Genomic DNA, 112,764 nt, shown 5'->3' on the forward strand with positions numbered 1-112,764 from the left:
GCCGGCCCGCTGCTGGTCGCATCCCAGACACATTCGCCGTTCCTCGTGGCCTCGGCCGCGATGGTGCAGCGGGTGCCGTGGCTGTTGTTGGGCCTCTTCGCCGGCGCGATCGCCGACCGGGTCGACCGGCGGCTGCTGGTCGCCCTGGTCGACCTCGCGCGGGCCTGCGTGCTGGCGGTGCTCGCCGCGGCCATCGTGATGGCGTGGGTCGACATCACCGTCGTACTGGTGGCGATGTTTCTGCTCGGCGTGGCCGAGGTGTTCGCGGACACCACCTCCGGGACGCTGCTCCCGATGCTCGTGGCCAAGCCCGACCTCGGCACCGCGAACGCCCGGTTGCAGGGTGCATCGCTGATCACCAACCAGATGGCTGGCCCGCCTCTTGGGGCCGGGCTGTTCGCCCTCGGCACGGCGCTGCCCTTCGTCACCCAGGGCGTGTTCGTCGCGCTCGGCGCCGTGCTCGTCCTCCAGGTCCGGGTACGGCGCCTGCCGACCAGGACGGGCGGTGCCGCGGCCGTGGGCGGTCGGGTCCGCGAGGAGATCCGTGAGGGGATCTCCTGGCTGCTCGGTCATCCCGCGATGCGCACCCTGGCGCTGGTGATCCTCACCTTCAACGTGACCTGGGGGGCCGCCTGGTCGGTGCTCGTCCTATGGGCGCTGGAGCGGTTGGGAATGGGCGAGGTGGGCTTCGGGCTGCTCACGACGGCCACCGCGATCGGCGGGCTCGCCGCGACGGCCACCTTCGGCTGGCTGGACCGCAACGTGTCCTACCAGCTGCTGATGAAGGTGTGCCTGACCACCGAGGTGCTGATGCACCTCGCCCTGGCGCTGACCACGGCGCCGTGGGTCGCGCTATTGCTGATGTTCTGCTTCGGCTTCTACGCGTTCGTGTGGGCCACGGTGAGCCAGACGATCCGCCAGCGCACGGTGCCCGAGGAGTTCCAGGGCCGGGTCGGCAGCGTCTACCTGGTCGGGATCTTCGGAGGGCTGGTGATCGGACAGGCGATCGGAGGCGTGATCGCCGACCACTGGGGCGTGGTCGCGCCCTTCTGGTTCGCCTTCGTCGGCTCGGGGATCACCCTGGCCCTGGTGTGGCGCCAGCTCGCGCACATCGCCCGCGCCACCGCTTCGACCTAGCCTTGCGTCGGGAGGGCGCTCAGGCCGCGGCGGGATCCGGCCGCGGGCGCCTGGGCAGCACGAAGGCGACCGCGAAGCTGATCGCGAAGCAGCCGATCGACAGTAGGATGAGCCAGCGGAGCGAAGTCGCCATGCCGTGTCCCGGAAGCCAGTGGAAGAACGCCGAGCCGAGCACTGCGACGCCGAGTGCCCCGCAGAACTGCTGGACCGCGTTGAGCAGGCCGGATCCGGTGCCGACCTCACGGTCGCTCAGCGAGGCCAGGATGATGTCGAACAGCGGGGCGAACACCATGCCCATGCCCAGCCCCATCACCACGAAGCTCGGCGCGAGCTGCCAGCCGGTCGTCGCCAGGCCCTGGTGACCAACCGTCCACCACATCATCAGCAGACCGGCGGCAGCGGCCAGCACGCCGCCGTGCAGCACCCGGCGTCCGAAGCGCGGGCCCAGGACGGCGCCCGAGGCGGCCGCGCCCACCGAGATTCCGAGTGCCATCGGGATCATCGTCAGACCGGTGTCCATGGGGGAGTAGCCCATGCCGTACTGGACGTAGAGGTTCGCGACGAGGTTGAACCCGGACATCGCGGTGAAGAAGGCGCCGAGGAAGACCAGGCCTCCGACGAACGGCGGGCGGCGGAACAGCGACGGCTCGATCACCGGATGACTGGAGCGGCGCTCCGAGGCGACGAAGGCCGCGAACATCACGGCGGACCCGGCCAGCATCGCGAACATCCACGCCGGCCAGCCCTGTTCCCTGCCCTGCACGAGCGGGTAGATGAGCAACACGGACGCGCCGGTGAGGAGCAGGCTCCCGCGCCAGTCGAGACGGGCACCACGCTCGGGGCGCAGAGTGCGGGGGAGGTAGCGGACCGCGAGCCACGATGCGACCAGGCCGACCGGCACGTTGATCCAGAAGATCGCCCGCCAACCCGAGCCGAGCAGGTCGGCGTCGATGAGGAAGCCGGCCAGGATCGGGCCGAGGACGGCGGCGAGGCCCATCACCGGCCCGAAGGGGATGAAGGCCTTCTGCAGGTCCTCCTCACGGAAGCTGGCCTTCACCATGGCCAGGCCCTGCGGGATCATGGTCGCCCCGAACAGCCCCTGCAGGGCCCGGGCTGCGATGAGCAGTCCGGCCGACGGTGCCAGTCCGCAGAGCAGCGAGGCGACGGTGAAGCCGATCATCCCGACCAGGAACATCCGGCGACGGCCGATCAGGTCGCCGAGCCGCGCCGAGGTCACCAGGCCGACGGCGAAGGTGAGCGTGTACGCCGCCAGGATCCATTGCAGGGTGGACTCCCCGCCGCCGATGTCGCGACGGATCGAGGGGCCGGCCAGGTTGGCGACGGTCGCGTCGAGCAGGTCCATCACGTCGGCGAGGATGACCACCGCCATCACCTGCCAGCGGAAGCGGTACCCCCGCTCGTCGTGGGCGACCGGTGCCGGCTCGGGTGGGCTGGTCATGGTGGTCATGTCGGCATGCTCCTGGTGACGAGGATGTGACGAACAGTGTTCGTTCTCTGCGAACGCCGTTCTATCGCGAACAATGTTCGACTGTCAAGAACATTGTTCGTTCACGCGCTATGCTGGGGCGCATGGCGGAGAAGAAGTCGTTCCGGGTGGGCCAGCACGTCACGCTCACGGTGCCGGAGGCGGTCGCCGACCAGGTCAGTGCCGCGTTCGCCGAGGCACTCGGACGCGGCTCGACGGCGCGCCGCGCCCGCACCCTTGCGGCCGAGCGTCTCTCCGCGGACCGGATCGTCGAGGCGGCCATCGAGCAGATGCGCGAGCGCGGGTACGACGCAGTCACCATGCGGTCGATCGCGAAGGCGCTCGGCACCGGACCGGCCTCCCTGTACGCGCACGTCGCCAACCGGGCCGAGCTCGACCGGCTCGTCGTCGACCGGGTCGCGTCGCAGTGGCAGCTGCCGGACCCCGATCCGCGGCGTTGGCAGGATCAGCTGCGGCGGGCGCTGCATGACCTGCTCGGGCTGTATCGGGCCCACCCGGGGGTCGCGCGGTGCTCGATGGGCACCATCCCGACCACCACCGGCACCCTGATACCGACCGAGCGGATGCTCGCCCTGCTCCGGGCCGGAGGCGTCGCGGACCAGCACGCCGCATGGTTCGTGGACGTGGTCGTCCTCTACGTCGCCGCGGTCGCGATCGAGGAGGACATCTGGCGGGCCCGCGCGGCCGACAGCGTAGAGGAGCACACCGAGGAGTACGTCGTGGGCCAGGTGCGCACGGTCTTCCAGGCGCTGCCTTCTGAGCACTTCCCCCTGCTCCGCTCGATGGCGGTGCCCCTGACGACCGGGTCGGCGGAGGAGCGGTTCGCGTTCGGGGTCGACCTGCTCGTCGGTGGCCTCTCAGCGATGGCCCGGGCCTGAGCGCTGCGCCACGTCGACGAGGTCCGCGGCCAGTCCGCTGAGCCGGCGTGGCCCGGTCCACACGGCCCGGAGCTGACGGGAGAGGTCGACTCCGCTGAGCGGCACCTCGAGCAGGGCGCCGGCGGCGAGCGCCTCGGTCACCGCCAGCCGGCTGAGCACGGCGGGCGCGCCACCGGACTGGACGCCGACCCGGATCGCCGCGTTGCTGCTCAGCTCCTGCGCGGCGAGGACCGGCGTGCCGAGCGCCTCCTCGAGGGCGACCCGGGTCCCGGAGCCGGGCTCGCGCGTGAGCAGTGGGGTGCCGGTGAGCTCCTCGGCGGTCACCCTCCTGCGGCGCCGTGACCACGGGTGCTCGGGTGGCACCACGAGGACCAGTTCGTCGTTGTCGACGACGGTCGAGTGCACTCCGCGTGGTGGCCGCGGCCCCTCCACGAATCCGACCGCGCTCGTCCCGGCGAGCACGTCGGCGACCACCTCCGCGCTGTTGGCGATCCGCACGGTCGCGGTGCAGTCGGGGTGGTGATGGCGCAGCACGGCCAGCCAGGTGGGCAGCAGGTGCTCGCCGACAGTCTGGCTTGCCGAGACGGCGAGCCCGGCGCTTCCTGAGTGGGCGAGGGTGGCGGCACCGTCGGCGAGCCGGGTCGCGGTGTCGAGCACCTGGCGGGCCCACTCGACGATCAGCAGGCCGGCGGGGGTCAAGGTGGAGCCTGCGGTGGACCGGAGGACGAGGCCCACGCCGAGGTGGCGCTCGAGGCGGGACAGCGACCGGCTCGCGTTGGGCTGTGCCATGCCTACGGAGCGTGCGCCGGCGCTCAGGCTCCCATGGTCCGCCACGGCGACCAGCAGGTCGAGCGCGGCGAGATCGGGCCAACTCTTCATATCCAGAGGATATAGGCTCATGCGTAGGTCATGTCTTCCGTGCATGACCTCGGTCCGCGACGCTGGCTGCATGACGATCGCCATCGCACCGTCGACCGCACGGGTTCGAGGCTCGAACGGGCGGCTGCTGCCCGGCGTCGGCCTCTCCCTGCTCGGCGCGGGCGTCGCAATCGGGGTCAACCTCGCGCTGCCGCAGGTGAGCACCCTGCTGGTCGCGATCCTGCTGGGCGCCGGGCTGGCCAACCTGCGTCCACTGCCTGAGGCGATGGCGCCCGGCCTGGGGTGGTCGGGCCGCCGGCTGCTGCGCGCGGGCGTCGTACTCCTCGGTCTCCAGCTGTCGTTGCGCGAGATCGTCGGGCTCGGACCCGGCGTCCTGGTCCTCGTCGTCTGCGTCGTCGCGGGCGGCATCACCGGGACCCTGCTGATCGGACGGCTGCTGGGGATCGGGTGGAGCCAGCGACTGCTGATCGCGTGCGGGTTCTCGATCTGCGGCGCCGCCGCGGTCGCGGCCGCCGACGGTGCGATCGACTCCGACGAGGAGGAGGTGGCCACCGCGGTGGCGCTCGTCGTCGCGTTCGGTACGGCGATGATCGGGATCATTCCGCTGCTGGTCGCCCTCCTGGGGCTCGCCCCGCACGCCGGCGGGGTCTGGGCCGGCGCCTCGATCCACGAGGTCGCCCAGGTCGTCGCGGCGGGCGGCGTGATCGGCGGTGGCGCCCTGGGCGTCGCGGTGGTGATCAAGCTGGCCCGCGTGCTGATGCTCGCGCCGGTCCTTGCCTGGATCGGCTGGCGCCAACGGGTCCGGCTGGCCGACGCGTCGTACGACGGCAAGCTGCCGCCGCTGGTGCCCTTGTTCGTCGTCGGCTTCTGCGCACTCGTCGCCGTGCACACCTGGGTGCCGGTCCCGCCCTGGGCGCTGTCCGGCGGCAAGACCCTCGAGACCGGGCTGCTGGCCGCGGCGATGTTCGCCCTGGGATGTGGCGTCCGGGTGCAGTCTCTGCGCAGGGTCGGTCCGCGGCCCATCGTCCTGGCGGTGCTGGCCACCGTGCTGGTCTCGACCATCGGGCTGGTCGGCGCGCTGCTCGTGGGTTGAGCCGCGCCGCGCGGACCGTGCCCGGACACGCTCTCGCGGTACGTCGCGCCTGCCCGGGATCGAGCACGTGCGCGGGTAGGGTCGCAACTGCTTCCCCGCCCGGCATCTGAGAGGATGCCGCGTTCAGCCTTGCCGCCGATCGACCCGATGTGACCAGCCGGACCAGGGAGCAGACGTTGTACCTGAAGAGCCTCACGCTCAAGGGATTCAAGTCCTTCGCGTCCTCCACGACGCTCCAGCTCGAGCCGGGGATCACCTGCATCGTCGGACCCAACGGATCCGGGAAGTCCAACGTCGTCGACGCGCTCGCCTGGGTGATGGGTGAGCAGGGCGCCAAGTCCCTGCGCGGCGGCAAGATGGAGGACGTCATCTTCGCGGGCACCTCGGGCCGTCCGCCCCTGGGTCGCGCCGAGGTGCAGCTGACCATCGACAACACCGACGGCGCGCTGCCGATCGAGTACGCCGAGGTCACGATCAGCCGGACGATGTTCCGCAACGGCGGGTCGGAGTACGCCATCAACGGCCAGACCTGCCGGCTGCTGGACGTCCAGGACCTGCTCTCCGACTCCGGCATCGGCCGCGAGATGCACGTGATCGTCGGGCAGGGCCAGCTCGACACGATCCTGCACGCGACGCCGGAGGATCGGCGCGGCTTCATCGAGGAGGCGGCCGGGGTCCTCAAGCACCGCAAGCGCAAGGAGAAGGCGCTGCGCAAGCTCGAGTCGACCGAGGGCAACCTCACCCGGCTCAACGACCTCCTCGTCGAGATCCGGCGTCAGCTCAAGCCGCTGGGGCGGCAGGCGGAGGTGGCTCGGCGTGCCGCGGTCGTCCAGGCCGACGTCCGGGACGCCCGGGCGCGGCTGCTCGCCGACGACCTCGCCCAGGCCCGCACCACCCTCGAGCGCGAGCTCGCCGACGAGTCCGTCCTGGTCGAGAGACGCGCGGCTGTCGAGGCGGACCTTGCTCGTGCCCGCGAGCAGGAGGCGGCTCTCGAGGCCGCCCTGCGCGAGGACCTGCCTGCCCTGTCCCGGGCCCAGGAGACCTGGTTCGGCCTGTCCGGCCTGCGCGAGCGGATCCGCGGGACCGCCGGACTGGCCGCCGAGCGGGTCCGCAACGCCCGGGCCAGCGCGGAGGAGCCGGTCCCGGCAGACCGCAACCCCGACGAGCTCGAGGCGGAGGCGGAGCGGGTTCGGGCCGAGGAGACCGGCATCGCCGCCGAGGTCGCCGCACAGAGGCAGGCGCTCGAGCGTGCCGTCGAGGCGCGCCAGGGCTTGGAGGAGGCGTTCGCAGCAGAGGAGCGCCGAGTCGCCGGACTGCAGCGCGCGGCGGCCGACCGACGCGAGGGGATCGCGCGGCTGCACGGCCAGCTGAACGGGCTGCGCAGCCGAGCGGCGGCCGCCGACGAGGAGATCGGCCGGCTCACCGAGGCGCGCGCGGAGGCACTCGCACGCGCCGAGCGCGCGCAGCGCAGCTTCACCGCCCTGGAGACCAAGGTCGCCGGCCTCGACGCTGGCGAGGAGGGTCTCGACGCCGAGCACGAGGCCGCCACGGCGGCGCTCGCCGACATCGAGGACCGGCTCGCCAAGACCTTGGCCGAGGTCCAGGCGGGCGAGCGTGAGCGCTCCGGCCTGGCGGCGCGCAAGGACGCGCTGGAGCTCGGCCTGAACCGCAAGGACGGCGCCGGCGCCCTGCTGGCCGCATCCGACTCGCTCAATGGCCTGCTCGGCTCGGTGGCGGCGCTGCTCACGGTCCGTAGCGGCCACGAGACCGCCGTCGCGGCCGCGCTGGGAAGCTCGGCGGATGCCGTCGTGGTGCGCGACGTCGATGCCGCCCTGGGCGCGATCGGGCACCTGAAGACCGACGACCTGGGCCGGGCCGGGCTGCTTCTCGGCGGCTCCGAGACCGATGGGTCCGGCGGGTCCGGACTGGCCCGACGAGCGGACTGGCCCGAGCTGCCTGCGGCGGCGACGTACGCCGTGGACGTGGTCGACGCCCCGGACGAGCTGCGGCCCGCACTGGACCGGCTGTTGTTCAAGACGGTCGTCGTCGAGGACCTCCCCGCCGCGCGCGCCCTGGTCGCCGGCACCCCGGACCTCACCGCGGTCACCCGCGACGGCGACGTCCTGGGCACCCACGTCGCGGCGGGCGGGTCCGCCAGCCAGCCCAGCCTGATCGAGGTGCAGGCGGCGGTCGACGAGGCCACCGAGCAGCTCGAGCGGGCCGGCCACGAGCTCGAGCGGCTGCGGTTCACCCAATCCACGCTCGAGCGTGAGCGTGACGAGGCCCGCCGTCGGGTCGACGTGGCGCTCGCCAAACTGCACGAGTCCGACGCCACCCTGGCCGCGGTCGCCGAGGAGCTCGGTCAGTACGGCGCGCAGAGCCGTTCGGCCGCAGCGGAGGCCAAGCGGCTCGAGCAGGCGATCGAGACGGCCCGCGAGGCACGCGCGAAGGACCTCGGCGGCCTCGAGGACCTGGAGGCCCGGCTCGCCACGGCCGAGGACTCCAGCGACCCCTCGACCGGACTCAGGGCAGGCGAGGAGCCCGACACCGACGAGCGCGAGCGTCTGGCCGGCTCCGCCCGCGAGGCACGTGCCCAGGAGATGGAGGTGCGACTGGCGCTGCGCACCACTGAGGAGCGGGCGCGAGCGCTGCACGGCCGCGCCGATGCGCTGACGGCCTCCGCGCGGGCGGAGCGCGATGCCCGCGCCAAGGCGATCGCGCGTCGTGAGCAGGTGCTGCGCGAGGGCGAGGTGGCCCGCGCGGTCGCCGCCGCATCGACCGTGGTGCTGCAACGCCTCGAGACCTCGATCGAGCTCGCTGCCGCTGCCCGGACCGAGATAGAGCAGGGACGGGTGGGTCGTGAGCAGGCGCTGCGCGCGGTGCGCGAGCAGTTGCGCGACCTGTCCCGGAGCCTGGACGAGCTGGTCAACTCCGTGCACCGCGACGAGATGGCCCGGACCCAGCAGCGGATGCGCATCGAGCAGCTCGAGGAGCGCGCGCTCGAGGAGCTCGGGCTGGACGGCGACAGCCTGGTCGCGGAGTACGGCCCGGACATGCTGGTCCCCTTCACCGGCGAGGTCGCCGAGGGGGAGGAGACCCCTGCCCCGGTGCCCTTCGAACGCGAGGCGCAGGCCAAGCGGCTGCGCTCGGCCGAGCGGGCGCTGGCCCAGCTCGGCCGCATCAACCCGCTGGCGCTGGAGGAGTTCTCCGCGATGGAGGAGCGGCACAAGTTCCTCACCGAGCAGCTGGAGGACCTCAAGCGCACCCGCCGGGACCTGCTCGACATCGTCCGCGAGGTCGACGAGCGCGTGCAGCAGGTCTTCACCGAGGCCTACGCCGACGTCTCTGCGGCGTTCGACGCCACCTTCTCGCGGCTCTTCCCTGGAGGCGAGGGCCGGCTCGTGCTCACCGACCCCGACGACATGCTGGCCACCGGCGTCGAGGTCGAGGCGCGACCGCCGGGCAAGAAGGTCAAGAGGTTGTCGCTGCTCTCAGGAGGAGAGCGTTCTCTGGTCGCAGTCGCCTTCCTGGTGGCGCTGTTCAAGGCCCGCCCGTCGCCCTTCTACATCCTCGACGAGGTCGAGGCCGCGCTCGACGACACCAACCTCGGGCGGCTGCTGGAGATCTACGAGGAGCTCCGTGAGACCTCGCAGCTGCTGGTGATCACCCACCAGAAGCGCACGATGGAGGTCGGCGACGCCCTCTACGGCGTGACGATGCGCGGCGACGGGGTCTCGGCGGTGATCAGCCAGCGGCTCCGTGAGCAGGAGCGGTCCGCGTGACGGTGGCCGATCCGTCGCCCTCGCGCAGGTCAGCACCGACGCGAGCTGATTTCGTCGCCTGGCGGCAGGCCAGCACCCGCTGGGCGGACATCGACGTCTACGGCCACATGAACAATGCGCGCTACTTCGAGCTGCTCGACACCGCAGTCAACGTTCACCTCGCCGAGGCGACCGGCGTCGACATCCGCGAGCTGCCCGCAGTGGGCGTCGTCGCCGAGGTCTCGTGCCGCTACTTCCGCGAGGTCGGCTACCCGGAGCCGGTGGACCTCGGGCTGGCGGTCGAGCGGCTGGGGTCCCGGTCGGTGACCTACCGGATCGGCGTCTTCCAGGGGGAGGGCGACGAGGCTGCCGCGGAGGGCCGGTTCGTGCACGTGTACGTCGACAACACCGACCCGGCCCGCCCGAGCACGCCAGTGCCGGCGCAGATCAGGTCCGCCCTCGAGCCGCTGCTGCGACCCGCGTCACAGGGTTGAGCCCACCGGCCGTTGGGTACGTTGGCCGGCATGTGGTGGTTGCTGCTGTTCCTGCTGTTCAGCCTGGCGATCGCCGGGCTGGTGGCGGTGTACGTCGCCTACCCGCACCGGGACGAGGAGGTTCCCCACGTCCCTTGGCTCGGCGACGCGATGAAGCGTGGCGTGGAGGCGCTCCCCACACTCGACAACCAGCCCGACGCCGTCGTACGGCGCGAGCCAACCCGCCGCTGACTGCCGCGGACCGTGGCCGCCGGTCGACCGGGGCCCGCTCGGTCCGGCCTGATTGGATGACGCCATGACGTTCTTCCTGCTCCTCATCATCATCGTGGTCGGCGTCATCCTGCTGGTCGGCACCGGTGCGGTGCTGGTCAGCACGACCCGTCGCCGTCCGCGCCCGCCGGAGGTCGACAGCAGGACCAGCCGACCGATACCGGAGCCGGGCGGTGTCGAAGCCCCTGCCGAGGTGTCCACCGAGGTCCCGAGCGCGATCTCGGAGGAGGCGGTCGCGCCGACCCCCACCCTCGAGCGCCCCGAGTCGACCGCGAGCCGTCTCGTCCGGCTGCGCCAGCGGCTGGCCGGCTCGCAGAGCGGCTTCGGTCGTGGCCTGCTGGCCCTGCTCTCCAGGGACCGTCTCGACGCCGACACCTGGGAGGAGCTCGAGGACGCACTGATCACCGCCGACGTTGGTGTCGGCCCGACCGGAGAGCTCGTCGAGCACCTGCGCACCCGGTTGCGGGTCGAGGGTGATGCGGTCGGCGTCCGCGAGGCACTCCGCGAGGAGCTCCTCCGCCTGGTCGACCCGCAGATGGACCGATCGCTGAACACGGCCCGCTCCGAGGGGAAGCCGGCGGTCGTGCTGGTCGTCGGGGTCAACGGTGCCGGCAAGACCACGTCCGTCGGCAAGATCGCACGGGTCCTGGTCTCCCAGGACAAGTCGGTGGTGATGGGCGCCGCAGACACGTTCCGGGCCGCCGCCACCGAGCAGCTGACCACGTGGGGGGAACGCGTGGGCGTGGGGGTGGTCTCCGGCCCCGAGGGCAGCGACCCGGCGAGTGTCGCGTTCGAGTCCGTGCGCGAGGGCACCGCGCGTGAGGCGGACGTCGTGCTGGTGGACACCGCGGGGCGGCTGCAGAACAAGCAGGGGCTCATGGACGAGCTCGGCAAGGTGAAACGGGTGATCGAGAAGCAGGCCGCGGTCTCCGAGGTCCTGCTGGTGCTCGACGCGACGACGGGCCAGAACGGTCTGGTTCAGGCTCGGGTGTTCAGCCAGGCGGTCGCGGTCACCGGGATCGTGCTCACCAAGCTCGACGGCTCGGCCAAGGGCGGCATCGTGGTCGCGGTCCAGCGCGAGCTCGGCGTACCCGTCAAGCTGGTGGGCCTGGGGGAGGGCCCCGACGACCTGGCGCCCTTCGACCCGGAGATGTTCGTCGACGCGATCCTCGGCGCGGACTGACCGCCCTGAGCTCAGTTCCCTGCGCGGACGCCCTCGAGCATCATCCGGACCAGCAGGGGTGCCTCGTCCTCCCGCGGCAGCGGTCGGTTCGTGATCACCGAGACCGAGAGCAGGCCGGTCAGCCACTGCACCGCCCAGCGCGTGTCGATGTCGGGGCGGAGCTCACCGCGGGTGATCGCCCGTTCGAACATCGCCATCGCCTGGGCCTCGACCCGCTCGCTGGCATTGCGGTAGAGCGCGGAGATCCGGGGGTCGCGCACGGACTCGGCGATGGTGGTGCGCAGGTAGGCCGCGCCCATCGGTGAGTTGGCGAAGGCGAGGACGCTCGCATACGCCTGCTCGAGGTCGGTGCGGATGCTGCCTGTGTCGGGCAGCGGCATCTCGGTGTTGTACAGCCTCTCCATCGCCGCGACCGCGAGGTCCTCCTTGCGGGCCCATCGCCGGTAGACGGTGGCCTTGCCAACCCGGGCGCTCGCGGCGACCGCGTCGACGGTCATCGCGTCGAAGCCGTGAGCGAGGATCAGGTCCGCCGCAGCGTTGAGGATGCGTACGTCGGCCTCGGGGTCGCGCGGTCGGCCGCGGCGCCGAGTGACGGGCAGGACGTTCTCGAGAGGGTCCCCGGCGGCCGCCGTCATCGTCTGTTCCACGCGCGAAGGATATGGCGCCACCCACCCCGGTGCCACGGTTTCGGCCAACTCGCCGGGGTGTTCACAGCCACGTAACAGCCGGCATCGATCTGTGACGCAGCCGAAACGCAGGGAGTCCTCGGCAGAAACGTGTCACGGCCACGCTTCGACGCACCGGTCAGCCGCCCCAGGGGGAGCGTGCTGACCCGGACCGAACCGAACGACGGAGGGGCCCGATGGACGGCTACTACGCCTGGATGCTTGTCGCGACCGCGCTGGTGCTGATGATGACGACGCCCGCCCTCGCGCTGTTCTACGGCGGCATGACGCGCTCGAAGTCCGTGCTGAACATGATGATGATGTCGTACGTCGCGATGGCCGTCGTAGGCATCGTCTACGTGCTCTGGGGCTGGTCGGAGTCGTTCGGACCCGACGACGTGGCGGGACTGTTCGCCAACCCCTTCAGTCTGTGGGGACTGCACGGCGTCGGCTGGTCGTCGTACATCGGGGTCTGCTTCCAGATGACCTTCGCGGTCATCACCGCTGCCCTGATCTCCGGAGCGGTCGCGGACAGGGTGAAGCTATCGGCCTGGATCACGTTCCTGCCGGTCTGGGTGACGCTGTGCTACTTCCCACTGGCGCACATGGTGTGGGGTGGCGGCTTCATCTCCCAGCACCTGGCCGCGCAGGACTATGCCGGAGGAACAGTGGTGCACATCAACGCCGGCGTGGCCGGCGGCGTGCTCGCGCTGGTAATCGGCCCGAGGGTCGGCTTCGGCAGGGAGCCGATGCGGCCGCACAACCTCACCCTGACCATGATCGGCGCCGGGCTGCTCTGGTTCGGCTGGTACGGCTTCAACGTGGGCTCGCTGGTGTTCAGCACCGGCGACGGCGGCCCGCGCGACACGACCCAGTTCATGACCGAGACCGGGGTGACGTTCCTCAACACCACGATCGCGACGATGGCGGCGATGCTGGCCTGGCTCCTCGTGGAGCGGGTCCTGCACGGCAAGGCGACGTCGCTGGGCGCCGCCTCGGGCATCGTCGCCGGCCTGGTCGCCATCACGCCCGCGTGTGGTGCGGTCAGCCTGGTCGGCGCGATCGTGGTGGGCGCGGTCGCGGGCGCGGCCTGCGCGGTCGCGGTGGGGATGAAGTATCGCTTCGACCTCGACGACTCGATGGACGTCGTGGGGGTCCACCTGGTGGGGGGCGTGGTCGGCACCGTCCTGATCGGGCTGGTCTCGACCTCGACGGCGCCGGGCGGCATCGACGGGCTGTTCTACGGCGGCGGGCTCACCTCGCTGGGTCACCAGCTGGCGGCTGCGGGCATCTCGATCGTGTGGACCGGGGTGCTCACCACGCTGATCGCCCTGGCGATCCGGCACACGATCGGCTGGCGGGTTGACCCTGAGGACGAGGTCGAGGGAATCGACTTCGCGCAGCACGGCGAGACGGCGTACGACCTCACGTCCACCGCGATGACCGGCTCGCGGCGTGGTGATCTCGCTCACCAGCGACGTAACGCGGCCGAAACACGCCCGGTCGCGACCGGAAACCTTCAGCCGCGACAGTGACTGGCCATGAGCTCCGTGGCCACCCACCTCAGCGCCGGCGACACCGCCTGGCTGCTCGCCGCCTGTGCACTGGTGCTGCTGATGGCGCCCGGCCTGGCGTTGTTCTACGGCGGCATGGTGCGGTCGAAGTCCGTGCTGAACATGATGATGATGACCTTCGGCGCGCTCGCGGTCGTGGTGGTCGTGTGGGTTCTGGTCGGCTACTCCCTCGCGTTCGGCGACGACATCGGCGGCGGGCTCATCGGCAACCCGTTGCAGCACTTCGGGCTCCAGGACCTGATGGGCGCGAAGGCGGGCGGATGGCTCCCGGTCCCGGTGATCCTGTTCGCCGTCTTCGAAGGTCTCTTCTGCGTGATCACCGGTGCGCTGGTCTCGGGGGCGATCGCCGACCGGGCCCGCTTCGGCGCCTGGCTCGTGTTCATCGGCGTGTGGTCCGTCCTGGTCTATGCGCCCGTCGCGCACTGGGTCTTCGATCTCGACCACCCAGGGCATGTCGGCGGCTGGCTCGCCAACAGGGTGCACCTGGTCGACTTCGCCGGCGGTACGGCGGTCGAGATCTGCTCGGGCGCGTCGGCGCTGGCCCTCGCGCTGGTGGTGGGCACCCGGGTCGGCTTCGGCAAGGAGCCGATGCGCCCGCACAACCTGACCCTGGTGATGCTCGGGGCAGGTCTGCTGTGGTTCGGGTGGTTCGGGTTCAACGCCGGCTCCGCGCTCGCCGCGAACCGCACTGCCGCGGACGTCTTCACCACGACGTTGTGCGCCGGGGCCACCGGCGCGCTGGGCTGGGTGGCGCTGGAACGGGCCCGTGACGGACATGCGACGTCGCTCGGCGCCGCCTCCGGGATGGTCGCCGGTCTCGTCGCGATCACGCCCAGCTGCGGTGCCCTGACCCCGCTGGGCTCGCTGGTGATGGGCGCGGTGGCGGGCGCGGTGTGTGCCCTCGCGGTCGGGCTGAAGTACCGCTTCGGGTTCGACGACTCCCTCGACGTGGTCGGCGTGCACATGATCGGCGGACTGGTCGGCACCCTCGGGATCGGGCTGATCGGCTCCTCAGCGGCTCCGAGTGGCGTCTCCGGGCTGTTGTACGGCGGCGGTCTGACCCTGCTCGGTCGACAGACCATCGGAGCGGTGGCGGTGCTGGTCTACGCCTTCGTGGTCTCGGGGATCCTCGGTCTGGTGATCGACCGGCTGATCGGCTTCCGTGTCGATGAGGAGCACGAGGTGACCGGCATCGACCTGATCCAGCACGCCGAGACCGCCTACGACCTGCACGCGACGGCAGGTACCCGGCACAGCGTGCTGGGCAGCTGAGCCGCAGACTGACAACCACCGAGAGGACGATCACGATGAAGCTGGTGACCGCGGTGATCAAGCCGCACAAATGGGAAGACGTCCGGGCTGCACTGGAGTTGGTGGGTGTCACCGGGATGACGGTGAGCGAGGTCAGCGGCTACGGCCGGCAGAAGGGGCACACCGAGGTCTACCGCGGCGCGGAGTACGACATTGCGCTGGTGCCCAAGGTCCGCGTCGAGATCGTCGTCGACGACGCCGACGCCGACGCCGTCAGCGAAGCGATCGTCGGCGCTGCCGCGACCGGCCGGATCGGCGATGGCAAGGTGTGGATCTCGCCCGTCGAGTCCGTGGTCCGGGTGCGCACCGGCGACCGCGACGAGTCCGCGATCTGACGTCGGCGTGACCGCCGCGGAGCGCGCCACGCGCACTCGGGAGGCGGACGCCCTGTGCGCCCGGGCGTTCGACGACGCCGGCTGCCCGGACTCCGGTGTGGCGCTGGTGGCGGTCGGCGGGTACGGCCGGCAGGAGTTGTCGCCGTACAGCGACCTCGATGTGGTGCTGGTGCTCGACGACGGGGTCGAGCCGGGGGCGTGGGCCGCCGGGCTGTGGTACCCGCTGTGGGACTCCGGCGTCGAGATCGACCACGCGGTGCGGACCCTGGCCGAGGTGCTCGAGCGGTCCGGGGCGGACCTGCGGGTCGCCCTCGGGATGCTCGACGCGCGACATCTGGCCGGCGACCCCAACCTCACCCTGCGGCTGCGCACCGCGGTGCTCGCGGCGTGGCGGCGCGACGCCCGACTCAGGCTGCCCGAGCTGCGCCGGCTCGGGGAGGCCCGGGCCGGACGGCTCGGCGAGCTGGCCGATGCCGCGGTCCCCGACCTCAAGGAGTCCGTCGGTGGCCTGCGCGACGGCACCGTCCTCAAGGCGCTGGTCGCGAGCTGGCTGGTCGACGTTCCGCACGCCGATCTCGAGCGGTGTCGTCAGGGGTTGCTCGACGTGCGTGACGTGGTGCACTCCGTCGCGGGCCGGTCCACGGACCGGGTCACGCCGGAGTACTGGCCCGAGGTAGCAGACCTGCTGGGCCTCGCCGACGCGACCGCCGCCCAGCGGCACACCCGAGCCCTGGCCCGCCGCCTGACCCACATCTCCCGGCTCACCTGGCGGCGGACCGACGCGGTGCTCCGCCGTCCGCGCACGAGTGGTGCCCGGCGGCCGCAGCTCCAGCCGGTGGCGCCCGGCGTCGCGGTGGCCCACGAGGAGGTGGTGCTGGACCGCGGCACGGCTCCGAGCTCCGACCCGCTGCTGCTGTTGCGCGCCGCCGCGGAGGCGGCCGAGCGGGACCTGGTGCTTGCCCCGGCCACCGCGGCGCGACTGGCGCGCGAGACCCCGCCCCTTCCCGACCCGTGGCCGGCCGGAGCCCGGGAGATCTTCGTCCGGTTGCTCGCCTCGGGGCCCGGGCTGTTGCCGGTGTGGGAGACGCTGGAGGAGACCGGGGCGGTGGACGCCGTGCTCCCGGAGTGGTCCCGGGTACGCCTGCTTCCGCACGCCTCCGTGGTGCATCGGTTCACCGTCGACCGGCACCTGGTCGAGACCTGCATCGAGGCCGCCGCTCTGATCCGTCGGGTCGCCCGGCCCGACGTGCTGGTGGTGGCGGCGCTGCTGCACGACATCGGCAAGGGCGGGCGCACCGAGCACAGTGCCGCCGGTGAGCCGATCGCCCGGCTGGTCGCGCGACGGATCGGGTTCGATGACCGCGAGGTCGACCTGGTCGCAGGGCTGGTACGCCGGCACCTGCTGCTCCCGGAGGTCGCCACCACCCGAGACCCCGACGACCCGGCGACGCTCGCGCTGGTCACCACGCAGGTCCGCGACCGTGAGGAGCTCGACCTGCTGGCGGCGCTCACCGAGGCCGACGCGCGGGCCACCTCCGAGAAGGCCTGGTCGCCGTGGCGCGCCGAGCTGGTCACCGGCCTGGTACGGCGCTGCGGGGCCGCGCTGCAGGAGCTCCCGCCGCCCGATCCCGCTCCTGCCTCCGTCGTCGTGCCGGACACCGTGCGGTCCGGTGCCGAGCATCTGGTCGTCGAGGTGGAGCCGAGACCGGCCGGATCGCTGGTCCGGGTCTTCGGCCGTGACCGCGTCGGCCTTCTCGCCGATGCGGCAGCGACCCTCGCCCTGCAGCGGGTCTCGGTGCGCGCTGCCCGCGCCTGGACCCAGGAGGTGGGCGGACGTGACGTCGGCGTCTCGGAGTGGACGGTCGAGGACGCCGACCTCGACGCCGCCGTACTCCGGCAGCGGCTCGAGGCGATCGCGGCCGGCCGGGTCGACCCTGCCGACCGGCTGCGCCGGCCCGGCCCGACGCGGCTGGAGCCGATCGTCGTCGTACGTCCCGAGGCGTCGGCACGAGCGACAGTGCTGGAGGTGCGCGCCGCCGACCGACCGGGCCTGATCCACACGGTCTGTCGCGCGCTGGCCGGGCTCGGCATCTCGGTCCGCTCGGCGCACGTGAGCACCCTGGGCCCGCAGGCGGTCGACGTGTTCTACGTCCAGGAGCACGCCGCCGGAGCGCTCACCGATCGGCGCGCCGCCGCTGCCGCGCACGCTGTGCGCGGCGCGCTGGCGGAGAGCGTGGCACCTCGGTGACCTGCTGCGGGCGCGGGTGGTCGCGTCCCGCCGGATAGGCTGGGCAGTCGCAACGACCCTTCTGCCCCTCGAGGACCCACCACGTGTTCGCCACCCTCTCCGACCGCCTTGCCGACACCTTCAAGAGCCTTCGTGGCAAGGGCCGGCTCTCCGAGGCCGACATCGACGCCACGGCACGTGAGATCAGGCTCGCCCTGCTCGAGGCCGACGTCGCCCTCCCCGTCGTCAAGGACTTCGTCGGCCGGGTCAAGGAGCGGGCGCGCGGTGCGGAGGTCAGCCAGGCGCTGAACCCCGCGCAACAGGTCATCAAGATCGTCAACGAGGAGCTCGTCACCATCCTCGGCGGCGAGACCAGGCGACTGCGATTCGCGAAGAACCCCCCGACGGTGATCATGCTGGCCGGTCTCCAGGGCGCCGGAAAGACGACACTGGCCGCCAAGCTTGCGCTCTGGCTCAAGGACCAGGGCAAGAGCCCGATGCTGGTGGCTGCCGACCTGCAGCGGCCCAACGCGGTGAACCAGCTCCAGGTCAACGGCGAGCGGGCCGGTGTCACCGTCTTCGCCCCCGAGCCCGGCAACGCCCAGGGCGTCGAGCACGGCGGCGACCCGGTCGACGTGGCCCGACGGGCGATCGACGAGGCCCGGCGGACGCTGCACGACGTGGTCATCGTCGACACCGCCGGCCGGCTGGGCATCGACGAGGAGCTGATGCGCCAGGCTGCCGACATCCGGGACGCCGTGACGCCCGACGAGGTGCTCTTCGTCGTCGACGCGATGATCGGCCAGGACGCGGTCAACACCGCACAGGCCTTCCTGGACGGGGTCGGGTACGACGCCGTCGTACTCACCAAGCTCGACGGTGACGCCCGCGGTGGTGCCGCGCTGTCGATCGCCCAGATGACCGGCAAGCCGGTGATGTTCGCGTCCGCCGGCGAGAAGCTCACCGACTTCGACCTGTTCCACCCCGACCGGATGGCCTCGCGCATCCTCGACATGGGCGACCTGCTCACGTTGATCGAACAGGCCGAGCGGACCTTCGACGCCGACCAGGCCGCCCGCGCCGCGGCGAAGCTGCAGGACGGTGAGTTCACCCTCCACGACTTCCTCGAGCAGATGCAGCAGCTGCGCAAGATGGGGTCGATGACCAAGATGCTCGGGATGCTCCCGGGCATGGGCCAGTTCCGCGAGCAGCTGGAGAACTTCGACGAGCGCGAGATCGACCGGATCCAGGCGATCATCCAGTCGATGACCCCGGCCGAGCGGGAGAACCCGCGGATGATCGACGGCTCGCGCCGGTCCCGGATCGCCAAGGGCTCCGGTCGCAGCGTCTCCGACGTCAATGGGCTCATCGAGCGCTTCGGCGAGGCCAAGAAGATGATGGAGCAGATGGCGCGGGGAGGCGGGATGCCCGGCATGCCGGGGATGCCCGGCATGGGTGGCGGCAAGCGCGCCAAGGCGCGCCAGGCGGCCAAGCCGAAGAAGAGCAAGGGCAAGCGGGTCTCCGGCAACCCCGCCAAGCGCGCGCAGCAGGAGGCCGCCCAGGCCGAGGAGGCCGCGAACCAGCCGGCCAACCCGTTCGGGATCAAGGACGCCGACGTCCCCGCGGACTTCGACCCGTCGAGCTTCGAGCTGCCCGCGGGCTTCGACAAGTACCTCAAGTAGCCCGTCCCCACCCCGTGGCCCCCGCCCGCGGCCCCGCGATAGCGTCCGGGACATGGGAGCGATGCGGTTCAGGGGTCCGGTGCTGCCCGACGGTGAGAGCCGTGACCTGTACGTCGTCGATGGGCAGGTCACCTACGAGGCCCAGCCTGGCGCGGACACCGTGGCCGAGGGCTGGATCGTGCCCGGTCTGGTCGATGCGCACTGCCACGTCGGCCTGGACAACCACGGCGGGGTCCCGGACGACGAGTGCGAGCGGCAGGCCATCGCCGACCGCGACGCGGGCGCGCTGTTGCTGCGCGACTGCGGATCGGCGGTCGACACCAGCTGGATCCACGAGCGCGACGACCTGCCCCGGCTGATCCGGGCCGGCCGGCACATCGCCCGGACCAAGCGCTACATCCGCAACTTCGCCCACGAGATCGAGCCCGCGGAGCTGCCGGTGTACGTCGCGCAGGAGGCTCGGCGCGGGGATGGCTGGGTCAAGCTCGTCGGCGACTGGATCTCGCGTGAGGAGGGTGACCTGGCGCCGTCCTTCCCTGCCCAGGCGTTCGCCGAGGCGATCCGGGTCGCGCACGAGCACGGCGCCAAGGTGACCGCGCACTGCTTCGGCGAGGACGTCCTACCCGGCCTGCTCGAGGCCGGAATCGACTGCATCGAGCACGGCACCGGGCTCAGCGTCGAGCTCATCGACACGATGGTCGCCCAGGGCACCGCGCTGGTGCCGACGGTGATGCAGTTGGACAACTTCCCGACGTACGCCGAGCAGGCCGGCCCCAAGTTCCCGGCGTACGCCGGCCACATGCTCGACCTGCACGCTCGCCGGCGGGAGACGCTGATGTCCGCCTACGAGGCTGGTGTCGCGCTCTACGCCGGCACCGACGCCGGGGGCGTGATGGCGCACGGCCGGATCGCCGGCGAGGTGCGCGCGATGGCCGAGCTGGGCATGCCTGCGGACTACGCGCTCGGCGCCGCGTCGTGGCGTGCTCGGGCCTGGCTGGGCTGGAACGCGACCCTCGACGAGGGCGCTCCGGCCGACTTCGTGGTGCTGCCGCGCGACCCGCTGGCCGACCTGTCCGTGCTCGACGAGCCCACCCTGGTCGTGCTCCGCGGGAACGTCGTCACACGTCGATGACCTCGACGCCGGTCGGCTCGTAGACCACCAGCGCGCAGTTCTCCATCATCAGCTCCTCGTCGACGCGGTTGCCGGTCCGCCGGTCGATCACGTCGCGCCAGATCTGGTTGCGCCGGAAGACCCGGCCCTCGTGCCGCAGGAACTCCTCGTTGCGCGCGTGCACCGAGAAGGAGCGCGCCGGCTCGCGGTCGCTGCGGAGCTCGCCCTCGAGGTAGCGCTCGCCGACGGCCACCGAGAGCGTGAACGTCGCGTCGGTGTCATTGCGGACCACCAGGTCGACGTAGTTGTAGGCGATCGAGCAGCCGACGCCCCACGGCAGCACCCGACCGTTGTCGGGGAACGGGTCGAAGCTGTGCTCGGAGCGTTCCACGATCGTCAGGTCGGAGTGCATGAACATCCAGGCCAGCAGGTTGGCCAGCTGGCAGAGGCCACCACCGATCCCCGGGCGGGCAGCGCCGTTCGAGAGCCGCATGCCCGGCACGAAGCCCCGCCGCCGGGTGCAGTTGCCCACCACCCGGTTGAAGGAGAACGTCTCGCCCGGCCGGATGGCGACTCCGTCGACGCAGGCCGACGCCAGCCGCAGGTTCGTCACCTTGTTCTGCTGCAGCCACATCTCGCTCGCGCCGAGCTGGCGCATCAGCAGGGACCCATGCTGCTTGATCCGGTACGGCGCCGGCGTATCGGGTCGGCGGACCGCCCAGCGGGCGTCGGAGGTCAGCCACGCCCACCGACGCCGCATCCGGTAGGCCCGCACCGCCACTGGGTGCAGCCAGGGATGCCGCTGGGTCAGGCGCGGTGGCGCCGTGAGCTGGGCTGGTAGGACGAGGTCGGTCGTGGTCATCGGGTCCCCCGAGTGAATCGATGCGTGCGCTGACGTCTCCTTCACGCAGGAGAGGGCGATGAGGTTGCAACCGCGGCCGCGGTCGCGCCCGATTCGGCGTACGCCGCCCCGTCTGGCAGAATCACCTTCTGAGTCCTGAGCGCTTCGCGACCCTCTATCCCGGCGTGCCCAGGCCAACCGAGACGTCCGACCCGGTTCCCCACCAGGGCGCGGACGCTCACCCACTCACAAGATTTCAAGGAGACACCACAGACGTGGCCGTCAAGATTCGTCTCAAGCGCATGGGCAAGATCCGCCAGCCGTTCTATCGTGTCGTCGTCGTCGACGCGCGCAAGAAGCGCGACGGCAGGGTGATCGAGGAGATCGGCAAGTACCACCCCAAGGCCGAGCCCTCGTTCATCGAGGTCAAGTCCGAGCGCGCGCAGTACTGGCTGGGCGTCGGTGCGCAGCCCTCCGAGGCCGTCGAGGCCATCCTCAAGGTGACCGGCGACTGGCAGCGGTTCAAGGGCCTCCCCGGTGCCGAGGGCACGCTGAGGGTCGCCGAGCCCAAGCGCGACAAGACCGAGATCTTCAACGAGGCGCTCAAGGACTCCGCGAAGGAGCCCAAGGCCGAGGCGGTCACGAAGAAGGCCGCCTCCAAGAAGGCCGCGCAGGCGCCGGCCGCTGAGGCTGCCGAGCCCGCTGAGGCGCCGGCTGCTGACGCGCCGGCCGCTGAGGCTGCCGAGCCCGCCGAGGCGCCTGCTGCTGAGGCTGCCGAGGTCGAGGCACCTGCTGCCGAGGCTTCGACCGACGACAAGACCGAGGCCTGATCTTGCTCGCCGACGCGCTCGAGCACCTGGTCCGGGGCATCGTGGAGCACCCCGACGACGTCAGCGTGCGGGACAAGAAGCTGCGCCGCGGCTCGATCCTCGAGGTGCGCGTGCATCCGTCCGACCTGGGCAAGGTGATCGGACGACGCGGCCGCACCGCGACCGCGTTCCGCACCGTGATCAGCGCCCTCGCCGGCCGCGAGGAAGCGCGGATCGACTTCGTGGACGTGGACAGGAGCCGCTGAGCCACTGCGGCTCACGGGGTCGTGGACCGTTCGCAGGAGACCGTCGTGGTCGGCCGCATCGGCCGGCCCCACGGTGTGAAGGGTGAGGTGTCGGTCGAACCCCGCACCGACGAGCCCGAACGACGTTTCGCCGTCGGGAGTGTGCTGTCAGGGCGCACTCCCGACGGCGTTGTGCGTCCCGAGGCCTTCCGGGTCGTGGCGACCCGATGGCACCAGGGTCGGCTGCTGGTCCGCTTCGAGGGCCTGGCGGACCGCACCGCGGCCGAGGCCGCCCGCGGCACCATGCTGGAGATCGCCCTCGACCCGGAGGAGTCGCCCGCGGATCCCGAGGAGTTCTACGATCACCAGCTCGTCGGCCTCGCCGTCGAGGGAGTGGACGGCCGATCCGTCGGCACCGTGACCTCTGTCGAGCACAACGCTGCCCAGGACCTGTTGCACCTCTCGCTCGTTGGCGGGCGCGACGTGCTGTTCCCGTTCGTCACCGCGCTGGTGCCCGTCGTGGACGTCGCGGGCGGCCGGATCGTGGTCGACGACGTGCCCGGTCTGCTGGATCCGGACGGGACCGACTGAGCATGCGGATCGACGTCGTCTCGATCTTCCCGGACTACTTCGCGCCGCTCGGGTTGTCCCTTCCCGGCAAGGCCATCTCCTCCGGGTTGCTCGACCTGCAGGTGCACGACCTGCGTGGCTGGACCCATGACCGACACCGCACGGTCGACGACACCCCGACCGGCGGCGGCGCCGGCATGGTGATGAAACCCGAGCCCTGGGGTGAGGCACTCGACCAGCTGGCCACCGCTGAGACCGTATTGGTGGTGCCGACCCCCGCGGGGGAGCGCTTCACCCAGGCCGTGGCCGGCGAGCTCGCCGGATACGACCACCTGCTGTTCGTGTGCGGCCGCTACGAGGGCATCGACCAGCGGGTCGTGGAGGAGGCGAGCGGCCGGATGAGCGTGCGTGAGCTGTCGCTCGGCGACTACGTCCTCAACGGCGGCGAGGTGGCCGCGCTCGCGATGATCGAAGCCGTGGTGCGGCTGTTGCCAGGCTTCATGGGCAACGCGGAGTCGCTGGCCGAGGAGTCGCACAGTGAGTCCGGGCTGCTGGAGTACCCCGTCTACACCAGGCCGGCCAGTTGGCGCGGCCGCGACGTACCGGAGGTGCTGCTGTCGGGCGACCATGCCCGGATCGCGGCCTGGCGGCACGACCAGGCCCTGCGTCGTACGGCGCAGCGCCGCCCCGACCTGCTGCACGGCAGCCAGATGGGGGAGTGGGAGGTCGCCTCGGCCGTGCCCGCCGATGCGGGCGAGCTGCTCACCTTGCAGTTGGCCTGCTGGGTGGCCGAGCAGCAGGCCAACCCCGACGTCACCGTGCCGGCGCTGCACGAGTCGCTGGCCGACGTGCGGGCCTGGCTGGGCACGCACACCGTGCTGGTCGTCCGGGCGGCCGGGCGCCTGGTCGGCGGCGTGCGGGGGATGCTGACCGGCGAGACCTGGGAAGTGGGTCGGCTGATGGTCGCGCCCGACCTGCGCGGCCGCGGACTGGGCCGTGAGCTGCTGGCGCGGATCGAAGCGCTGGCGCCCGCGGAGGCGACCAGGTTCGTGCTGTTCACCGGAGCCGGCAGCAGCCGGAACCTGCGGATGTACCAGCGCGCCGGGTACAGACCGCGGGGCCAGGTCGAGCCCGGCGTGCTGCGGCTGAGCAAGCCCCGTCGCGAGTCTCCGCCCGGGTAGCCCTCCGCAGCCATCCGGCAGAGCCCGATTTCGTGGTACGGCGCCTCCTCTGGCAGACTTGACCCTCGGCTCGGCATGCCCGCGGCTCTCCTGCCACAGGGGGATCGCTGCGACACGGACCACCGGCCCCCAGTTACGCATCACCGACATCCGCGGCTGACCTGTGGCACTCGCGAGGAGTGATCTGTCATGACCAACGCCATCGACGCCCTGAACGGCGACCTCAAGCGCACCGACATCCCGGCCTTCCGTGCCGGTGACACCGTCAAGGTGCACGTGAAGGTGATCGAGGGCACCCGCTCCCGCATCCAGGTCTTCCAGGGCGTGGTCATCCGCGTGCAGGGGTCCGGCATCGGCCGCACCTTCACCGTCCGCAAGGTCTCGTTCGGCGTCGGGGTCGAGCGCACCTTCCCGCTGCACTCGCCGATCTTCGAGAGCATCGAGATCGTCACCCGCGGTGACGTCCGTCGCGCGAAGCTCTACTACCTGCGCAACCTGCGTGGGAAGGCTGCAAAGATCAAGGAGCGGCGCGAGGCCTGAGCCTTGTTGCCCCAGGCAACGGTTAGGCTCACGCCGTGAGTCACCCTGACGCGCCCTTCCCCACCAGGCCCGCCAGGGAGAAGAAGCAGAAGAAGCCTCTCCCGTTGTGGATGGAGACCATCCTGCTGCTGGTGATCGCGCTGGTGCTCGCGGTCGTGATCAAGTCGTTCTTCGTCCAGGCGTTCTACATCCCGTCGCCGTCGATGGAGCCGCAGTTCATCAAGAACGACCGGATCCTGGTGGAGAAGCCGTCGTACTGGGGGAGCGGGACGCCTCAGCGTGGCGACATCGTGGTCTTCAAGGATCCCGGCCATTGGCTCACCGACGAGGAGTCCGCGAACCCGAAGAACGCCCTCACCAAGGCGCTGACCGACATCGGCCTCTACCCCAGTGGTGGGCACCTGGTGAAGCGGGTGATCGGCATCGGCGGCGACCGGGTGCGGTGCTGCGACGCCCAGGGCCGGATCACGGTGAACGGCAAGGCGCTCAACGAGGGGTCCTACCTGCCGAAGGGCACCAAGCCGTCGCTCACCCGGTTCAACGTCCGGGTCCCGCTGGGTCACCTCTGGGTGATGGGCGACAACCGGGGCAACTCCTGGGACTCGCGCGGCCACATGGGCGATCCGGGCGGCGGGTTCGTGCCCGACGACCTGGTCGTCGGCAAGGTCTTCGCGCTGGTGTGGCCGCTCGGCCGAGCCGAGATCATCCACCGACCGGCTACCTTCGAGGACATCCCCAGCCACCCCTGACGAGCCGTGACCATGACGCATCTTCCTCGCGGTACGACGATCCGGCGTGACGCCGGCCTCTACGGCTATGAGCGCGCGCTGCGCCGGGCCGGGCTCGCGCCCATCGCCGGCGTCGACGAGGCAGGACGAGGAGCCTGTGCCGGGCCGCTGGTCGCCGCGGCCGCGATCCTGCCGGAGGGCCGGATGGGGATCGTCCCGGGGCTGGCCGACTCCAAGCTCCTCACCCCTGCCGCGCGGGAGCGCTGTTACGCCCACGTGGTGAAGCGGGCGCTGGCCTGGTCGGTGGTGGTCGTCCCGTCGACCGACTGCGACCGGCTCGGCATGCACGTGGCCAATGTCGAGGCGCTCAGGAGGGCGCTGGCACGCCTGGACCTGCGGCCGTCGTACGTGCTGACCGACGGGTTCCCTGTCGACGGCCTGGAGGTGCCCGGCCTCGCCATGTGGAAGGGCGACCGGGTGGCTGCCTGCATCTCGGCCGCCTCGGTGATCGCGAAGGTGACGCGTGACCGGATCATGGTGCAGCTGCACGAGCAGTGGCCGGACTACGATTTCGCCACGCACAAGGGCTACATCACCGAGGAGCACACCGCGGCGCTGCTCGAGCACGGTCCGTGCCCGGAGCACCGGATGAGGTTCGTGAACGTACGACGCGCCGCCGGGATCCCCGACGACGTACCGCTTAGCCTTGAGCACCAGCTCGAACTCGACATGGAAGGCCTGCGATGAGCGCCGAGGATCTCGAGAAGTACGAGACCGAGATGGAGCTGACGCTCTATCGCGAGTACCGCGACGTCGTCGGCATCTTCAAGTACGTCGTAGAGACCGATCGACGGTTCTACCTGTGCAACTCCGTCGACGTGAAGGCCCGCACCGAGGCCGGTGACGTCTTCTTCGAGGTGACGATGACCGATGCCTGGGTGTGGGACATGTACCGCCCCGCGCGGTTCGCCAAGAACGTCAAGGTGCTGACCTTCAAGGACGTCAACGTCGAGGAGCTCGCGGAGTCGGACTTCGAGCCGCCGAAGGCCTGAGCCCGCCGACCCCTGAGCCCGCCGGTCCCTGAGCCCATCCGGTCCCTGAGCGTGTCGAAAGGCCGGGCGCACCGATTCCGGCATTCCGCTCACAACACAGTCGGAATGCGCCTAGCCTTTCGCCGTGGTCACCGGGGAGGGAGGCGCCATGTCGGTACGTCGTACCCTGCGCGCACGCCTGGGCGGGCGCGAGCGCGGCGCGGCGGCGGTCGAGGCCGCCCTGGTGATCTGCTTCATCGTGGTCCCACTGACCTTCGCCGTCATCTCCTACGGCTACATGCTGAGCTTCCGGCAGTCGTTGAGCCAAGCCGCGACCGAGGGGGCTCGAGCGGCGGCAGTGGCTCCCTCTGGTGCGACGGATGCGGACACCGTCGCCACGGCGGCAGTCAACGACTCTGTCCAGTCGTTCGGCAAGCAGTGCGCCGCCACGGGCCCGATGACGTGCTCCTTCGTCCAGGGCGCCTGCCCGAACGACGACACGCTCCAGTGCGAGACCGTCACCGTGAGCTATGACCTCAAGAACCATCCGCTGCTTCCCCTCCCGCTGGTCGGCTTCGTGATGCCGGACACGCTGACCTACTCGGCGACGGCCCAGGTGAGCAGCCCGTGAAGAGGCACCGCCGGGAGGCCGGCGCGGTCGCCATCATGATGGCGCTGATCATCTGCTTCGTGTTGGTCCCGGTTGCGGCCTTCACCGTGGACATCGGGATGCAGCGTGTCGCCCGGGGCGACATGCAGTCCCTCGCCGACGTGGTGGCGCTCGACCTCTCCCGGCACCTCGACGGGACCACGGGCGCCGACGCCCTGCTGAGCGAGTTCAACGGGCCTGGTGGCCTTGCGGAGAAGAGTGCCGCCAACAACCTGGACACGGTCGGAGACAACGCCGTGCGCGGTGTCGTCGCGCAGGTCGGCACCGTCGATCCGGCCAAGTACGGAACCTCGGGCTACTTCACGCCGATCACCGGCAGCACGGTGCCGTCCGCTGTGCGTGTCACCGCATCCACCACGGTCGGCTTCGGCTTGGCGAAGGCGCTGCCCGGCGGTGGAATCGGCAGCGGCGGCGTCTCCCGGAGCGCGATCGCCACCGCGAGCACCAGTGCCTGCTTCAGGCTGGGCTCGTTCGCGGCTCGCATCAACTCCGCAGACTCGACGCTTCTCGCGCCCCTCAACGAGATCTTCGGCGTCAACCTGGGATTGGTCGACTACAAGGGGCTGGCGACTGAAACGGTGACCCTGGCCGACCTCGGCAGCGACAGTCATATCGGGTCGGTGGACCAGCTGCTGACCGGTGGGGTGACCTACAACGACCTTGCCCTGGCCGCCCTTGACGTGGTGAGCCGCAACGACCCTTCGAACACCGTAGCGATCTCGGCCCTCAACAAGCTGGTCCAGCAGAGTGCCTCGGTGGGCGGCACCGTGAAGCTTGGCGACACGGTGATCAGCGCAAGCCCCTCCGATCCCGCGGCGCTCGCAACCGAGCTCAACCTGCTCGACATCCTGACCGGAACTGTCCTTGCCGCCGACGGCACTTATGGACTCACCGCCAGCGACCTTCAGGTCCAGGTCCCCGGCCTGGGCAATGTGGCGAGTTCCTCGCTGAAGGTCACTCAAGCAGCCCAGCAGGCCTGTGGGGCGCCGGGGAAGGCGACCGCTACCGCGTCGCAGCTCAGCGGCACCGTGGTCATTCCCGCGATCAGCTCGAGCTCGGTCAACCTGCCGGGGCCGGGGCCGACGTTGAAGACCCAGACCGCCTCGGCGACGCTGTCGGTCAACCTCGGCAATGCGGAGGGAGTGCTGGCCGATCCGATCGTCTGCGGTTCCGGCACAGCCGCCGATCCGGACAAGATTCCCGTGGACGTCACCGCCGCCGCCGGCACGGTCGCACTGAGCGCCCAGATCCCTGCGACCCTGGACAGCTCGCTGACCGTGCTGCTCAGCCTGTACTCGATCCACTTCGACTATCGGTTCAACGTGAACGCCGCCACCACGGTGGGGGCATCGTCGACGTCGCCGACCTTGACGATCCCGCCCAACGACGTCACGCCGGTCACCACCGGCTCTGCGTTCCAGCTGCCCACCTCCTACACCGTGAACGCGGATCCGACCGCGACGATCGTGACCGTCAAGCTGTTGGGTGTAACGGTCTACTCCGGACCGCTGAGCGGCGTCACCAGTGCCGTCGGTCTCACCTCGGTAACGGGACTGGTGAGCTCGATCGTTAACACCACGACATCGGCCGCTACGACGCTCACATCGACGATCGCCTCCACGGTCAGTGGGTTGATCGGCAACCTCAACACCCTGTTGGCGCCATGGTCTGCGGCGCTGGGGGTGAGGGTCGGCGGGGCCGACGTCTACGCGGTGAAGTCACCATCGTGTGACACGCCACAGATGGTCGGCTGAGTCTCGGTCGCATTTACGAGACGCGATCCACCTGCTCGACATAGCCTTTCCCCAGCAATGCCTGGGGAGGGAACACATTGCACTCGGTGGCACGTGCGCGCAGGCAGCGCGACGGACGCGCCTCGGCGACGGTCGAGTTCGCGCTGATCATGCCTGTCCTCTTCGCGATCCTCTTCGGAGTCATCGACTACGGGCTGCTGTTCGACAACTCGCTCAACGCGCGCCAGGGCATCCGCGAGGCCGCCCGCGAGGCCGTGGTGCAGACCGCCCCGACCGGCGCCTGCGCGACCCAGACGGGCTTCCTGGCTCAGGCCGCGTGCACGGCGCGGGCCGACATCGGCCCTCTCGCGGGTACGGCGTACGTCAAGGCCTTCTACTCGTCATGGACGACCGGCCAGACCCTGACGGTCTGCACCCTGGTGCAGACCAAGGGCCTCACCGGCATGGTGCCGTTCCCGGCCGGTGGCTTCACTCGGGCCCGCACCGACATGGCGATCGAGGTCGCGAGTCCGGTGCCCGCGGGAGCGACGAGCTATGCCGACGCACTCCCTGCCGGCCAGGACTGGTCGTGGTGCAGCTGACCGCGCTCCGGGGCCGACGCGACGAGCGTGGGGTGGTCGCGGTGATCGCCGCGCTGAGCGCGACCGCGCTGCTGCTCCTCGCCGGACTCGTGGCCGATCTGGGCCAGGCCCGCGACGTACGGCTCCAGGCGCAGAACGCCGCCGACGCCGCTGCCCTGGCTGCCTCCAACGCCCTCTACGCCTCCGGCGCCGTCGACCTGGCTGCGGGCACTGCTGCCGCCAAGGCCTTCGCGGCCCAGAACGACGGGGTCACCGACGCGCAGTGGGCGAGCTGCGCGGATCCTGCGCCACTGCCCGTCGCGTCGGGCACTCCCTGCATCTCGTACGACGACGCGAGCCACCCGACCCGAGTCAGGGTGGTGATCCCGGTCCGGAAGGTGGCCACCCCGATCGGCGGCTTGGCCGGGATCAGCAACGTCCCGGTCTCGGCGACGGCAGAGGCCACGGTGAAGCCCGGCGGCCGGGCGGACTGCGGCCTCTGCGTCATCGGCTCGGGCATCCACGACATCCAGAACGGCAACATCTCGATCGGCGGCGCGAGCGCCTTCTTCAACGGCAGCGTGACCGCGAACCCGAACGGCTCGGTGACCGTGACCGGGCCCGGGAGCTCCATCTCCATCGAGGGGACCGTCTCGAGCGTGGGCACCTTCACCCCGCCGCCGTCCACCGGCCAGCAGCCCGTGCCCGATCCCCTCGCCTTCCTGACCCTGCCGCCCAGCACAGCTGGCCTGCAGGCCAAGACGGGCGACGCGTGCACTGGTGGCCCGGGCATCTACTACGGCACGTTCGGCCTGCACACCTGCACGCTCCAACCGGGCCTCTACGTCCTGGCCGGCAGCACGGTCGAGCAGGAGTCCGGGCTGATGGACGTGAAGGCGCCGGGCGTGACGATGTACTTCACCTGTGCCGCCACGGACCACACCCCGCGACCGTGTGCGGCAGGGGAGTCCGGCGCCGGGATCCTGCTCACCGGGCAGGCCGCGCTCACGATCACCGCGCCGACGTCCGGCCCCACCAAGGGCCTGTCGATCGTGGCGGACCGGAACAACACGGCCACCTTCGGCTTCCGAGGCAACGGGACGGACCCGTCCAGCGGCACGATCTACGCCGTCAGCGGCAGGTTCGACTACCGCGGCAACGGCAGCGGTGCCGCGTTGGACTCCTTGATCGTCGTCGGTGATCTGACCTTCAGCGGCAACAACGCGACGCTCGCCTCGACGTACACACAGGAGAAGAACCTCGGGCTGCCGCCGGCCGCGCCGTACCTCTCGAAGTAGTCCCACCACGACTGACCGTTGCCGATGCACAGGCGACGCCTGCCCGTGGTTGTCCACAGCCGCGGTGTCCATGCTGTGCCGGCGTCCGTGTCGGAAGCGACGCTTCGGCACATGAGCACAGCAGCGCAGAACAGCTCCCTGGGTGCGTACGGCGAGCGGGTCGCCGCGCGCCTCCTCACCGAGCAGGGGATGGTGGTGATCGACCGCAACTGGCGGTGTCCGGAGGGTGAGGTCGACCTCGTTCTGCGCGATGGGACGACGCTCGTCGTCTGTGAGGTCAAGACGCGCAGCAGCGCGGACTACGGACATCCGCTGGAGGCGGTGACTCCCGAGAAGGCGAACCGGCTCCGGCGGCTCGCGCTGCGCTGGCTCGAACATCACGACGTGCGACCTTCGGGGTTGCGGATCGACCTGGTCGGGGTGCTTCGCAACGGTCGCGGTGCGGCCGACGTCCAGCACGTGCGGGGGATCGGCTGATGTGGGCCACCACGCGCAGCGTCACGCTGGTCGGAGCCATCGGCCACGTCGTCGACGTCCAGGCCGACCTCAGCATGGGCCAGATCCGCACCGCGGTGGTCGGTCGCCCGGACGCCGCGGTCAACGAGGCCATCGATCGCTGCCGGGCGGCCGTGGACAACTCCGGCTTCCACTGGCCCACCAGCAAGCGGATCACCATCCTTCTGTCCCCGGCCGACGTGCCGAAGCGGGGCACCCACCTCGACCTCGCCATCGCCGTGGCCGTGGTGGTCGCGGCCGACCCTCAGGCCGACCAGGCGGCGTTGCGCGACGTAGTGCTGGTCGGCGAGCTCTGCCTCGACGGGCGGCTGCGCTGCGTGCCCGGCGTGCTGCCGATGCTGCTCGCGGCGCGGACGCGTGGAGTGCGCCGCGTGGTGGTCCCCGAGCCTCAGGTGGCCGAGGCCATGCTCGTCGACGGACTGGAGGTCGTCGGCGCACGGTCACTGGCCCAGGTGGTGGCGTTGCTGGCCGGGGAGCCGATCCCCGACGCGCCGCCGGTCGCCGGCCCGACGTCGCACCCGTTGCTCAGCTGGCGCGGTGAGGAGCGGATGGAGGACCTCGACCTGAGTGAGGTGCGGGGGATGCCCGAGGAGCGCTACGCGATCGAGGTGGCCGCCGTCGGGGGACACCATCTGATGCTGACCGGCCCCAAGGGGGCCGGCAAGACCACCATCGCCGAGCGGATCCCGACGATCCTCCCCGATCTGGACAGGGAGGAGTCGCTGGAGCTGACCGCCGTGCACTCGCTGGTCGGCTCGCTGCCCTCGGACGCGCCGGTGCTGACCCGGCCACCGTTCCGGGCGCCACACCACACGGCCTCCCGGGCCGGCATCCTCGGGGGCGGCACCGGCAGGGTGCGGCCGGGCGAGGTGAGCAAGGCACATCTGGGCGTGCTCTTCCTGGACGAGTTCGCGCTCCTGCCCAGCGACGTGATCGAGGCTCTCCGGCAGCCGTTGGAGAGCGGTGAGATCACCATCTCCCGAGGGGACGAGGAGGCAACCTTCCCGGCCCGGGGGATGCTGGTCCTCGCCGCCAACCCGTGCCCGTGCGGTGAGTACCACCCGCACCGCCGGGACAGCCCCTGCAAGTGCAGCGAGGTCAAGCGCCGCGAGTACCGCCGCAAGCTCTCGGGCCCGATCGCCGACCGCATCGACATCCACCGCTTCGTGGAGCCGCCGGAGGAGTGGCAGGCCAATGACCCGATTCTGCTGCCGGAGCCCTCCGAGGTGGTCCGCGCGCGCATCGAGCAGGCCAGGGCGCGGCAGCGCTCGCGGTACGCCGGCTGCGGCTGGCGGCTCAACGGACACGCGCCCGGCCCGGCGCTGCGCCGGGAGTGGCCGTTGGATCAGCCGGCGACCGCGCTCCTCGACCGGGCGGTCTACGGCGGTCACCTGACCCGCCGCGGCGCGACTCGGGTGCACCGGGTCGCCTGGTCGGTGGCAGACCTGCGTGGGGTGGACCGACCGGGCGTGCCCGAACTCGAGGTGGCACTGCGGCTGCGCAGCAGCCAGCCGCTCGACGTGGCGACCCTGCGCCTCGGTGGTGCCGCGTGACGGCCGGGCCGGCGAGCTCGGTGGTCACCGAGGAGGAACGACTCGCCCGGGTGACGCTCAACCGTGTGGTCGAGCCGGGGCACCCGGGCCTGTTGCATCGGGTGGCGACCCGTGGAGCGGTGACCGTGTTGCGTGAGCTCAGCGCCGGTGCGCGGATCCCCGAAGCGGCCGACCTCGCCCAGCGGCTCGCCGAGGCGGACCCGACCCGTGACCTCGAGGAGGGCGAGCGGCACGGGCTGCGCTTCATCGTCCCGGGGGATCGGGAGTGGCCACCGGGGCTCGACGGACTGACGAGCTGTCCGGAGCTGCATCGCCGCGGCGGAGTGCCGATCGGGCTGTGGTTGCGCGGCTGCGTGTCCCTCGCCGCGACGGTGACACGGGCCGGCGCAGTGGTCGGCGCGCGCTCGGCGACCAGCTACGGCGAGAACGTGGCCGGGCAGATCGGCCACGGCTTGGCCAGTGCGGGGTGGACCGTGGTCTCCGGCGCGGCGTACGGCATCGACCAGGGCGCGCACCGCGGTGCGCTCGCCGCCGGTGGGCCCACCGTGGCGGTGCTCGCCTGCGGGGCCGACAAGGCCTATCCCAAGGCGCACGAGCGCCTCCTGGACTTCATCGCCGAGAGCGGAGTGATCGTCTCCGAGGCGCCGCTCGGCGGTGCGCCGACCCGGATCCGGTTCCTGGCGCGCAACCGGCTGATCGCCGCGCTCGCCGCGGGAACGGTCGTGGTCGAGGCCGCAGTGCGCAGCGGTGCGTTGAATACCGCAAGCTGGACCGCGGGGCTGGGTCGGGTGCTGATGGGCGTCCCCGGGCCGGTCACCAGTGAGCCGTCGTCGGGCGTGCACCAGCTGATCCGCGAGCGCGGCGCGATCCTGGTGACCAGGCCGGAGGAGGTCCTCGAGGCGTTGGCCCCGGTCGGCGAGGAGACGCTGTTCCCGCTGCGCGCAGAGACCACTGCGCGCGACCGGCTCACCGACCTCGAACGGCAGGTCCTGGACGCGGTGCCGGTCCACTCCGCGGCGGGTGAGGAGAACATCGGACGAGTGGCAGGGGTCAGCCCGTCCACGGTGGGCCGCGCTCTCAAGCAGCTGGAGCGTGTCGAGCTGATCGAGCGGCTCGGGGGCCGGTGGCGGCTGCGCAGGCAGGCCGACGACTGACCGGAGCGCACGCTCGGAGAGCCGGAGGCGCATCACCATGCCCGATTGCGGCCCGATCGCGCCTCCCGTCCTGCGGGCGGCCGGGTGCCTAGGCTGGGCCACATGGAGGACCGGGCCGACGAGCGCGTGCTGCCCGAGCCGATGACGCAGGCTCTGGCCGCCTATGAACGACACCTGATCTCCGAGCGGGATCTCAGTCCGAACACCGTCCGCGCCTATCTCACCGATCTGTCGGGCATGCTCGAGCACGCCGCGGCGCTCGGTCACACGGACCTCGCCAGTCTCGACATCCGCACCCTGCGCAGCTGGCTGGCCAAGCAGCAGACCCTCGGCAAGGCGCGCGCCACGATGGCTCGCAGGGCCACCTCGGTGCGAGTGTTCACGGCGTGGGCCCATCGCGTGGGGCTGGCCCCCGCCGACCCCGGTGCCCTGCTGGGCAGCCCGAAGGGGCACCGGTCCCTGCCTCCGGTCGTCGACGAGTCGACCACCCGCGCCCTGCTCGACGACGCCGGGGTGCTGGCCGACGACAGCAGCCCGGTCGGCCTGCGGGACGCCGCGATCCTCGAGATGCTCTACGCGACCGGCATCCGGGTGGGCGAGCTGTGTGGACTCGACGTCGACGACGTCGACCGTGACCGCCGGGTGGTGCGGGTCCTCGGCAAGGGCCGCAAGGAGCGCACCGTGCCGTACGGCGTCCCGGCCGAGCGAGCCCTGTCCCGGTGGCTCCGGGTGGGCCGGCCGGCGCTCTTCCGCGCCGGCGCGGGCGGGGCACTGTTCCTCGGCGCGCGGGGTGCCCGGATCGACCAGCGAGCCGTGCGCACGATGGTGCACCGCCGGCTCGGGGCCGTGCCTGGTGCTCCCGACATCGGTCCGCACGGTCTCCGTCACACCGCGGCGACCCACCTGCTCGAGGGTGGCGCAGACCTGCGCACCGTCCAGGAGATGCTCGGCCACGCGTCGCTTGCGACCACGCAGATCTACACGCACGTGACCACCGAGCGACTCCGGGCGGCGTACCGACTCGCGCACCCGCGGGCCTGACCGGCGCCGGAGCCGTTCCGGCAGCGTGTTCACGACGGACCGGCCCGGCCGGTCTCCATCGGCAACAGCCGGACCGGTCCAGCACCGACCAGGGTGAGCGGGTCGAGGTAGCTGTCGCCTCGGAGCAGTCCCCAGTGCAGGCAGGCCCGGGGGAAGCAGTGGCTGCCGACCAGCTGGAGCGTGCCGATGACGGCACCCTCCGCGACCGGGTCGCCGACGCCGACCGACGCGGCCACCGGTTCGTAGGTGGTCCGCTCGGCCCCGTGGTCCACCACGACCACGCCGCGGCCCGCGAGTTGGCCGGCGAAGGTGATGGTGCCGGCCAGGGCGGCATGGACCGGCTCGCCCGGCTGACCGAGCAGGTCGACGCCGCGATGCCCCGGGCCCCACGGGTCGGCCGGCGGGTCGAAACCGCGGACGACCTGGTGGGCCGGGATCAGCGGCCACGTCCCGTGGCTCGGCGCGGGCTGCCTCGGCATCGCGTGCAGCGCGACGTCCGGTGTCGGCGACGTGGCTGCGGCGGGGGCGAGGACCCCTGTGCCTCCGCCCAGGAGAGCGACGAGCATGGTGGCGACGAGGGAGGACATGTCCGTCAGCATCCGGCGGGTCCCGGACCGTGGACGAGGGCGGCGGCCCGGCCTGTGGACGGCGGCCGTGTCCGACACCCTGTGGATCCTGGTCGGTCGTTCGCCGACACCGTTTCGACAACCTCACCGACACGCGGATATGCTGTGACCCAGCAGCTCCTCGGAGCTGACTTCGCACGCCCGTACCCCGGACCTGGTCCGGGGCGTCGGCTCTCAGTCCCGGTCGTCAGGCCGGGTTGGGCCGCGTGCCGGGCGTCAGGGCACCGGGCACCCGTCCGGGGCAACAACTGAGAACTGGTGCGCGCGTGCGCGCACCGCAGAGGTAAAGGAAGACCGGCATGGCCGTCGTCACCATGCGCCAGCTCCTCGAGAGCGGCGTCCACTTCGGGCACCAGACCCGACGCTGGAACCCGAAGATGAAGCGCTTCATCATGACCGAGCGCAACGGGATCTACATCATCGACCTGCAGCAGTCGCTGTCCTACATCGACACCAGCTACGCGTTCATCAAGGACACCGTGGCCAAGGGCGGCACGATCATGTTCGTCGGCACCAAGAAGCAGGCCCAGGAGGCCATCGCCGAGCAGGCGACGAGGGTCGGCATGCCCTTCGTCAACCAGCGGTGGCTCGGTGGCATGCTCACCAACTTCCAGACGGTCCACCAGCGGATCAACCGCCTCAAGGAGCTCGACGAGGTCGACTTCGAGGACGTGGCGGGTAGCAGCCGCACCAAGAAGGAGCTGCTGCAGATGCGCCGCGAGCGCGACAAGCTCAACAAGTCGCTCGGCGGCATCCGCGAGATGACCCGGACGCCCTCCGCGGTCTGGATCGTCGACACGAACAAGGAGCACCTCGCCGTCGAGGAGGCCCGCAAGCTGCGGATCCCGATCATCGCGATCCTCGACTCCAACTGCGACCCCGACCTCGTCGACTACCCGATCCCGGGCAACGACGACGCGATCCGCGCCGTCAGCCTGCTGACCCGTGTCATCGCCGACGCCGTCGCCGACGGGCTGATCGCCCGCTCGGGCGCCAAGTCCGGCGAGGGCGACGCGGCCGCGACCATCGGCTCCGACGAGCCGCTGGCCGACTGGGAGCGGGACCTGCTCGAGGGTGATGCCAACAAGGCTGCCGTCGAGGCGACCGGTGGCGATGCGGCCAGCCAGGACATCCCCGCTGCCGAGGCGACCGGCGCGACCTCCGAGGCCGTCGAGGTGGCGCCCGCGGTGGAGGCCGCCGAGGCTCCTGCGTCTGACGAGGCAGCCGCTGACGAGGCGGCGCCTGTCGAGGCACCCGCCGCCGAAGCCGCTCCGGCCCAGGCCGACTCTGCGCCGGCCACCGGGGACGGCTCGGCCCCCGAGGGCTTCACCATCAAGGGCAACAAGGACTCGATGAAGTTCCACGCACCCACCAGCCCGTGGTACGACCGCACGGTTGCCGAGGTCTGGTTCAGGACCGCTGAGGCCGCTGAGGCCGCGGGCTTCGTCAACGCTGAGAAGAAGGAAGACTGAGCACCCATGGCGATTTCCGCCGCAGACGTCAAGCGACTCCGCGACCTCACGGCCGCGGGCATGATGGACTCCAAGAAGGCTCTGGAGGAGGCCGACGGTGACTTCGAGAAGGCCGTCGAGATCCTCCGCGTGAAGGGCGCGGCCAAGGCACAGAAGCGCGGGGCCGAGCGGGAGGCGACCGCCGGCCTGGTGGCCAACTCCGGTGGCGCGCTGATCGAGCTGAAGAGCGAGACCGACTTCGTCGCCAAGAACGACGACTTCATCGCCGCTGCCCAGAAGATCGCGGACGCCGCCGCAGCCGCCCGGGCGGCGGACACCGAGGCGCTGAAGGCCGCGGACGTCGACGGCAAGACGGTCGGCGACCTGGTCGAGCACCTCGCCATCACCATCGGCGAGAAGATCGAGCTCGGCGACGCCGCGTACTTCGACGGCCAGACGGTGGCCTACATGCACAAGCGTGCCGCCGACCTGCCGCCGACGGTCGGCGTCTTGGTGGAGTACGACGGCAGCAACGCCGATGCCGCTCGTGGCGTCGCGATGCAGATCGCCGCAATGCGCCCGCAGTACCTCTCCCGCGACGACGTCCCCGCCGACGTGGTGGCCAAGGAGCGTGAGATCGCCGAGGCGACTGCACGCGAGGAGGGCAAGCCCGAGCAGGCGATCGCAAAGATCACCGAGGGCCGCCTCAACGGCTTCTACAAGGACGTCGCGCTGCTCGACCAGCCGTCGGTGACCGACTCGAAGAAGTCGGTGAAGGCTGTGCTCGACGAGGCGCAGATCACCGTCACGCGCTTCGCTCGCTTCGAGGTAGGCGCCTGATCCGTTAGGTTCGTCGCCAGACGTCAAACGAGGAGGCCGGTCCGATGCATCGAACGAGGATGATCGGGCCGGCCTTCCGTCGTACTACCGGGAGGTCGCTGTGACCGCGTACAAGCGGGTCCTGCTCAAGCTGTCCGGCGAGGTGTTCGGCGGTGGCAAGGTCGGGGTCGACCCGGACGTCGTGCAGAAGATCGCCCGCGAGATCGCGACCGTCCAGCGGACCGGTGTGCAGGTCGCCGTGGTCACCGGCGGCGGCAACTTCTTCCGCGGAGCCGAGCTGCAGCAGCGCGGCATGGACCGCGCGCGGGCGGACTACATGGGGATGCTCGGCATCGTGATGAACTGCCTCGCACTGCAGGACTTCCTCGAGAAGGAGGGCATCGAGACGCGGGTGCAGACCGCGATCGCGATGGGCCAGGTCGCCGAGCCCTACATCCCGCGTCGGGCGATCCGCCACCTCGAGAAGGGGCGCGTCGTGATCTTCGGCGCCGGAATGGGTCTGCCCTACTTCTCCACCGACACTGTCGCGGCCCAGCGTGCGCTGGAGAGCAAGTGCGACGTCGTGCTCGTCGCCAAGAACGGCGTCGACGGGGTCTACACCTCCGACCCGCGCACCGACCCGGGTGCGGTGAAGCTCGACCACGTCACCTATGTCGACGCGATCGCCCGCGGGCTGCGCATCATGGACCAGACGGCGTTCGCGCTGTGCGGTGAGAACAAGCTCCCGATGGTGGTCTTCGGCATGGAGCCGGAGGGAAACATCCTGCGCGTCGTGCAGGGTGAGAAGATCGGGACGCTGGTGAGCGCCGGCAACTGACCGGCCCCGGGCCCTTCCAGACGACGAGGAGCAGATCCGTGATCAACGACACCCTGAGCGATGCCGACACCAAGATGACCAAGGCCGTCGAGGTGACCCGCGAGGAGTTCGCCGCGATCCGGGCCGGTCGGGCGCACCCGAGCATGTTCGCGAAGCTGACCGCGGAGTACTACGGCACCCCGACACCGGTCCAGCAGCTGGCCTCGTTCACGTCCCAGGACGCACGGACGATCCTGGTGGCGCCGTACGACCTGGGTGCGATGAGTGCGATCGAGAAGGCGATCCGTGACTCCGACCTCGGGGTGAACCCGGCCAACGACGGCAAGGTGCTGCGCTGCGCGTTCCCGGAGCTCACCGAGGAGCGTCGCAAGGAGTACGTCAAGGTCGCGAGGACCAAGGCCGAGGAGGGGCGGGTCGCGGTGCGCAACATCCGTCGCAACGCCAAGCAGGCCCTGGAGAAGCTCGAGAAGGACGGGGACGTCGGCAAGGACGACGTCACGGGTGCCGAGAAGCGCCTGGACGCGGCCACCAAGAAGCACACCGACCAGATCGACGACCTGCTCAAGCACAAGGAAGCCGAGCTGCTCGAAGTCTGACGACCTCGAGGACCCCTGCGATGAGCGACACCTCCGCGCCCGTCCCTGCACCCCCCAAGGACCACGGCCGCGCTGGCCGCAACCTCCCTGCCGCGATCGGCTCGGCCGTGGTGCTGTTGGTCGCCGTGGTGGCCTCGCTGTACTTCTGGAAGACCGCGTTCATGCTGATCGTGGCGGTCGCCGTGGTCGTCGCCGTCTGGGAGCTTCACCGCGGCCTCTCCGCCAAGGCCATCGACATCCCCGAGCAGCCGCTGATGGTCGGCGGCGTCGTGATGGTCGTGGTCGCCTACTTCTGGGGCGCGCCGGCGCTGGTGACGGCCACGGCAGTCGCCGGGCTCGTCAGCATGCTGTGGCTGCTGCGGCGGGGTGTGACGGGGTTCGTCCAGAATGCGACGGCGGCGGTGTTCACGCTCGTCTACGTGCCGTTCCTGGGCTCGTTCGTGGCCCTGATGCTGGCCGAGGGCGGCGACTGGAACTCCGCGCACCACTTCGCCGACGACGGCGTCCGTGGGGTGATCGCCTTCATCCTCCTCACGATCGCCTCCGATATCGGCGGCTACGTGGCCGGCGTGCTCTTCGGCAAGCACCCGATGGCGCCGGTGATCTCCCCGAAGAAGTCCTGGGAGGGGTTCGCCGGCTCGGCGATCTTCTGCGTCGGGGCCGGCGTCGGGCTGATGGCCTGGCTGGACGCCGCCTGGTGGATCGGGGTGCTGCTCGGGGTGATCGCCGTGGTGATGGCCACGCTCGGCGACCTGGTCGAGTCGGTGATGAAGCGTGACCTCGGGATCAAGGACATGAGTCAGATCGTCCCCGGGCACGGTGGGCTGATGGACCGGCTGGACTCGCTGCTGGCGACGATCGCCCCGATCTGGTTGGTCCTCCACTATCTGGTGTTCTGATGGCGGCCGGGTCGCGGACCGGGCGCGCGCATGCCCACGTCCGGCACATCCACCTGGTCCGGCACGGCCGGCCCCTCGTGCGTCCGGACCAGCCCGCCGCGAGCTGGCACCTGGACCCCGCCGCGCACGCCGACGTCGTACGCCTGCGTGAGTCCGGTCGACTGCCGACCCGCGCCCGCTGGTTCACCTCGCCGGAGCCGAAGGCACGGGAGACCGCGGCCCTGCTCACCGACGCGCCGGTCGAGGTGGTCGACGACCTCGCCGAGCAGGTCCGGATGCACGCGGCCTGGATCCCGGACCTGGACACGGTCCGCCGACGGGCGTTCGCGCACCCGGCCGAGCCGGCGTACGACGGCTGGGAGCCGCTCGCCGACACCGCACGACGTGTCGGTACGGCGGCCCGGGCGTTGCTCGACGCCCATCCTGACGACGACCTGGTGATCGTCGGTCATGCGACCGCCTTCGCGGTGCTGGCCGCCGCCCTCACCGGGCGCGCTCCCGACCCCGACCTGCCGGGGGCGTTGGGCTTCCCCGACGTGGTCGTGATCGAGATGCGTCGTCGTCGGGAGGTCCGACCGGCGACCTTCCGGGACGTGTTGGTCGGAGCCGGGCTGGTCGGCGTCGGTGAGCTGGTCAGCTGGCGGGTCGGGGGCCGGCTCGGGCTGATCGCGGCCGCCGTACTCGTGCTGGGCACGCTGGCGCTGGTCACCCGTCGGAGCCGGCACTGGGGCTGGACGCTCGTCGGCGCCGCGCTGCTCGGCATCGTCCTGGCGATCGGCCTCGTCGTGGCCGTCTGGCCGCGGACCGGCGGCTGAGGGTCGCTATCCCCGCAGTCGCAGCACGGGGCGGCCGGAAGCGGTGCGCACCTCGAGGCTGGCGATCTGGTCGGGGGACAGGTCCACCGACCCGACGACGCGGGTGGTCCCGTCCGGTCCGACCCGCCACTGCGCCACCCGGTGCAGGGTCCCGTCGCGCCCGGTGACGACCAGGTCGTAGGCAGGCAGGTCGCCGTAGGACCCGCCTGCGTAGCGGCAGGTCATGTCGATCCGGGTGCCGCCGTGGTCGGCGCGCAGGGTGGCGGTGGCGCTGATCGGAGCGGACACCAGCGCGACGAACGGCTGTCCGTTGCTGTCCGGGGTCCCGGGTCGGAGCGCCAGCCCGGCGCCGACTCCCACCAGGATCGCGGCCACCGCAGCCGCAGCCAGCAGGGTGAGCCGTCGACGACGGTTCCGACGGCGGACCTCCCTGAGCAGCCGTGGCAGGAGCGTCCCGGGTGGTTCGGGTGACGCGGCAAGCTCGTCGGGGTCGACTCGAGCCAGCAGGCCGGGCAGTCCGGCGACCTCGGCGACGTCCCGCCGACACTCGGCACAGCCGGCCAGGTGCGACTCGAACGCGTCGCGCTCGGACGGCGAGAGCGCGCCCACGACGTAGGCACCGGCCGATCCGCACTGCGCCTGCTCGTTCATTTGGTGACCCCCCTCTCCTCCAGCGCCAGCCGCAGCGCCCGCATCCCGTAGTGCAGCCGCGACTTGACCGTCCCAGCGGGCACGCCCAGGCGTACGGCGGCCTCCGCCGCCGTCCGGCCACGGTAGTAGCACTCGACGATGGCCGAGCGGTGGTCCTCGGACAGGGCGCGCAGCGCGTCGAGGACCAGCCACGTCTGCACCATCTCGTCGACGTCGTCACTGGACGGGGCGTCCACGGTGCCGGGTTCGGTGACCACCTCGAGCCGGTTCCGGGCGCTGCGCCACCCGTCGATCGCCTGGTTGCGTGCGACTCGGAACAGCCAGGCCCGGACTGCCTCGCGATCGCGCCCGAGCACGTCCGGGTTCTTCCATGCCCGGAGCAGGGTCTCCTGGGCGAGGTCCTCCGCTCGGGGGCCATCCCCGCCGGTCAGGTGCAGGCAGAAGCCCCACAGCGCGCGTCCGTGCTCGTCGTACGCGCTGCGCATCAGCTGCTGGTGCAGATCGGACGTCGTCATCACCCCTTGAACGGATCAACGAGGCGAGGGCCCGTACGGTTCATCGCATTGTGAACCGAGCCGAACCCCGGAGCCAGCTCTTCGTGGAATCCACAGGAGCCGACACCGAGGCGGAGCCGTGGATCGCGCCAGGCGGCGGGGAGGTCCGGCAGCAGTTCGGGCAACCAGGGCCGCGGCCATAGTCCCGGCGCGCCGTCCGTCGTACGCGTCGTTGGCACCCGTCGTTGCATCGGAGTCTCTAGGATCACGCCGTGGCCACATCCAAGAGCGACAAGTCCAAGCAGCGGCGAGAGCGGGTCGAGGAGCTGCGTCGTGAGCAAAAGGCCAAGGAACGCCGTCGCGCGGTGCTCGGCACCATCGGGCTGGTGGTGATCCTGGTCGCGCTCGTGGTGGGCGTCTACCTCGGCACTCGGGGGAGCCATCACAAGCAGGTCACCGGTCAACAGATCGTTCCGACCACGCCCACGGGGCAGGTCACCGTGCAGAAGAAGCCGGCCACCGTGCCCAACACCACCGGGATCCCGGGGGTCGTGGCCTACGACACGTCGGGCTACCCCGCACCGGGAACCCCCGACGCAGGGACGCTGGCGCACGATCACGTGACCGGCCCGGTGAAGTACGCCGTCATCCCGCCCGTCGGTGGGCCGCACAACGGTGTCTGGATGAACTCCGGCGTCTACGACAAGCCGATCCCGAACGAGCGGGCGGTGCACAATCTCGAGCACGGCGCGATCTGGATCACCTATCGACCCGACCTGCCGGCCAAGGAGGTCCAGCAGCTGGTGGACTTCGTCAGCAAGCAGTCGATGATCGACGAGGGCAACAACTCCAACCGCTACATGGACCTGAGCCCCTGGGCGGACGACTCGTTGCCGTCACCGATCGTGCTGAGCTCGTGGGGCTACCAGCTCAAGGTGACCAGTCCCACCGACCCGCGGATGCAGAAGTTCGTCGACACCTTCCGGCACAGCCAGAAGTACACCCCGGAGTACGGCGCAGCCGTGGACGGCATTCCTGTCCAGACCGGCGGTCGCCCGGTCACCGACGGCAGCAAGTTCGCCAACCCGTCAGGAAGTGTCAACGGCCAGGGAATGTGATCGGGGCCGCCGCCGGGGATTCGTCGGCACGGCGCGGCGATGGGACACTAGAGCTCCATGAGTGAACCGATCAAGACGCTGCCCCTGGTCTTCGAGGAGCCCAAGGGCCGCGGCAAGCCGCCCCGGCACCTCGCTGACCTCAACGCGGCCGAGCGAAAGCAGCTCGTCGCGGACCTCGGCCTGCCCGGCTTCCGCGCCCGCCAGCTCTCGACCCACTACTTCGGGCGGCTGGTCGACGATCCGGGGGAGATGACCGACCTCCCCGCCGGACAGCGCGAAACGCTGGTGGCCGGGCTGCTGCCCTCGCTGATGACGCCGCTGCGCACCCTCGAGGCCGACGCGGGCACGACGCGCAAGACCCTGTGGAGGCTCTTCGACGGCGCACTGGTCGAGTCCGTGCTGATGCGCTATCCGGGTCGGGTGACCATGTGCGTGTCCAGCCAGGCCGGGTGCGGGATGGCCTGTCCGTTCTGCGCGACGGGCCAGGGCGGACTGCAGCGCAACATGTCCACCGCCGAGATCGTCGAGCAGGTGGTCGCCGGGGCCCGAGCGCTGGCGCGCGGCACTGTTCCCGGTGGGCCGGGCCGGGTGTCCAACGTGGTCTTCATGGGCATGGGTGAGCCGATGGCCAACTACCGAGCCGTGATCGGCGCCGTACGCCGGCTCACCGATCCGACTCCCGACGGCCTGGGGATGTCGGCCCGGGGCATCACCGTGAGCACCGTGGGGCTGGTCCCTCGGATCAACCAACTCGCCACCGAGGGGATCCCGGTCACCCTGGCGCTGAGCCTGCATGCGCCCGACGACGAGCTGCGCGACGATCTGGTGCCCATCAACACCCGGTGGAAGGTGCACGAGGCCGTCGAGGCCGCGGCCAACTACGCGCACACCACCGGCCGTCGCGTCTCCATCGAGTACGCCATGATGCGCGGCATCAACGACCAGGCGTGGCGAGCCGACCTGCTCGCCGACGTGCTGCACGAGTACGACGCACCCGCCGATGGCCGGCGTGCGCCATGGGGTTGGGTGCACGTCAACCTGATCCCGCTGAATCCGACGCCGGGGTCGAAGTGGACGGCCTCCGATCCCGCCGACGAGCACGAGTTCGTCCGCCGGCTCGAGGCGAGGGGCATCCCGACCACCGTCCGCGACACGCGTGGATCCGACATCGACGGGGCCTGCGGGCAGCTCGCCGCGGTGGAGTGACAGGCAGGTCGGTGCTGCAGCCCGGATCTGGTTGTCGTTGACGGCCGCCGTACGCCGGTCCGGAGCCGGTCACGGCGGGAGATCTCCATGCTCGCGAAAGACGTAGGGGCGATCTTGGTCACGCCGACACCGCTGTCGCGATGGTAGACAGCGGCCGATGGTGGGGGGAGGATGCGCATCAACGATGCGACCGACTTCCGAAGGAGTGTCCGCCGTGACCCAACCCCAGCCTGAGAGCCTCGGGCACATCAACCGCCTGGAGACCCTTTCCAACGCCGAGCTGCAGAAGGTGATCAACGCCGGTCGGCATTTCACCCTGCCGGCGGACTGGTCGCTGATCTGGGAGGGAACCGCGGCCGACAAGGCCTACCTGATCGTCAACGGTGAGGTGTCGGTGCGCAAGGGTGGCGCGGAGATCGCGAAGCTCGGCCCCGGTGACGTCATCGGGGAGATGGGCATCGTCGAGCACAAGCTGCGCTCGGCGAGCGTGGTCAGCCTGACCCCCTTGGAGGTCATCCACTTCACTCGCGAGTCGCTCGAGCAGCTGATCGACGACGTGCCGGCGTTCGGCACGGCCGTCCGCGGGACCAGCGAGGACCGCCGCGCAGCCGGACGCGAGAGCTGACACTGGAGGAGACTGCGGGCCGTGCCTGACCTCGACGGACCCGATCCGCACGAGCTCCTCGAGCTGCTCGAGCGGATCCTGCTCGGCTCGCTGCCGTCGTTGACCAGCGCCGAGGTGGCCGAGCGCACCGGGATCTCCCAGGAACGCGCCCGGGAACGCTGGCGCGCACTGGGCTTCACCGAGGTGCCCGAGGGGGTGCCCGCGTTCACCGAGGCCGATGTCCACGCGTTGCAGCTCACCGAGCGGCTCCGAGAGCTCGGATTCGTCGGAGAGGAAGCGGAGGCGTCGCTGATCCGCACGGTCGGACGCGGCCTGTCCAGGCTCGCCGAGCTCCAAGTCGCGCTGCTCGCGCGCACGATGATGCTGGAGGAGATGGACCTCGACGCCCTCGAGGACCGGCTCGTCGAGGTGAGCCCCGTGCTTGAGGAGGTGATGGCCTACGTGCTGCGCAGGCACTCCCTGAGTGCCGCGAGCCGGATGTTGCTCTCCTCATCGTCTGGCGACGACGGCCAGCAGATGGCGGTCGGGTTCGCCGACATCGTCGGCTACACCCGACAGACCCGGTCGCTGCGCCAGAGCGAACTGGCCGAGCTGGTGGAGGAGTTCGAGTCGCGGTCACAGGCGGTCGTGACTGCGCACCAAGGCCGGGTCATCAAGACGATCGGCGACGAGATCCTGTTCGTCACCGACACCCCGGAGGATGCGGCGCGCATCGGGCTGGAGCTCACCGAGCTCGAGGTGCAGGAGGAGAAGTTCCCCGAGCTCCGGGTGGGCCTCGCCTACGGCTCGGTCCTCTCCCGGCTCGGTGACGTCTACGGTCCCGTGGTCAACCTCGCGGCGCGGCTGACCTCGACGGCACGCCCCGGGAAGGTCCTCGCCGATCGTGGCATGGCGGACGCCCTCAAGGGGGACGAGTCCTTCCGGCTCCGCCGGATGCGGCGTACGGCGGTCCGCGGCTACCGCCGGCTCGAGCCCTGGTCCCTACGCAGGCCTCTGGGCGAGGCGCCGCAGTTCGACAGCGAGAACCTACCCGGCCCGGCGTCCCAGTTCCTCGCCGAGCGCGGCGCGGACCTCGTCCGTGCTGTCGACGAGCGCAAGCCTCGAGGCGAGCGGTCCTCCAGCCGCAAGGGCGGACAGTAGCGGCCACGCCTGCAGGCGCTCGGACCAGAACTCCTTGCCGACCAGCACCATCGGGGCGATCTCACCCTCCACCGCGTGGTAGTTCCCGCACGCTGCCTGGAAGATCTCCTGGACGGTGCCGGCCGCGCCGGGAAGGAAGACGAGCCCGGCTCGGCAGACGTGCAGCAGGATGTCCTCGCGGATGGCATTGCGGAAGTACTTCGCCACCGCGCCACAGAACGGGTTCGGCGGCTCGTGACCGTAGAACCAGGTCGGCACGCCGAGCGACATCCCGGACCGGGCCCCGACCGCGACCAGTCCCGCCCGGGCCCAGTCGGTCACCGACGGGCGGTAGGACGGCACCGTGGCCACCCGGGCCAGGGCCTCGTCGAGGTCGGCCACCCCCGCGACCGCGGCGCCGAGGTTCGCGGCCTCCATCGCTCCCGGCCCGCCACCGGTGGCGACGGTGTACCCGGCACCGGCGAGCTCGGCGCCGAGTCGGGCGGCGTCGTCGTACGCCGGCTCGCCGCGCTCGAGCGCGTGCCCGCCCATCACGCCGACGATCCGCCGTCCGCGGACGTACTCGCTCAGGGCGTCGTCGACCGCGTTGTCGTGCAGCGCCATCGCCAGGCTGTCGTGCACGGTGGTGCCGCCTGGGCGGTGTCGGTTCGCCGCCACCGACCACGCGTAGATGCGGGCGTCAGGGGTGGCGTCGTACCCGCGGTCGATGCCGTCGTACAACTCCTCGGGCGTGTAGAGGGTGGCGCGGTAGGCGTCGAAGGGCACGTCGGGAACGGCCGGGAACACCAGGGCGCCACCGGTACGGAGCCGGTCCTCGAGGTTGTCGGGGATCCGGCAGCCGAGGAACAGCGCGCCGGCGGGGTCCAGCCGGCCGAGCACGGCAGTGCGTCCGGTCAGGTCGAGGTCCTGTACCTGCCAACCCCGCATCGACCGGCTCCGGGCGGCGCACCGGTCGAAGTCCTCGATCGTGTCGATCTCGATGCTGCGCACGCCTCGAAGATAGCGGGCGGCCATGGAGCGCAGGCCCCGGTCGGTCACGGGCCGCCGTCGTGATCACGGCGGCGTCGATCAAGGGGTGGTGTCAACCGAAGGCCTGCACCACCAGGTCGGCGAAGAGTGCCTCCTCGTCCGCGGCGACGCCGCGGCGCGCGAACCACTGGCACACGTTGTGAACGTCGCGCTGCAGGAAGTCGGTCCCCGCCGGGTTGGCGGCGAGGTCGACCACCTGGGGCAGGTCGATGATGACGAGCCGATCGCCGGCGACGAGGACGTTGTACGGCGATAGATCGCCGTGTGCGACGCCCAACCGGGCGAGTCCGGCCATCGCATCGCGCAGCTGGTCGAACCATGCTGCCGCGGTCGCCCGGTCGGGGCGGGCGTCCACGAGACGGGGCGCGGGCGACCCGTCATGGGTCACGAGCTCCATCAGGATCTCGGTGCCGTCGATCTGCGTCGGGTAGGGCACTGGTATCCCGGCGGCGTGACAACGCTGCAGCCACTCCCATTCGGTCGCCGCCCAGCCTGCGGCGGCGACCTCGCGGCCGTGTGCGGTGGCCTTCTTCATCGCCCGGGCGTCGCGGCTGCGTCGTACGCCGCGGCCCTCGGTGTAGACGACGCTGCGCTGGAAGAGGCGGTGCTCGGCACTGCGGTAGCGCTTCGCGACCAGGGTGCAGCCGGGACCGCCGGGCACCGCGCGCTCGACCAGCACGGCCTCGGCCTCCTTGCCGCTCTTGAGGACGCCGAGATCGGTGTCGATGGCGGCACGGTCGGTGACCAGCCAGGCGGGGACCGGCTCGGGCCCGCGGCACAGCGGCTCGACGTCCCAGTAGGTCATCATCCGCGAGCCGTCCGCGAGGTCGTAGTCCGGTCCGTCGAGGGCGACGTAGTCGAAGCAGAACGCCGGATCAGCGTCCGGGTGGAGGGGGTGGTGCTCCATGGAGAGTGCTCCCGTGGTGAGTGAGGTGGTCGGCGGGCAGGCCGAGGACAGCGATCTGCATGTCATGCCTCCTTCGCTCACGTGGAACACGGACGAGCGCCATCGTGGTCCGGTGCGACGCCGTACCGCAACGGGTTTTGCCGGAGCCGGCGCCCGTCCGAGGGTCGGCGTGGGTCACTACGGTGGTGCCATGGCTGACATCCCGGGAGCGACCTCACTGGCGGGCACCGTCCACCCGCCGGTCACCGACGTGATCCTCGAGGGCGGCGGGGTCAAGGGCATCGCCCTGGTCGGTGCCCTCCAGCCGCTGGCTGAGGCGGGCTACAGCTTCGCCCGGGTGGCGGGCACCTCGGCGGGCGCGATGGTCGGCGCGGTGCTCGCGGCGATGCAGCAGCGCGGCGAGCCCGTGGATCGCCTCGAGGACATCGCGCGCAGCCTCGACTACTCCCGGTTCCGCGACCGCGGCGGTGTGGCGAGGTGGCTCGGCCACGTGCCCGGTCCCTTCGGCTACCTCGCGGACGCGATCTCGGTGATCTTCGAGTCCGGCGCCTACGAGGGTGACTACCTGCGCGACTGGGTTCGCGGCGTGCTCGCGGAGTTCGACGTGCACACCTTCGGCGACCTGCTCCTCGACGATCCGGCCGGTGACGGCGAGATGCACCACCGTTATCGACTGGTCGTGGTGACCAGCGACGTGAGCCGCAAGCGGCTGGTCCGATTTCCCTGGGACTACCAGGACTACGGGCTCGACCCCGACGAGCAGCTGGTCTGCGACGCGGTGCGGGCCTCGGCGTCGATCCCCTACTTCTTCGAGCCGGTCGAGCTGCGGGGCAGCCGCGGCATCTCGACCCTGGTCGACGGTGGCCTGCTGTCGAACTTCCCGATCGACATCTTCGATCGGGCGGACCACCGGACGCCGCGCTGGCCCACCATCGGGATCCGCCTGGACGCGCTGCACCTGGATCCGGCCCGACACGTCGAGCCGGTCCGTGACCCGGCCCACCTCGGGGTGGCGCTGGTGGAGACCGCGATCGAGGCCGAGCAGGCTGCCCAGGCGCTGGCCCCGTGCAACCTCGCCCGCAGCGTCCAGGTGGACACGACCACGGTGAGCAGCTTCGACTTCGACCTGAGCAGCGCTGACGAGCAGACTCTCCTCGCAGCAGGTCGGTCAGCGACCGAGACGTTCCTCGCGGGATGGGACTTCGACCAGTGGCTGCAGGAGTGCAGGGGAGTGACCGCATGACCGCGGATCCGATCCTCGGTGAGTCCCTCGACCGCGTCCGGTCCACCCGGAGCAGCGTCAAGTGGCGTCGCTACGACCCTGACGTGCTGCCGATGTGGGTCGCTGAGATGGATGCCCGGCCCTGCCCGGTCGTCGTCGACGCGGTCACGGCGGCCGTCGCACGCGGCGACACGGGCTACGGCTGGGCGCCGCCGTACGCCGAGGCGATGGCCGGCTTCGCGCGGCGGCGCTGGGACTGGGAGATCGATCCGTCCACCACGTTCACGGTCGTCGACGTGATGGTCGGCGTCGCCGAGCTGCTCCGGCTGGCCACCGAGCCCGGTGGCCCCGTCGTGGTCAGCACGCCCTGCTACAACGCGTTCTTCGGCTTCCTCGACCACCTCGGCCGCACTCCCGTGGCGGCACCGCTCACCACCGCCGGCCGCCTCGACCTGGACGAGCTCGACCGAGCCTTCAGCGCGGTTGCCGGCTCGCGGGCTGCCTACCTGCTCTGCAACCCGCACAACCCGACCGGGACGGTCCCGACCAGGGAGGAGCTGACCGTCGTCGCCGAGCTGGCGCGGCGGCACCAGGTCACGGTGATCTCCGACGAGATCCACGCGCCGCTGGTGCACCCGGGCGGCGTGTTCACGCCGTACCTCACCGTGCCGGGCAGCGAGACGGCGGTCACGGTGCTCTCGGCGTCGAAGGCCTGGAACGTCGCGGCTCTCAAGTGCGCGCTGGTGGCGCCCGGCGAGGCAGCCCGTCCCCTCGTCTCCGGCCTGCATGAGGTGCTCACCCACGCGGTCAGCCACCTGGGCCTGATCGGCCAGGCGGCCGCGCTGACCGAGGGCGAGCCGTGGCTCGACCAGCTCGTCGGCGAGCTCGCGAGCAACGCTGTCACCCTCCGCAGCCTGCTCGCAGAGGCACTACCAGAGGTCTCGTTCGCGGCTCCCGAGGCGACGTTCTTCGCGTGGCTGGACTGCCGCCGGCTCGGAGAGGACCCGGCCGGGGTGTTCCTCGAGCGCGGCAGGGTCGCCCTGACCCCCGGCGAGGAGTACGCCGGCGACCCCGGCTTCGCCCGGCTCAACTTCGCGACCTCCCCACGGGTGCTCGCCGAGGGAGTGCGCCGGATGGCAGCGGCCGTCGCGGGCGGCGGCCCCGGCGACCTCGACCCTGTGACAATGAAGGGGTGAGCACCATCGAACGCCGCGATGTCGTCATCCTCGGGTCGACCGGATCGATCGGCACCCAAGCGCTCGAGGTGGTGCGCGCCAACCCGGAGCGCTTCCGGGTGGTCGGTCTGACCGCCGGGGGGTCGAACCGGGAACTCTTCGAGAAGCAGGTCGCCGAGTTCTCGCCGATCGTGTCCGGGCTGGGCGAGAATGCCTCGGTCGACGCGGCCGCGCACGCCTGCGACGTGGTGCTCAACGGGATCACCGGCGCGGTCGGGCTGCGTCCGACGCTCGCTGCGCTCGACGCTGGCAACACACTCGCGCTGGCCAACAAGGAGTCGCTGATCATCGGTGGTCCCGTGGTCACCAGGCGCGCCCGACCCGGCCAGATCGTGCCGGTGGACTCCGAGCACAGTGCGCTCGCCCAGTGCTTGCGCGGCGGCCGGGCGAGCGAGGTCCGGCGCCTGGTGCTGACCGCCTCCGGAGGGCCGTTCCGAGGCAGGACCCGGGCCGACCTCGAGGGCGTCACCGTGGAGCAGGCGCTGGCCCACCCGACGTGGGACATGGGGCCCGTCGTCACGATCAACTCGGCGACGCTGGTCAACAAGGGCCTGGAGGTCATCGAGGCGCACCTGCTCTTCGACATCCCGTTCGACCGGATCGAGGTCGTGGTCCAGCCGACCAGCGTCGTGCACTCGATGGTCGAGTTCGAGGACGGGTCCACGATCGCCCAGGCCGGTCCGCCGACGATGCTGATCCCGATCGCGCTGGCGATGGCCTGGCCCGAACGGGTGCCCGACACCGCGCCCCCCGTCGACTGGAGCGTCCCGCAGACCTGGGAGTTCTTCCCGCTCGACGATGAGGCGTTCCCGGCGGTGGGGCTGGCGCGCGAGGCGGGACGGCGCGGCGGCACCGCGCCCGCGGTGTACAACGCGGCAAACGAGGTGTGCGTGCACGCCTTCCGCGAGGGCAGGCTCGCGTTCGTCGACATCGTCGAGACCGTCGCGTGTGTCGTGCAGGCCCACGACGTACCCTCTGATCCGCACGAGCTGACCGTCGAGGACGTGCTGGCCGCCGACGTGTGGGCCCGCTCGGAGACGACCCGCCTCCTGGAGACCCGTTGAACCCGATGAAGGCCCGATGACCACCGCCCTGCTCTACCTCGCCGGCGTGGTCATCTTCGCCGTGGGGGTGGCCGTCTCGATCGCCCTGCACGAGCTCGGCCACCTCATCCCCGGCAAGCTCTACGACGTCAAGATCACCCAGTACTTCATCGGGTTCGGCCGGACCATCTGGTCGCGTCGCCGCGGTGAGACCGAGTACGGACTCAAGGCCGTCCCGCTGGGCGGCTACGTGAAGCTGGTCGGCATGCTCCCGCCGGGACCGGACCAGGACCCGGGCCAGATGCCCAGCCGGAACACCGGGATGTTCGCCCAGCTGGTCAGCGACGCCCGCTCCCAGGAGTACGAAGCCGTCGACGAGGCCGATCACGACCGGCTGTTCTACGTGCAGCCGTGGTGGAAGCGCGTGGTGATCATGGGCTCCGGGGTGGCCGTGAACCTGGTGCTGGCGTTCCTGCTCTTCGCCGTCGTCTTCATGGGGTACGGCGCCCTGGCTCCGACCACCACGGTCGCCACGGTGTCGCAGTGCGTGAAGGTCGTGCACATCGACGAGAAGCCGGGCCCGTGCACCTCCGCCGACCCCCTGGCCCCGGCGCGAAAGGCCGGCCTGCGCCCCGGAGACCACCTGGTGTCCTTCAACGGCACCACGATCGACTCCTACGACCAGCTTCAGGGTCTGATCCGCGCCAACGAGGCGGGGGCGGCGACGATCGTGGTCGACCGGAACGGGCACCGCCGCACGCTGCAGACCAACACGGCCATCAACGTGCTCCCCAGCCGCAGTGACGTGCAGCGCAGCGTGCGGGCCGGCTTCCTCGGAATCACCCCTACGGTCACGCTCCAGCGGCAGGACGTGGGCTACGTCGTGACCACGATGGCCAGCGGGACCTGGGACACCCTGAAGACCATCGGCACCCTGCCGCAGAAGCTCTACCACGTGGGCCGGGCGGCGCTCGGACTGGAGAAGCGCAGCACGGACAGCCCGATGAGCGTCGTCGGCGCCGGCCGGGTCGCCGGGCAGCTCGCCTCCGACCACCACAACTCGATCGCCGACCGGTTCTTCTCGCTGTTGCTGCTCCTTGCTGGACTCAACCTGTTCCTCGGGTTGATCAACCTGGTGCCCCTGCCGCCCTTCGACGGAGGCGGCATCGCCACCACGCTCTACGAGGCGGTACGCCGTGGTGTGGCCAGGCTGCTCGGTCGCCCCGACCCTGGCGTCGTCGATGCGGCGAAGCTGCTGCCGGTCACCTATGCGATGGCCGTGGTGATCCTGGTCGTCAGCGTGGTGCTGATCTATGCCGACATCGTCGCGCCGGTCTCGTTGACCTGAGCCGTACTCGGCAGGGTCGGCGGTCGGCGGCCATCGTGGTGGCCGATTACAGTGGAGGCATGACCCAGGTTTCCCTCGGCATGCCGGAGGCCCCGGCTCCCGTGCTCGCCCCCCGCCGCAAGACCCGCCAGATCAAGGTCGGCAAGGTCGGTGTCGGCAGCGAGTCGCCGATCTCCGTGCAGTCGATGTGCACCACCCTCACCGCCGACGTGAACACCACCCTGCAGCAGATCGCCGAGCTCACCGCGGCCGGCTGCGACATCGTCCGGGTGGCCTGCCCCTCGGCGGACGACGCCGAGGCGCTGCCGGAGATCGCCCGGCACTCCCAGATCCCGGTGATCGCCGACATCCACTTCCAGCCGAAGTACGTCTTCGCGGCGATCGAGGCCGGCTGCGCTGCGGTCCGGGTCAACCCCGGCAACATCAAGAAGTTCGACGACCAGGTCAAGGAGATCGCCCAGGCCGCCAAGGACCACGGCACCTCGATCCGGATCGGCGTCAACGCCGGCTCGCTGGACATGCGGATCATGGACAAGTACGGCAAGGCCACGCCGGAGGCGCTCGTCGAGTCGGCCGTCTGGGAGGCCAGCCTCTTCGAGGAGCACGACTTCCACGACTTCAAGATCTCGGTCAAGCACCACGACCCCGTGGTGATGGTGCGTGCCTACGAGCTGCTCGCCGAGCAGGGTGACTGGCCGCTGCACCTCGGCGTGACCGAGGCCGGCCCGGCGTTCCAGGGCACCATCAAGTCCGCCACCGCCTTCGGCGCGCTGCTGAGCAAGGGCATCGGCGACACCATCCGGGTTTCGCTGTCCGCGCCGCCGGTCGAGGAGGTCAAGGTCGGGATCCAGATCCTCCAGTCGCTCAACCTTCGCCCGCGCAAGCTCGAGATCGTGTCATGCCCTTCGTGCGGTCGGGCACAGGTCGACGTCTACACCCTCGCCGAGCGGGTCACCGCGGGGCTCGAGGGCCTCGAGGTCCCGCTGCGAGTGGCCGTGATGGGCTGCGTGGTGAACGGCCCCGGCGAGGCCAGGGAGGCCGACCTCGGGGTCGCCTCGGGCAACGGCAAGGGGCAGATCTTCGTCCGGGGCGAGGTCATCAAGACGGTGCCCGAGGCACAGATCGTCGAGACCCTGATCGAGGAGGCGATGCGGATCGCCGAGGGGATGGAGCCGGTCGAGGGCGGCGGCGCAGAGGTCAGCGTCGGCTGATCGGTCAACGGGCTCCGGCGGCCGTCTGCAGCCGTCGCAGTACGCGCAGCGCGGCGAGGCAGGACTGGAAGGGTGCGCTGTCGCCGGCCAGGAAGCTCAGGTCCGAGACGACCTTGTCGACCGCGGCGGGGTCGGTGAGGTCGACGGTGCTCGCCTCGGTCCAGCCGTCGTGCATGTCCGACACCGATGCGGCGGCCTGGGTCTGCAGCGTCGCCAGTGCCCGACGGACCTGGCTCTTCGTGGGCGGCTGGTGCTTGCCGTGCCGCCCGTGCTGGGGCGTCGGGGCGAGCAGGTAGTCAGTGGCGATCGGCGCGACGTCGGACATCTGGTAGCTGATGTCGAACGGCCGTAGCCGCGCGGACAGCTGCTGGATGCGATCGTCCGCGGTGCGCTGATCGGCCAGTGGCCCGGGGCAGTCTCCGGCGGTGGCGCTCGTCGTGTAGTAGTCGACCGTCGCCAGCGCGGAGGCCCAGCGCTGGGCCAGGTCGGAGGGGTCCGGTTGCTGGTCGCGGCCTCGCAGGGAGTCGCCGAGGGCCTTCCACTGGTCGCGGCACTGCTGCGCCGCGGCGCTGGGCTGGGTGAGCGGGGACTCGGGGGAGGACCCGCAGCCGCCAGCGCTCAGGGCCAGCGCGAGGAGCAGCACGACGACGCTGTACGGCGCGGAGCCGGCACCGGCCACCCGATGCGCGCTGGCATGCATGGGGTCACCGTAATGGTCCGGGCGCGGAGGTGTTGCGGCGCGACACGGCGCACTAGGCTCCCTGCGTGCAGGTCACCGCGCAGGAGGTCCGGGTCCTCGGCCCCGCCGACGTACCCTTGGCCCTGCATTGCCTGGAGACCGAACCGGTCACCAACGTCTTCGTCGACTATCGGACCCGGCTCACCCAGCTCGACCGGCGCTGGTTGGGCGGTGAGATGTGGGGCTACTTCACGGGCGGTGAGTTGGTCTCCATGTGCCACGTTGGCGCCAACCTGGTGCCGGTCAACGCCACCGAGGCGGCGTGCACGGCCTTCGCCCGGCGGATGATGCAGACCCGCCCGCCCTCGTCCACGGTGGTCGGACCGCGTGACGCGGTGGAGGCGATGTGGACGCTGCTGCAGCGCACCTGGGACCGGCCCCGCGAGTTCCGCTGGGACCAGCCGCACCTGGTGATCACCGGCGCACCGCAGGTCGAGCCGGACCCGTTGGTACGGCGTACCCCGCCGGTGGCGCTGGAGACCCTCTACCCGGCCTGTGTGGCGATGTACACCGAGGAGGTCGGCATCTCCCCCGAGCAGGACGGCGGCCGGGACCTCTACCACGCCCGCGTCGCGCAATTGGTCAACCGCGGGTGGTCCTTCTCGCGGATCGAGGACGGCAAGGTCGTCTTCAAGGCGGAGATCGCCTGCGCCTCACCGTGCGCCGCCCAGATCCAGGGCGTCTACGTCGCGCCGGAGCGACGCGGCGAGGGGCTGGCCGCCCGGGGGATGGCGACGGTGGTCGACATCGCTCTGCGTGAGGTGGCGCCGGCGGTGTCGCTCTACGTCAATGCGCACAACCTGCCGGCCCGGCGCGCCTACCAGCGGGTCGGGTTCGAGCAGACGGCGACCTTCTCCACGATCATGTTCTGACCCGAAGAAGGCCGCCGCGCGCTGGTGCGGTGGCTACAGAGCCACCGGCGGCTCGACCGGGACATCGTCCTCGGACTCGTTGAGGATCTGCTCGACCCGCTCGCCGGGCAGCTGGCAGTGCCAGGCGAGCGCGAGCACGATCACCGTCAGAATGATGTTCGCGATCACGCCGCCGTTGAACTTGTAGACGTTGGCCTGCCCCGCGTCCACGGTGCTGGCACCGGAGTAGCTGCCCAGGTAGCTCACCAGGGTGATGCCCGCGAACCAGACCAGCACCCACCAGCCGTGCTTGAAGTCGAGTTGCGGTGCACGCCGGTTCACACCACGGTCGAAGTACTCGAAGATCGCGAGCAGCACGTAGCCGATCAGGACCGCACACATCATCTTCCACACCTGGTCCCATCCGGCCCAGTACATCATCAGGTTCGTCGACAGCAGTGCCAGCGGCCCGATCACCCAGGCAGCCTTCAGCCGGTAGGGACGCTCCTGGTCCGGCAGCTGCTTGCGGAAGGTGAGCAGCGCGATCGCGCCGCTGCCGAAGGAGAGCACCGTGAGCGAGGTGACGATGGAGACCAGCGCCTGCCAGCTCGGGAACGGCAGGAAGAAGATGCACCCCACGACCCAGGCGAGGATCAGGCTCGGCCACGGGACGCCACGCTCGTTCACGTGGGCCAGCACCCTCGGCGCGTTGCGGTTGCGGCCCATCGCGTACGACATCCGGGCGGTGACGCTGGTGTAGATGAGGCCGGTGTCCGACGGCGAGATGATCGCGTCGGCGTACAGCAGGGCCGCGAGCCAGCCCAGCCCGAGCACGGTGGCCAGCACCGCCAGCGGGCTGAAGTTCGCCGAGGCCCCACCTGAGGCCTGCAACAGGGTCTGCGGGGTGTTCAGGCTTGCCCAGTCGCCGCCACCGAGGTCCTTGGTCGGCACCGACCCGATGAAGGCGACCTGCAGCAGGAAGTAGAGGACGCCACAGATCAGCACCGAGCCGATCAGGGTGAGCGGCACGTTGCGTCGCGGATTGTCGGTCTCACCAGCCAGCTCGATGCCCTGCCGGAACCCCAGGAACGAGAAGGCGATACCGGCTGCCGGGATCGCCTCGAAGGCACCCTTGATGCCGTACGGCGCGAATCCGCCCTTGAGCCCGTGGAAGTTCACCGAGTGGAAGGCGGTCACCAGCAGGGCCACGATCACCAGGACGATCATCGCCAGCTTCCACCAGACCAGCACGTTGTTGATCCGGGCGAACCAGCGGACACCGAAGTAGTTGATCAGCACGAAGAGGGCCATGATCGCGATCGCGATCAGGATGCCGACCCCGGTCAGCGTGCCGTTGTCGTGCTCGAGCCAGTGCAGGTAGGACTCCGCATAGGTGAGCACCGCGGAGACCTCCACCGCTGCCACGGAGGCGCAGGCGAGCCAGGTCACCCAGCCCATCGAGTAGCTCGCGAACGATCCCCACGCGTAGTGCGGATAGCGCGCGACACCACCGCTGCGCGGGAACATCACACCGAGCTCGCTGTAGCTCAGACCGATCAGCAGGAACATGATCGTGGCGACGATCCAGGAGATCAGTGCCGCCGGGCCCGCCTGGCTGGACGCCTTCAAGGAGCTGAACAGCCAGCCCGATCCGATGATCGACCCGATCGCCGCGAACAGCAGTCCGATCGTCCCGAAGTCCTTCTTGAGGCGAACGTCGTCGCCGCTCGCTCTCGCCGTCTGTTCCACGTCTGTGCTCATCAGGGCACCATCCCTTCTCCTCAGCACGAGGCAGTGCCGCGGTGGCCCTCAGGGGCCGAAGCAGGTGACGCACAGCCGAATGCGAAATCACGCTAGTCCCGCTGGTCACATGGGCGTCAAGCACTACTCGCCGGAAACATGTCGTGTCGCGAGGTGTTCGCGGCGACCCCTCGCCCCCGAGGGCGTGCCGGTGGACCGTCGCGGGAAACCGGATCGCAGCGCGTCGGGCCGCGCCAGTAGCCTTCGCCCCATGACTGCCGCCCGCGTGCTCAGGATGTCGTCCCTGTTCGTCCGCACCCTGCGCGACGACCCGGCGGACGCCGAGGTGCCGAGCCACCGGTTGCTGGTCCGCGCCGGCTACGTACGCCGCGCCGCGCCGGGCATCTACTCCTGGCTGCCGCTGGGCCTGCGGGTCCTGCGCAACGTCGAGGGTGTGATCCGCGAGGAGATGGACGCGATCGGCGCCCAGGAGCTGCAGTTCCCAGCGCTCCTGCCCCGGGAGCCCTACGAGGCGAGCGGCCGTTGGACGGAGTACGGCGACGGCATCTTCCGGCTCAAGGACCGCAAGGGCGGCGACTACCTGCTCGGGCCCACCCACGAGGAGATGTTCACGCTCGCGGTCAAGGACCTCTACTCGTCCTACAAGGACCTACCGGTCTGGCTCTACCAGATCCAGACCAAGTACCGCGACGAGGCCCGGCCGCGCGCGGGCATCCTGCGCGGACGCGAGTTCGTGATGAAGGACTCCTACTCCTTCGACACCACCGACGAGGGTCTCGACGCCTCCTATGCGGCACACCGCGACGCCTACGTGCGGACCTTCGACCGGCTCGGGTTCGACTACGTGATCGTCAAGGCCACCTCGGGCGCGATGGGCGGCTCGAAGTCGGAGGAGTTCCTGGCCCGTGCGGAGGTGGGCGAGGACACCTACGTGCGCTGCACGAACTGCGACTACGCCGCCAACGTCGAGGCGGTGTCCGTGCGTCCGCCCACTGTGCTGGGCGGTGGATCCGATGGATGGGGCGACGCACCCGCTGCGCACGCCGAGCAGACGCCCGAGACCCCCACGATCGCCACCCTCGTCGACCACCTCAACCAGGCCTTCCCCCGCGAGGATCGTCCGTGGCAGGCGTCCGACACGCTCAAGAACGTGCTCGTCGTGCTCAAGCACCCCGACGGGACCCGCGAACCCCTCGCGATCGGCCTGCCCGGCGACCGCGAGGTCGACCAGAGGCGTCTCGAGGGCCAGCTCGAACCGATCGAGGTCGAGCCGATGGACGAGACGGAGATGCGCCGGCACCCCACGCTGGTCAAGGGCTACATCGGCCCGGCGGCGCTCGGTGAGAAGAGTCCGTCCGGCATCCGGTACGTCGTCGATCCGCGCGTGGTGGACGGCACCCGCTGGGTGACGGGCGCGGACATCTCCGGCAGCCACGTCCTCGACCTCGTGGTCGGCCGCGACTTCACCCCCGACGGCACGATCGAGGCCGCCGAGGTCCGGGACGGAGACCCCTGCCCGCAGTGTGCCGACGGCACGCTCGAGACGGCTCGCGGAATCGAGATGGGCCATATCTTCCAGCTGGGCCGCAAGTACGCCGACGCCCTCGACCTGCGTGTCCTCGACGAGAACGGCAAGCTGGTGACCGTGACGATGGGGTCCTACGGCATCGGCGTGTCACGGGCCGTCGCGGCGATCGCGGAGTACAACCACGACGAGCTGGGCCTGTGCTGGCCGCGCGAGATCAGCCCTGCCGACGTGCACGTGGTGGCGACCGGCAAGGACCCCGCGGTGTTCGAGGCCGCGGACCGGCTGGCGACCGATCTCGCGGCGGCCGGACTCGTGGTGCTCTACGACGACCGGCCCAAGGTCAGCCCCGGCGTGAAGTTCAAGGATGCCGAGCTGCTCGGCGTGCCCACGATCGTGACCGTCGGTCGGGGACTGGCCGACGGCAACGTCGAGCTGAAGGACCGTGCCGGCGGTGATCGCCGCGAGGTGCCCGTCGGCCGCGCGGTCGAGGAGCTGCTCGCCGAGACGGGGCGGGGCCGGGAGAGCTGACCGGACCGCGTCAGAGCTCGGCGAGCTCGGCCAGGTCCTCGCTGGAGGGCTCCCAGCGGAGTGCGGCGACGTTCCGGCGCAGCTGGTCCGCGGAGGTGACGCCGGAGATCACCGAGGCGACCGCAGGCTGGGCGGCCAGGCCCGCGATCGCGACGTCGAGGATCGACAGGTCGCGCGCGGCGGCGTACGCCGTGAGGCCCTCGACCCGCTCCCAGTCGGCCTCCGCGAGCCAACTCGAGCGGTCCGGCTCCGCGGCGGCCCGCGAGCCGGTGGGCGGCTCGGCGCCACGGGCGTACTTGCCCGTGAGCAGGCCGCGCTCCAGGGGGAAGAACGGCAGCAGGCCCAGCCCGAACTCCTCGGCGGCCGGGACGACCTCCGCCTCCACGCTGCGGTCGAGCAGCGAGTAGCGGTTCTGCACGGACACGAACGGGGTGAGCCCGGCCGCGCGCGCCGTCCACGCGGCGTGGACGATCTGCCAGGCGGCGAAGTTCGAGCAGCCGACGTAGCGCACCTTGCCCTCGTGCACGAGGTCGTCGAGCACGCTGAGCGTCTCCTCGATCGGGGTGACCGGGTCCGGTGCGTGCAGTTGGTAGAGGTCGATGTGGTCGGTCCGCAGCCGGGAGAGCGAGCCCTCGACGGCCCGCCGTACGTATCGCCGGGACCCGCGGACGCCATGGTCATCGCCGTAGGCCCCGCGCATGTCCATGCCGAACTTCGTGGCCACCACGAAGTCGTCGCGGCGCCCGGCCAGGGCCTCGCCGAGGAGAGCCTCGCTGCCGCCGGGCTCGGCCCCGTAGGTGTCCGCGGTGTCCAGCAGCGTGACACCGAGCTCGCCCGCCGCGTCCAGGATCGACGCCACGCCGGCGGCGTCGACGCGGCGGCTGAACGCGTTGCACCCGATGCCGACCGTGCTCACCATCAGGCCGGAGGCACCGAGGGGTCGCTGGGCCACGACAGTCGCAGAGTCGGTCACGGCGCTACGGTAGCCCGCGCCGCCCATCCCGTCGTCGGCCTGCAGAATGGCTCCATGACAACGATGGAGCCGGCAGGTGGGCGCACTGTCGTCGTGGGACGCGGTCCGGCCCCGACCGACCCCACCGACGGGGGCGCCCCCGAGCGCGTGCAGGCGCTGCGATGACGGTGCAGGCGGTGATCTTCGACTGGGGCGGCACCCTGACCGCCTGGCACGACATCGACTTCCACGCCGAGGCGCTCGCCCTCGCGGCCGCCTGCCGCGCGCACCCGGAGAGCGACCGGGCCAGTGCCGACCTGCTGCACGCGGCCAACCAGGCGGTCTGGGGTCGCTCCCGGGACCACCAGCAGAGCGCCACGATCACCGACCTGTTCGACGAGGCCGGTCTCGAGCACGATCCCGCGCTGCTCTCCGCCTACCGCGACTTCTGGGAGCCGCACACCCTCACCGACCCCGAGGTCCGGCCGCTATGGGAGGCCTTGCGCTCCCGGGGGATCCGGGTGGGCGTGCTGTCCAACACCATCTGGCCGCGCGCGTGGCACCGTGACTTCTTTCGTCGCGACGGCGTGGAGCACCTGATCGACGGCGACGTCTACACCAGCGAGATCCCGTGGACGAAGCCGTCGGAGCGGGCCTTCCGGGCGGCCATGGAGGCGGTCGGGGTCAACGACGCGTCGCGCTGCGTCTACGTCGGGGACCGGCTCTTCGATGACGTCTGGGGCGCCCGCAATGCCGGGATGCGCGCGGTCCACGTGCCCCACTCCACGATCCCGAGCAGCCAGCTCGGACACACCGAGGGGCAGCCCGACGCAGTGGTGCAGCGGCTCTCGGAGATCGCCGCCCTGGTCGATCTGCTGTAGTCAGCCCTGGATCGGTCCCTGCATCCCGGGGAAGTGCGACGGGGTGGCGCCGTACCCGAGCTGCTCCACCGCCGCAGCCTCGAGTGCGCTGATGGCCCACGCGCGCGTGGCTCCGGTGCTGTTGGCGACCAGCTGGCCGTAGAGCACGACGCAGCGTGCCTCGACCTGGCGCGCCGCGGTGCGTACGTCGGCGGGCGTGGCGAGGTCGTTCGGCAGCCGGTAGGCCGCGGCCGACGCGACCGGTACGCCGCCCGCGTTGCTCACCAATACCGTGAGTCGGTCGCGCCGGGTCCGATGCGTGTCGTAGCTGTGTGCGACCAGATCGGCGAGACCCGGCTGCTGGGACCGGGACACCTGCCCCCCCATCACCCCGTAGAGGTAGACCGCGGCGTGCTCGCCCGCGAGGGTCGCCTGGAGCGCTTCGCGCGGCGTCATCGGGGAGCCCTCGTGGTCGTGCCCTGGTCGGAGGACGGCCGAGGCCAGTCGTCGACCTGCTGCGCGACCGCCGCTGCCATCGAGGCCAGCAGCCGCGCGAAGTCGCCGCTGCGGGCCCGCTGCGCCAGTCCGGCGAGCGTGGTCTGCGTCGGTCGCTCAGCCGTGCGCAGGGCGACCAGCGCGCGCGCCTCCGAGTGCGGCACCGCGGGACCTGTCCGCGGTGGCGGGGGCGACGAAGATCTGGGAACGGCGCGCTCGAGGGCGACGAGGTGGGCCCGGTGCATCGCCAGCAGGCCGGCCAGGGGACCGGCCAGCGCCGGGTGGTGTCGCGTCGTCACCCGGATCGCGTGGATCTGCGCCCGGATCACAGTGACCGCCTCGGTGGCGGTGGCGACGTCGGGGTCCGGCTCGGAGCTGCCCGGGAGCTCGACGTGCGGCGCACGGACGGCACATCCCGCCACCACGAGTGCGCCCGCTCCGGCGACCAGTGCGCGACGGCTGAGCACGATCGGATCCGGCACGCGCGCAGGCTACGCCATCGGGCCTTCGATGATTGGCTAGGGTTGGAGCACCACAACAGCACAGCAGGAGGCGTGATCCGTGAACACTTCGGAGACCAGGGACCGCCTCGGCGTGCTGCTCACCGAGCCGATGGCCGCCTTGGGCCTCGACCTCGAGGCGGTCGAGCTCACCTCGGCCGGCAAGCGTCGGGTGCTGCGCGTCGCGGTCGACAAGGACGGCGGGGTCTCGATGGACGACGTCGCCGATGCCACCCGGGAGGTCTCGCGGGTGCTGGACGACACCGATGTGATGGGTAGCCAGCCGTACACCCTCGAGGTCTCCTCGCCCGGCGTCGACCGGCCGCTGACCCTCCCACGGCACTGGCGTCGCAACACCGACCGACTGGTCAAGGTGACCCTCGCCGCGGGCGGGACCGTGACGGGGCGGGTCGCCGAGGCCGGCGAATCCGCGGTCCTGCTCGAGGTCGACGGTGGCACCCGAGAGGTGCCCTACGACCAGGTCGACAAGGCCAAGGTGCAGATCGAGTTGAAGCCCTTCGAGAGGGCGCCACGACCCCCGGAAGAGGGCTGAGATGGACATCGACATGAGCATCCTGCGGATGCTGGAGCGCGAGAAGGAGATCTCCTTCGACGTCCTCGTCGAGGCGATCGAGCAGGCGCTGCTGACGGCGTACCACAAGACGCCGGGGGCCCAGCAGGAGGCGCGGGTGCACCTCGACCGCAAGTCCGGGCACGTGACGGTCCTCGCCAAGGAGCTTGACGACGAGGGCAATCCGGTGGGGGAGTACGACGACACCCCGGAGGGATTCGGTCGGATCGCCGCGACCACGGCGAAACAGATCATGCTGCAGCGACTGCGCGACGCCGAGGATGAGCGCAAGTACGGCGAGTTCGCCGGCTCGGAGGGTGACATCGTCTCCGGCGTCATCCAGCAGGGGCGCGACCCCCACGACGTCATGGTCGACCTCGGCAAGCTCGAGGCGCTCCTCCCCCTGGGCGAGCAGGTGCCGGGCGAGGACTACTCCCACGGCTCGCGGATCAAGTGCCTGGTCGTCAGTGTGCGCCGCGGGCTACGCGGGCCGCAGGTGATGCTCTCGCGCAGCCACCCGGGCCTGGTCCGCAAGCTGTTCGCGCTCGAGGTCCCGGAGATCGCCGACGGCACCGTGGAGATCGCCGCGATCGCCCGTGAGGCCGGGCACCGCACCAAGATCGCGGTCACCTGCAGCACCCCGGGCGTGAACCCCAAGGGTGCGTGCATCGGGCCGATGGGGCAGCGGGTGCGCAACGTGATGAACGAGCTGCACGGCGAGAAGATCGACATCGTGGACTGGTCCGATGACCCGGCCACGTTCGTCGGCAACGCCCTCAGCCCGGCCCGGGTCAGCAGCGTCACGGTCGTCGACGCCGAGGCCAGGTCGGCGCGCGTCGTCGTACCCGACTATCAGCTGTCGCTGGCGATCGGCAAGGAGGGACAGAACGCCCGCCTCGCCGCTCGGCTCACCGGGTGGCGCATCGACATCCGCAGCGACGAAGCCGCTCCGGAGGGCTCGTGAGCGTCCGAACAGCACGGGTGGTCCGGTTCGGCAATCGACCCGGCAAACGGTAGACTGCATTCTCGGTGGCCCCCCGAACTGTGCCGATGCGCACCTGTGTTGGATGCAGGAAGCGAGTCACCAAGCGTGAGTTGCTGCGAGTGACCCTCGGAGCGGACCCGACCGGCAGGCCCGCGGTCGTGCCCGACCCGTCGGGAACTGCGCCGGGCCGTGGAGCGCACCTGCACCCCACGACCGCGTGCCTGGAGCTCGCCGAGCGCCGCCGCGCACTACCCCGAGCCCTTCGCTGGTCCGGGAGCAGCGCGCTGGCCCTCGATGAGCTGTGGGAGCTGGTCACGCTCAACAGATCGAGCGGCGGGGACGCTCGATCACCAGGACAGATCCGATGAGTACCACCAGGAATGGGAGCAGCAGCTCATGAGCACTCGATGAGTACTAACCGATGAGCTCGTACATCAACTAGCGGTCCGCAGCATGCACTGCTCGGACCAGGAGGAACCACGTGGCCAAGGTCCGAGTAAGTGAACTCGCCAAGGAATATGGCGTCCCGAGCAAGGAAGTCCTGACCCTCCTGACCGACATGGGGGAGTTCGTCAAGTCGGCGTCCTCGGGCGTCGAGCCGCCGGTCGTCCAGCGGTTCAAGGACACCCACGGCGCCGCCCTGATCGCCAAGAAGGAAGCCGCCGAGGCCAAGAAGGCCGCGAAGAAGGCGCCCGCGAAGAAGGATGCCGCCCCCCCGGCGCCGGCCGAGGTCGATGAGATCGCTGCGGCCACCGAGGCTCCGGCGGAGCCGGTGTCGGAGGCTCCCGAGGAGGCAGCCGCGGCTCCCACCGCGCCTGCGCCGACGGAGCAGGCAGCACCCTCGACGCCCTCCGCACCCCGGCCGGGTCCGCGCGTGGTGCCCTCCGCGCCCGCCGACGAGGCGCCCGCTGCTGAGGCCGAGACGCCCAGCGCGCCACCCGCCGAGGAGCCACCGGCTGCCTCGGGCCCTCGTCCTGCTGCGCCGCGCCCGGCCCCGCGCCCGGGTGCCCCGCGTCCGGGCAACAACCCGTTCTCCTCGACCCAGGGCATGGGGCGTCGTCCGTCGACGCCGCCCACGGGTGACCGCGCGGCGCGTCCGCCGGCAGCCCGTGACGGCGCCCCGGGTCGTCCGGGCATGCCCCGTCCCAACCCTGCGATGATGCCGAAGTCACCGGCCGCCTTCGGTGGCGGACCGGGTGGGCGACCCGCTCCGGGTCGCGCAGGCGGCCCCGGTGGTCGCGGCGGGGCCCCTGCGCGCGGAGGCGCTCCGGGGCGTCCCGGGGCTCCGGCCCGTGGCGGTTTCGGTGGTCCTCCGGGCGGCGGTGGCGGCCCTGCGGGCCGAGGCCGTCCCGGCGGTCGTGGCTCGACCCAGGGCGCGTTCGGTCGTCCCGGCGGGCCGTCCCGGCGTGGCCGCAAGTCGCGGCGCGCCCGTCGCCAGGAGTTCGAGCAGATGGAGGCGCCGACGATCGGCGGCGTGCGCGTCCGCAAGGGCAATGGCGAGACCGTTCGCTTGACCCGGGGCGCCTCGCTGACCGACTTCGCCGAGAAGATCAACGTCGATCCCGCCTCGCTGGTCCAGATGCTGTTCAGTCTCGGTGAGATGGTCACCGCGACCGAGTCCGTCAATGACGAGACCTTGGAGCTGCTCGGTGAGGAGCTCAACTACGTCGTCGAGGTGGTCTCGCCCGAGGACGAGGACCGCGAGCTGCTGGAGTCCTTCGACATCGAGTTCGGTGTCGACGAGGGCGCCGAGGCCGATCTCGCCGTACGGCCGCCGGTCGTCACGGTGATGGGTCACGTCGACCACGGCAAGACCAAGCTCCTCGACGCGCTGCGCAGCGCGAACGTGGTTGCGGGCGAGGCCGGCGGGATCACCCAGCACATCGGTGCCTACCAGGTGGCCACCGAGGTCGACGGTGCAGAGCGCAGGATCACCTTCATCGACACCCCGGGTCACGAGGCGTTCACCGCCATGCGTGCCCGTGGCTCGCAGTCCTCGGACATCGCAGTGCTGGTGGTCGCCGCCGACGACGGCGTGATGCCGCAGACGGTGGAGGCGCTCAACCACGCCCGCGCCGCCGGGGTCCCGATCGTGGTCGCGGTCAACAAGATCGACAAGCCCGACGCCGACCCGACGAAGGTGCGCGGTCAGCTGACCGAATACGGCCTGGTCCCCGAGGAGTACGGCGGCGACGCGATGTTCGTCGACGTCTCGGCGAAGTCCGAGCTCAACCTCGACAAGCTGCTCGAGGCGATCGTGCTGACCGCCGACGCGTCCCTGGACCTGCGGGCCAACCCCGACCAGGACGCCCAGGGCCTCGTGGTCGAGGCGCACCTGGACCGTGGTCGCGGCCCGGTGGCGACGGTGCTCGTCCAGCGCGGCACGCTGCGGGTCGGGGACTCGATCGTCGCCGGTCCGGCGCACGGCCGGGTCCGCGCGATGCTCGACGAGTACGGCGAGAACATCGAGGAGGCGACCCCCTCGCGTCCGGCGATGGTGCTCGGTCTGTCCGGGGTCCCCGGCGCGGGTCAGAACTTCCTCGTCGTCGAGGACGACCGGATGGCGCGTCAGATCGCCGAGAAGCGGGAGGCCAGGGAGCGTGCAGCGCTGCAGGCCAAGCGCAGGGTCCGTCGTACCCTCGAGGACTTCATGGCGTCCATGGAGAAGGGCGAGAGCCAGGAGCTCAACCTGATCCTCAAGGGCGACGTGTCCGGTTCGGTCGAGGCACTGGAGGACTCGCTGGCCAAGATCGACGTGGGCGACGAGGTGTCGTTGCGCGTCATCGACCGTGGTGTCGGTGCGATCACCGAGACCAACGTCGACCTGGCCGCCGCGTCCGACGCGATCATCATCGGCTTCAACGTCCGCCCGCAGGGCAAGGCGACCGAGCGGGCGGACAAGGAAGGCGTCGAGATCCGCTACTACTCGGTCATCTACCAGGCGATCGAGGAGATCGAGGCAGCCCTGAAGGGCATGCTGAAGCCCGAGTACGAAGAGGTCAGCCTCGGCCAGGCCGAGATCCGGGCCATCTTCCGCTCGTCGCGGATCGGCAACATCGCCGGCTGCATGGTGACCAGCGGCACGATCCGGCGCAACGCCCGGGTGCGGTTGATCCGGGACGGCGCCGTCGTCGTCGAGAGTGCCGAGCTGGCCTCGCTGCGGCGCGAGAAGGACGACGTGTCGGAGGCTCGCGAGGGCTTCGAGTGCGGCCTGGTGATCAAGGGCTTCAACGACATCAAGGAAGGCGACATCGTCGAGGCGTTCGAGCTCCGCGAGATCCCGCGGAGCTGAGGCGGCGACTTCTCCCAGGTTAGGAACCCAAAGGGACTCTTCACACACCGGATCTCGTGTGTGAAGAGCACCTTTGACCTCTGAACCTGGGAAAAGTCACTCCGGAGAGGGGCAATCATGAGTTCACCGCGCGTGCGCAAGATCGCGGACCGGATCAAGGTGATCGTGGCGGAGATGCTGGAGCGACGGATCAAGGACCCGCGGCTGGCCAACGACAACGGGCACCTGGTCACGGTGACCGATGTACGCGTCTCGGGCGACACCCAGCAGGCGACGGTCTTCTACACCGTGCTCGGCGGGGAGACCGACCTGGTCGCGACCGAGGCGGCGCTCGACTCGGCCCGTGGCCTGATCCGTTCGGAGGTCGGCAAGCAGCTCGGCATGCGGCACGTCCCGACGATCGACTTCGTGCGTGACGCACTGCCCGAGTCGGCTCGCCAGATCGACGACCTGCTCGAACGGGTGCGCGCCTCCGACGCGCAGGTGGCCGCCGCCGCATCGGGCGCCCGGTACGCCGGCGAGCCTGACCCCTACCGCAAGCCGCGCGAGGCGGAGGACTCCGAGGACGACGACGGGTGACGGAGCCGACCCCAGGCCTGGTGATCGTCGACAAGCCCGCGGGCCTCACGTCCCATGACGTGGTCTCGCGGGTTCGTCGTCTGGCCGGCACCCGCAAGGTCGGGCACGCCGGCACTCTTGACCCGATGGCCACGGGAGTCCTCGTCGTGGGCATCGGCAGGGCCACCCGGTTGCTGGGCCACCTGCTGGTCACCGACAAGGCGTACGACGCCACTGTGGTGCTCGGTGCCGCCACCAGCACCGACGACGCCGAGGGGGAGGTGCTTCGTCGGTGCGACCCGTCGGCAGTCACGGTCGCGGCGGTCGCCGACGGCGTCGCTGCGATGGTCGGGGACATCGACCAGGTGCCGTCATCGGTCTCCGCGATCAAGGTCGATGGCCGGCGTGCCTACGACCGGGTGCGCGCGGGGGAGCGGGTGGATCTTCCCGCCCGGCGGGTGCGGATCGACGCGATCGACATCACCCGCATCGAGCTGCCCGAGGTCGATCTGACCGTGCGGTGCTCCAGCGGGACCTACGTCCGCGCGATCGCGAGGGACCTCGGCGACACGCTCGGGGTGGGCGGGCACCTGACCGCGCTCCGGCGTACCGCCGTCGGGCCGTTCACCCTCGCCGACGCCCACACGCTCGAGGAGCTGGCGGAGAGCTTCGCGCTGCTGCCGATCGCCGACGTGGCCCGGCGCTGCTTCCGGACGGTCGCTGTCGATGCCGCTCAGGCGGTCGCGGTCGGGTTCGGCCGTCGCCTCGATCTCCGTCTCCCGGAGCCCGGCCCGGTCGCACTGTTCGGACCTGATGGCGCCTTCCTGGCCCTCTACGAGGAGCGCGATGGCCAGGCCGTCGCGGTGGCCGTCTTCTGCTGACCGGCCCGGGTGTCTGCGACGGTCGAGCAGCACGCGTCCCACGGCAGACGATCCAGAGGGTGGCTGGCGCCGTACCGACCCGAGGCGGTGTGGCAGGCTGCGTCCCGTGCGTGTGTGGCGTTCCCTTGACGACGTGCCTGCCGACCTCGGGCCCACGGTGGTGACCGTCGGCAACTTCGACGGTGTTCACCGCGGGCACCGCACGCTGATCGCCCGAGCCCGTGCGGAGGCGGACCGGCTCGGCATCGACCTGGCCGCGATCACCTTCGAGCCGCACCCGATGGCGGTGCTCCGGCCCGAGCACGCGCCGGCGATGCTCACCGACGTCGAGACCCGCTGCGCCCTGCTCGCGGAGTGCGGCGTCGACGACGTCCTGGTGCTGCCGTTCTCCCGGGACGTCGCAGCGTGGACCCCCGACCAGTTCGTCGAGCGGGTGCTGCTGGCGAGTCTGCACGCACGGTCCGTGGTGGTCGGCGCCAACTTCCGCTTCGGCGCCCGGGCGGCCGGCGACGTGACGACGTTGCGGGAGCACGGAGGGTTCGAGGTCACCGGAGTGAGGCTCGACGGCGGACCGCAGGTCTGGTCGTCGACCTACGTGCGCACCTGTCTGGCGGAGGGCGACGTCGAGGGTGCCGCGGAAGCTCTCGGTCGGCCGTACGGCGTCCGGGGCACGGTGTCCCGGGGCGACCGGCGCGGCCGCGAGCTCGGGTTCCCGACAGCGAACGTGCCGGTCACGGGTCAGGCCGTCCCGGCGGATGGGGTGTACGCCGGCTGGCTGCGTCGCCTCGACGACGGGTCGACGGACCGGCTGCCGGCGGCGATCAGTGTCGGCACCAACCCGACCTTCGCCGGCGAGCGGGAGCGACGCGTGGAGGCCTACGTGCTGGACCGCACGGACCTCGACCTGTACGACGCCCGGGTGGAGGTGTCCTTCGTGGCGCGGCTGCGCGGGATGGTGCGCTTCGACGGTGTCGACGCCCTGGTCACCGCGATGAAGGGCGACGTGGCGAGAGCCCGGGAGATCCTCGCGCCCTGAGCGGCACCCCCCCGGCGCTGCCGGTGGCAGTGCCGGTCACGTCCGCTTGGCTGGGATCAGGGGTATCCGTGGTAGCCCGGGGCGATGATGTAGTACCAGTGCATCCAGAAGTACTGCAGGACGGCCCCGACGGCGAACACCAGCACGCACAGTGCGACCCGGACCCGGCGCGACGACACGGCGACGTCGGGGAACGGCCACCACGCCACGGTGAGCATCAGGTAGCGCAGCAGGCTGGTGGTCGGTCGGGTCGCCGCGAAGACGTAGACGGGGTACGCCAGCACCCAGGTCCGCAGCTCGGGCCCCCATCGGCGAGCGCCTCGTCGCCACACCAGGAACGCGACCAGCGCGAGCACTCCGAAGGTGACCAGGACGTCGCTGGTGGAGGCGAACGTCAGCGCCTGCCCGAGCCTGCTCGACCAGTGCGCCGACGAGTGCCGGGACCACGCCCCCCGGGTCAGGAAGTAGGCCGCGGGGTTGCCGGTCACGAGGCCGGCGGCGAGCGGCCACAGCCCGAAGCTGGCGGCGACGGCGCCGGCCAGCGCAGCCACCCGGATCTGCTCTCGGCCCGAGAAGGTGTCCTCGCCCCGGCGGGCCGCGCGGTACCGGACCACCCCGTGCACGACGACCACGAGGGCGAGCACGAAGACGACCGGTCGGGCCACGGACAGCAGCAGCCCGAGCGCCAGCACGGCGCCGTACCGGCGCTGCTGGAGGCACCACAGCGCGGCCAGGATCAGCAGCAGGGCGAGGCTCTCGGTGTAGGCAGCCTGGAAGAGCAGGCCCGTCGGACACATGCACAGCGCGAGCACGCCCAGGACGGCCGCGAACCGGCCGGCGGTGCGGGTCAGCATCCTGTCCAGCACGCACACCGCACCGGCGCCACAGGCCAGGCTGACCACCGACGCGCCGACGCCGAAGGACGCGCCGGTGAGCATGACGAGTGCGACCAGGGCGGGGTAGAGCGGGTAGAAGGCCCACTGGTTCTCGACGGTCAGGCCGCGCAGGGTCGGCAACGTCGTGGGATAGCCGTGCTCGGCGATGTTGCGGTACCACTGCCCGTCCCAGTTCTGGATCACGTGCAGGTAGGTCGGTGGATCGACCAGGGTCGGCACCAGTCGGACCTCCAGCAGCGCGGGGTCCTGGGTCGGCGCGAGGTGCAGCAGGATGGCCGTGTCCACGACCCTGCTGAGCAGGAAGATCACCAGCGGTACGACGTACCACGGCCATCGGGAGACCCAGCCCAGGGTGCGTTCCATCCATCCTCCGCCAGATCGGCGCGCCGGGCGGCGACGGAGGGAAGGTTACGGGGCCGTCCCCGACGCCCGGACGGCTGGGGGTCGACGATTTCGGTTCGCCGGTGGCGCGCTGATAGCCTTGGGCGGCTGCCCGTCGACGGGCGGCTGCCGTGCAACGGCCGCGGATCCAGAGTGCCCGGGTGAACAGGCCCCGGCGCGCCGCGCAACGAGAAGAAAGGGAGCTCACGTGTCGATCGGTACTGACGCTGAGACCAAGAAGAAGATCATCGCCGAGTACGCCACCGTAGAAGGCGACACCGGCTCCCCGGAGGTGCAGATCGCGCTGCTGTCGCACCGCATCTCCCACCTGACCGAGCACCTCAAGCAGCACAAGCACGACCACCACAGCCGTCGTGGTCTGCTGCTGTTGGTGGGTCAGCGCCGTCGGCTGCTGAACTACCTCGAGAAGACCGAGATCGAGCGCTACCGCTCGATCGTGCAGCGCCTCGGCCTGCGCCGATGACTTCGGTGGGGGGCCTGTCCCGGCATCGGGTGGGCCCCCCACCGCATCACGGCTAGATTCACAACTAAAGACCAACTGAAGGTAAAAACCAGGAGAGTGGTCCGCGAGCCTTGCGGCCCGGTCCTCGGTAGTGGTTCGCGGAGCAAGGAGCACCGCGGGCTTCGATCGAAGACCGGCCAGACCTCGCGGGTCGCGGATCGCTTCCGCGAACGAGAGAGAGACTCTTGTCTGAGCAAGAAAACGCTGCCATCACGACCGTGGAGACGGTCCTGGACAACGGCAGGTTCGGAAAGCGCACCGTCAAGTTCGAGACCGGGCTGCTGGCCCGTCAGGCCGCCGGATCGGTGACCGCCTACCTCGATGACGAGACCATGTTGCTGTCGGCCACCACGGTCGGCAAGCACCCCAAGGACCAGTTCGACTTCTTCCCGCTCACCATCGACGTGGAGGAGCGGATGTACGCCGTGGGCCAGATCCCCGGCTCGTTCTTCCGCAGCGAGGGCCGCCCGGGCGAGGACGCGATCCTCACCTGTCGGCTCATCGACCGTCCGCTGCGCCCGACCTTCAAGAAGGGCCTGCGCAACGAGGTCCAGGTCGTCATCACCGTGCTGGCGCTCGACCCCGACCAGCCCTACGACGTGCTCGCGATCAACGCGGCCTCGGCCTCGACCCAGCTCTCGGGGCTGCCCTTCTCGGGTCCCGTCGGTGGCACCCGGGTTGCCCTGATCGAGGGCCAGTGGGTGGCGTTCCCCAGCCACAGCCAGCTCGAGGGCGCCGTCTTCGACATGGTCGTCGCCGGCCGGGTGACCGAGACCGGTGACGTCGCGATCATGATGGTCGAGGCGGAGGCAACCGAGACGACCTGGGAGCTGGTCCAGTCCGGTACCCAGGCGCCCAGCGAGGAGATCGTGGCCGAGGGCCTCGAGGCCGCCAAGCCCTTCATCAAGCAGCTGTGCGAGGCCCAGGCCGAGCTGGCCAAGCAGGCCGCCAAACCGGTCCAGGAGTTCCCGATCTTCCTGGACTACCAGGACGACGTGTACGCCGCCGTGGAGAGCGCTGCGGGAGCGGACCTCGCCTCCGCGCTGACCATCGCCGGGAAGCACGAGCGTGAGGAGCGCCTCGACGAGATCAAGGCGGCGTTGCTGGAGAAGATCGGTCCGGAGTTCGAGGGCCGCGAGAAGGAGATCGGCGCCGCGTTCCGGTCGGTGCAGAAGTCGGTGATGCGGACCCGCGTCCTGCGTGACAAGGTGCGCATCGACGGGCGGGGTCCTCGCGACATCCGTCCGTTGATCGCCGAGGCCGGCGTGCTCCCGCGGGTGCACGGCTCGGCGCTGTTCGAGCGTGGCGAGACCCAGATCCTCGGCGTCACCACGCTGAACATGCTCAAGATGGAGCAGCAGCTCGACACACTCTCCCCGGAGAAGTCGCGTCGCTACATGCACAAGTACGTCTTCCCGCCGTTCTCCACCGGTGAGACTGGTCGGGTCGGCTCGCCGAAGCGCCGCGAGGTCGGCCACGGTGCGCTCGCGCGTCGTGCTCTGCTGCCTGTGCTGCCCACGCGTGAGGAGTTCCCCTACGCGATCCGCCAGCTCTCCGAGGCGATGGGCTCGAACGGCTCCACCTCGATGGGCTCCGTCTGCGCGTCCACCCTGTCCCTGCTGCAGGCGGGTGTGCCGCTGAAGGCGCCCGTCGCGGGCATCGCGATGGGTCTGATCTCCGGTGAGATCGACGGTGAGCAGCAGTTCGTCGCGATCACCGACATCCTCGGTGCCGAGGACGCCATGGGCGACATGGACTTCAAGGTCGCCGGCACCGCGGACTTCGTGACCGCGCTGCAGCTCGACACCAAGCTCGACGGCATCCCCGCCGAGGTGCTCGCCGCCGCGCTCACCCAGGCCAGGGAGGCCCGGCTCACCATCCTCGGTGTGATGGCCGAGGCCATCGACGCGCCGAGCGAGATGTCGTTGAACGCACCGCGGATCATCACGGTGCGAGTGCCGGTGGACAAGATCGGCGAGGTCATCGGTCCCAAGGGCAAGGTGATCAACCAGATCCAGGACGACACCGGGGCGAGCCTGTCCATCGAGGACGACGGCACCGTCTACATCGGCGCCACCAACGGCGAGGCCGCCGAGGCGGCCCGGGCTGCGGTCAACGCGATCGCGAACCCGACCATGCCCGAGGTCGGCGAGCGCTACCTCGGCACGGTCGTCAAGACCACCAACTTCGGTGCGTTCGTGTCGCTGCTCCCGGGCAAGGACGGCCTGCTGCACATCAGCAAGCTGCGTGCCCTGGCGGGTGGTCGGCGTGTCGAGAACGTCGACGACGTGGTCTCGGTCGGTCAGAAGATCCAGGTCGAGATCGGCGAGATCGACGACCGCGGCAAGCTGTCGCTGGTGCCGGTCGTCGAGGGCGCCGGCGAGGAAGCGTCGGACGAGGACGCGGCCGACGAGTGACGCCACTTGCTTCACAGCAGGCGCCGGGGACCAGCAGGACGCTGGTCCCCGGCGTTCGCCGTACGGTGCTCCCGGGTGGCCTGCGCGTGGTCACCGAGCAGGTCCCCGGCGTGCGCTCCGCCTCGATCGGCGTCTTCGTCGGCGTCGGCTCTCGTGACGAGTCGACCAGCCTGCACGGCGCCTCGCACTTCCTCGAGCACCTGCTGTTCAAGGGGACGCCGACCCGCAGCGCGATGGACATCTCGGTGGCGCTCGACACGGTCGGCGGCGAGTTCAACGCCTACACCGCCAAGGAGTACACCTGCTACCACGCGCGGGTCCTCGACGAGGACCTCCCGATGGTCGTCGACGTGCTCGCCGACATGCTCACCTCGTCGCTGATCAGCAGCGCCGACGTCGAGGCCGAGCGCGAGGTGATCCTCGACGAGATCGCCATGCATGACGACGACCCCGACGACGTGGTGCACAACCTTTTCGCCGCGGCCTCGTGGTCGGGCAGCCCGCTCGCGAAGCCGATCGCGGGCAGCGCCGAGTCGATCCGTTCGCTGAATCGCACGCAGATCAACCGCTACTACCGCAGCCGCTACCGGCCCGATGCGATGACCGTCGCGGTGGCCGGCAACATCGAGCACACGACCGTCGTACGCCGGGTGCGGCGGGCGTTCTCCGCCAACGGGTTCCTGAGCGGGTCCGCGACTCCCCGCGCGCCACGGCTCGCCGCGCGGTCGCGCAGCAGCCGGCCGGGATCGGTCCGGGCGGACCGGCCCTTCGAGCAGGTCAACCTGGTGCTGGGGATGGGCGGCATCACCCGCTCCGACCCACGCCGGCACGCGCTCGGCATCCTCAACACCGCCCTGGGCGGCGGATCGTCCTCGCGGCTGTTCCAGGAGGTGCGCGAGGCACGCGGCCTGGCCTACTCGGTCTACTCGTTCGCGTCGAGTTATTCCGACGCCGGCGTCGTCGGTGTGTCGGCCGGCACGCTACCGGGCAAGGCCGATGAGCTGATCACGGTCGTGCGCGACCAGCTGGTGCGGATCGCCGAGACCGGGATCGATGAGGACGAGCTGGCCCGCGGCAAGGGTCAGCTGCGCGGCGGCCTGGTGCTGAGCCTCGAGGACACCGCGTCCCGGATGACCCGGCTGGGCGAGGCCGAGCTCTTCCAGGAGCGGCTGCTCTCGCTCGACGAGGTGCTCGAGCGGATCGACGCCGTCACCCTCGACGACGTCCGCACCCTGGCCAGGGCGATCTTCACCCGGCCCGAGACACTCGCCGTGGTTGGCCCCGCCTGAGGCGTAGCCGCGTTGGTGGCCTTCGAGCACGTTGCGCCGGCAACCGATCCAGCTGCCAAGAGCACCTCCTGGCGGGCGTCCGTTGCAGGCTAGCTCGCAGTCGCCCTGCGGTAGGGTGCGCGGATTGGCACTCGCCGCGTGCCCGCGGCGTCGAGAGGCAGGGGACGGCAGGTACGTGGCGGCGAACGAGTTGACGTTGCCCGCCGACGGGCTACTGCTGCACATCGGGCCGATCAAGTCGGGGACCACCGCGATCCAGCATGCACTCGCCGAGGCACGCCCGACGCTGGCCGAGCACGGCGTGTGCTATCCCGGCAGACAGTGGCGACAGATGCGGTCCGGGCTCGCGGTGCTCGGCCGCCGTTATCGGGGCCTCCCTGAGCCGTCCATGGAGGACTGGGACGAGCTCGTCCGAGAGGTCCACGAGGCCCGCGGCCAGCGGGTGTGCATCAGCACCGAGGACATGGGCAGCGCCAGCGCGGCGCAGGCGCGCAGGATCGTCGAGGACCTCGGTGCAGACCGCGTCCACGTCGTGGTGACGGCGCGCCGCCTCGACCGCCTGCTGCCCTCGGACTGGCAGCAGCGGGTCAAGCACAGGGAGCTGCTCCCGTATGGCGAATGGCTCTCGATCGTGCTCGGTTCGGACGTCGAGCACCCGGAGCACCGTCGATTCTGGCGGCACCATGACCTCACCCGCACCTACGAGAAGTGGGCTCCGTCGATCGACGGCCGGTTCACCGTCATCGCCTCTGACGACTCCGACCGCCGCGTGCTGCATCGCACCTTCGAGCAGATGCTCGACCTACCGTCGGGCATGCTCCAGTCGACGTCGGCCAACCTCTCGCTGGGCGCGAGCGGAGTGGAGCTCGTCCGCCGGGTCAATGCGATCGCGGCGGAGCAGGACTGGACCGACCGCGACCATCGGCTGCTCATCTACCGAGGGATGGTGGGTCGTCTCCAGGAGCTCCGTACCGTCGAGGATCCTTCCATCCCCGCCCTGCCCGCTTGGGCGATCGACCGTGCCAACGAGCTGGCGATCCAGCGCGAGGAGTTCTTCGCGGCTCACGACGTGCGGGTGGTGGGAGATCTGGAGAGGCTGCGCGTGCCTCGCGCGGATGCTCCCCGAGACGTCGACGCGATGCCCGAGGTCATCCGGCTCGAGTACGCGGCAGCTGCGGTGGACGGTGTCCACGCCGGGGCGATGATGCGCCTCGCAGAGGAGGAGCGACGACACCGGCGGGAGATCCGCGCCCTGGAGCGCGCGCACCGTCAGGAGCTGCGCCGGGTGAGGACTATGCACCGACGCCGCGTGCGTGACCTCGAGCGTCGGCTCCGTGAGGCCGCACCGTCCGCGGTTGGGCCGGTGAGGCGGGTGCTCGCCCGCGTGCGCGGTACCGTGCCGTCGTGACTCTCAAGGTGGGCGTGCTCGGCGCGCTCGGCAAGGTCGGGCGCGAGGTCTGCGCAGCGGTCGACGAGGCTGAGGACATGGAGCTGGTCGCGCGCATCGACGCCGGTGACGACCTCACCCAGCTCGGTGACGCCGGGGCGCACGCCGTCGTCGACTTCACCCATCCCGACGTAGTGATGGAGAACCTCTCCCACTGCATCGAGCACGGCATCGACGCCGTCGTGGGGACCACCGGGTTTGACGAAGCACGCCTAGCCGCGCTGCGCGACCAGCTCGGAGGCTCGCCCCGTTCTGGCGTGCTGGTGGCGCCGAACTTCTCCATCGGCGCGATCCTGATGATGCGCTTCGCGGCCGATGCCGCCCGGTTCTACGAGTCCGTCGAGGTCGTCGAGCTGCACCACCCGGACAAGGCCGACGCGCCCTCCGGCACCGCTCGTCGGACGGCGCAGCTGATCGCAGCGGCCCGGCGGGAGGCCGGGCTCGGCCCGACTCCCGACGCGACCACCACGGCACTGGACGGTGCTCGCGGCGCCGACGTCGATGGTGTGCGAGTGCACGGGCTGCGGATCCGCGGCCTGGTTGCGCACCAGGAGGTGATCCTGGGAGCGCCCGGGGAGACCCTGACCATCCGGCACGACTCCCTGGACCGGGTGTCGTTCATGCCCGGCGTGCTGCTCGGCCTGCGCCAGATCGGGGAACGCCCGGGCCTGACCGTCGGACTCGAGGAGTTCCTCGACCTCTGACCGGCGACAGCTGCCAGCCAGGGCCGCGCAAGAACTTGCAGGTCTCTGCAACGCAGGAATGCGCACACCCGACCTGCTCGCACCCGATGCGTGAGGACGGCAGGATTCTCGGTGAACCACCACCACACTCTCGGGAGAGGCATGCGCAGGCACACCTCGAACACCGACTACGCAGGAGCGCGTACGGCGACCCTGCAGGCCGCCGCTGATCTCTACCGCTCGGGCAGTCCCGAGCAGTCGGCCGTCGCCAGGGCCTGGAGCGCGGTGGACGTGTCTTGACCCCACAGGGCTAGACCGTGGCCACCGATAGTGGCGCGGTCGTGGGGCCAACCGGGCGAGGGCCCCGTGCTGGGCACACGGGTCCCTCGCCCTCATTCTGTCGGGGAGGCCGCCGGGTCAGAGGAGGCGGATGACCGCCGCGGTGGCCGCGGCGACCACCACGACGACCAGGAAGGGCGCGCGCAGCAGCAGCGCGACGACCGCCACCGCGAGCCCGGCCAGTCGGGCGTCGAGGGTGAGGTGCTGGCCGTGGCTGCCGGGCGACGCCAGCACCTGCACCCCGATGAGTGCCGCGAGCAGCGCCACCGGGAGCAGGTCGGCGACTCGCTCCACGACCGGGCGCTGGAGGACCCTGGGCGGCACCGACAGGCCGGCCAGCTTCAGCAGGTAGCAGCCCACCGCGCACCCGATCACCGCGACCCAGATCACAGGTCCTCCCGGGTAGGGATCTCGGTCGGGTCCGCTGGGCCCGGCGGCAGCCCGATCGCCACCGCGACGACCGCCGCCGCCAGCACCGGAACGCCCGGCGGCGTGATCGGCACCAGGGCCAGCGCAACGGCCACACCGAGCACCGCGGTCAGCAGGTTGCGCCGGTTGCGCAGGCGTGGCCAGAGCAGGGCCAGGAACGCGCCGCCGACGGCGGAGTCGAGGCCGTAGCGACGCGGGTCCCCGAGCTGGTCGCCGGCGACGGCCCCGAGCAGCGTGGCGAGGTTCCAGAGCGCGAAGATCCCCACCCCCGTGGTCCAGAAGCCCACCCGCGCCGCATCCGGGGTAGGACGGTTGATGCTCATCGCGGTCGACTCGTCGATCACCACGTGCGCGCCGAGGATCCGTCGTACGCCGCGCAGGCCGAGCAGCGGAGCCAGCCGGAGACCGTAGAGCATGTTCCGGCTGCCGAGCAGCAGCCCGGTGAGCGCTCCGGACAGGGGCGCGCCGCCGGAGCCGATCACCCCGACCATCGCGTACTGCGATGCGCCGGTGAACACCAGCAGCGACAGGGCGCAGGTCTGCCAGACGTCCAGGCCGGAGGCGACCGAGATGGCGCCGAAGGAGACGCCGTAGGCACCGGTCGCGACCGCTACCGCGAGGCCCTGGCGGACGATGTCGGGATGCCCACCGGGGACGGTCGTCTCAGTCGGCACCGGGTGCACCGAGGTCGGTGTGCAGCCGGACCTGGTTGACGGTGACGGTGCCGTCGCCGTGCAGGTCGAGGGTGCGGTGCGCGCCGTCGGGCGCCCAGCCGGCGCTGGTCAGGAACGTGCGCAGGGCGTCGTCGGTGGACGCCAGCCAGGTCACCGCGTGCACGAAGCGGTCGGCACGCAAGGTGTCGACGCAGGCCTGCATCAACCGGGAACCGTGGCCCTGCCCGCGCTTGTGCGGATCGATGGTCAGGTCGGTGATCTCACCGTCGGCGACCGCATCGCAGTCGGGGTCGGTCGCCGGCCCGGTCATCGCGAACCCGGTGACCAGGTTGCGCTCCAGGGCGACCAGGACCCGGTTCCGCGCATCCGGCGGCGCGGTCAGGGAGTGGGCCCACCCCTGGGCGAGCTCGTCGGGCTGCATCGTGTCGAGGAGTCCGGGTGGGAAGAGCTCGGCGTACGACTCGCGCCAGGCGCGGACCTGCACCGCGGCGATCGCAGCCGCGTCGTCGGCCCAGGCCACCCGGCAGGAGACGTCGGCGCTGGTCATTGGTCCACCCTCTCAGGTGTCAGGTCCTCGAGTGGAGGGGCCACCACAGACACCGCCACGGTGCCGGTCATGCTCAGCGCGAGACCCAGCACGACGATCCATCCCCAGCCCGCCCGGATCCCGTCGTGGAAGAGTGCCACGCCGATGACGGCGGGCAGCGTGGTCTGGGTCAGGATCATCGGAGCGGTGGATGCGTTCACGACTCCGCGCTGCAGCGCCAGGGAGTAGAGAACGAAGCCCAGGATGCCGAAGATGCTGATCGCGCCCAGGACGGCGATCGTCTGCCAGCGCAGGTACGGCGCCACCAGTACCCGGGCTCCGATCGGGACGCCCGCGTACGCCGTACCACCGAGCGTGCCCAGCACTGCGCTGCCGACCGTCCCGGAGAGCTTGCGAGCCAGCACGCCCAGCACCGCGATCGCCACCCCGCCGGCGTACATCGCGGGCAGCAGCCCGTGGTCCGCGCGGTGGCCGCCGACGCCGCCCGCGCCCAGCGCGAGCAGGCCGAGTCCGATGCAGACCACGGACAGCGCGGTCCACTCCGGAGCCGAGGGCCACTCGTGCAGGTACCACGCCGATGCGAGGGCGGTGAAGATCAGCGAGCCGGCGACCGCCGCCTGGGCGAGGTAGAGGGGCAGTTGCTGGATCGATACGTACTGGGCCAGGGCCCCGAGGCCGTAGAGCCCGGCGACGACGTACATCAACCGGTCCGCGAGCCCGGCCCTGAGCATGCGCAGCCAGGGTCCCTCCGGAAGCCTGCGGGACGCGTGCGCCTGCAGCGCAGCAGGCGCGCCGTAGAGGAGAGCCGCGACGATCGCGGCGGCCAGGCCGAGGGACACGCTCGATCCTCTCATCGGCGGTCGCGCGGCGCCCGTAGGATCGACCTGTGCGCGCCTACCTCGACCTCGTCCAGCGGATCCTCGACGACGGTGTGGTCAAGTCGGATCGCACCGGCACCGGGACGCGGTCGGTGTTCGGCCACCAGATGCGCTTCGACCTGGGTGCCGGCTTTCCCCTGGTCACCACCAAGAAGGTGCACACCCGGTCGGTCTTCGGCGAGCTGCTCTGGTTCCTGCGTGGCGACACCAACGTGAAGTGGCTCCACGATCGGGGCATCACGATCTGGGACGAGTGGGCCGACGCTGACGGCGACCTCGGGCCGATCTACGGCTACCAGTGGCGCTCGTGGCCCACCCCGGACGGGCGGCACGTCGACCAGCTCGCGCAGATCATCGAGGGCCTGCGGAGCAATCCCGACTCGCGCCGGCACATCGTCTCGGCGTGGAACGTCGCCGACATCCCCGACATGGCCCTGGCGCCGTGCCACACGATGTTCCAGTTCTACGTCGCGCCCGCGCCGGGGCCTGGCGAGCGCCCCCGGCTGTCCTGCCAGCTCTACCAGCGCTCCGCCGACGTGTTCCTCGGCGTGCCGTTCAACATCGCGTCCTACGCGCTGCTCACCCACATGGTCGCGCAGGTGACCGGCCTCGACGTCGGCGACTTCGTGCACACCCTGGGTGACGCCCACCTCTACCTGAACCACCTCGACCAGGCCCGACTGCAGCTCACCCGCGAGCCGCGGCCGCTGCCGACCCTGGTGCTGGAACCGTCGGTCACCGAGCTCGATGCCTTCGACCTCGAGCACATCGAGCTCGAGGGCTACGACCCGCACCCGGGGATCAAGGCGCCGATCGCGGTATGACCCGGACGAGCGGCCCGGCGGGTGGCCGTCGCGTGATCCTCGTGGCCGCGGTCGCCGACAACGGTGTGATCGGCGCAGCGGGCGCCATCCCGTGGCACCTGTCCGCGGACTTCGCGCATTTCAAGGAGGTCACTCGTGGGCACACGCTGGTGATGGGGCGGGCCACCTTCGACTCCATCGGCCGGCCGCTGCCGGGGCGCCCCAACATCGTGGTCACCCGCAACCCCGCCTGGACCGCGTCCGGCGTCCAGGTCGCCGGCTCCCTCGCCGGCGCCCTCCAGCAGGCCGCGGCGTACGACGGCGACGTGGCGGTCATCGGCGGTGCCGGGGTCTACGCCGAGGCCCTCCCGCTCGCCGACCTCCAGGTGCTCACCGAGGTGCACCTTTCCCCGGTCGGGGACACGCACTATCCGGCGTTCGACCGGGCGCAGTGGCGTGAGGTCCGGCGCGAGCCCGGTCCGGACGGCCCGGTCGGCTACGAGTGGGTGTGGCTCGAGCGGGTGCGCGACTTAGCCTGACGCCCTCTCCACTGCGATCTGCTCGAACACCCGAGGGTCGGCGGCGAAGATCGAGTCCGCGACCGGCCAGTGCAGCACCAGCTCGGTGAAGCCCAGCTCGGCGTGCGCACCGGCGAAGTCGTCGAAGGCCGCGAGCGAGGCCAGCGGCCCCTGCTGCTCGGGGGTGAAGCCGGCCAGCAGGATCCGGTCGAGCTCGGCGGGATCGCGGCCCGCGGCGGTGCAGGCCTCGTCGAGCCGGCCCAGCTGTCCGCGTAGCGCGGCCAGGGACTGCGCCGGCGTCCCGTTCGTGGTGACGGAGTCGTCTCCGGTGGTGACCCAGGCCTGCCCGTACCGCGCCGCGAGCGCGAGTCCGCGTGGTCCGGTGGCCGCGACGGCGAAGGGCAGTCGGGGCTGCTGGACGCAGCCGGGGAGGTTGCGTACCTCGTCGGCCGCGTAGAACTCTCCGCGCTGCGTCACACCCTCGGGCTCGCGGAGCAGCCGGTCGAGCATCGTGACGAACTCCTCGAACCGGCGGGTGCGCTCGCTGCGCGACCAGGCCTGCTGCCCCATGGCGGTGGCGTCGTACCCGGTTCCGCCAGCGCCGATGCCGAGGGTGACCCGACCGCCGGAGACGTCGTCGAGGCCGACCAGGTCCTTGGCCAGCGTGACCGGGTGCCGGAAGTTCGGCGAGGTCACCATGGTGCCGAGCCGGATCCGCTCGGTGACCGCTGCTGCCGCGGTCAGGGTCGGCACGGCACCCCACCACGGTCGGTCTCGGAAGCTGCGCCAGGACAGGTGGTCGTAGGTGTAGGCGGCGTGGAAGCCGAGCTGCTCGGCTCGGTGCCATGTAGCGCGGCCGCCTCCGTGCCAGCGATCGTGGGCGATGATGACGGTGCTCAGTCGCATGCGCTGACACTACGGCCGCTACGTTGGCTCTCATGGATCTGCGCGTGTTCACCGAGCCGCAACAGGGCGCGACGTACGACGACCTGCTCGCGGTCGCGCTGCACGCCGAGAGGCTCGGCTTCGGGGCATTCTTCCGCTCCGACCACTACCTGGGCATGGGCACCGAGGGCCTGCCCGGGCCCACAGACGCGTGGATGACGCTGGCCGGACTGGCCCGGGACACCACGAGCATCCGGCTCGGCACGCTGATGACCTCGGCCACCTTCCGGCTGCCCGGTCCACTGGCGATCCAGGTGGCGCAGGTCGACGCGATGAGCGGAGGGCGGGTAGAGCTGGGCATCGGAGCGGGCTGGTTCGAGGCCGAGCACACCGCGTATGGCATCGGGTTCCCCGGGACCTCGGAGCGCTTCGACCGGCTGGCCGAGCAGCTCGAGGTGATCACCGGGCTGTGGCGGACACCGGCGGGGGAGCGGTTCGGCCATCCGGGTCCGCACTACCCGATCTCCGACTCCCCGGCGCTGCCCAAGCCGGTGCAGCAGCCCCATCCGCCGGTGATCATCGGCGGCGTGGGCAGGCGCCGTACACCGGTGCTGGCCGCCCGGTTCGCCGCCGAGTTCAACCTTCCCTTCGTCTCGAGGGACACGACCGCCGCCCAGTTCGCGCGCGTACGCCGCGCCTGCGAGGACATCGGTCGCGACCCGGACTCGGTGGTCTGGTCCAACGCGCTCGTGCTGTGCTGCGGGTCCGACGAGGCCGAGATCGCGCGACGGGCGGCAGCGATCGGTCGAGAGGTCGACGAGCTCCGCGAGAACGGCCTCGCCGGGACCCCTGCCGAGGTCGTCGAGCGGATCGGTGAGTTCGCGCGGCTCGGCACCGAGCGGATCTACCTGCAGACCCTGGACCTGAGCGACCTCGACCACCTCGCCCTGGTGGCGGCCGAGGTGATGCCGCATGTCTGATCGAGCGGGCCGGCGCATCGTGGTCGCCGGCGTGTCGGGGTCGGGCAAGTCGACGGTGGGCAGCGAGCTGGCGGACGCGCTCGGCGTGGCGTTCCGCGACGGAGACGACTTCCACAGCAAAGCCAACGTGGACAAGATGACCGCCGGCATCGCACTCACCGACGACGACCGTCGGCCCTGGCTGCGCAGCATCGGCCGCTGGCTGCACGACCACGAGGGGGTGGTGGCCTGCTCGGCCCTGAGGCGGTCCTACCGCGACCTGGTCCGGGAGGCCTGTCCGGACGCATGGACGGCGCAGCTGACCGGGGACCGCGATCTGATCGCCGAGCGGCAGGCGGCCCGGCACGGCCACTTCATGCCGTCCTCGCTGATGGACTCCCAGTGGGCCACCTTCGAGCCGCTCGGACCCGACGAGGCGGGCATCGTCGTCGACGTCGGACCCGAGGTGCCGGTGCTGGTCGATCGGATCCTCGAGGCGCTCGAGGTGGAGTGATCGCCTCTGCGTGGTTGGTCGCGCACTGCTGGGGCCCGGTGCGGAATCGCAGATTCCGTGGCCGTTCCGTCACGCGCCGGCGTGGCCCGCGGGGCGCCGGGCCGCGTCGACGCGCCGTCGATGGGCCCTCGGCGGCCCGGGGCCACTAACCTAGGCGGCATGAGTCTTCCCGCGGCGCCCTTCGGGCGCATGCTCACCGCGATGGTGACCCCGTTCCGCGAGGACGGGTCGGTCGACCTCGACGCGGTGGCGGCCGTGGCCACCCACCTCGTCGATCACGGCCATGACGGCATCGTCGTCTCCGGGACCACCGGCGAGTCGCCGACCACGTCGATCGGCGAGGATGGCGAGATCGTGGCCGCGACGAAGGCGGCGGTGGGCGACCGGGCGACGGTCGTGGCCGGCGTGGGAACCAACAGCACGAACCACTCGGTCGAGCTTGCCGAGCAGGCGGCCAAGGCAGGGGCGGACGGTGTCCTGCTGGTCACGCCGTACTACAGCAAGCCCTCCCCGGCAGGCGTCCTGGCCCACTTCCGCGCTGTGGTCGAGGCGGGTGGCCTACCCACCATGCTGTACGACGTCCCGGCGCGCACCGGGACCACGATCGCGATGCCTGTCTTCGAGGCCCTGGCCGATCACGACCTCGTGGTCGCGGTCAAGGATGCGACCGGGCTCTTCGCCCGGGCGGCCGTTCTGACGGGGCTCGGCTACGCCGTCTACTCCGGTGATGACGCCAACACGCTCGGCTACCTGGCGCACGGCGGGTGCGGCCTGGTCAGCGTGGTCGGCCACGTCGCCGGTCCGCAGCTGGCCGCGATGATGGACGCCTTCGGCGCCGGCGACCACGCCGGCGCACTGACGGCCTACCGGGGTCTGACCCCAGCGTTCGACGCGGTGATGGGGGTGCCGAACTACGGCGCGACGACCGCCAAGGCCGCCCTGCAGCTCGCCGGCGTCCTGGACAACCGCAGAGTCCGACCACCGTTGATGGAGCTCGACGACCACGAGCTCGCTGCGTTGCGCGGCGGCCTGACGGCGGCGGGTCTGCTGTGAGCCATCCCCACTTCGAGCTCAGCCCTCCGCCCGAGCTCCCCGCTGGCGGCTTGAGGGTGGTCGCCCTGGGCGGCCTCGGCGAGGTCGGCCGCAACATGACGGTCTTCGAGTACGACGGCCGGCTCCTCGTCGTGGACTGCGGCGTGCTGTTCCCCGAGGAGAACCATCCAGGGGTCGACCTGATCCTGCCCGACTTCGACGCCATCCGCGGCAGGCTCGACCTCATCGACGCACTGGTGCTGACCCACGGCCACGAGGACCACATCGGTGCGGTGCCCTACCTGCTGCGCGAGCGCTCCGACATCCCGCTGGTCGGTTCCCAGCTCACCTTGGCGCTGGTCGGCTCCAAGCTGCGCGAGCACCGCATCAAGGACACCAGCCAGCACATCGTCACCGAGGGCGACCGGATCAGCTTCGGGCCGTGGGACCTGGAGTTCGTCGCGGTCAACCACTCCATCCCCGATGCGCTCGCGGTCGCGATCCGCACCGGCGCGGGGACAGTCCTGCACACCGGCGACTTCAAGATGGACCAGCTACCCCTGGACCGACGGATCACCGACCTGCGGGCGTTCGCCAGGTTGGGGGAGGAGGGCGTGGACCTCTTCCTCACGGACTCGACCAATGCGGAGGTCCCGGGCTTCACCACCTCCGAGCGCAACATCGCACCGGTTCTGGACCGGGTGTTCCACCAGAGCAAGCAGCGGATCATCGTGGCCTGCTTCGCCTCGCACGTGCACCGGGTGCAGCAGGTGATGGACGCCGCCGCGCGCCACGGCCGCAAGGTCGCCTACGTGGGCCGCTCCATGGTGCGCAACATGGCGATCGCGCGTGACCTCGGCTACCTCGACGTGCCACCGGACCTGCTGGTGGACGCCAAGGCGCTGGCCGACGTGCCGCCGGACCGCGTGGTGCTGATCTCGACCGGCTCCCAGGGCGAGCCCCTCTCCGCGTTGTCGCGGATCGCACAGCGCAACCACAGCTTCGTGCAGATCGAACCGGGCGACACCGTCGTCCTCGCCTCGTCGTTGATCCCCGGCAACGAGAACGCCGTCTACCGGGTCATCAACGGGCTGATCCGCTGCGGCGCGGAAGTGGTGCACAAGGGCAACGCCCTGGTGCACGTCTCGGGACACGCCAGCGCCGGTGAGCTCCTCTACTGCTACAACATCGTCAAGCCCCGCAACGTGATGCCGGTGCACGGCGAGACCCGGCACATGCACGCGAACGCCGACCTGGCCCGCGCCACCGGCGTACCGGCCGAGAACGTCGTGGTGGCCGAGGACGGCGTCGTCGTGGACCTGGTCGACGGCCGGGCCCGGATCAGCGGCAAGGTCGAGTGCGGCTACGTGTTCGTCGACGGAAGCTCCATCGGGGACATCACCGAGTCCTCGCTCAAGGACCGTCGGATCCTCGGCGAGGAGGGGTTCATCTCGGTGATCGTCGTCCTGGACTCCCAGACCGGCAAGGTGCTCAGCGGACCCGAGATCCACGCCCGTGGCTTCGCCGAGAACGACACCACCTTCGACGGCATCAGGCAGCCGATCATGGATGCGATCGACAAGGCGGTCAGCGAGGGTGTCGACGACACCTACCAGCTCCAGCAGACCATCCGGCGGGTCGTCGGTCGGTGGGTGTCCAACACGCATCGCCGCCGACCGATGATCATCCCGGTCGTGCTGGAGGCCTGAGTATGGCGTCCGATGCCCCTGCGGACCCTCCCCCAGCGGTCACCGAGGCCGAGTACATCTCCTACGAGTCGTGGGGCGGTGCGTTCTTCCGCGCGGCGGTGACCGCTGACCGGGTGCTGAGCGGTGTCTCAGCACTGTCCGGGCAGCCGATCGCGCTGGGCCCGATGGGCGTCGGGCCCGGCCGGCTGGCCAGGATCACCGCGCACGGCGGCATCGGGAGCGCGACGATCAGCAGGGTCGACGACGAGCTGCTCAGCTATCGCGTCATCGTGCCGGTGACCCTCGACTTCGAGGTCGACCTCCAGGTCGAGACGCATCGCTTCCACGCAGAGCTCGAGGTCCCGCTGGTCCTGACTGCGCGCGCGCTGACCGGGGTGCGCATCTTCATCGACGTCCTCCCGCCTCGCGCCTCGGACGTCCAGGCGACCGTGCGAGCCGAGGGGCTCCGTGCGTCCATCGTGCAGCGGATCGCCAACGTGGAGGGTGAGCTGAGGCGGTTCGTCGCGAAGTACGTCGCGCGCGAGGTCGAGAAGCCCGAGATCGTCCGCGCGCGAACGGTCGACGTCGCCGCCTCGATCGACAAGACCTGGGCCTCGATAGCGCCGACGAGCGGATCGCGGGTCAGTGCGGACCTGAGTGAGGCGCTCGAGGCCGACATCCGGGAGAACGAGGACCGGTTCCTCGACGGGGCCGAGTAGCCGTCAACGCTTGGCCGGCGGTGGCATCGTGAGCCCATGGACGTCAACGAGCTCCTGACCGATGAGCTGGACCGGGTCCGCACGCAGGTGCCCCAGATCGTGGAGGGCCTCGACGACGACGCGCTCTGCTGGCGCCCCGGTCCCGAAGGGAACACCATCGCCTGGCTGGTGTGGCACCTGACCCGGATCCAGGACGACCACCTCGCCGCGGTGGCCGGCCTCGAGCAGGCCTGGACGGCCGCCGGCTGGTATGAGCGCTTCGATCTGCCCTTCCCGGCCGAGGACCACGGGTTCGGGCACTCCGCCGAGCAGGTCGGGCAGGTCCGCGTCGGCAGCAGGCTGCTGGCCGGCTACCACGGCGCAGTCGCGGACCGGTACGCCGGCTTCGTCGGCGGACTCACCGCCAGCGACCTCGACGAGGTGGTGGACACCCGTTGGGACCCGCCGGTCACGCTCGGGGTGCGGCTGGCCAGCGTGGTGGGGGAGGTCCACGCCCACGCCGGCCAAGCCGCGTTCGTGCGCGGGCTCTGGGAGCGCCGCACGCGTTGAGCGGTGGCCCGGAGGACCGCCGGAGTCAGCGTCCCCGGAACCGGTCCCACTCACTGCCGCTGTCCACGCCCGGCTGGCCCTCGGCAGCGGGCGCGGTGCCGGCCGTCGTCTCGGCATGCGACGGCGTGTCGGCGACACCCGTGCGCTGCGGAGGGACCGCAGCATGGCTGCCCTCGACGGGCGTGGCGGCCGTCCCAGTGGCGGGCCCAGTGGCTGTCCCAGTGGCTGGCCCGGTAGCCGGTGCTGCGGTCCCGGCGGCGGGCGTCGCGGTGGTCCCCGCCGTCGTCGTACCGACGGGTGCGCCCGCAGTGGTGCCGACGACGGGGGCGCCCGCTGCGGCCACCGGCAGCACGTCACGGTGCCCGATCACGCTGAGTCGGCCCAGGGCGGCGGCCGAGAGGAACACGATGACGGTGCCCAGCCCGACGAAGTAGCCGATCTGCTCGGCGACCGCGCCGACGGTCGTCGCGCTCGCCGGCACGCCTGCGGCGGGCAGCCCGTTGTTCCAAAGCCGGCTGATGTCCTGGCCGATCACGAACCAGGCACCGCCCGCGGCGGCGAGCCAGGCGCCCAGCGAGCCGACGGCGCGATGCGCGCTGCCGAGCAGCCACAGCCCGCCGATGATGGTCGCGATCGCCGGCAGGATCTCCAGCCAGAACCGGCCCCAGGTGAAGTCCCAGGCGTTGGCCGGGGTGAAGGAATAGCCGAACACGGGGCCGAGGAACGGCACCAGGCCGCCCCAGATCCCCAGAATGATCAGCAGGAACCCACTGGTGGCCCCTCGGGAACGGGGTATCTGCATCCGCTCGCGCATGGTGAGACCGTGAGTCGTACGAGTGGTCGTGGTTGTCATGAGGCTCATCTCCTCCTGAATCGCCGTGACCCTGCGTGGGTACCCAGTTCCGACGGGCGTATACCCGCCGACGGCTGACGCCTGTTCGCAGCGTGGCTCGACACGCACCTGTGGTGCATGTGGCTGGTGTGACTTTTCGCGTAAGTTGTGACCATGGCGACCCGTACGTCTTCCCCGCCGGCGTCGCGCGGCAAGAGCAGCTCCCGCAGCAAGCCTGGCGGGCGCGGCTCGAACTCGCGGTCCCGGTCGTCCAGGAGCGGCAAGCGCACGCCTGCGCAGAAGTCGGCACGGAAGTCGTCCGGGGCCTCGGCTCGTCGTACGGCGCCCCGCGCGGTACGCAACGGGCCCGGACCGGTTTCGCGCGGCTTCGGAGTGCTGGGACACGGGGTCGCCCGGGCCTGGCTGGGGGTCGCCGGTGGAGTCGGCAGCGGCGTGCGTCGCGTCGGTCAGGGCGCGCGCGAGCTCGAGCCCGAGCACCGTCGGGACGGTGCCGCGCTGCTGATGCTCGCGCTCGCCGTCGTGGTGGCGGCGTCGGTGTGGTGGCAGCTGCCCGGCTCGGTGTTCGCGGCCACCCGTGCGGTCGTGGCCGGCTCGGTCGGGCTGCTCGCCTGGCTGGTGCCGCTGCTGCTCTGCTTCGTCGCGTGGCGCAACATGCGCAACCCCGAGGTCAACGGTCCTGTGGGCCGTCAGGTGATCGGCTGGGCGGCGTTCCTCTTCGGCGTGCTCGGGATCATCCACATCGCCAACGGCTCCCCGGCCCCCAAGGACGGCGACGCGTCCGACCTGCAGCAGGCGGGCGGAGCGCTCGGTTTCGTGGTCTCCAAGCTGCTCACCGATCTGCTCCACACGGCGTACGTCGTGGTGCCGATCCTGGTGCTGCTCGCCTTCTTCGGGCTGCTCGTGATCACCGCGACGCCGCTCTACCAGGTGCCCACCAGGCTCCGTGAGGGCCGCGACCGACTGCTCGGTCGCCAGATCGCCGCAGAGGAGCCGGAGCAGGAATCTCGGGCGCGACGGCGTCGTCCCGCCATCGGCGACGAGGTCGACCCTGAGATGGGGGATCCTGCCTACGACACCCCCGTGTTGGAGGACCGCGAGGTCAGGAAGCATGGCCGCAGGAAGGCGGTGGCCGAGGTCGATCCCGACGAGGAGCAGACCGTCAAGGTCGGCGTCGTCGGTGCGGACGGGCAGCTCGAACCGCCTCCGCACACGCCGTTGCCGGCCCGCGTCGAGCAGCTCTCGTTGTCCGGAGACGTCGCCTACGCGCTGCCCGACAGCCAGGTGCTCAAGCCGGGCAGCCCGCACAAGGCACGCTCCAAGGCCTCCGATGACGTGGTCGAACGACTCACCCAGGTCCTCGACGAGTTCGGCATCGACGCCCAGGTGACCGGCTACATGCGCGGGCCGACGGTGACCCGCTACGAGGTCGAGCTGGGCCCGGCGGTCAAGGTCGAGAAGGTCACCGCGCTCAGCAAGAACATCGCGTACGCCGTGGCCAGCGCCGACGTCCGCATCCTCAGCCCGATCCCGGGGAAGTCGGCGATCGGCATCGAGATCCCCAACCGGGACAAGGAGATCGTGTCCCTGGGCGACGTGCTCCGCTCGGGCGCCGCGCGCAACGACCACCACCCGATGGTGGTCGGCCTCGGCAAGGACGTCGAGGGTGGCTTCGTGGTGGCGAACCTGGCCAAGATGCCCCACCTGCTGGTCGCCGGCGCGACCGGTTCCGGCAAGTCCAGCTTCATCAACTCGATGATCACCTCGGTGCTGATGCGTTCCACGCCCGACGAGGTGCGGATGATCCTGGTCGACCCCAAGCGGGTCGAGCTGAACGCCTACGAGGGCATCCCGCACCTGATCACGCCGATCATCACCAACCCCAAGAAGGCCGCCGAGGCGTTGAGCTGGGTGGTGCGCGAGATGGACCTGCGCTACGACGACCTGGCGAACTTCGGCTTCCGGCACATCGACGACTTCAACAAGGCGGTCCGCGGCGGCAAGGTGCAGGTGCCGGCCGGATCCGAGCGCGTCCTCGCGCCGTACCCCTATCTGCTCGTGGTGGTCGACGAGCTCGCCGACCTGATGATGGTGGCGCCCCGCGACGTCGAGGACTCGGTCGTGCGGATCACGCAGCTCGCCCGGGCGGCGGGAATCCACCTCGTGCTGGCGACCCAGCGGCCCAGCGTCGACGTGGTGACGGGCCTGATCAAGGCGAACGTGCCGTCGCGACTGGCGTTCGCGACCAGCTCGCTCGCCGACAGCCGGGTGATTCTCGACCAGCCGGGCGCGGAGAAGCTGGTCGGCCAGGGCGACGGGCTGTTCCTGCCGATGGGCGCCAACAAGCCCGCGCGGATCCAGGGCAGCTGGGTCACCGAGGCCGAGATCCACCAGGTCGTCAAGCTGTGCACCGAGCAGCTCCAGCCGACCTACGTCGAGGACGTGACCGCGCCGCAGGCGTCCAAGCGTGAGCTCGACGACGACATCGGCGACGACCTCGACCTGGTGGTCCAGGCGGTGGAGCTGGTCGTCTCGACCCAGTTCGGGTCCACCTCGATGCTGCAGCGCAAGCTGCGGGTCGGTTTCGCGAAGGCGGGGCGCCTGATGGACATCCTGGAGAGTCGCGGCGTGGTCGGACCCAGCGAGGGCTCCAAGGCGCGTGACGTGCTGGTCAAGCCCGACGATCTCGATGACGTGATCGCAAGCCTGCAGGGGGAACAGTGATGACACCGGGCGAGACGGATACGACCCAGGCACCCTTCGAGGTCCGCCGGAACACCTTGCTGAGCGCGGTTCTTGGCATCGGGGCGGCAGCGATGGCGATCGCCTACCTGCAGCGGGCGGGGTCGGGCGGTAGCACGCTCGACTGGCTGATCTGCCTGGTGATGGCCGCGATCGCCGTGGTCCAGCTGGTCGCCCTTGTCGACGCACGCACCCCGCTGCTGGTCGCCGACGACCAAGGGGTGCGGATCCGCTTGGGCGGCGAGTGGCTCGGACTGCCCTGGGGCACGGTCGAGCAGGTTGTCGTGGAGGAGCGGGACACACCGGTCCGCGATGGTCGCCTCGTCGTCGTACCCCGCAACCTCGGCAACGCGCTGGAGGCGCTGCTGCCGTCCTCGCGGCGCGCCGCCGCCTGGCAGCGGCGCCTGCACGGGGCTCCGCTGACCGTGCCGCTGTCCATCGGGACCCGTTCCAGCGGGGACTCGGCTGCCGCCGAGCTGCGCGCCCTGGCCGGTGGCCGGGCGGATGTGGTGTCCCTTCGGGGTCGGGAGCGTGCCCACCTCGACGAGCAGCGCATCGAGGGCCCGGATCGATCCGCCCTCACTGACACCGACCAGCGGGCTGCGGAACTGTCGGAGCAGTCCGACCCGGTGCTGCTCGCCGGGCCTGAGATCGAGCCGGCGCCCGCGCAGGTGACTGCGCCGGCACCGCCTCGCATCGCCGACCCTGTCGCCGCGGTCCGTGCGGCGCGGAAGGTGATGCGGGCGGACGTGGTCCGCGACGACCGTCCCCGGATCGCCACGCCGGTACGCGTCGAGCCTGCCGACGTCACCTCGCGTGGCGCGGTCGTCTTCGACGACTTCGCGCCGGCAGCTCGGCCCGACCCCCTGATCGGACCGGTGCTGGCGCAGGCGCGCGATCGGGCGGGACTCACGGTCGACGAGCTGAGCGAGCGCACCAGGATCCGTCCGCACGTCCTCGAGGCGATGGAGGTGGACGACTTCGCTCCCTGCGGCGGCGACTTCTATGCCCGCGGCCACCTGCGCACTCTTGCCCGCTACCTGGGACTCGACGTCGACCCGCTGATGGCCACGTATGACGAGCACTACTCCCACGGGCCGATCAACGCCCGTCGGGTGTTCGAGGCGGAGCTGGCCACCGGGATGGGCGGCGGCATGCGGGCCACCGTCGGCGGACCGCGCTGGAGCCTGTTGGTCGGCGCCGTGCTCTGCCTGGTGATGATCTGGGGCGTGGCTCGGTTCTTCACCGAGCAGCCCCCCGAGATCACCGCGCCCAACGCGGGCGACTCGGCCGGGCTGGCATCGAACCAGACCCCGATCACGTCGCCGCTGACCACCATCCGCCAGGTCGAGGTGAAGGCGATCGGAGCCCGCAGCCGGGTGGTGATCGTGGACCGACACGGCAAGGCCCTGTGGCGTGGCGTGCTGCACCGAGGGCAGTCGCACGGGGTCGCCGGTGTCGGCCCCTTCCAGGTGCATGCCAGCAACGGCGCGGCGACGCGGATCCGGCTGGGCCACACCTGGCGTGGGCAGGTCGGCATGCTGCCCCAGCCCGCGGTCCGCGAGATCGGCTGAGTCGCACACACCCCGGATGGCGGCTGCGCGCGGCCGCAGTCCGCCGTGGCACCGTGCCGGTTCGCCGGATCGGGTCTCCGACCGTCATACTCGATGACGGCCATGACGACCTCCGCTGACACCGCCCCGCCCTCCACCGCCACCACCGTCGCGCTGGTGACGCTCGGCTGCGCCCGCAACGACGTGGACTCCGAGGAGCTGGCCGGCCGGCTCGAAGCGGGTGGGTTCCGCCTCGTCGAGGATCCCGCCGAGGCCGAGGCGGTGGTGGTGAACACGTGCGGCTTCGTCGAGGCCGCCAAGAAGGACTCGGTGGACACCCTGCTCGCGGCGGCCGATCTCAAGGACGGTGGCAGCACCCGCGCTGTGGTCGCGGTCGGCTGCCTGGCCGAGCGGTACGGCGTCGAGCTCGCGGACTCGCTCCCGGAGGCCGATGCGGTGCTCGGGTTCGACGACTATCCCGACATCGACGTCCGGCTCCGCTCGATCCTCGCGGGCGAGAGCCTGCACCCGCACACTCCACAGGACCGCCGCAGGCTGCTGCCGATCAGCCCCGCCGACCGAGTCGGCACCGACGTGGTCGTCCCCGGTCACCAGAGCACCCACGAGCACACGTCCGCAGGAACCGACGCCATCGGCGTGGGTGGGCCGGCGACCGGCCCCCGCACGCTGCGACGACGTCTGGACACCGGGCCGACCGCAGCCTTGAAGCTCGCGTCCGGCTGTGACCGGCGATGTACCTTCTGCGCGATCCCCTCGTTCAGAGGGTCCTTCCTGTCGAGGCGGCCCTCGGACGTGCTGGCCGAGGCCCGCTGGCTCGCCGAGCAGGGCGCCCGGGAGCTGTTCCTGGTCAGCGAGAACTCCACGTCCTACGGCAAGGACCTCGGCGACCTGCGACTGCTGGAGACGCTGCTGCCCGAGTTGGTGGCCGTGGACGGTGTCGAGCGGGTCCGCGTCTCCTACCTGCAGCCCGCCGAGACCCGTCCGGGCCTCGTGCAGGCCATCGCGGGCACGCCCGGCGTGGCGGACTACTTCGATCTGTCCTTCCAGCACGCCTCGGCACCCGTGCTGCGTCGGATGCGGCGGTTCGGCGATCCCGACTCCTTCCTCGACCTGCTGGCCAGGGCGCGACAGGTGAGCTCGGGCGCCGGCGCCCGCTCGAACTTCATCGTCGGCTTCCCGGGTGAGAGCGAGGACGACTTCGCCATCCTCTGCGACTTCCTGGCCGAGGCGCGCCTCGACGCGATCGGGGTGTTCGGCTACTCCGACGAGGACGGCACCGAGGCGGCGTCGTACGACGACAAGCTGGACGCCGACGAGATCGCGGAGCGGGTCGAGCATCTCGCCTCGCTGGCCGAGGAACTGACCGCACAGCGGGCGCGTGAGCGCGTCGGGGAGGCGGTCCGGGTGCTGGTCGAGAGCGTGGCCGACGGGGCCGTCGAGGGGCGCGCCGCCTGCCAGGGACCCGAGGTCGACGGTTCGACGCTGCTGCAGGACGCACCCGCCGGGACCCGCGTCGGTGACATGATCGACGCACTCGTCGTCGACACCGAGGGCGTGGACCTGATCGCCCGACCGGGAGGAGCGTCGTGAGCGACGGCGACCAGGCCCTCCCCGCAGTGAGCAACTGGAACGTCCCCAACGCCTTGACGACCTTCCGGATCCTGATGGTCCCGGTGTTCGGCTGGGCGCTCCTGCACGACGGCGGCCACGACAACGCCTGGCGTTGGCTCGCCTACGGCCTGTTCGCGCTGGCGATGGTCACCGACAAGATCGACGGCGACCTCGCGCGCAAGCACAACCTGGTCACCGACTTCGGCAAGATCGCCGACCCCATCGCCGACAAGGCGATCACCGGGATGGCCTTCATCGGGCTGTCGGTGATCGGCGAGCTCTGGTGGTGGGTCACGGTCGTGGTGCTGGTCCGCGAGTGGACGGTCACCCTCGCGCGCCTCTCGATCGCCCGCCGGGTGGTGATGGCGGCGAGTCGGAGCGGCAAGGCCAAGACGATGGCCCAGGGCATCGCGCTCGGCGGATTCGTCGGGCCCTTCCGGCACCTCTCCGGCGCCTGGGACATCCCCGGCGACGTGGTGTGGTGGCTGGCCGCGGTCCTGATGGCCCTCGCGTTCGTGCTCACCCTCACGTCAGGTGCGGAGTTCGTCAGCGACGTCGTACGGCACCGTCGGAGGCCGACGCCGCCGTCAGCGTGACCGCCGCCTGCACCAGGGCGAGGTGGGAGAACGCCTGCGGGAAGTTCCCGACCATCCGGTGTCCGACCGGGTCGTACTCCTCGCTGAGCAGGCCCACGTCGTTGGTCAGCCCGACCAGACGCTCCATGAGCTCTTCTGCGTCGCCGAGCCGTCCGGCCAGGGCGTACGCCGACACGAGCCAGAACGAGCACGCCAGGAACGGGTGCTCGGCGCCTCCCAGACCGTCCACGCCCGACTGGGTCCGGTAGCGCAGCAGCAGGCCCTCGTGCATCAGGTCCTGCTCGACGGCGGCAATGGTGCCCAGCATCCGGGGATCGTCGCCGTCGATGAAGCCGACCAGTGGGAGCACCAGCAAAGAGGCGTCCACCTCGGTGGTGTCGTAGTGCTGGGTGAAGGTGTTGCGCTCCTTGTCGAAGCCGTGCTCGAGCACCTCCTCGCGGACCCGGTCGCGCAGGTCCCGCCATTTGTCCACGGGACCGTCGAGGCCACCGGTCTCGACGGCGCGCACGGCCCGGTCGAAGGCGGCCCACACCATCACCCGACTGTGGGTGAAGTGGCGCAACGGGCCGCGGATCTCCCACAGGCCGTTGTCCGGCTGCTCCCAGCCGCGGGACATGCCGTCGATCAGCACCCGCTGGATCGCCCAGCTGTGTCGCGAGTCGGGGAGGCCGTGGTTGCGGGCGTCGTGCAGCGCGCACATCACCTCGCCGAGGACGTCGGTCTGGCGCTGGTTCACCGCTCCGTTGCCCACCCTGACCGGCTTGGAGCCGGCATATCCCGGCAGCTCGTCGATCTCGTACTCGGGCAGTCGACGGCTGCCATCGAGGGTGTACATGATCTGCAGGTCGCCCGGATCGCCGGCGACGGCTCTCAGCAGCCAGCCCCGCCACAGGTTCGCCTCGTCGGATCGACCGCAGGCCAGCAGGGCCTGCAGCGTCAGGGAGGCGTCCCGCAGCCAGCAGTAGCGGTAGTCCCAGTTGCGCTCGCCGCCGAAGTCCTCGGGCAGGCTGGTGGTGGCCGCGGCCACGATGCCCCCGGTCACGGTGTCGGTCAGGTTGCGCAGCGTCACCAGCGAGCGGACCACGGCGTCGCGGTGGCGGCCGTCGTACTGGATCGCGTCGGCCCAGGCCTGCTCGGTCTCGAGGGTGCTCTGGATCCGGGGGTCGTAGTCGAGCGGCTCCTCGAGATGGCGGTGCGAGGGGATCCAGACTGTGGCGAAGGTGAGCACCTGGCCGGCCTCGACGTCGAACCGGTCGCGGTGCCGACCGTCGTCTGCCCGCGGCAGCCGGTCGCCGCGCAGGACCAGCTTGTCGGGTCCGGCGGTCGCGACGATGAGCTCCTCCTTGCCGCTGTGTGCACGGTGCACCCACGGCCGGATCCGGCCGTAGTCCGTGCGGACCCGCCACTCGTGCTCCATCGTCACCGAGCCCTCGAGTCCGGTGATCCGACGGATGATGTCGGAGCGTTCGTCACCGGCCGGCATCAGGTCGACGACGCGGACCTTGCCGGTGTCCGTGGTGTACGTCGTCTCCAGGACGGTGGTGTCCCCGACGTAGCGCCGGCTGACATCGGCGTGCCCGACGGGCCCGATCAGCCATCGCCCGTTCCTCTCGTCGCCAAGCAGGGCGGCGAAGCACGCCGGCGAGTCGAAGTGGGGAATGCAGAGCCAGTCGATGGATCCGTCCTTGCCGACCAGGGCCGCGGTGTTCCCGTCCCCGATGACTGCGTAGTCCTCAATCGGTTGTGCCATGCCCTGACGTTAGCCTCTGCTGACATGGAGCAGATCGCGGCGGCGCTGCACACGGCGTTGCGGGGCCGCGGAGAGACGGTGGCGTGCGCCGAGTCGCTGACCGGCGGTGAGCTGGCTGCCCTGCTCACCGCTGCGCCGGGCGCGTCGCAGACCTTCGTCGGCGGGGTGGTCAGCTACGCCACCGCGGTCAAGCGGGACCTGCTGGGGGTGCGCACCGAGCGGGTGATCACCGGTGAGTGCGCGGAGCAGATGGCCGCAGGTGTCCGCGCACTGCTCGGCACCGACTGGGCGCTGGCGACGACCGGTGTGGCCGGGCCGGAGCGCCAGGAGGGTGAACCGGTGGGCACGGTGTACGTCGGCATCGCCGGACCGGACGGAGCCCGATCCGTGCGCTTGGATCTTGACGGCGATCGCACGTCGATCCGGGCACGCACCTGTCGCAGCGCGATCGAGGAGCTGATCGGTGACCTCGGCTGACGCGCTCGTCTCCGTTGCCGACGGTCTCTATGCGCTGCCCGCAGCCGACTTCACCGCCGCCCGCGACGCCGCAGCGAAGCACGCGGAACGGGAGGGCGAGAAGGACCTCGCCCGCCGGATCAAGGCATTGCGACGACCCACCGCCGCGGCCTGGGCGGTGAACCTGCTGATCCGGCGCGAGGCCGGCCAGATCGAGCAGGTGCTCGCCCTCGGGGAGTCGCTGCGGGCCGCCGCAGCCGCGATGCAGGGCGACGAGCTGCGTGCGTTGACGCGGCAGCGGCGCCAGCTGACCACCGCGCTCGCGACGAGCGCGCGAGCTCGGGCGCGGGAGTACGGCGTCCGGTTGAGCGACCCGGTCCTCGAGCAGGTGGAGGGCGTGCTCACCGGGGCGCTGCTGGACCCCGTGGCCGCCGACGTTGTCCGCACCGGGCTGCTGGTGACCTCGTTCGGGGCGACCGGCGTCTCCGAGGTCGACGTCGACGCCGTGCTGGCTGTCCCGGAGGCGATGGGCGGGCGCGCGACGCCGGTGGCGGCACCCGAGCCGTCCGGTGCCGAGTCGGAGGACCCTCGGCACGGGCTGCGCGCCGTACCGGAGGACGATGCACTGCGGCGCGCCCGCGCCGACGACGCGGTCCGGGAGGCAGCCCAGGCCCTGGCCGGGGCGCGCGCGGAGGTCGAGGCGGCCGAGGCGGCGGTCGGCGAGCACGACGCGCGAAGGCTCCAGGTCCACGGCGAGATCGAGGAGCTGCGACGTCGGCTGGACGATCTCGAGGAGGAGGCGGACGAGGCCGAGGTCGCCCTCGAGGGTGCCCGGGAGGACCTCTCCGACGCGCGTGCCGCGCTGAGCGCGGTGGAGGAGGCACACGCCCTGGCGGTGCGACGGCGGCAGACCCTGGGGGAGTGAGGCGCCTCAGCGGGGGATGCAGCCCTGCGCGGCACCGAGCGCGTGCAGGCCGGCCAGGTCGCCCTTGCCGTACCGCGCCGCGGCACGGTTCTGCAGCATCGGGTACATGATCTGGCTCCGGGCGCTGGTGTGGCCCAGCCCGACGGCGTGCCCGAGCTCGTGCAGCAGCAGCGCACCCCAGGTCTTCCCGGCGCCGAAGCCCCGGCGCAGGGTGCTGCCGGCCTCCAACACCGCGTAGCCGCTGGTGATGTGCACGTTGTTGATCGAGCCGGACCAGCGGTCCCGGAAGCCGCCGATGCCGAGCGTGGCTCCGGCGAGCGCCGGCACGGTCCTCGCACTGGTCCACGCGACCGTGATCCCGCCGGGGTCACGGAAACCGCGCGTCGTGGGCACCCCTGACACGCTGCCCGCGTCGCGGAAGTGCAGGCCGGTGGCCTTGCCGAGGACCTTGAACGCGTGGGTGACCTGGCTGCGCGCGTGCGACGGGGCGTGGTGGAGGTTGATCCGGTAGCTGACCGTCCGGCACGGGTCGAACCGGGGGAGCGGACCGGGGGCTTGGGACAGGAACGTGTGCTGGGACGCCTTCCCCGGGGGCCGGTACGACGGCACCACGTGAAGCCGTGCGGTCGGGGTGGTGACGGCGGGACGGAGCAGCCCATCCGCCGGGGCCACGACGCGGTAGTCGACGGTGTTGTACCAGCCGGTCGGCACCGCCAACCGGTAGGAGCCGTCGCTGGCGGTCTGCCCGCTCGCAGCGCGGCGCCATCCCGACCCCGAGCGCCACTGCAGCACGACATCGCGGGACCCGGCCGGCACCTGGCCGGTCGCCTGCACCGCAGTGTTGACCGCGACGATGGAGCGGCTCAGCGCCAGCGACGGTGACACGGCCGCCGAGGCCGGGGTGGGCAGCAGCGCCTGGCCGGCGACGACGACGACCGCGGCGAGCGCGGTGGCCAGGGACGCGACACGGCGCCGGCGGCGCACGCGATAGGCAGGCATGGGGTCCTAGACGGATCGGCAGAGGGACCGATACAGGCTATGCGCCGTCGTGCCCCTCGGACAGCGGAATGGCCCAACCGGTCGAGCGCCGTACGGCGTCCTGCCAGCGACGGTGACCGTCGGCGGCCGTCGCTGCGTTGGCGCTGTCGGGCTCGAAGCGACGGTCGAGCTGCCAGGTCTCGCGGAGGTCCTCGGTCGAGTCCCACACTCCAGTGCCGAGCCCGGCCATGAAGGCGGCACCCAGCGCCGTTGTCTCGACGATGCGGGGCCGCTCGACAGGGACGCCCAGCAGGTCGGCCTGCAGCTGGCAGAGCAGGTCGTTGGCGGCCGCGCCGCCGTCCACCGCAAGCGACCTGAGGCCGGGCATCGTGTCGATGACGTCGCGGACCTCGTAGGTGATCGCCTCGAGCGTCGCGCGGACGAGGTGCGCACGGGTGGTGCCGCGGGTGATGCCGAAGATCGTGCCGCGGGCGTGCGGATCCCAGTGCGGTGCGCCGAGCCCGGTCAGCGCCGGCACGAACACCACGCCGTCGCTGGACGGGACGGTCCGGGCGATCGCCTCGGTCTCGGCGGCCGAGCCGACGATCTGCAGGCCGTCACGGAGCCACTGCACGGCCGCGCCGGTGACGAAGATCGCCCCCTCGAGTGCGTAGGTCGTGGTCCCGTCGGGGGTGCGCCAGCCAGCCGTCGACAACAGCCCCGCATCGGACCTCTGCACGGTGCTGCCGGTGTTGGTCAGGATGAACGACCCGGTGCCGTAGGTGCACTTGGACTCGCCCTCGGTGAAGCAGGTCTGCCCGAACAGCGCGGCCTGCTGATCGCCGGCGATCCCGGCGACCGGGAGCTCCAGGCCCAGGAAGCTCCGCGGATCCGTGGTGGCCAGCTCGCCCCAGCTCGGCACCACGTCGGGCAGCGCGTCGCGCGGCACCCCGAAGAGCGAGCACAGCTCCTCGGACCAGTCGCCCTGCTCGAGGTCGAACAGCAGCGTGCGCGAGGCGTTCGAGACGTCCGTGACGTGCCAGGTGCCGCGGGTCATCCGGGCCACCAGGTAGGAGTCGACGGTCCCGACGGCGTACCGCCCGGACTCCACGAGCGCCCACGTGTGCGGCTCGTTCTCGGCCAGCCAGACCAGCTTGGTGGCCGAGAAGTACGGGTCCAGCCGCAGCCCGGTCAGCGCCGCCACCCGGTCCTCGTGGCCCTCGTCCCTCAACCGGCTGCAGATCTCGGCGGTACGCCGGTCCTGCCAGACGATCGCCCGTCGCGGCGAGCCCAGCGTCTCGCGGTCCCACAGCACGATCGTCTCGCGCTGGTCGGTGATGCCGATGCCCGCGAGACCGCTCTCGTCGCCGCCCCAGGCCTTCAGGCAGGCCCGGATGCTCTCGAGCGTCGCCTGCCAGATCTCCTCGGGGGAGTGCTCCACCCAGCCGGGCTGGGGGAAGTGCTGGGCGAACTCCTGGTAGCCGCGTGCCGCGATCGTCCCCTCCGCGGTGACCACGAGCGCGGTCACCCCGGTGGTGCCGGCGTCGATGGCCAGGATGCCCTTCGTCGTGGCGTCGGTCATGGTCCGATCCTTGCAGAATCGGCTTCGTCGGGTTGGGTACCGAGCACCGCATGACGCGCTACGGATACACCCTGATGACCGAGCAGTCCGGCCCGCGCGAGCTGGTCGGCTACGCCGCCCGGGCGGAGCAGGCCGGCTTCGACTTCGAGGTGATCAGCGACCACACCTTCCCCTGGCTGGAGTCGCAGGGGCACGCGTCGTACGCCTGGAGCGTGCTCGGTGCCGTCGCCCAGGTCACCGGGCAGGTCGAGCTGATGACCTACGTGACCTGCCCGACGATGCGCTACCACCCGGTCGTGATCGCCCAGAAGGCGGCGACCGTCCAGCTGCTCAGCGGCGACCGGTTCACCCTCGGGCTCGGCGCGGGCGAGAACCTCAACGAGCACGTGCTGGGCACCGGCTGGCCCGACGTGCGCGAACGCCACGACATGCTCGCCGAGGCGGCCACCCTGATCGGGCGGCTCTTCGACGGCGGACTCGTGGACGCCGACGGGCCGCACTTCCCGGCGACCTCCGCGAGGCTGTGGGACCTGCCCGACCGTCGGGTGCCGATCGGGGTCGCGGTCTCCGGCAAGGAGTCGCTCGAGCGGTTCGCGCCGTTGGTCGACCACCTGATCGCGGTCGAGCCCGATGCGGACCTCGTCGCCGGCTGGGAGCCCGCCGGCGGCCGTGCGGAGGCCCGCCGGATCGGTCAGGTGCCGATCTGCTGGGCGCCGGATCGCGACACGGCGGTACGCCGGGCTCACGACCAGTTCCGCTGGTTCGCCGGTGGTTGGCGGGTGAACGCCGACCTGCCCACGCCCGCCGCGTTCGCGGCCGCGACCGAGTTCGTCAAGCCCGACGACGTCGCGGACTCGATCCCGTGCGGACCCGACGTCGACGCGATCGTCGAGGCGGTGCAGGCGTTCCCGCAGGCGGGCTTCACCGACGTCGCGGTCGTCCAGGTCGGTGACGAGGGCCAGACGGAGTTCCTCGACTTCGCCGAGAAGGAGCTGTTGCCGGCGCTGCGCGCCGCGTGAGGCGCTATCCCTCGCCGCGCAGGATCCGCAGGACCCGCTCGTCGACCCAGCTGCCGTCCTCGGCGACCCGCATCTCGTAGTTCTCCGACCCCACCCAGGCCAGGAAGTCGGCGTGCCCGGCCTCCCTCGAGCGCCGCTCGAGCTCCTCGGCGAGCTCGGGCGTCACGACGACCTTCTCGTCCTCGGTCGAGGCGGTCAGGTAGAGATCGTTGAGGTCGAGCAGCCTGGCCAGCTCCGCGACCGGGCGCTCGTGGTCGTCGACGCGAAGGTCGACGGCGACGTCGTCGAGGCCGCCGTACCCCGCACCCTCGCGGCACACCAGCAGGGCCGCGGACTGCCGGCCGCGCCGGTCCCCACCGGCACGGTCGCCGGCGTCGAGCGCGGCCAGGAGCCGCCGCGCCAGCGGCTCGCCCTCGGAGGCGAGCCAGGCGCGGTGCATCTCCTCGACGACCTCGGGGCCGACCAGGATGTTGCCCTGGATCGCGACGCCGTCGTCGGTGACACCGCCGGCCCAGTCGAAGCAGGCGGGTCCGGTGTGGGTGGCGGCGTTGCCCTCCACGTCGACCAGGCCGACCTGTCGGTGGTCGCGCTTGTCGTCCTCCTCGAGCATCCGCTCCAGGGCCACCGCGGCGGTCGCGCCCTCGTCGAGGAGCGCGAGCCCGATGCCCTTCCAGGCCACGTTGCTGTCCGCTTGGGTCGCGATCGCGCCCAGGCCGGCAACCGCTGCCGGGACCGCAGACCCGACGGCGAGGAACTTCGAGGCCACCGCGACTCCCCAGGCGGGCTCGCCGGTGGCCGGCTCGACGGACATGCCGACGATCGAGAACGTCATGGCACGACGGTAGCGGGCTCGAACCGGTCCCGACGCAGGACGGGCACGGCCGTGCTCGCTCCCACCTCTGCCGCCACGTCCACGTCGGCCTTGAAGCCGGAGTCCGCCAGCTCGCGTCCGCTGGCGCAGCGGTGCAGTGCGGCCCGGACCCATTCGGGGCTGCCGAGCGCCAGGTACGACGCCCGTGCCGTGTCCGCCTCGACGGACTGGGCGCGGTGGCCGAGGTCGTGCAGGGCGGCGAGGACCGCTCCCGCGCCCCAGAGGTCCTCATCGGCCGGCCGCAGGGTGTCGTCGGGCCAGCGCTCGCCGGCGGCGACCACGACGACGCGCTCGGCCCCGATCTCGTGGATCCAGCGGCCCACGGCGGGTGCGTTGCGCAGGCAGCCCGCAACGCAGGTCGCGGCGCGATCGGTCAGGGCGCGGGCGATGGTGGCGCCGTTGGGTGAGGGGAGCGCGATCGTCTGGCCGGCGCGAGCATGTCGGCGCATGCCGGCAGGGGACAGGCTGACCTGGCCGTCGTGGGCTGTCGAGCGGCCGACCGCCAGCACCGCGCCCGCCTCGCGCGCGACGGCCTCGGCGCGCTCGTCGCGCCAGCGCAGCGGGATCACCGTCGCTCCCGCGTCGAGGGCCACGGTCGTCGTCGTGGTGAAGGACAGGACGTCGACGACGACCGCGACATCGACGTCGCGGGCGAGGGCGTTGGCGGCGGCGAGGCCCCAACCGAACCGGATCGGGGCCAGGTCCTGACGATGCGCCCGGGGGATGTCCACGTCCCGATTGTCCCAGCACGACCGGGATGCCGTTCGACGCCCGTGCGCGGCCCGTGACGTGCCGCTCGCGGGTCGCTACGCTGGCAGACTTGAACGATCCAATGGTGTCGATGGAGCCAGGAGTGCAGATGAAGGTCGGTGTGCTGACCGGTGGCGGGGACTGCCCCGGACTCAACGCGGTGATCCGCGCCGTCGTGCGTCGCGGCGTCAAGGAGTTCGGCAACGAGTTCATCGGGTTCAGGGACGGATGGAGGGGACCGCTGGAGGGCATCACCACCCCGCTGGGGATCGACCAGGTGCGCGGCATCCTGCCCCGTGGCGGCACCGTCCTCGGCTCGTCGCGGACCAACCCGTTCTCGGTCGACGGTGGGGTCGAGCAGATCCGGGCCAACCTGACCTCGCTCGGCGTCGACGCGCTCGTCGCGATCGGCGGCGAGGACACCCTCGGGGTGGCGACCAAGCTGCACGAGCTGGGCGTCGCCGTCGTCGGAGTGCCGAAGACCATCGACAACGACCTGTCCGCCACCGACTTCACCTTCGGCTTCGACACCGCGGTCAACATCGCCATGGAGGCGATCGACCGGCTGCACACCACCGCCGAGTCGCACCACCGGGTGCTGGTCGTCGAGTTGATGGGCAGGCACGCCGGGTGGATCGCACTGCACGCCGGGATGGCCGGTGGCGCCAACGTCATCCTGATCCCCGAGAAGCCGTTCGACATCGACGCGGTCTGCGAGCTGGTCGACGAGCGCTTCCAGAGCCACTACGCGCCCATCATCGTGGTGTCCGAGGGCGCCGTGCCCGCAGACGACTCCGCAATGACGTTGGCGTCCGGGGAGAAGGACGCCTTCGGACACGTCCGGCTCGGTGGCATCGGCGACCGGCTGGCCCACGAGATCGAGGCTCGCACCGGCAAGGAGTCGCGTGCCGTCGTGCTCGGTCACGTGCAGCGAGGCGGCACCCCGACCGCGTTCGACCGTTGGCTGGCCACCCGCTTCGGGCTCCAGGCGATCGCCGCGGTCAACGAGGGCGACTTCGGCACGATGGTGGCCCTGCGCGGCACCGACATCGTCCGGGTTCCGCTCGCGGACGCGACCGGTGAGCTCAAGCTGGTGAAGCCCGAGCAGTACGCCGAGGCGGAGGTGTTCTTCGGCTGACGCCGACCCGACGGGTCAGGGCACCAGCAGGATCTTGCCGCCCGGGTGCGCGCCCGCGGCCATCCGGTGGGCGTCCGCGACCCGGTCGAGCGGGAAGGTCGCGGCGACGAACACGCGCAGCAGCCCGTCGCCCGCCAGCTGGGCCAGCTTCGACCGTGCCGCGTCGCGGATCTCGGTGCCCGGGTCTGCGCCGGGTCCGCCTCCCAGCACCGCGACTCCCTCGCGGGGCCCACGCGCGAAGTTGGCGATGGTGGCGATCCGACGGCGGTCTGCGACGAGCGCGAGGGACACATCCATCGCCTCGTCGGTGCCGACGAGGTCCAGGGCCACGTCGACACCGTCCGGGGCGACCGTGCGCACCCGGTCGACCAGCCCGGCGCCGTACGCCACCGGCTCGGCCCCGAGGTCACGCAGTCGGTCGTGGTTGCCAGGTCCGGCGGTCGCGACCACCCGGGCCCCGCGCAGCCGGGCCAGTTGGACGAGCATCAGTCCGACACCGCCGGACCCGCCGTGGACGAGCACCGTGTCGCCGGCGGCGACGTCGGTCGCGGTGAGCAGGTGTACGGCGGTGGCGCCGGTCAGCAGCAGCCCGCCGGCCTCGGCCCAGCCGAGCTCCTGCGGCTTGGCGACGATCGAGGACGCCGGGACCACGATCTCGTCGGCGTAGGCACCGGCGGCCCGGTAGGCGATGACCTCGTCGCCCACGGCGACCGGCCCGTGCGGCCCGGAGACCCGAGGCGAGCTGATCGTCGGCCCGACGCCGGTGACCACCCCCGCGGCCTCCGAGCCGAGGCGGCGGGGCAGGTGGGCAGGATCGTCGCCGAACAGCCCCGCGCGTGCCTTCAGGTCGGCCGGGTTCACGCCGGCGGCCCGCACCGCCACCCGCACCTCGTCGGGACCGGGCTCGGGCCGCTCCACGTCCACGACCGACAGCACATCGGGTCCGCCGTACGCCGTCGCCACCACGATCTTCGTCATGTCGGCCGCAACCGGGCGCCGTGGGCCGTTGTTCCCGGGCTGTTGTCCCGGGCTGTTGTTCCGGGCCGTTGTTGCCGTAGAGCCGGACGCCGGTGGGCTCCCCCGGGCGCTTGTAGACTTGGCCGGTGCCAGACCCCGCCCAGCCCTCCCCGATCCCCACCCTCGCCGAGCTGCACGCCATGGGTGCGGCCCAGCAGCCGGCGTACCCCGACCGCGCGGGCGTGGACGCGGCAGTGGCGCGGCTCCGCTCCTTCCCTCCGCTCGTCTTCGCCGGCGAGTGCGACGAGCTGAAGGCGAAGCTGGCCGCGGTCAGTCGCGGCGAGGCCTTCCTGCTGCAGGGCGGTGACTGCGCGGAGACCTTCGAGGGCGCCACCGCCGACAACGTGCGCAACAAGCTGCGGGTCCTGCTGCAGATGGCGGTGGTGCTGACCTACGCGGCGTCCGTGCCGGTGGTGAAGGTCGGCCGGCTCGCCGGGCAGTACGCCAAGCCCCGCTCGAACGACACCGAGACCCGGCTGGGCACCGACGGCGAGATCACCCTGCCCGCCTACCGCGGTGACGCCGTCAACGGCTTCGAGTTCACCGAGTCCGCGCGCATCCCCGACCCCGCCCGGCTCGTGGAGGTCTACCACTCCTCGGCCGCGACGTTGAACCTGGTGCGCGCGTTCGTCACCGGCGGGTACGCCGACCTGCGCCAGGTGCACACCTGGAACACCGACTTCGTCAAGCACTCACCCGTGGGCCGGCGCTACGAGAAGGTCGCGCGCGAGATCGACCGGGCACTGACCTTCATGCAGGCGATCGGCGCCGACCCCGACGAGTTCCACCGGGTCGACTTCCACTCCAGCCACGAGGCGCTGGTGCTGGAGTACGAGCACGCGATGACCCGGATCGACTCGCGCACCCAGACGCCGTACGACGTCTCCGCGCACTTCGTCTGGATCGGTGAGCGCACCCGCCAGCTCGACGGCGCCCACCTCGAGCTGCTGAGCCATATCCGCAACCCGATCGGGGTCAAGCTCGGACCGACGACGAGCGCCGACGACGCCATCGCGCTGGCCGCAAAGCTGAACCCCGACAACGAGCCTGGTCGACTGACCTTCATCACCCGGTTCGGTGCCCCGCGGATCCGCGACGGGCTCCCCGCGCTGGTCGAGAAGGTCACCGCCGCCGGACTCGAGGTCGCCTGGGTGTGCGACCCGATGCACGGCAACACCTTCGAGGCATCGTCGGGCTACAAGACGCGTCGCTTCGACGACGTCATCGACGAGGTGCAGGGGTTCTTCGACGTGCACCGCTCGCTGGGGACCTGGCCCGGCGGGATCCACATCGAGCTGACCGGCGACGACGTCACCGAGTGTGTGGGCGGCGGTGAGGACCTCCTCGAGGCGGGCCTCGGTGAGCGCTACGAGTCGGTCTGCGACCCGCGCCTCAACCGGGTCCAGTCGCTGGAGCTGGCCTTCCTCGTCGCCGAGATGCTGCGCCAGGCCTGAAGCGCCGCCTTCTGCGGCAGCTGGCGGCGTTGGCGTCGCAGATCGCCCTGAGACCGCCACCCCGAGGACGGCCGACTCCGGGCCGGCTTCCCTGAACCCTCCGGGCCACTTGTCCGTTTCGCCGGGTATGACGCCCTTCCGTTCCGTCCGCGCTGCCGGACTTCTCCTGCTCGGCAGCGCCGCTGTCGTCGCCCTTCCCGCCGGGTCCGCCTCGGCAACGACCGCTGAGGTGTCGGTCACCAACTTCCAGTTCACCCCCGCGCATGTGTCCGTCTCGCAGGGCGGCTCCGTCGGCTGGACGTTCCATGCGATGCACACCTCGACCTCGAACCAAGACTTCTGGAACTCCGGCCGCCGCGCGTCGGGCACCTACACGGTGCACTTCCCCGACGCGGGCAGGTTCGGCTATCACTGCACGATGCACCCGAGCATGACCGGCTCGGTCGCGGGGCCGATGCGCGCGGCCGGCTCAGCGTCCGCCGGCTGGCGGATCGTCTGGTCCTCGCGCAGCAGCACGCCTGCGAACCGGCGCTACGACGTGCAGGTGCGCAAGCCGGGCGGCAGCACCTGGTCGCCGTACCGCAGCGCGTCGGCCGCGCGGTCGTCGTCGTTCGACCCGGCCCGATCGGGCTCCTACGTCTTCCGTGCCCGCACGCGCAACGGCTCGCACGGCGCGAGTGGCTGGTCGCCACACCTGAGCCTGCGCATCTCCTAGCGGTCGTAGGGTCAGGGGGTGACCGATGGCCCGATCGACCTGCGCTCCGACACCCTGACCAAGCCGACACCCGCGATGCGGCGGGCGATGGCCGAGGCGGAGGTCGGCGACGACGTGTACGGCGAGGACCCCACCGTGCACGAGCTGCAGGACCGGGTAGCGGGGCTGTTCGGCAAGCAGGCGGCGTTGTTCACCCCGACCGGCTCGATGGCGAACCTGCTTGCGGTCGCTGCTCTCGTCGGGCCGGGGCAGGAGGTGCTGTGCGAGTCCAGGGCCCACATCGTGCGCGCCGAGCTGGGGGCGCACGGGGCGATGACCGGGATCACCAGTCGGACCTGGGCGCACCCGGACGGCCAGGTCGACCTCGCCGCGATCCAGGACATGTACGCCCCCGACATGGGTCCGTTCTTCGTGCCGACGGCGGCGGTCTCGGTGGAGAACACCCACAACTTCGCCGGGGGAGCGGTGCTGCCCCTCTCGGACCTGCGTGCCCTCCGCGGCTGGGCGGACTCGGTGGGCTGCGCCATCCACCTCGACGGTGCTCGGATCTGGAACGCTCACGTGGCCACGGGGACGCCGCTTGCGGCGTACGGCGAGGTCGCCGATGTGCTGGCGGTCTGCCTCTCGAAGGGTCTCGGTGCGCCGGTCGGCTCGCTGGTGGTCGGCTCGGCCGACGCGATCGCCGAGGCGCGTGTCCGCCGCAAGCGGCTCGGTGGCGGGATGCGCCAGGTCGGGATCCTCGCCGCGGCCGGGCTGCACGCCCTCGACCACCACATCGAGCGGCTCGCCGAGGACCACGAGAACGCCGCCCTGATCGCTGAGGCCTGCGGGGTCGACCCCGCCTCGGTCGCCACGAACATCGTGGTCGTCGACGTACCCTCCGCGCCTGCGACCGTCGAGGCCGCCCGTGCCGAGGGCGTCCTCATCGGTGCGGTGGGGCCACGCCGGGTCCGCCTGCTCACGCACCTCGACGTCTCGCGGCAGGATGCCGAGCAGGCAGCAAAGGTGCTGGCGCGCGTTCTCGGGCGCTGAGCTGGCTCGCAGTCCTGTTGCTGGATCCGTCAGGCTGCCGTGACCGGCCGTGCCGATGAGCGGACGCAGTGTGGTCACTCGCTCCATGCCTGCGAGCCTGCATGCAAGCACGCGCGTTGGAGTTGGGCGTACGCGTCGTTCTGAGTCGCGATCCGTGCTGCTCGGGTGAGCGACGTGAGATCCTGTCTTTCGTGATCTGGAGACTGCCCAACCCGGTTCGCGGGATCGTTGTGTTCCTCGGCGTCTTCGTCGTTGGATCAGCGCTCGGCGGGTTTGGTATGGGCATGGCGGAACTCGCGGTCTTGGGCCTTCTGGCAGCTGGAGCCGCAATGATCGTTGCGACGCGCCCGACAGGGGACCGCCGCTCTTCGCGCTGACCTAGCGCTAGGAGTCCACGTCCTCACCTGCCGCAGTCAGGGCGGTCGACGCTCGGCGGGAGGGCGGCGACCGGTCGGTGGAAGAAGTTCTCCACAGATCGTCGGCGGGGGTCGAAAGTGTCGGTGCTGCCGGGCAGGATGGTCACATGTGGATCGAACAGGACAGCGAATACAGAGGGAGCGTGCAGCCGCCGACGGCGTGCGGCTGCGGCTCGCCCGTCCGCTGCCGATCCGGTTCTCGATCAGCTCGTCGCGCTGGACGCCGAAGAGCGCCGCGTCGGGATCGCGAAGCTGCAGGCGGTCCTGGACTGGGCGCATGCCCACCCCGGGACACCCGGCGACTGCGCGTCCTGGGATCCGGCGCTGCTCGTGCTGGATGCCGCCGAGGACGCGCTGGACAACCTGGGTGGGGAGGGCACGCCGGCGGTGGCGGAGTTCGCCGTCGACCAGCTCGCCGCCCGGCTGGACGTGTCGACCGGGCAGGCGATGAGCCTGGTCGCCGACACTCTGAACCTCGCCCACCGCCACCCGCGCCTGTGGGCCCGCGTCCAGTCAGGTGGGGTGCCGGTCTGGTTGGGCCGCAAGATCGCGACCGCCTGCTGCGGCCTGCCCGCCGAGGCTGCCGCCTACGTCGACACCCACACCGCGCATCTGGCCGGGAGGGTGGCGTGGCGTCGGATCGACGCGCAGATCGCCTACGCCACCGCGAAGTGGAGGCCGGATACCGCGGCCGAGGCGGAGCGGCAAGCCAGCGACTCCCGACATGTGAAGATCGCGTTCCCTACCCGCGGCCGGCCCGGCGGTGATCCAGCCCGTCCCGGCGACATCGCCGCCGCCGACCTCTACGGTCGGCTCTCCACCACGGATGCTCTCAAGTTCGACGCGCTCGTGGCCGCGAAGGCCGCCGAGCTGGCCGCAGGCGGCGACACCGACCCCCTCGACGTGCGTCGCGCCAAGGCACTCGGTCTGATCGCCGACCAGCTGATGACCGGCGAGCTCGACCTCCAACTCGGCGCAGTCGACGGCGGCGATCCGCAGCGCCGCGCCGTGTCGGACCGGCGGTCCTGCCTGCCGGCCACGCTCCACCTGCACGTGCGGGCCGAGGATCTGGCTGCCCACCTCGCCGCGTCCGGCAGTGACAGCCGACTTGGGGTGGTGGAGAGGCTCGGGCCCGCCACGCTGGACCTGCTCGCCGACTGGCTGGGCGAGACCGACCTGGTCGTGCGACCGGTGCTGGACATGGGCCGCACCGACGCGGTGGACCACCATGACCCGCCCGCCTGGATGCGCGAGCTGGTGATCCTGCGGGATCGGCACTGCGTGTTCCCGCACTGCGCCCGCGACGCCCGCTCCTGCGACCTCGACCACGTCGACCCCTACGTCCCGATGGATCAGGGCGGTCCACCCGGCCAAACCACTCCGGCGAACCTCGCCCCCTTTGTGCCGGCGGCACCATCGGTTGAAGACGTTCACCCGCTGGCGATACCGACGCATCCCAACCGGTGACTACGAGTGGACCGACCCGACGGGCCGGACCTACCTCGCACCCCTCTGACCGCCGTCTCCCGCTCCACCGCCAGCCTCGCTGGTCACACCGCCGGACCCGGCCAGGCATCCGCCTGCCCGGGCCATCGGCGCGCTCGCGGTCGGTGACCATCGGCTCGCCCGCTCATCCGGCTCACGCTGTGCCGAGCCGCTCGAGATCGGGAAGGTGTCGCCTCAGCCACAGGTGTGCCAGCGCCAGCACTGACGTCATTGCGGCGTAGATGCACCACAGCGAGGCGAACGTGTGGCTGTAGAACCAGGCCACCACGACCAGCCCGACCAGGTTGAGCACACCGAACACGACGATCGAGCGATAGCCGGACAGCACCGCCGCGCCGATGACCGCCAGCACATAGAGCACGGTCCAGACGAGTGGGGCGGCCAGCCCGACGTCGTACTCCAAGGCGTGCGGATGGGCGGTGACCTGCACGCCGTGGGCGGCGACCGTCCAGGCGAGGTACGCCGACACCACCGCCCCGAGGCCCACGAACGGCCACATCCGGGCCCGGCGGTTCCGCGGCTCCAGCAGCAGCACCGCGACCGGGACCAGCAGTGGCAGCAGGGGCAGTGCGATCACGACGTACGCGACCGCTGCCGCGTGCGCGACGCCCGAGGACACGTCGCCGTCGTCACCGGCCCAGACGAGCGACTCGATGAACTGGTGGGCGGCGAACACCGTGGGCAGCGCGGCGAACGCGACCTCGCGCCGACAGCGCACCTCCCGCAGGCTCAGGGCGGCCACCGGCACGATCGCGGCGCCGACGGCGAGGTCGGCCTGGACGGAGAAGCACACGCCCGGGGGTACCCAACATCGTGGCCGACACCGACACCGACACCGACGCACCGATCCGGTAGCCGTCACCGGACCCGTCCGCTGAGAGCTGTGGTCACGACACGGCACCCGGATCGGCCGCGGGAACAGTTCTCCACAGGTTCGGCTCGAGGCTCGATACAGATGCTCCGGCGTGCCGTCACGGTGAGTTCGGCGCGTCTTGACGAGCGAGGCCGGCGCTCTACCTCAGTTCCTGCGTGATCTGGCGAGTGTCCCCGTCGACCGTCAGGGTCGCCAGCGCGCCGTTGACCAGAGGGAGGTGCGGCGGCACGTGTCCGATCTCGAGGTCGAGCACTATCGGCAGTTCGAGGCGCCCGAGCGCGTCGATGACCGCCTCGTCCTGCGTCAGCTTCGGATTGTCGGCGGCGTTGGTCCGGCCGATCAGGATCGCGTTGGCGTGCTCGAACCATCCGGCCAGTCGAAGCCCGTGGAGATTGCGGCAGATCGTCGCTGCCTCGTCTTCTGCGGCTTCGAGGTAGACGATCAAGCCGTCTTCGGCATGCTGCTCACCAAAGCCGGCGACATCGCCGTAGGGCGTGCCGGCCAGGTTGGCGACCGCCTCGATGCACCCACCGATCAACCGACCCGTCGCAGAGACCGATTCGGCGCCGTGGAGTCGCCAACTGGCGGTGCTGATGTCCTTCCAGTCGACGGCGTGGGGGTCTTCTTGGAATTGCCACCAGTCGGCGATCCGACCCGAGTCGCGCTGAACATGCGGTCCCGGGCCCGACGCCAACGCGATCCACGACTGCAAACCGGCCGGAGTTCGGTAGGGCGTGTCGGCGAGGTTGTCGCCGTGCAGGGTTGCCCAGCCGAGACGTGTGGTGATGGGCAGCAGCACCGTCGACAGATCGGAGTAGCCGACGAGCCACGTGGGTTCGGCGGCAGCGAGGGCGTCCCAGTCGAGCAGGTCAACGAGGTCGATCGCGGTTTCACCGCCCCAAGGAGGAACGACTGCACGGATGGTCGGGTCGCACAGCATGGCCGTCAGTTCGGCGGCGCGCCGCTCGGCTGGCGCAGAGGTGATCCCCGACCCGTCCATGCACGCCCCGACGATCACGGCGTAGCCCTGGTCGCGCAGCCAGTTCACGCCGAAGGAGACGCGCTCAGCGCCGGAGCCGCTCGCCCCCGCCGACGGTGACGTCACGGCGATCGTGTCGCCCGGCTTGAGTGGGGTCGGAAAGCGAAGCATGACCCGATCCTGCCAGTGGGGACTGATGCGGCCTACCGAGCATTACTGTCGGTGGGCGCAGGCATGATGGGAGTATGCGGATCGAACAGATGAGTGGATACAACGGCATTCGGCCCGCCACCCGGCGCGCTCCCGTCGTGTCCGATCCACTGCTGGACCACGTCGCCGACTGCGACGTCC

General features: G+C 71.1%; 110 protein-coding genes (2 of these 110 running past the window's edge). 81 read left to right on the forward strand and 29 right to left on the reverse strand.

Annotation, left to right across the window (positions count from 1 at the left end; translation table 11 throughout):
* Positions 1-1,137 carry the 3' portion of an MFS transporter gene (locus Q9R13_RS19520; RefSeq protein ID WP_310962839.1) on the forward strand. The gene continues 108 nt to the left of window position 1, outside the view, so the window shows 1,137 of its 1,245 coding nt (coding positions 109-1,245); the start codon falls outside the window, past its left edge; the stop codon is at positions 1,135-1,137.
* 19 nt (positions 1,138-1,156) lie between these two features.
* Here the strand turns inward: Q9R13_RS19520 and Q9R13_RS19525 are convergent, their stop codons facing one another.
* Positions 1,157-2,605, reverse strand: coding sequence for an MFS transporter (locus Q9R13_RS19525; protein ID WP_310962841.1), 1,449 nt, complete (start codon positions 2,603-2,605; stop codon positions 1,157-1,159).
* A 122-nt stretch (positions 2,606-2,727) separates the two neighbouring features.
* On the opposite strand from Q9R13_RS19525, the gene Q9R13_RS19530 reads away from it, so the two are divergent.
* Complete coding sequence (locus tag Q9R13_RS19530) at positions 2,728-3,522, forward strand: TetR/AcrR family transcriptional regulator (RefSeq protein ID WP_310962843.1); 795 nt, start codon at positions 2,728-2,730, stop codon at positions 3,520-3,522.
* Here Q9R13_RS19530 and Q9R13_RS19535 read toward each other — a convergent pair.
* The gene (locus tag Q9R13_RS19535) at positions 3,502-4,401 is read right to left on the reverse strand and encodes a LysR family transcriptional regulator (RefSeq protein ID WP_310962844.1); all 900 of its coding nucleotides are present in this window, start codon (positions 4,399-4,401) and stop codon (positions 3,502-3,504) included. The genes Q9R13_RS19530 and Q9R13_RS19535 overlap by 21 nt on opposite strands.
* A gap of 70 nt (positions 4,402-4,471) precedes the next feature.
* Here Q9R13_RS19535 and Q9R13_RS19540 point away from each other — a divergent pair, with 70 nt between their 5' ends.
* The 5 genes from Q9R13_RS19540 to ftsY all read left to right on the forward strand — a co-directional run bounded on the left by Q9R13_RS19540 (position 4,472) and on the right by ftsY (position 11,202).
* Positions 4,472-5,494 (forward strand): YeiH family protein, encoded by a 1,023-nt coding sequence (locus Q9R13_RS19540; RefSeq protein WP_310962845.1) that lies wholly within the window; start codon positions 4,472-4,474, stop codon positions 5,492-5,494.
* A gap of 176 nt (positions 5,495-5,670) precedes the next feature.
* Complete coding sequence (gene smc, locus Q9R13_RS19545) at positions 5,671-9,276, forward strand: chromosome segregation protein SMC (protein WP_310962846.1); 3,606 nt, start codon at positions 5,671-5,673, stop codon at positions 9,274-9,276.
* Positions 9,273-9,749: an acyl-CoA thioesterase gene (locus Q9R13_RS19550; protein WP_310962847.1), complete on the forward strand. Its 477-nt coding sequence runs from the start codon at positions 9,273-9,275 to the stop codon at positions 9,747-9,749. Before smc ends, Q9R13_RS19550 begins: the two co-directional genes overlap by 4 nt.
* 30 nt (positions 9,750-9,779) lie before the next feature.
* Positions 9,780-9,980 carry a hypothetical protein gene (locus Q9R13_RS19555; RefSeq protein ID WP_310962848.1) on the forward strand — a complete coding sequence of 67 codons (201 nt, stop codon included), beginning with the start codon at positions 9,780-9,782 and terminating at the stop codon, positions 9,978-9,980.
* A gap of 64 nt (positions 9,981-10,044) precedes the next feature.
* The gene (gene ftsY / locus Q9R13_RS19560; protein ID WP_310962849.1) at positions 10,045-11,202 is read left to right on the forward strand and encodes a signal recognition particle-docking protein FtsY; all 1,158 of its coding nucleotides are present in this window, start codon (positions 10,045-10,047) and stop codon (positions 11,200-11,202) included.
* Between the two features lie 11 nt (positions 11,203-11,213).
* Here ftsY and Q9R13_RS19565 read toward each other — a convergent pair whose 3' ends face one another.
* Complete coding sequence (locus Q9R13_RS19565) at positions 11,214-11,849, reverse strand: TetR/AcrR family transcriptional regulator (RefSeq protein WP_310962850.1); 636 nt, start codon at positions 11,847-11,849, stop codon at positions 11,214-11,216.
* A 215-nt stretch (positions 11,850-12,064) separates the two neighbouring features.
* Here Q9R13_RS19565 and Q9R13_RS19570 point away from each other — a divergent pair, with 215 nt between their 5' ends.
* The 6 genes from Q9R13_RS19570 (at position 12,065) to Q9R13_RS19595 (ending at position 20,128) form a co-directional block, all read left to right on the forward strand.
* Positions 12,065-13,402, forward strand: a complete 1,338-nt coding sequence (locus Q9R13_RS19570) for an ammonium transporter (protein ID WP_310962851.1) — start codon at positions 12,065-12,067, stop codon at positions 13,400-13,402.
* Between the two features lie 6 nt (positions 13,403-13,408).
* Positions 13,409-14,713: an ammonium transporter gene (locus Q9R13_RS19575; protein WP_310962852.1), complete on the forward strand. Its 1,305-nt coding sequence runs from the start codon at positions 13,409-13,411 to the stop codon at positions 14,711-14,713.
* A gap of 35 nt (positions 14,714-14,748) precedes the next feature.
* Positions 14,749-15,087 carry a P-II family nitrogen regulator gene (locus tag Q9R13_RS19580; RefSeq protein WP_310962853.1) on the forward strand — a complete coding sequence of 113 codons (339 nt, stop codon included), beginning with the start codon at positions 14,749-14,751 and terminating at the stop codon, positions 15,085-15,087.
* A gap of 7 nt (positions 15,088-15,094) precedes the next feature.
* Complete coding sequence (locus tag Q9R13_RS19585; RefSeq protein ID WP_310962854.1) at positions 15,095-17,335, forward strand: [protein-PII] uridylyltransferase; 2,241 nt, start codon at positions 15,095-15,097, stop codon at positions 17,333-17,335.
* An 83-nt stretch (positions 17,336-17,418) separates the two neighbouring features.
* Positions 17,419-18,996, forward strand: coding sequence for a signal recognition particle protein (ffh, locus tag Q9R13_RS19590; RefSeq protein WP_310962855.1), 1,578 nt, complete (start codon positions 17,419-17,421; stop codon positions 18,994-18,996).
* Positions 18,997-19,048: 52 nt separating this feature from the next.
* Positions 19,049-20,128, forward strand: a complete 1,080-nt coding sequence (locus Q9R13_RS19595; RefSeq protein WP_310962856.1) for an amidohydrolase family protein — start codon at positions 19,049-19,051, stop codon at positions 20,126-20,128.
* Here the strand turns inward: Q9R13_RS19595 and Q9R13_RS19600 are convergent.
* On the reverse strand, positions 20,115-20,969 hold the full coding sequence (locus tag Q9R13_RS19600) for a VanW family protein (RefSeq protein WP_310962857.1): 855 nt from the start codon (positions 20,967-20,969) through the stop codon (positions 20,115-20,117). The genes Q9R13_RS19595 and Q9R13_RS19600 overlap by 14 nt on opposite strands.
* A gap of 254 nt (positions 20,970-21,223) precedes the next feature.
* Here Q9R13_RS19600 and rpsP point away from each other — a divergent pair, with 254 nt between their 5' ends.
* From rpsP to Q9R13_RS19680, 16 genes are all read left to right on the forward strand, one after another.
* Positions 21,224-21,778, forward strand: a complete 555-nt coding sequence (gene rpsP / locus Q9R13_RS19605) for a 30S ribosomal protein S16 (RefSeq protein WP_310962858.1) — start codon at positions 21,224-21,226, stop codon at positions 21,776-21,778.
* A 2-nt stretch (positions 21,779-21,780) separates the two neighbouring features.
* The gene (locus Q9R13_RS19610; protein WP_310962859.1) at positions 21,781-22,023 is read left to right on the forward strand and encodes an RNA-binding protein; all 243 of its coding nucleotides are present in this window, start codon (positions 21,781-21,783) and stop codon (positions 22,021-22,023) included.
* A gap of 45 nt (positions 22,024-22,068) precedes the next feature.
* Complete coding sequence (gene rimM / locus Q9R13_RS19615) at positions 22,069-22,593, forward strand: ribosome maturation factor RimM (protein WP_310962860.1); 525 nt, start codon at positions 22,069-22,071, stop codon at positions 22,591-22,593.
* Between the two features lie 2 nt (positions 22,594-22,595).
* Entirely contained in the window at positions 22,596-23,753 is a 1,158-nt protein-coding gene (gene trmD / locus Q9R13_RS19620) for a tRNA (guanosine(37)-N1)-methyltransferase TrmD (protein WP_310962861.1), read from the forward strand.
* 189 nt (positions 23,754-23,942) lie between these two features.
* Positions 23,943-24,293, forward strand: coding sequence for a 50S ribosomal protein L19 (gene rplS, locus Q9R13_RS19625; RefSeq protein WP_310962862.1), 351 nt, complete (start codon positions 23,943-23,945; stop codon positions 24,291-24,293).
* Between the two features lie 35 nt (positions 24,294-24,328).
* The gene (lepB, locus tag Q9R13_RS19630; protein ID WP_310962863.1) at positions 24,329-25,042 is read left to right on the forward strand and encodes a signal peptidase I; all 714 of its coding nucleotides are present in this window, start codon (positions 24,329-24,331) and stop codon (positions 25,040-25,042) included.
* A 12-nt stretch (positions 25,043-25,054) separates the two neighbouring features.
* Positions 25,055-25,768 (forward strand): ribonuclease HII, encoded by a 714-nt coding sequence (locus Q9R13_RS19635; RefSeq protein WP_310962865.1) that lies wholly within the window; start codon positions 25,055-25,057, stop codon positions 25,766-25,768.
* Complete coding sequence (locus Q9R13_RS19640) at positions 25,765-26,073, forward strand: DUF2469 domain-containing protein (protein ID WP_310962866.1); 309 nt, start codon at positions 25,765-25,767, stop codon at positions 26,071-26,073. The genes Q9R13_RS19635 and Q9R13_RS19640 overlap by 4 nt, the downstream gene beginning before the upstream one ends.
* 124 nt (positions 26,074-26,197) lie before the next feature.
* Positions 26,198-26,683, forward strand: coding sequence for a TadE/TadG family type IV pilus assembly protein (locus Q9R13_RS19645; RefSeq protein ID WP_310962867.1), 486 nt, complete (start codon positions 26,198-26,200; stop codon positions 26,681-26,683).
* Positions 26,680-28,476, forward strand: coding sequence for a pilus assembly protein TadG-related protein (locus tag Q9R13_RS19650; RefSeq protein ID WP_310962868.1), 1,797 nt, complete (start codon positions 26,680-26,682; stop codon positions 28,474-28,476). The genes Q9R13_RS19645 and Q9R13_RS19650 overlap by 4 nt, the downstream gene beginning before the upstream one ends.
* Positions 28,477-28,562: 86 nt before the next feature.
* Positions 28,563-29,057 carry a TadE family protein gene (locus tag Q9R13_RS19655; RefSeq protein WP_310962869.1) on the forward strand — a complete coding sequence of 165 codons (495 nt, stop codon included), beginning with the start codon at positions 28,563-28,565 and terminating at the stop codon, positions 29,055-29,057.
* Positions 29,045-30,334: a pilus assembly protein TadG-related protein gene (locus Q9R13_RS19660; RefSeq protein WP_310962870.1), complete on the forward strand. Its 1,290-nt coding sequence runs from the start codon at positions 29,045-29,047 to the stop codon at positions 30,332-30,334. The genes Q9R13_RS19655 and Q9R13_RS19660 overlap by 13 nt, the downstream gene beginning before the upstream one ends.
* A 111-nt stretch (positions 30,335-30,445) precedes the next feature.
* A complete protein-coding gene (locus Q9R13_RS19665) occupies positions 30,446-30,811 on the forward strand; it encodes a YraN family protein (RefSeq protein WP_310962871.1) in 366 nt (121 codons plus the stop codon).
* Positions 30,811-32,403: a YifB family Mg chelatase-like AAA ATPase gene (locus Q9R13_RS19670; protein ID WP_310962872.1), complete on the forward strand. Its 1,593-nt coding sequence runs from the start codon at positions 30,811-30,813 to the stop codon at positions 32,401-32,403. The genes Q9R13_RS19665 and Q9R13_RS19670 overlap by 1 nt, the downstream gene beginning before the upstream one ends.
* Positions 32,400-33,557 carry a DNA-processing protein DprA gene (dprA, locus tag Q9R13_RS19675; protein WP_310962873.1) on the forward strand — a complete coding sequence of 386 codons (1,158 nt, stop codon included), beginning with the start codon at positions 32,400-32,402 and terminating at the stop codon, positions 33,555-33,557. Before Q9R13_RS19670 ends, dprA begins: the two co-directional genes overlap by 4 nt.
* Before the next feature lie 102 nt (positions 33,558-33,659).
* The gene (locus tag Q9R13_RS19680; RefSeq protein ID WP_310962874.1) at positions 33,660-34,598 is read left to right on the forward strand and encodes a tyrosine recombinase XerC; all 939 of its coding nucleotides are present in this window, start codon (positions 33,660-33,662) and stop codon (positions 34,596-34,598) included.
* A 29-nt stretch (positions 34,599-34,627) separates the two neighbouring features.
* On the opposite strand, the gene Q9R13_RS19685 is transcribed toward Q9R13_RS19680, so the two are convergent.
* A complete protein-coding gene (locus tag Q9R13_RS19685) occupies positions 34,628-35,185 on the reverse strand; it encodes a murein hydrolase activator EnvC family protein (RefSeq protein ID WP_310962875.1) in 558 nt (185 codons plus the stop codon).
* A 338-nt stretch (positions 35,186-35,523) separates the two neighbouring features.
* On the opposite strand from Q9R13_RS19685, the gene rpsB reads away from it, so the two are divergent.
* From rpsB to Q9R13_RS19715, 6 genes are all read left to right on the forward strand, one after another.
* Positions 35,524-36,696 (forward strand): 30S ribosomal protein S2, sunset domain variant, encoded by a 1,173-nt coding sequence (rpsB, locus tag Q9R13_RS19690; protein ID WP_310962876.1) that lies wholly within the window; start codon positions 35,524-35,526, stop codon positions 36,694-36,696.
* A 6-nt stretch (positions 36,697-36,702) separates the two neighbouring features.
* A complete protein-coding gene (tsf, locus tag Q9R13_RS19695) occupies positions 36,703-37,515 on the forward strand; it encodes a translation elongation factor Ts (protein WP_310962877.1) in 813 nt (270 codons plus the stop codon).
* A 100-nt stretch (positions 37,516-37,615) separates the two neighbouring features.
* Positions 37,616-38,332, forward strand: coding sequence for a UMP kinase (pyrH, locus tag Q9R13_RS19700; protein WP_310962878.1), 717 nt, complete (start codon positions 37,616-37,618; stop codon positions 38,330-38,332).
* Between the two features lie 41 nt (positions 38,333-38,373).
* Complete coding sequence (gene frr / locus Q9R13_RS19705) at positions 38,374-38,928, forward strand: ribosome recycling factor (RefSeq protein WP_310965128.1); 555 nt, start codon at positions 38,374-38,376, stop codon at positions 38,926-38,928.
* A gap of 20 nt (positions 38,929-38,948) precedes the next feature.
* Positions 38,949-39,827 (forward strand): phosphatidate cytidylyltransferase, encoded by an 879-nt coding sequence (locus Q9R13_RS19710; protein WP_310962879.1) that lies wholly within the window; start codon positions 38,949-38,951, stop codon positions 39,825-39,827.
* Positions 39,827-40,642 carry a histidine phosphatase family protein gene (locus Q9R13_RS19715; protein WP_310962880.1) on the forward strand — a complete coding sequence of 272 codons (816 nt, stop codon included), beginning with the start codon at positions 39,827-39,829 and terminating at the stop codon, positions 40,640-40,642. The genes Q9R13_RS19710 and Q9R13_RS19715 overlap by 1 nt, the downstream gene beginning before the upstream one ends.
* A 6-nt stretch (positions 40,643-40,648) precedes the next feature.
* On the opposite strand, the gene Q9R13_RS19720 is transcribed toward Q9R13_RS19715, so the two are convergent.
* Complete coding sequence (locus Q9R13_RS19720) at positions 40,649-41,293, reverse strand: anti-sigma factor family protein (protein WP_310962881.1); 645 nt, start codon at positions 41,291-41,293, stop codon at positions 40,649-40,651.
* Entirely contained in the window at positions 41,290-41,808 is a 519-nt protein-coding gene (locus Q9R13_RS19725) for a sigma-70 family RNA polymerase sigma factor (protein ID WP_310962882.1), read from the reverse strand. Before Q9R13_RS19725 ends, Q9R13_RS19720 begins: the two co-directional genes overlap by 4 nt.
* Before the next feature lie 251 nt (positions 41,809-42,059).
* On the opposite strand from Q9R13_RS19725, the gene Q9R13_RS19730 reads away from it, so the two are divergent.
* From Q9R13_RS19730 to Q9R13_RS19745, 4 genes are all read left to right on the forward strand, one after another.
* A complete protein-coding gene (locus tag Q9R13_RS19730; protein ID WP_310962883.1) occupies positions 42,060-42,905 on the forward strand; it encodes a DUF3105 domain-containing protein in 846 nt (281 codons plus the stop codon).
* Between the two features lie 57 nt (positions 42,906-42,962).
* Entirely contained in the window at positions 42,963-44,111 is a 1,149-nt protein-coding gene (gene rlmN, locus Q9R13_RS19735; protein WP_310962884.1) for a 23S rRNA (adenine(2503)-C(2))-methyltransferase RlmN, read from the forward strand.
* 214 nt (positions 44,112-44,325) lie between these two features.
* Positions 44,326-44,736 (forward strand): cyclic nucleotide-binding domain-containing protein, encoded by a 411-nt coding sequence (locus Q9R13_RS19740; protein ID WP_310962885.1) that lies wholly within the window; start codon positions 44,326-44,328, stop codon positions 44,734-44,736.
* A gap of 21 nt (positions 44,737-44,757) precedes the next feature.
* Entirely contained in the window at positions 44,758-45,876 is a 1,119-nt protein-coding gene (locus tag Q9R13_RS19745; RefSeq protein ID WP_310962886.1) for an adenylate/guanylate cyclase domain-containing protein, read from the forward strand.
* On the opposite strand, the gene Q9R13_RS19750 is transcribed toward Q9R13_RS19745, so the two are convergent.
* Positions 45,763-46,866 carry an LOG family protein gene (locus Q9R13_RS19750; RefSeq protein WP_310962887.1) on the reverse strand — a complete coding sequence of 368 codons (1,104 nt, stop codon included), beginning with the start codon at positions 46,864-46,866 and terminating at the stop codon, positions 45,763-45,765. The two genes, Q9R13_RS19745 and Q9R13_RS19750, sit on opposite strands and share 114 nt — an antisense overlap.
* A 91-nt stretch (positions 46,867-46,957) precedes the next feature.
* Complete coding sequence (locus Q9R13_RS19755; protein ID WP_310962888.1) at positions 46,958-47,878, reverse strand: serine protein kinase RIO; 921 nt, start codon at positions 47,876-47,878, stop codon at positions 46,958-46,960.
* Between the two features lie 124 nt (positions 47,879-48,002).
* Here Q9R13_RS19755 and Q9R13_RS19760 point away from each other — a divergent pair, with 124 nt between their 5' ends.
* From Q9R13_RS19760 to ispG, 5 genes are read left to right on the forward strand one after another with little or no spacing between them, the layout of a single operon-like run.
* Positions 48,003-49,055 carry a patatin-like phospholipase family protein gene (locus Q9R13_RS19760; RefSeq protein WP_310962889.1) on the forward strand — a complete coding sequence of 351 codons (1,053 nt, stop codon included), beginning with the start codon at positions 48,003-48,005 and terminating at the stop codon, positions 49,053-49,055.
* On the forward strand, positions 49,052-50,230 hold the full coding sequence (locus tag Q9R13_RS19765) for a MalY/PatB family protein (RefSeq protein WP_310962890.1): 1,179 nt from the start codon (positions 49,052-49,054) through the stop codon (positions 50,228-50,230). Before Q9R13_RS19760 ends, Q9R13_RS19765 begins: the two co-directional genes overlap by 4 nt.
* Before the next feature lie 5 nt (positions 50,231-50,235).
* Positions 50,236-51,333: a 1-deoxy-D-xylulose-5-phosphate reductoisomerase gene (locus Q9R13_RS19770; protein WP_310965129.1), complete on the forward strand. Its 1,098-nt coding sequence runs from the start codon at positions 50,236-50,238 to the stop codon at positions 51,331-51,333.
* 16 nt (positions 51,334-51,349) lie between these two features.
* Positions 51,350-52,660: a M50 family metallopeptidase gene (locus Q9R13_RS19775; RefSeq protein WP_310962891.1), complete on the forward strand. Its 1,311-nt coding sequence runs from the start codon at positions 51,350-51,352 to the stop codon at positions 52,658-52,660.
* Positions 52,661-52,719: 59 nt separating this feature from the next.
* Positions 52,720-53,871, forward strand: coding sequence for a flavodoxin-dependent (E)-4-hydroxy-3-methylbut-2-enyl-diphosphate synthase (gene ispG, locus Q9R13_RS19780; RefSeq protein WP_310962892.1), 1,152 nt, complete (start codon positions 52,720-52,722; stop codon positions 53,869-53,871).
* Between the two features lie 4 nt (positions 53,872-53,875).
* Here ispG and Q9R13_RS19785 read toward each other — a convergent pair whose 3' ends face one another.
* A complete protein-coding gene (locus Q9R13_RS19785; RefSeq protein ID WP_310962893.1) occupies positions 53,876-54,571 on the reverse strand; it encodes a hypothetical protein in 696 nt (231 codons plus the stop codon).
* A gap of 65 nt (positions 54,572-54,636) precedes the next feature.
* Here Q9R13_RS19785 and Q9R13_RS19790 point away from each other — a divergent pair, with 65 nt between their 5' ends.
* The gene (locus Q9R13_RS19790; RefSeq protein WP_310962894.1) at positions 54,637-55,482 is read left to right on the forward strand and encodes a GNAT family N-acetyltransferase; all 846 of its coding nucleotides are present in this window, start codon (positions 54,637-54,639) and stop codon (positions 55,480-55,482) included.
* Between the two features lie 33 nt (positions 55,483-55,515).
* On the opposite strand, the gene Q9R13_RS19795 is transcribed toward Q9R13_RS19790, so the two are convergent.
* A complete protein-coding gene (locus Q9R13_RS19795; protein WP_310962895.1) occupies positions 55,516-57,222 on the reverse strand; it encodes an APC family permease in 1,707 nt (568 codons plus the stop codon).
* Positions 57,223-57,472: 250 nt separating this feature from the next.
* Here Q9R13_RS19795 and Q9R13_RS19800 point away from each other — a divergent pair, with 250 nt between their 5' ends.
* The gene (locus Q9R13_RS19800; RefSeq protein ID WP_310962896.1) at positions 57,473-59,278 is read left to right on the forward strand and encodes a proline--tRNA ligase; all 1,806 of its coding nucleotides are present in this window, start codon (positions 57,473-57,475) and stop codon (positions 59,276-59,278) included.
* Positions 59,279-59,288: 10 nt separating this feature from the next.
* On the opposite strand, the gene Q9R13_RS19805 is transcribed toward Q9R13_RS19800, so the two are convergent.
* Positions 59,289-60,251: an aldo/keto reductase gene (locus Q9R13_RS19805; RefSeq protein WP_310962898.1), complete on the reverse strand. Its 963-nt coding sequence runs from the start codon at positions 60,249-60,251 to the stop codon at positions 59,289-59,291.
* A gap of 161 nt (positions 60,252-60,412) precedes the next feature.
* On the opposite strand from Q9R13_RS19805, the gene Q9R13_RS19810 reads away from it, so the two are divergent.
* Positions 60,413-61,111, forward strand: a complete 699-nt coding sequence (locus Q9R13_RS19810) for an HAD family hydrolase (protein ID WP_310962899.1) — start codon at positions 60,413-60,415, stop codon at positions 61,109-61,111.
* On the opposite strand, the gene Q9R13_RS19815 is transcribed toward Q9R13_RS19810, so the two are convergent.
* Both Q9R13_RS19815 and Q9R13_RS19820 read right to left on the reverse strand, forming a co-directional pair.
* The gene (locus tag Q9R13_RS19815) at positions 61,112-61,546 is read right to left on the reverse strand and encodes a ferritin-like domain-containing protein (protein ID WP_310962900.1); all 435 of its coding nucleotides are present in this window, start codon (positions 61,544-61,546) and stop codon (positions 61,112-61,114) included.
* Positions 61,543-62,067, reverse strand: coding sequence for a hypothetical protein (locus tag Q9R13_RS19820; RefSeq protein ID WP_310962901.1), 525 nt, complete (start codon positions 62,065-62,067; stop codon positions 61,543-61,545). Before Q9R13_RS19820 ends, Q9R13_RS19815 begins: the two co-directional genes overlap by 4 nt.
* Before the next feature lie 79 nt (positions 62,068-62,146).
* On the opposite strand from Q9R13_RS19820, the gene rimP reads away from it, so the two are divergent.
* From rimP to Q9R13_RS19855, 7 genes are all read left to right on the forward strand, one after another.
* Positions 62,147-62,638 (forward strand): ribosome maturation factor RimP, encoded by a 492-nt coding sequence (gene rimP, locus Q9R13_RS19825; protein WP_310962902.1) that lies wholly within the window; start codon positions 62,147-62,149, stop codon positions 62,636-62,638.
* 1 nt (position 62,639) lies between these two features.
* The gene (nusA, locus tag Q9R13_RS19830; RefSeq protein ID WP_310962903.1) at positions 62,640-63,620 is read left to right on the forward strand and encodes a transcription termination factor NusA; all 981 of its coding nucleotides are present in this window, start codon (positions 62,640-62,642) and stop codon (positions 63,618-63,620) included.
* A gap of 86 nt (positions 63,621-63,706) precedes the next feature.
* Positions 63,707-64,009 carry a YlxR family protein gene (locus Q9R13_RS19835; protein WP_310965130.1) on the forward strand — a complete coding sequence of 101 codons (303 nt, stop codon included), beginning with the start codon at positions 63,707-63,709 and terminating at the stop codon, positions 64,007-64,009.
* Between the two features lie 113 nt (positions 64,010-64,122).
* Positions 64,123-66,933, forward strand: coding sequence for a translation initiation factor IF-2 (infB, locus tag Q9R13_RS19840; RefSeq protein WP_310962905.1), 2,811 nt, complete (start codon positions 64,123-64,125; stop codon positions 66,931-66,933).
* Between the two features lie 117 nt (positions 66,934-67,050).
* Positions 67,051-67,512 carry a 30S ribosome-binding factor RbfA gene (gene rbfA, locus Q9R13_RS19845; protein WP_310962907.1) on the forward strand — a complete coding sequence of 154 codons (462 nt, stop codon included), beginning with the start codon at positions 67,051-67,053 and terminating at the stop codon, positions 67,510-67,512.
* Positions 67,509-68,372 carry a tRNA pseudouridine(55) synthase TruB gene (gene truB, locus Q9R13_RS19850; protein WP_310962908.1) on the forward strand — a complete coding sequence of 288 codons (864 nt, stop codon included), beginning with the start codon at positions 67,509-67,511 and terminating at the stop codon, positions 68,370-68,372. Before rbfA ends, truB begins: the two co-directional genes overlap by 4 nt.
* Before the next feature lie 112 nt (positions 68,373-68,484).
* A complete protein-coding gene (locus Q9R13_RS19855) occupies positions 68,485-69,408 on the forward strand; it encodes a bifunctional riboflavin kinase/FAD synthetase (RefSeq protein ID WP_310965132.1) in 924 nt (307 codons plus the stop codon).
* 56 nt (positions 69,409-69,464) lie between these two features.
* Here Q9R13_RS19855 and Q9R13_RS19860 read toward each other — a convergent pair whose 3' ends face one another.
* Positions 69,465-70,667: a hypothetical protein gene (locus tag Q9R13_RS19860; protein ID WP_310962909.1), complete on the reverse strand. Its 1,203-nt coding sequence runs from the start codon at positions 70,665-70,667 to the stop codon at positions 69,465-69,467.
* A gap of 226 nt (positions 70,668-70,893) precedes the next feature.
* Here Q9R13_RS19860 and rpsO point away from each other — a divergent pair, with 226 nt between their 5' ends.
* From rpsO to Q9R13_RS19890, 6 genes are all read left to right on the forward strand, one after another.
* Positions 70,894-71,169 carry a 30S ribosomal protein S15 gene (gene rpsO / locus Q9R13_RS19865; RefSeq protein ID WP_397218647.1) on the forward strand — a complete coding sequence of 92 codons (276 nt, stop codon included), beginning with the start codon at positions 70,894-70,896 and terminating at the stop codon, positions 71,167-71,169.
* Between the two features lie 224 nt (positions 71,170-71,393).
* The gene (locus tag Q9R13_RS19870) at positions 71,394-73,625 is read left to right on the forward strand and encodes a polyribonucleotide nucleotidyltransferase (RefSeq protein ID WP_458295156.1); all 2,232 of its coding nucleotides are present in this window, start codon (positions 71,394-71,396) and stop codon (positions 73,623-73,625) included.
* Positions 73,622-74,914: a M16 family metallopeptidase gene (locus Q9R13_RS19875; protein WP_310962910.1), complete on the forward strand. Its 1,293-nt coding sequence runs from the start codon at positions 73,622-73,624 to the stop codon at positions 74,912-74,914. Before Q9R13_RS19870 ends, Q9R13_RS19875 begins: the two co-directional genes overlap by 4 nt.
* 124 nt (positions 74,915-75,038) lie before the next feature.
* A complete protein-coding gene (locus tag Q9R13_RS19880) occupies positions 75,039-76,322 on the forward strand; it encodes a hypothetical protein (RefSeq protein WP_310962911.1) in 1,284 nt (427 codons plus the stop codon).
* Positions 76,319-77,065, forward strand: a complete 747-nt coding sequence (gene dapB / locus Q9R13_RS19885) for a 4-hydroxy-tetrahydrodipicolinate reductase (protein ID WP_310962912.1) — start codon at positions 76,319-76,321, stop codon at positions 77,063-77,065. The genes Q9R13_RS19880 and dapB overlap by 4 nt, the downstream gene beginning before the upstream one ends.
* Positions 77,066-77,206: 141 nt before the next feature.
* Positions 77,207-77,344, forward strand: a complete 138-nt coding sequence (locus Q9R13_RS19890; RefSeq protein ID WP_310962913.1) for a M4 family metallopeptidase — start codon at positions 77,207-77,209, stop codon at positions 77,342-77,344.
* Positions 77,345-77,461: 117 nt separating this feature from the next.
* On the opposite strand, the gene Q9R13_RS19895 is transcribed toward Q9R13_RS19890, so the two are convergent.
* The 4 genes from Q9R13_RS19895 to Q9R13_RS19910 are packed head-to-tail and all read right to left on the reverse strand — an operon-like array spanning position 77,462 to position 79,872.
* Positions 77,462-77,773, reverse strand: coding sequence for an AzlD domain-containing protein (locus Q9R13_RS19895; protein WP_310962914.1), 312 nt, complete (start codon positions 77,771-77,773; stop codon positions 77,462-77,464).
* Positions 77,770-78,486, reverse strand: a complete 717-nt coding sequence (locus Q9R13_RS19900) for an AzlC family ABC transporter permease (protein WP_310962915.1) — start codon at positions 78,484-78,486, stop codon at positions 77,770-77,772. The genes Q9R13_RS19895 and Q9R13_RS19900 overlap by 4 nt, the downstream gene beginning before the upstream one ends.
* Positions 78,476-79,033, reverse strand: a complete 558-nt coding sequence (locus tag Q9R13_RS19905) for a GNAT family N-acetyltransferase (protein ID WP_310962916.1) — start codon at positions 79,031-79,033, stop codon at positions 78,476-78,478. Before Q9R13_RS19905 ends, Q9R13_RS19900 begins: the two co-directional genes overlap by 11 nt.
* Positions 79,030-79,872: a hypothetical protein gene (locus tag Q9R13_RS19910; RefSeq protein ID WP_310962917.1), complete on the reverse strand. Its 843-nt coding sequence runs from the start codon at positions 79,870-79,872 to the stop codon at positions 79,030-79,032. The genes Q9R13_RS19905 and Q9R13_RS19910 overlap by 4 nt, the downstream gene beginning before the upstream one ends.
* Before the next feature lie 47 nt (positions 79,873-79,919).
* Here Q9R13_RS19910 and Q9R13_RS19915 point away from each other — a divergent pair, with 47 nt between their 5' ends.
* Together Q9R13_RS19915 and Q9R13_RS19920 are read left to right on the forward strand one after the other, a co-directional pair.
* On the forward strand, positions 79,920-80,735 hold the full coding sequence (locus Q9R13_RS19915) for a thymidylate synthase (protein ID WP_310962918.1): 816 nt from the start codon (positions 79,920-79,922) through the stop codon (positions 80,733-80,735).
* On the forward strand, positions 80,732-81,253 hold the full coding sequence (locus Q9R13_RS19920; protein WP_310962919.1) for a dihydrofolate reductase: 522 nt from the start codon (positions 80,732-80,734) through the stop codon (positions 81,251-81,253). The genes Q9R13_RS19915 and Q9R13_RS19920 overlap by 4 nt, the downstream gene beginning before the upstream one ends.
* On the opposite strand, the gene Q9R13_RS19925 is transcribed toward Q9R13_RS19920, so the two are convergent.
* The gene (locus tag Q9R13_RS19925) at positions 81,245-82,138 is read right to left on the reverse strand and encodes an LLM class flavin-dependent oxidoreductase (RefSeq protein WP_310962920.1); all 894 of its coding nucleotides are present in this window, start codon (positions 82,136-82,138) and stop codon (positions 81,245-81,247) included. The genes Q9R13_RS19920 and Q9R13_RS19925 overlap by 9 nt on opposite strands.
* 32 nt (positions 82,139-82,170) lie before the next feature.
* Between Q9R13_RS19925 and Q9R13_RS19930 the strand changes: the two genes are divergently transcribed.
* The 6 genes from Q9R13_RS19930 (at position 82,171) to Q9R13_RS19955 (ending at position 87,578) form a co-directional block, all read left to right on the forward strand.
* Positions 82,171-83,097, forward strand: a complete 927-nt coding sequence (locus tag Q9R13_RS19930) for an LLM class F420-dependent oxidoreductase (protein ID WP_310962921.1) — start codon at positions 82,171-82,173, stop codon at positions 83,095-83,097.
* Positions 83,090-83,590, forward strand: a complete 501-nt coding sequence (locus tag Q9R13_RS19935; protein ID WP_310962922.1) for a gluconokinase — start codon at positions 83,090-83,092, stop codon at positions 83,588-83,590. The genes Q9R13_RS19930 and Q9R13_RS19935 overlap by 8 nt, the downstream gene beginning before the upstream one ends.
* A gap of 159 nt (positions 83,591-83,749) precedes the next feature.
* Positions 83,750-84,643 (forward strand): 4-hydroxy-tetrahydrodipicolinate synthase, encoded by an 894-nt coding sequence (dapA, locus tag Q9R13_RS19940; protein WP_310962923.1) that lies wholly within the window; start codon positions 83,750-83,752, stop codon positions 84,641-84,643.
* Positions 84,640-86,331 (forward strand): ribonuclease J, encoded by a 1,692-nt coding sequence (locus Q9R13_RS19945; protein WP_310962924.1) that lies wholly within the window; start codon positions 84,640-84,642, stop codon positions 86,329-86,331. The genes dapA and Q9R13_RS19945 overlap by 4 nt, the downstream gene beginning before the upstream one ends.
* A 2-nt stretch (positions 86,332-86,333) precedes the next feature.
* Positions 86,334-87,029 (forward strand): hypothetical protein, encoded by a 696-nt coding sequence (locus tag Q9R13_RS19950; RefSeq protein ID WP_310962925.1) that lies wholly within the window; start codon positions 86,334-86,336, stop codon positions 87,027-87,029.
* Positions 87,030-87,065: 36 nt separating this feature from the next.
* A complete protein-coding gene (locus Q9R13_RS19955; protein WP_310962926.1) occupies positions 87,066-87,578 on the forward strand; it encodes a mycothiol transferase in 513 nt (170 codons plus the stop codon).
* A gap of 25 nt (positions 87,579-87,603) precedes the next feature.
* Here the strand turns inward: Q9R13_RS19955 and Q9R13_RS19960 are convergent, their stop codons facing one another.
* Positions 87,604-88,431 (reverse strand): hypothetical protein, encoded by an 828-nt coding sequence (locus tag Q9R13_RS19960; RefSeq protein WP_310962927.1) that lies wholly within the window; start codon positions 88,429-88,431, stop codon positions 87,604-87,606.
* Between the two features lie 153 nt (positions 88,432-88,584).
* On the opposite strand from Q9R13_RS19960, the gene Q9R13_RS19965 reads away from it, so the two are divergent.
* The 4 genes from Q9R13_RS19965 to pgsA all read left to right on the forward strand — a co-directional run bounded on the left by Q9R13_RS19965 (position 88,585) and on the right by pgsA (position 94,951).
* A complete protein-coding gene (locus Q9R13_RS19965; RefSeq protein ID WP_310962928.1) occupies positions 88,585-91,152 on the forward strand; it encodes a DNA translocase FtsK in 2,568 nt (855 codons plus the stop codon).
* Positions 91,152-92,744, forward strand: coding sequence for a RodZ domain-containing protein (locus tag Q9R13_RS19970; RefSeq protein WP_310962929.1), 1,593 nt, complete (start codon positions 91,152-91,154; stop codon positions 92,742-92,744). The genes Q9R13_RS19965 and Q9R13_RS19970 overlap by 1 nt, the downstream gene beginning before the upstream one ends.
* 102 nt (positions 92,745-92,846) lie before the next feature.
* Positions 92,847-94,334, forward strand: a complete 1,488-nt coding sequence (locus tag Q9R13_RS19975; RefSeq protein WP_310962930.1) for a MiaB/RimO family radical SAM methylthiotransferase — start codon at positions 92,847-92,849, stop codon at positions 94,332-94,334.
* On the forward strand, positions 94,331-94,951 hold the full coding sequence (gene pgsA / locus Q9R13_RS19980; RefSeq protein WP_310962931.1) for a CDP-diacylglycerol--glycerol-3-phosphate 3-phosphatidyltransferase: 621 nt from the start codon (positions 94,331-94,333) through the stop codon (positions 94,949-94,951). The genes Q9R13_RS19975 and pgsA overlap by 4 nt, the downstream gene beginning before the upstream one ends.
* On the opposite strand, the gene Q9R13_RS19985 is transcribed toward pgsA, so the two are convergent.
* The gene (locus Q9R13_RS19985) at positions 94,902-96,701 is read right to left on the reverse strand and encodes a glycoside hydrolase family 15 protein (protein WP_310962932.1); all 1,800 of its coding nucleotides are present in this window, start codon (positions 96,699-96,701) and stop codon (positions 94,902-94,904) included. The genes pgsA and Q9R13_RS19985 overlap by 50 nt on opposite strands.
* A gap of 24 nt (positions 96,702-96,725) precedes the next feature.
* On the opposite strand from Q9R13_RS19985, the gene Q9R13_RS19990 reads away from it, so the two are divergent.
* Both Q9R13_RS19990 and Q9R13_RS19995 read left to right on the forward strand, forming a co-directional pair.
* Positions 96,726-97,178, forward strand: a complete 453-nt coding sequence (locus Q9R13_RS19990; RefSeq protein WP_310962934.1) for a CinA family protein — start codon at positions 96,726-96,728, stop codon at positions 97,176-97,178.
* Positions 97,165-98,082, forward strand: coding sequence for a hypothetical protein (locus tag Q9R13_RS19995; protein ID WP_310962935.1), 918 nt, complete (start codon positions 97,165-97,167; stop codon positions 98,080-98,082). Before Q9R13_RS19990 ends, Q9R13_RS19995 begins: the two co-directional genes overlap by 14 nt.
* 6 nt (positions 98,083-98,088) lie before the next feature.
* Here the strand turns inward: Q9R13_RS19995 and Q9R13_RS20000 are convergent, their stop codons facing one another.
* Both Q9R13_RS20000 and glpK read right to left on the reverse strand, forming a co-directional pair.
* A complete protein-coding gene (locus tag Q9R13_RS20000) occupies positions 98,089-99,081 on the reverse strand; it encodes a matrixin family metalloprotease (protein WP_310962936.1) in 993 nt (330 codons plus the stop codon).
* Positions 99,082-99,118: 37 nt separating this feature from the next.
* Positions 99,119-100,642: a glycerol kinase GlpK gene (gene glpK / locus Q9R13_RS20005; protein WP_310962937.1), complete on the reverse strand. Its 1,524-nt coding sequence runs from the start codon at positions 100,640-100,642 to the stop codon at positions 99,119-99,121.
* A gap of 50 nt (positions 100,643-100,692) precedes the next feature.
* On the opposite strand from glpK, the gene Q9R13_RS20010 reads away from it, so the two are divergent.
* Entirely contained in the window at positions 100,693-101,661 is a 969-nt protein-coding gene (locus Q9R13_RS20010; RefSeq protein ID WP_310962938.1) for a TIGR03557 family F420-dependent LLM class oxidoreductase, read from the forward strand.
* Between the two features lie 4 nt (positions 101,662-101,665).
* Here the strand turns inward: Q9R13_RS20010 and Q9R13_RS20015 are convergent, their stop codons facing one another.
* Positions 101,666-102,493, reverse strand: a complete 828-nt coding sequence (locus Q9R13_RS20015) for a DUF1028 domain-containing protein (protein ID WP_310962939.1) — start codon at positions 102,491-102,493, stop codon at positions 101,666-101,668.
* Positions 102,490-103,263: a 2-phosphosulfolactate phosphatase gene (locus Q9R13_RS20020; RefSeq protein WP_310962940.1), complete on the reverse strand. Its 774-nt coding sequence runs from the start codon at positions 103,261-103,263 to the stop codon at positions 102,490-102,492. Before Q9R13_RS20020 ends, Q9R13_RS20015 begins: the two co-directional genes overlap by 4 nt.
* An 89-nt stretch (positions 103,264-103,352) precedes the next feature.
* On the opposite strand from Q9R13_RS20020, the gene Q9R13_RS20025 reads away from it, so the two are divergent.
* A complete protein-coding gene (locus Q9R13_RS20025) occupies positions 103,353-104,420 on the forward strand; it encodes a 6-phosphofructokinase (protein WP_310962941.1) in 1,068 nt (355 codons plus the stop codon).
* Positions 104,421-104,435: 15 nt separating this feature from the next.
* Here the strand turns inward: Q9R13_RS20025 and Q9R13_RS20030 are convergent, their stop codons facing one another.
* A complete protein-coding gene (locus Q9R13_RS20030) occupies positions 104,436-105,398 on the reverse strand; it encodes an NADP-dependent oxidoreductase (RefSeq protein WP_310962942.1) in 963 nt (320 codons plus the stop codon).
* 179 nt (positions 105,399-105,577) lie between these two features.
* On the opposite strand from Q9R13_RS20030, the gene Q9R13_RS20035 reads away from it, so the two are divergent.
* The 4 genes from Q9R13_RS20035 (at position 105,578) to Q9R13_RS20050 (ending at position 110,521) form a co-directional block, all read left to right on the forward strand.
* Positions 105,578-106,891 (forward strand): class II 3-deoxy-7-phosphoheptulonate synthase, encoded by a 1,314-nt coding sequence (locus Q9R13_RS20035; protein WP_310965136.1) that lies wholly within the window; start codon positions 105,578-105,580, stop codon positions 106,889-106,891.
* A 127-nt stretch (positions 106,892-107,018) separates the two neighbouring features.
* On the forward strand, positions 107,019-107,606 hold the full coding sequence (locus Q9R13_RS20040) for a cupredoxin domain-containing protein (protein ID WP_310962944.1): 588 nt from the start codon (positions 107,019-107,021) through the stop codon (positions 107,604-107,606).
* Between the two features lie 18 nt (positions 107,607-107,624).
* Positions 107,625-108,638, forward strand: a complete 1,014-nt coding sequence (locus tag Q9R13_RS20045; protein ID WP_310962945.1) for a threonine aldolase family protein — start codon at positions 107,625-107,627, stop codon at positions 108,636-108,638.
* A 494-nt stretch (positions 108,639-109,132) separates the two neighbouring features.
* Positions 109,133-110,521: a hypothetical protein gene (locus tag Q9R13_RS20050; RefSeq protein WP_310962946.1), complete on the forward strand. Its 1,389-nt coding sequence runs from the start codon at positions 109,133-109,135 to the stop codon at positions 110,519-110,521.
* A 172-nt stretch (positions 110,522-110,693) separates the two neighbouring features.
* On the opposite strand, the gene Q9R13_RS20055 is transcribed toward Q9R13_RS20050, so the two are convergent.
* The gene (locus Q9R13_RS20055) at positions 110,694-111,353 is read right to left on the reverse strand and encodes a DUF6629 family protein (protein WP_310962947.1); all 660 of its coding nucleotides are present in this window, start codon (positions 111,351-111,353) and stop codon (positions 110,694-110,696) included.
* Positions 111,354-111,573: 220 nt separating this feature from the next.
* Positions 111,574-112,584, reverse strand: coding sequence for a S66 family peptidase (locus Q9R13_RS20060; RefSeq protein WP_310962948.1), 1,011 nt, complete (start codon positions 112,582-112,584; stop codon positions 111,574-111,576).
* 74 nt (positions 112,585-112,658) lie between these two features.
* Between Q9R13_RS20060 and Q9R13_RS20065 the strand changes: the two genes are divergently transcribed.
* Positions 112,659-112,764, forward strand: the start of a protein-coding gene (locus Q9R13_RS20065; protein ID WP_310962949.1) for an HNH endonuclease signature motif containing protein. The gene runs 1,265 nt beyond the window's last position; 106 of the gene's 1,371 nt are visible here — the first part of the coding sequence; its start codon is at positions 112,659-112,661; the stop codon falls past the right edge of the window.

The sequence above is a fragment of the Nocardioides marmorisolisilvae genome, assembly GCF_031656915.1.
Classification (GTDB): Bacteria; Actinomycetota; Actinomycetes; order Propionibacteriales; family Nocardioidaceae; genus Marmoricola; species Marmoricola terrisoli.

Excerpts from the sequence above, each read along its gene's own strand:
- Q9R13_RS19525 (WP_310962841.1), bottom strand. The coding sequence starts at position 2,605 with ATGACCACCATGACCAGCCCACCCGAGCCGGCACCGGTCGCCCACGAC.
- Q9R13_RS19530 (WP_310962843.1), top strand. The coding sequence starts at position 2,728 with ATGGCGGAGAAGAAGTCGTTCCGGGTGGGCCAGCACGTCACGCTCACG.
- Q9R13_RS19535 (WP_310962844.1), bottom strand. The coding sequence starts at position 4,401 with ATGAAGAGTTGGCCCGATCTCGCCGCGCTCGACCTGCTGGTCGCCGTG.
- Q9R13_RS19540 (WP_310962845.1), top strand. The coding sequence starts at position 4,472 with ATGACGATCGCCATCGCACCGTCGACCGCACGGGTTCGAGGCTCGAAC.
- Q9R13_RS19555 (WP_310962848.1), top strand. The coding sequence starts at position 9,780 with ATGTGGTGGTTGCTGCTGTTCCTGCTGTTCAGCCTGGCGATCGCCGGG.
- ftsY (WP_310962849.1), top strand. The coding sequence starts at position 10,045 with ATGACGTTCTTCCTGCTCCTCATCATCATCGTGGTCGGCGTCATCCTG.
- Q9R13_RS19570 (WP_310962851.1), top strand. The coding sequence starts at position 12,065 with ATGGACGGCTACTACGCCTGGATGCTTGTCGCGACCGCGCTGGTGCTG.
- Q9R13_RS19575 (WP_310962852.1), top strand. The coding sequence starts at position 13,409 with ATGAGCTCCGTGGCCACCCACCTCAGCGCCGGCGACACCGCCTGGCTG.
- Q9R13_RS19580 (WP_310962853.1), top strand. The coding sequence starts at position 14,749 with ATGAAGCTGGTGACCGCGGTGATCAAGCCGCACAAATGGGAAGACGTC.
- Q9R13_RS19595 (WP_310962856.1), top strand. The coding sequence starts at position 19,049 with ATGGGAGCGATGCGGTTCAGGGGTCCGGTGCTGCCCGACGGTGAGAGC.
- Q9R13_RS19600 (WP_310962857.1), bottom strand. The coding sequence starts at position 20,969 with ATGACCACGACCGACCTCGTCCTACCAGCCCAGCTCACGGCGCCACCG.
- trmD (WP_310962861.1), top strand. The coding sequence starts at position 22,596 with ATGCGGATCGACGTCGTCTCGATCTTCCCGGACTACTTCGCGCCGCTC.
- rplS (WP_310962862.1), top strand. The coding sequence starts at position 23,943 with ATGACCAACGCCATCGACGCCCTGAACGGCGACCTCAAGCGCACCGAC.
- Q9R13_RS19635 (WP_310962865.1), top strand. The coding sequence starts at position 25,055 with ATGACGCATCTTCCTCGCGGTACGACGATCCGGCGTGACGCCGGCCTC.
- Q9R13_RS19640 (WP_310962866.1), top strand. The coding sequence starts at position 25,765 with ATGAGCGCCGAGGATCTCGAGAAGTACGAGACCGAGATGGAGCTGACG.
- Q9R13_RS19665 (WP_310962871.1), top strand. The coding sequence starts at position 30,446 with ATGAGCACAGCAGCGCAGAACAGCTCCCTGGGTGCGTACGGCGAGCGG.
- Q9R13_RS19670 (WP_310962872.1), top strand. The coding sequence starts at position 30,811 with ATGTGGGCCACCACGCGCAGCGTCACGCTGGTCGGAGCCATCGGCCAC.
- Q9R13_RS19680 (WP_310962874.1), top strand. The coding sequence starts at position 33,660 with ATGGAGGACCGGGCCGACGAGCGCGTGCTGCCCGAGCCGATGACGCAG.
- Q9R13_RS19685 (WP_310962875.1), bottom strand. The coding sequence starts at position 35,185 with ATGTCCTCCCTCGTCGCCACCATGCTCGTCGCTCTCCTGGGCGGAGGC.
- rpsB (WP_310962876.1), top strand. The coding sequence starts at position 35,524 with ATGGCCGTCGTCACCATGCGCCAGCTCCTCGAGAGCGGCGTCCACTTC.
- tsf (WP_310962877.1), top strand. The coding sequence starts at position 36,703 with ATGGCGATTTCCGCCGCAGACGTCAAGCGACTCCGCGACCTCACGGCC.
- Q9R13_RS19710 (WP_310962879.1), top strand. The coding sequence starts at position 38,949 with ATGAGCGACACCTCCGCGCCCGTCCCTGCACCCCCCAAGGACCACGGC.
- Q9R13_RS19715 (WP_310962880.1), top strand. The coding sequence starts at position 39,827 with ATGGCGGCCGGGTCGCGGACCGGGCGCGCGCATGCCCACGTCCGGCAC.
- Q9R13_RS19720 (WP_310962881.1), bottom strand. The coding sequence starts at position 41,293 with ATGAACGAGCAGGCGCAGTGCGGATCGGCCGGTGCCTACGTCGTGGGC.
- Q9R13_RS19725 (WP_310962882.1), bottom strand. The coding sequence starts at position 41,808 with ATGACGACGTCCGATCTGCACCAGCAGCTGATGCGCAGCGCGTACGAC.
- rlmN (WP_310962884.1), top strand. The coding sequence starts at position 42,963 with ATGAGTGAACCGATCAAGACGCTGCCCCTGGTCTTCGAGGAGCCCAAG.
- Q9R13_RS19755 (WP_310962888.1), bottom strand. The coding sequence starts at position 47,878 with ATGACATGCAGATCGCTGTCCTCGGCCTGCCCGCCGACCACCTCACTC.
- Q9R13_RS19760 (WP_310962889.1), top strand. The coding sequence starts at position 48,003 with ATGGCTGACATCCCGGGAGCGACCTCACTGGCGGGCACCGTCCACCCG.
- Q9R13_RS19765 (WP_310962890.1), top strand. The coding sequence starts at position 49,052 with ATGACCGCGGATCCGATCCTCGGTGAGTCCCTCGACCGCGTCCGGTCC.
- Q9R13_RS19775 (WP_310962891.1), top strand. The coding sequence starts at position 51,350 with ATGACCACCGCCCTGCTCTACCTCGCCGGCGTGGTCATCTTCGCCGTG.
- ispG (WP_310962892.1), top strand. The coding sequence starts at position 52,720 with ATGACCCAGGTTTCCCTCGGCATGCCGGAGGCCCCGGCTCCCGTGCTC.
- Q9R13_RS19785 (WP_310962893.1), bottom strand. The coding sequence starts at position 54,571 with ATGCATGCCAGCGCGCATCGGGTGGCCGGTGCCGGCTCCGCGCCGTAC.
- Q9R13_RS19795 (WP_310962895.1), bottom strand. The coding sequence starts at position 57,222 with ATGAGCACAGACGTGGAACAGACGGCGAGAGCGAGCGGCGACGACGTT.
- Q9R13_RS19800 (WP_310962896.1), top strand. The coding sequence starts at position 57,473 with ATGACTGCCGCCCGCGTGCTCAGGATGTCGTCCCTGTTCGTCCGCACC.
- Q9R13_RS19810 (WP_310962899.1), top strand. The coding sequence starts at position 60,413 with ATGACGGTGCAGGCGGTGATCTTCGACTGGGGCGGCACCCTGACCGCC.
- Q9R13_RS19815 (WP_310962900.1), bottom strand. The coding sequence starts at position 61,546 with ATGACGCCGCGCGAAGCGCTCCAGGCGACCCTCGCGGGCGAGCACGCC.
- nusA (WP_310962903.1), top strand. The coding sequence starts at position 62,640 with ATGGACATCGACATGAGCATCCTGCGGATGCTGGAGCGCGAGAAGGAG.
- Q9R13_RS19835 (WP_310965130.1), top strand. The coding sequence starts at position 63,707 with ATGCGCACCTGTGTTGGATGCAGGAAGCGAGTCACCAAGCGTGAGTTG.
- rbfA (WP_310962907.1), top strand. The coding sequence starts at position 67,051 with ATGAGTTCACCGCGCGTGCGCAAGATCGCGGACCGGATCAAGGTGATC.
- Q9R13_RS19860 (WP_310962909.1), bottom strand. The coding sequence starts at position 70,667 with ATGGAACGCACCCTGGGCTGGGTCTCCCGATGGCCGTGGTACGTCGTA.
- Q9R13_RS19890 (WP_310962913.1), top strand. The coding sequence starts at position 77,207 with ATGCGCAGGCACACCTCGAACACCGACTACGCAGGAGCGCGTACGGCG.
- Q9R13_RS19905 (WP_310962916.1), bottom strand. The coding sequence starts at position 79,033 with ATGACCAGCGCCGACGTCTCCTGCCGGGTGGCCTGGGCCGACGACGCG.
- Q9R13_RS19920 (WP_310962919.1), top strand. The coding sequence starts at position 80,732 with ATGACCCGGACGAGCGGCCCGGCGGGTGGCCGTCGCGTGATCCTCGTG.
- Q9R13_RS19925 (WP_310962920.1), bottom strand. The coding sequence starts at position 82,138 with ATGCGACTGAGCACCGTCATCATCGCCCACGATCGCTGGCACGGAGGC.
- Q9R13_RS19930 (WP_310962921.1), top strand. The coding sequence starts at position 82,171 with ATGGATCTGCGCGTGTTCACCGAGCCGCAACAGGGCGCGACGTACGAC.
- Q9R13_RS19935 (WP_310962922.1), top strand. The coding sequence starts at position 83,090 with ATGTCTGATCGAGCGGGCCGGCGCATCGTGGTCGCCGGCGTGTCGGGG.
- dapA (WP_310962923.1), top strand. The coding sequence starts at position 83,750 with ATGAGTCTTCCCGCGGCGCCCTTCGGGCGCATGCTCACCGCGATGGTG.
- Q9R13_RS19950 (WP_310962925.1), top strand. The coding sequence starts at position 86,334 with ATGGCGTCCGATGCCCCTGCGGACCCTCCCCCAGCGGTCACCGAGGCC.
- Q9R13_RS19955 (WP_310962926.1), top strand. The coding sequence starts at position 87,066 with ATGGACGTCAACGAGCTCCTGACCGATGAGCTGGACCGGGTCCGCACG.
- Q9R13_RS19960 (WP_310962927.1), bottom strand. The coding sequence starts at position 88,431 with ATGACAACCACGACCACTCGTACGACTCACGGTCTCACCATGCGCGAG.
- Q9R13_RS19965 (WP_310962928.1), top strand. The coding sequence starts at position 88,585 with ATGGCGACCCGTACGTCTTCCCCGCCGGCGTCGCGCGGCAAGAGCAGC.
- Q9R13_RS19970 (WP_310962929.1), top strand. The coding sequence starts at position 91,152 with ATGACACCGGGCGAGACGGATACGACCCAGGCACCCTTCGAGGTCCGC.
- Q9R13_RS19975 (WP_310962930.1), top strand. The coding sequence starts at position 92,847 with ATGACGACCTCCGCTGACACCGCCCCGCCCTCCACCGCCACCACCGTC.
- Q9R13_RS19985 (WP_310962932.1), bottom strand. The coding sequence starts at position 96,701 with ATGGCACAACCGATTGAGGACTACGCAGTCATCGGGGACGGGAACACC.
- Q9R13_RS19990 (WP_310962934.1), top strand. The coding sequence starts at position 96,726 with ATGGAGCAGATCGCGGCGGCGCTGCACACGGCGTTGCGGGGCCGCGGA.
- Q9R13_RS20000 (WP_310962936.1), bottom strand. The coding sequence starts at position 99,081 with ATGCCTGCCTATCGCGTGCGCCGCCGGCGCCGTGTCGCGTCCCTGGCC.
- glpK (WP_310962937.1), bottom strand. The coding sequence starts at position 100,642 with ATGACCGACGCCACGACGAAGGGCATCCTGGCCATCGACGCCGGCACC.
- Q9R13_RS20010 (WP_310962938.1), top strand. The coding sequence starts at position 100,693 with ATGACGCGCTACGGATACACCCTGATGACCGAGCAGTCCGGCCCGCGC.
- Q9R13_RS20015 (WP_310962939.1), bottom strand. The coding sequence starts at position 102,493 with ATGACGTTCTCGATCGTCGGCATGTCCGTCGAGCCGGCCACCGGCGAG.
- Q9R13_RS20030 (WP_310962942.1), bottom strand. The coding sequence starts at position 105,398 with ATGACGAAGATCGTGGTGGCGACGGCGTACGGCGGACCCGATGTGCTG.
- Q9R13_RS20035 (WP_310965136.1), top strand. The coding sequence starts at position 105,578 with ATGGGTGCGGCCCAGCAGCCGGCGTACCCCGACCGCGCGGGCGTGGAC.
- Q9R13_RS20040 (WP_310962944.1), top strand. The coding sequence starts at position 107,019 with ATGACGCCCTTCCGTTCCGTCCGCGCTGCCGGACTTCTCCTGCTCGGC.
- Q9R13_RS20060 (WP_310962948.1), bottom strand. The coding sequence starts at position 112,584 with ATGCTTCGCTTTCCGACCCCACTCAAGCCGGGCGACACGATCGCCGTG.